The sequence below is a fragment of the Mariniflexile sp. HMF6888 genome (assembly GCF_044335535.1).
Taxonomy (GTDB): Bacteria; Bacteroidota; Bacteroidia; order Flavobacteriales; family Flavobacteriaceae; genus Mariniflexile.
The window spans coordinates 1-115,343 of record NZ_JBIQVZ010000001.1 but is presented as its reverse complement, the minus strand read 5'-3'; the positions used below and the strand labels follow the sequence as shown (position 1 = coordinate 115,343).

The 115,343-nt window shown below is 33.6% G+C and carries 103 protein-coding genes and 2 tRNA genes (1 of these 105 running past the window's edge); 53 read left to right on the top strand and 52 right to left on the bottom strand.

Annotated elements, in window-relative coordinates; all coding sequences use genetic code 11:
• The 4 genes in view from ACGLWY_RS00525 to ACGLWY_RS00510 are tightly spaced (at most 55 nt apart) and all read left to right on the top strand, a layout consistent with a single transcriptional unit that may run on beyond the window.
• Nucleotides 1-3,058, top strand: partial view of a CusA/CzcA family heavy metal efflux RND transporter gene (locus ACGLWY_RS00525; protein ID WP_396617740.1) — the 3' portion only. 1,274 nt of this gene lie to the left of the window's left edge; only the last 3,058 of its 4,332 coding nucleotides appear in the window; the start codon falls outside the window, past its left edge; it ends in the stop codon at nucleotides 3,056-3,058.
• Between the two features lie 2 nt (nucleotides 3,059-3,060).
• Nucleotides 3,061-4,269, top strand: a complete 1,209-nt coding sequence (locus tag ACGLWY_RS00520) for an efflux RND transporter periplasmic adaptor subunit (protein WP_396617739.1) — start codon at nucleotides 3,061-3,063, stop codon at nucleotides 4,267-4,269.
• Nucleotides 4,270-4,277: 8 nt separating this feature from the next.
• Entirely contained in the window at nucleotides 4,278-4,694 is a 417-nt protein-coding gene (locus ACGLWY_RS00515; RefSeq protein ID WP_396617738.1) for a Fur family transcriptional regulator, read from the top strand.
• A 55-nt stretch (nucleotides 4,695-4,749) separates the two neighbouring features.
• Nucleotides 4,750-6,699 carry a heavy metal translocating P-type ATPase gene (locus ACGLWY_RS00510; protein WP_396617737.1) on the top strand — a complete coding sequence of 650 codons (1,950 nt, stop codon included), beginning with the start codon at nucleotides 4,750-4,752 and terminating at the stop codon, nucleotides 6,697-6,699.
• A 74-nt stretch (nucleotides 6,700-6,773) separates the two neighbouring features.
• Here the strand turns inward: ACGLWY_RS00510 and ACGLWY_RS00505 are convergent, their stop codons facing one another.
• Entirely contained in the window at nucleotides 6,774-6,926 is a 153-nt protein-coding gene (locus tag ACGLWY_RS00505; RefSeq protein ID WP_396617736.1) for an SsrA-binding protein, read from the bottom strand.
• Nucleotides 6,927-7,448: 522 nt separating this feature from the next.
• On the opposite strand from ACGLWY_RS00505, the gene ACGLWY_RS00500 reads away from it, so the two are divergent.
• Entirely contained in the window at nucleotides 7,449-9,413 is a 1,965-nt protein-coding gene (locus ACGLWY_RS00500) for an endonuclease (protein ID WP_396617735.1), read from the top strand.
• 65 nt (nucleotides 9,414-9,478) lie between these two features.
• Here the strand turns inward: ACGLWY_RS00500 and ACGLWY_RS00495 are convergent, their stop codons facing one another.
• Together ACGLWY_RS00495 and ACGLWY_RS00490 are read right to left on the bottom strand one after the other, a co-directional pair.
• Nucleotides 9,479-11,434 carry a M56 family metallopeptidase gene (locus ACGLWY_RS00495; protein WP_396617734.1) on the bottom strand — a complete coding sequence of 652 codons (1,956 nt, stop codon included), beginning with the start codon at nucleotides 11,432-11,434 and terminating at the stop codon, nucleotides 9,479-9,481.
• 2 nt (nucleotides 11,435-11,436) lie between these two features.
• Complete coding sequence (locus ACGLWY_RS00490; RefSeq protein ID WP_396617733.1) at nucleotides 11,437-11,796, bottom strand: BlaI/MecI/CopY family transcriptional regulator; 360 nt, start codon at nucleotides 11,794-11,796, stop codon at nucleotides 11,437-11,439.
• Nucleotides 11,797-12,076: 280 nt separating this feature from the next.
• On the opposite strand from ACGLWY_RS00490, the gene ACGLWY_RS00485 reads away from it, so the two are divergent.
• Nucleotides 12,077-13,024, top strand: a complete 948-nt coding sequence (locus ACGLWY_RS00485) for a calcium/sodium antiporter (protein ID WP_396617732.1) — start codon at nucleotides 12,077-12,079, stop codon at nucleotides 13,022-13,024.
• A gap of 343 nt (nucleotides 13,025-13,367) precedes the next feature.
• Here the strand turns inward: ACGLWY_RS00485 and ACGLWY_RS00480 are convergent, their stop codons facing one another.
• Nucleotides 13,368-14,390 (bottom strand): glutamine synthetase beta-grasp domain-containing protein, encoded by a 1,023-nt coding sequence (locus ACGLWY_RS00480; protein WP_396617731.1) that lies wholly within the window; start codon nucleotides 14,388-14,390, stop codon nucleotides 13,368-13,370.
• A gap of 262 nt (nucleotides 14,391-14,652) precedes the next feature.
• On the opposite strand from ACGLWY_RS00480, the gene ACGLWY_RS00475 reads away from it, so the two are divergent.
• From ACGLWY_RS00475 to ACGLWY_RS00460, 4 genes are all read left to right on the top strand, one after another.
• On the top strand, nucleotides 14,653-16,839 hold the full coding sequence (locus tag ACGLWY_RS00475; RefSeq protein ID WP_396617730.1) for a glutamine synthetase III: 2,187 nt from the start codon (nucleotides 14,653-14,655) through the stop codon (nucleotides 16,837-16,839).
• Between the two features lie 79 nt (nucleotides 16,840-16,918).
• Nucleotides 16,919-18,097: an AIR synthase related protein gene (locus ACGLWY_RS00470; protein ID WP_396617729.1), complete on the top strand. Its 1,179-nt coding sequence runs from the start codon at nucleotides 16,919-16,921 to the stop codon at nucleotides 18,095-18,097.
• Nucleotides 18,098-18,168: 71 nt separating this feature from the next.
• A complete protein-coding gene (locus ACGLWY_RS00465) occupies nucleotides 18,169-19,128 on the top strand; it encodes a DUF3078 domain-containing protein (protein WP_396617728.1) in 960 nt (319 codons plus the stop codon).
• 194 nt (nucleotides 19,129-19,322) lie between these two features.
• Nucleotides 19,323-21,875, top strand: a complete 2,553-nt coding sequence (locus tag ACGLWY_RS00460; protein ID WP_396617727.1) for an adenosylcobalamin-dependent ribonucleoside-diphosphate reductase — start codon at nucleotides 19,323-19,325, stop codon at nucleotides 21,873-21,875.
• Nucleotides 21,876-22,032: 157 nt separating this feature from the next.
• On the opposite strand, the gene ACGLWY_RS00455 is transcribed toward ACGLWY_RS00460, so the two are convergent.
• Nucleotides 22,033-22,581 (bottom strand): hypothetical protein, encoded by a 549-nt coding sequence (locus ACGLWY_RS00455; protein ID WP_396617726.1) that lies wholly within the window; start codon nucleotides 22,579-22,581, stop codon nucleotides 22,033-22,035.
• A 363-nt stretch (nucleotides 22,582-22,944) separates the two neighbouring features.
• Between ACGLWY_RS00455 and prfA the strand changes: the two genes are divergently transcribed.
• The 4 genes from prfA to ACGLWY_RS00435 all read left to right on the top strand — a co-directional run bounded on the left by prfA (nucleotide 22,945) and on the right by ACGLWY_RS00435 (nucleotide 26,145).
• Entirely contained in the window at nucleotides 22,945-24,021 is a 1,077-nt protein-coding gene (gene prfA / locus ACGLWY_RS00450; protein WP_396617725.1) for a peptide chain release factor 1, read from the top strand.
• Nucleotides 24,022-24,085: 64 nt separating this feature from the next.
• A complete protein-coding gene (locus ACGLWY_RS00445; RefSeq protein ID WP_396617724.1) occupies nucleotides 24,086-24,445 on the top strand; it encodes a four helix bundle protein in 360 nt (119 codons plus the stop codon).
• Between the two features lie 47 nt (nucleotides 24,446-24,492).
• Entirely contained in the window at nucleotides 24,493-25,308 is an 816-nt protein-coding gene (gene pyrF, locus ACGLWY_RS00440; RefSeq protein ID WP_396617723.1) for an orotidine-5'-phosphate decarboxylase, read from the top strand.
• Between the two features lie 30 nt (nucleotides 25,309-25,338).
• A complete protein-coding gene (locus ACGLWY_RS00435; protein ID WP_396617722.1) occupies nucleotides 25,339-26,145 on the top strand; it encodes an ABC transporter substrate-binding protein in 807 nt (268 codons plus the stop codon).
• On the opposite strand, the gene ACGLWY_RS00430 is transcribed toward ACGLWY_RS00435, so the two are convergent.
• Entirely contained in the window at nucleotides 26,105-26,251 is a 147-nt protein-coding gene (locus tag ACGLWY_RS00430) for a hypothetical protein (protein ID WP_396617721.1), read from the bottom strand. The genes ACGLWY_RS00435 and ACGLWY_RS00430 overlap by 41 nt on opposite strands.
• A gap of 12 nt (nucleotides 26,252-26,263) precedes the next feature.
• Between ACGLWY_RS00430 and ACGLWY_RS00425 the strand changes: the two genes are divergently transcribed.
• The gene (locus ACGLWY_RS00425; protein ID WP_396617720.1) at nucleotides 26,264-26,407 is read left to right on the top strand and encodes a hypothetical protein; all 144 of its coding nucleotides are present in this window, start codon (nucleotides 26,264-26,266) and stop codon (nucleotides 26,405-26,407) included.
• 134 nt (nucleotides 26,408-26,541) lie between these two features.
• Here ACGLWY_RS00425 and ACGLWY_RS00420 read toward each other — a convergent pair whose 3' ends face one another.
• The 3 genes from ACGLWY_RS00420 to purU all read right to left on the bottom strand — a co-directional run bounded on the left by ACGLWY_RS00420 (nucleotide 26,542) and on the right by purU (nucleotide 28,457).
• Nucleotides 26,542-26,733, bottom strand: coding sequence for a Lacal_2735 family protein (locus ACGLWY_RS00420; protein ID WP_396617719.1), 192 nt, complete (start codon nucleotides 26,731-26,733; stop codon nucleotides 26,542-26,544).
• A 122-nt stretch (nucleotides 26,734-26,855) separates the two neighbouring features.
• Nucleotides 26,856-27,560 carry a DUF4197 domain-containing protein gene (locus ACGLWY_RS00415; protein ID WP_396617718.1) on the bottom strand — a complete coding sequence of 235 codons (705 nt, stop codon included), beginning with the start codon at nucleotides 27,558-27,560 and terminating at the stop codon, nucleotides 26,856-26,858.
• A gap of 42 nt (nucleotides 27,561-27,602) precedes the next feature.
• Nucleotides 27,603-28,457: a formyltetrahydrofolate deformylase gene (purU, locus tag ACGLWY_RS00410; RefSeq protein WP_396617717.1), complete on the bottom strand. Its 855-nt coding sequence runs from the start codon at nucleotides 28,455-28,457 to the stop codon at nucleotides 27,603-27,605.
• A 145-nt stretch (nucleotides 28,458-28,602) separates the two neighbouring features.
• On the opposite strand from purU, the gene ACGLWY_RS00405 reads away from it, so the two are divergent.
• Both ACGLWY_RS00405 and ACGLWY_RS00400 read left to right on the top strand, forming a co-directional pair.
• Nucleotides 28,603-32,037: a methylmalonyl-CoA mutase family protein gene (locus ACGLWY_RS00405; RefSeq protein ID WP_396617716.1), complete on the top strand. Its 3,435-nt coding sequence runs from the start codon at nucleotides 28,603-28,605 to the stop codon at nucleotides 32,035-32,037.
• Nucleotides 32,038-32,448: 411 nt separating this feature from the next.
• A complete protein-coding gene (locus ACGLWY_RS00400) occupies nucleotides 32,449-32,589 on the top strand; it encodes a hypothetical protein (protein WP_396617715.1) in 141 nt (46 codons plus the stop codon).
• Between the two features lie 85 nt (nucleotides 32,590-32,674).
• On the opposite strand, the gene ACGLWY_RS00395 is transcribed toward ACGLWY_RS00400, so the two are convergent.
• Nucleotides 32,675-33,070: a hypothetical protein gene (locus tag ACGLWY_RS00395; protein WP_396617714.1), complete on the bottom strand. Its 396-nt coding sequence runs from the start codon at nucleotides 33,068-33,070 to the stop codon at nucleotides 32,675-32,677.
• 122 nt (nucleotides 33,071-33,192) lie between these two features.
• Between ACGLWY_RS00395 and ACGLWY_RS00390 the strand changes: the two genes are divergently transcribed.
• Nucleotides 33,193-33,636 carry an Lrp/AsnC family transcriptional regulator gene (locus ACGLWY_RS00390; protein WP_396617713.1) on the top strand — a complete coding sequence of 148 codons (444 nt, stop codon included), beginning with the start codon at nucleotides 33,193-33,195 and terminating at the stop codon, nucleotides 33,634-33,636.
• Between the two features lie 12 nt (nucleotides 33,637-33,648).
• Here the strand turns inward: ACGLWY_RS00390 and ACGLWY_RS00385 are convergent, their stop codons facing one another.
• Together ACGLWY_RS00385 and ACGLWY_RS00380 are read right to left on the bottom strand one after the other, a co-directional pair.
• On the bottom strand, nucleotides 33,649-34,026 hold the full coding sequence (locus ACGLWY_RS00385) for a VOC family protein (protein WP_396617712.1): 378 nt from the start codon (nucleotides 34,024-34,026) through the stop codon (nucleotides 33,649-33,651).
• Entirely contained in the window at nucleotides 34,026-35,234 is a 1,209-nt protein-coding gene (locus ACGLWY_RS00380) for an MFS transporter (protein WP_396617711.1), read from the bottom strand. Before ACGLWY_RS00380 ends, ACGLWY_RS00385 begins: the two co-directional genes overlap by 1 nt.
• Before the next feature lie 271 nt (nucleotides 35,235-35,505).
• On the opposite strand from ACGLWY_RS00380, the gene ACGLWY_RS00375 reads away from it, so the two are divergent.
• A complete protein-coding gene (locus ACGLWY_RS00375) occupies nucleotides 35,506-36,111 on the top strand; it encodes a DUF1684 domain-containing protein (protein ID WP_396617710.1) in 606 nt (201 codons plus the stop codon).
• Between the two features lie 127 nt (nucleotides 36,112-36,238).
• On the opposite strand, the gene crcB is transcribed toward ACGLWY_RS00375, so the two are convergent.
• Complete coding sequence (gene crcB, locus ACGLWY_RS00370; RefSeq protein ID WP_396617709.1) at nucleotides 36,239-36,616, bottom strand: fluoride efflux transporter CrcB; 378 nt, start codon at nucleotides 36,614-36,616, stop codon at nucleotides 36,239-36,241.
• Nucleotides 36,617-36,693: 77 nt separating this feature from the next.
• Complete coding sequence (locus ACGLWY_RS00365; RefSeq protein ID WP_396617708.1) at nucleotides 36,694-37,734, bottom strand: SRPBCC family protein; 1,041 nt, start codon at nucleotides 37,732-37,734, stop codon at nucleotides 36,694-36,696.
• A gap of 180 nt (nucleotides 37,735-37,914) precedes the next feature.
• On the opposite strand from ACGLWY_RS00365, the gene ACGLWY_RS00360 reads away from it, so the two are divergent.
• Nucleotides 37,915-39,951, top strand: coding sequence for a dihydrofolate reductase (locus ACGLWY_RS00360; RefSeq protein WP_396617707.1), 2,037 nt, complete (start codon nucleotides 37,915-37,917; stop codon nucleotides 39,949-39,951).
• Nucleotides 39,952-40,430: 479 nt separating this feature from the next.
• Here the strand turns inward: ACGLWY_RS00360 and ACGLWY_RS00355 are convergent, their stop codons facing one another.
• Complete coding sequence (locus tag ACGLWY_RS00355) at nucleotides 40,431-40,616, bottom strand: hypothetical protein (protein ID WP_396617706.1); 186 nt, start codon at nucleotides 40,614-40,616, stop codon at nucleotides 40,431-40,433.
• Between the two features lie 82 nt (nucleotides 40,617-40,698).
• Here ACGLWY_RS00355 and ACGLWY_RS00350 point away from each other — a divergent pair, with 82 nt between their 5' ends.
• Nucleotides 40,699-41,085: a hypothetical protein gene (locus ACGLWY_RS00350; protein ID WP_396617705.1), complete on the top strand. Its 387-nt coding sequence runs from the start codon at nucleotides 40,699-40,701 to the stop codon at nucleotides 41,083-41,085.
• Between the two features lie 241 nt (nucleotides 41,086-41,326).
• Here ACGLWY_RS00350 and ACGLWY_RS00345 read toward each other — a convergent pair whose 3' ends face one another.
• Nucleotides 41,327-42,394 (bottom strand): branched-chain amino acid aminotransferase, encoded by a 1,068-nt coding sequence (locus ACGLWY_RS00345; RefSeq protein ID WP_396617704.1) that lies wholly within the window; start codon nucleotides 42,392-42,394, stop codon nucleotides 41,327-41,329.
• 182 nt (nucleotides 42,395-42,576) lie between these two features.
• Here ACGLWY_RS00345 and ACGLWY_RS00340 point away from each other — a divergent pair, with 182 nt between their 5' ends.
• From ACGLWY_RS00340 to ACGLWY_RS00330, 3 genes are all read left to right on the top strand, one after another.
• Nucleotides 42,577-43,041, top strand: coding sequence for a DUF4920 domain-containing protein (locus tag ACGLWY_RS00340; RefSeq protein WP_396617703.1), 465 nt, complete (start codon nucleotides 42,577-42,579; stop codon nucleotides 43,039-43,041).
• A gap of 2 nt (nucleotides 43,042-43,043) precedes the next feature.
• Nucleotides 43,044-43,805: a tRNA (5-methylaminomethyl-2-thiouridine)(34)-methyltransferase MnmD gene (gene mnmD / locus ACGLWY_RS00335; protein ID WP_396617702.1), complete on the top strand. Its 762-nt coding sequence runs from the start codon at nucleotides 43,044-43,046 to the stop codon at nucleotides 43,803-43,805.
• A 361-nt stretch (nucleotides 43,806-44,166) separates the two neighbouring features.
• Nucleotides 44,167-45,072 carry a TIGR01777 family oxidoreductase gene (locus ACGLWY_RS00330; RefSeq protein WP_396617701.1) on the top strand — a complete coding sequence of 302 codons (906 nt, stop codon included), beginning with the start codon at nucleotides 44,167-44,169 and terminating at the stop codon, nucleotides 45,070-45,072.
• A gap of 219 nt (nucleotides 45,073-45,291) precedes the next feature.
• On the opposite strand, the gene ACGLWY_RS00325 is transcribed toward ACGLWY_RS00330, so the two are convergent.
• Nucleotides 45,292-46,527: a hypothetical protein gene (locus ACGLWY_RS00325; protein ID WP_396617700.1), complete on the bottom strand. Its 1,236-nt coding sequence runs from the start codon at nucleotides 46,525-46,527 to the stop codon at nucleotides 45,292-45,294.
• A 159-nt stretch (nucleotides 46,528-46,686) separates the two neighbouring features.
• On the opposite strand from ACGLWY_RS00325, the gene ACGLWY_RS00320 reads away from it, so the two are divergent.
• From ACGLWY_RS00320 to ACGLWY_RS00295, 6 genes are all read left to right on the top strand, one after another.
• The gene (locus ACGLWY_RS00320; RefSeq protein ID WP_396617699.1) at nucleotides 46,687-47,253 is read left to right on the top strand and encodes a nucleotide exchange factor GrpE; all 567 of its coding nucleotides are present in this window, start codon (nucleotides 46,687-46,689) and stop codon (nucleotides 47,251-47,253) included.
• A gap of 9 nt (nucleotides 47,254-47,262) precedes the next feature.
• Complete coding sequence (gene dnaJ / locus ACGLWY_RS00315; RefSeq protein ID WP_396617698.1) at nucleotides 47,263-48,381, top strand: molecular chaperone DnaJ; 1,119 nt, start codon at nucleotides 47,263-47,265, stop codon at nucleotides 48,379-48,381.
• 403 nt (nucleotides 48,382-48,784) lie between these two features.
• Entirely contained in the window at nucleotides 48,785-49,714 is a 930-nt protein-coding gene (locus ACGLWY_RS00310; RefSeq protein ID WP_396617697.1) for an ABC transporter ATP-binding protein, read from the top strand.
• Nucleotide 49,715: 1 nt separating this feature from the next.
• Complete coding sequence (locus ACGLWY_RS00305; protein WP_396617696.1) at nucleotides 49,716-51,020, top strand: ABC transporter permease; 1,305 nt, start codon at nucleotides 49,716-49,718, stop codon at nucleotides 51,018-51,020.
• A gap of 2 nt (nucleotides 51,021-51,022) precedes the next feature.
• Nucleotides 51,023-51,961: a mechanosensitive ion channel family protein gene (locus tag ACGLWY_RS00300; protein WP_396617695.1), complete on the top strand. Its 939-nt coding sequence runs from the start codon at nucleotides 51,023-51,025 to the stop codon at nucleotides 51,959-51,961.
• 79 nt (nucleotides 51,962-52,040) lie between these two features.
• Nucleotides 52,041-53,204: a sigma-54-dependent transcriptional regulator gene (locus ACGLWY_RS00295; RefSeq protein ID WP_396617694.1), complete on the top strand. Its 1,164-nt coding sequence runs from the start codon at nucleotides 52,041-52,043 to the stop codon at nucleotides 53,202-53,204.
• 294 nt (nucleotides 53,205-53,498) lie between these two features.
• Here the strand turns inward: ACGLWY_RS00295 and ACGLWY_RS00290 are convergent, their stop codons facing one another.
• Complete coding sequence (locus ACGLWY_RS00290) at nucleotides 53,499-54,263, bottom strand: hypothetical protein (protein ID WP_396617693.1); 765 nt, start codon at nucleotides 54,261-54,263, stop codon at nucleotides 53,499-53,501.
• A gap of 123 nt (nucleotides 54,264-54,386) precedes the next feature.
• On the opposite strand from ACGLWY_RS00290, the gene ACGLWY_RS00285 reads away from it, so the two are divergent.
• The 3 genes from ACGLWY_RS00285 to ACGLWY_RS00275 all read left to right on the top strand — a co-directional run bounded on the left by ACGLWY_RS00285 (nucleotide 54,387) and on the right by ACGLWY_RS00275 (nucleotide 57,471).
• On the top strand, nucleotides 54,387-55,253 hold the full coding sequence (locus tag ACGLWY_RS00285; RefSeq protein ID WP_396617692.1) for a PPK2 family polyphosphate kinase: 867 nt from the start codon (nucleotides 54,387-54,389) through the stop codon (nucleotides 55,251-55,253).
• A 91-nt stretch (nucleotides 55,254-55,344) separates the two neighbouring features.
• A complete protein-coding gene (locus ACGLWY_RS00280; protein ID WP_396617691.1) occupies nucleotides 55,345-56,718 on the top strand; it encodes a M20/M25/M40 family metallo-hydrolase in 1,374 nt (457 codons plus the stop codon).
• A 195-nt stretch (nucleotides 56,719-56,913) separates the two neighbouring features.
• Nucleotides 56,914-57,471, top strand: coding sequence for a hypothetical protein (locus tag ACGLWY_RS00275; protein ID WP_396617690.1), 558 nt, complete (start codon nucleotides 56,914-56,916; stop codon nucleotides 57,469-57,471).
• 4 nt (nucleotides 57,472-57,475) lie between these two features.
• Here the strand turns inward: ACGLWY_RS00275 and ACGLWY_RS00270 are convergent, their stop codons facing one another.
• From ACGLWY_RS00270 to lysA, 3 genes are all read right to left on the bottom strand, one after another.
• Nucleotides 57,476-58,657, bottom strand: coding sequence for a DUF1624 domain-containing protein (locus ACGLWY_RS00270; RefSeq protein ID WP_396617689.1), 1,182 nt, complete (start codon nucleotides 58,655-58,657; stop codon nucleotides 57,476-57,478).
• Between the two features lie 12 nt (nucleotides 58,658-58,669).
• Entirely contained in the window at nucleotides 58,670-59,542 is an 873-nt protein-coding gene (locus ACGLWY_RS00265; RefSeq protein ID WP_396617688.1) for an ester cyclase, read from the bottom strand.
• 343 nt (nucleotides 59,543-59,885) lie between these two features.
• Entirely contained in the window at nucleotides 59,886-61,121 is a 1,236-nt protein-coding gene (gene lysA / locus ACGLWY_RS00260) for a diaminopimelate decarboxylase (RefSeq protein WP_396617687.1), read from the bottom strand.
• A 197-nt stretch (nucleotides 61,122-61,318) separates the two neighbouring features.
• Between lysA and sucC the strand changes: the two genes are divergently transcribed.
• The gene (gene sucC / locus ACGLWY_RS00255) at nucleotides 61,319-62,509 is read left to right on the top strand and encodes an ADP-forming succinate--CoA ligase subunit beta (RefSeq protein ID WP_396617686.1); all 1,191 of its coding nucleotides are present in this window, start codon (nucleotides 61,319-61,321) and stop codon (nucleotides 62,507-62,509) included.
• A gap of 79 nt (nucleotides 62,510-62,588) precedes the next feature.
• On the opposite strand, the gene ACGLWY_RS00250 is transcribed toward sucC, so the two are convergent.
• A complete protein-coding gene (locus tag ACGLWY_RS00250) occupies nucleotides 62,589-62,921 on the bottom strand; it encodes a DUF1456 family protein (protein ID WP_396617685.1) in 333 nt (110 codons plus the stop codon).
• Between the two features lie 371 nt (nucleotides 62,922-63,292).
• Here ACGLWY_RS00250 and ACGLWY_RS00245 point away from each other — a divergent pair, with 371 nt between their 5' ends.
• Nucleotides 63,293-63,703, top strand: coding sequence for a TerB family tellurite resistance protein (locus ACGLWY_RS00245; protein WP_396617684.1), 411 nt, complete (start codon nucleotides 63,293-63,295; stop codon nucleotides 63,701-63,703).
• Nucleotides 63,704-63,773: 70 nt separating this feature from the next.
• Here the strand turns inward: ACGLWY_RS00245 and uvrB are convergent, their stop codons facing one another.
• The 5 genes from uvrB to ACGLWY_RS00220 all read right to left on the bottom strand — a co-directional run bounded on the left by uvrB (nucleotide 63,774) and on the right by ACGLWY_RS00220 (nucleotide 75,726).
• On the bottom strand, nucleotides 63,774-65,777 hold the full coding sequence (gene uvrB, locus ACGLWY_RS00240; RefSeq protein WP_396617683.1) for an excinuclease ABC subunit UvrB: 2,004 nt from the start codon (nucleotides 65,775-65,777) through the stop codon (nucleotides 63,774-63,776).
• 243 nt (nucleotides 65,778-66,020) lie between these two features.
• Nucleotides 66,021-70,922 carry a choice-of-anchor L domain-containing protein gene (locus ACGLWY_RS00235; RefSeq protein ID WP_396617682.1) on the bottom strand — a complete coding sequence of 1,634 codons (4,902 nt, stop codon included), beginning with the start codon at nucleotides 70,920-70,922 and terminating at the stop codon, nucleotides 66,021-66,023.
• A 292-nt stretch (nucleotides 70,923-71,214) separates the two neighbouring features.
• Complete coding sequence (locus ACGLWY_RS00230; RefSeq protein ID WP_396617681.1) at nucleotides 71,215-73,971, bottom strand: T9SS type B sorting domain-containing protein; 2,757 nt, start codon at nucleotides 73,969-73,971, stop codon at nucleotides 71,215-71,217.
• A gap of 14 nt (nucleotides 73,972-73,985) precedes the next feature.
• Entirely contained in the window at nucleotides 73,986-74,810 is an 825-nt protein-coding gene (locus ACGLWY_RS00225; RefSeq protein ID WP_396617680.1) for an ABC transporter permease, read from the bottom strand.
• A gap of 19 nt (nucleotides 74,811-74,829) precedes the next feature.
• Entirely contained in the window at nucleotides 74,830-75,726 is an 897-nt protein-coding gene (locus tag ACGLWY_RS00220) for an ABC transporter ATP-binding protein (protein WP_396617679.1), read from the bottom strand.
• Between the two features lie 205 nt (nucleotides 75,727-75,931).
• Between ACGLWY_RS00220 and ACGLWY_RS00215 the strand changes: the two genes are divergently transcribed.
• Nucleotides 75,932-76,993, top strand: a complete 1,062-nt coding sequence (locus tag ACGLWY_RS00215; RefSeq protein ID WP_396617678.1) for a hypothetical protein — start codon at nucleotides 75,932-75,934, stop codon at nucleotides 76,991-76,993.
• Between the two features lie 5 nt (nucleotides 76,994-76,998).
• On the opposite strand, the gene ACGLWY_RS00210 is transcribed toward ACGLWY_RS00215, so the two are convergent.
• From ACGLWY_RS00210 to ACGLWY_RS00195, 4 genes are all read right to left on the bottom strand, one after another.
• The gene (locus ACGLWY_RS00210; protein WP_396617677.1) at nucleotides 76,999-77,514 is read right to left on the bottom strand and encodes a hypothetical protein; all 516 of its coding nucleotides are present in this window, start codon (nucleotides 77,512-77,514) and stop codon (nucleotides 76,999-77,001) included.
• 37 nt (nucleotides 77,515-77,551) lie between these two features.
• Entirely contained in the window at nucleotides 77,552-78,568 is a 1,017-nt protein-coding gene (locus tag ACGLWY_RS00205) for a COX15/CtaA family protein (protein ID WP_396617676.1), read from the bottom strand.
• A 152-nt stretch (nucleotides 78,569-78,720) separates the two neighbouring features.
• A complete protein-coding gene (locus tag ACGLWY_RS00200; protein ID WP_396617675.1) occupies nucleotides 78,721-80,139 on the bottom strand; it encodes a CCA tRNA nucleotidyltransferase in 1,419 nt (472 codons plus the stop codon).
• A gap of 71 nt (nucleotides 80,140-80,210) precedes the next feature.
• Entirely contained in the window at nucleotides 80,211-80,771 is a 561-nt protein-coding gene (locus tag ACGLWY_RS00195; protein ID WP_396617674.1) for an L-threonylcarbamoyladenylate synthase, read from the bottom strand.
• A 99-nt stretch (nucleotides 80,772-80,870) separates the two neighbouring features.
• Between ACGLWY_RS00195 and ACGLWY_RS00190 the strand changes: the two genes are divergently transcribed.
• The gene (locus ACGLWY_RS00190) at nucleotides 80,871-81,974 is read left to right on the top strand and encodes a glycosyltransferase family 4 protein (RefSeq protein WP_396617673.1); all 1,104 of its coding nucleotides are present in this window, start codon (nucleotides 80,871-80,873) and stop codon (nucleotides 81,972-81,974) included.
• Nucleotides 81,975-82,017: 43 nt separating this feature from the next.
• Nucleotides 82,018-82,779, top strand: a complete 762-nt coding sequence (locus tag ACGLWY_RS00185) for a lipopolysaccharide kinase InaA family protein (protein WP_396617672.1) — start codon at nucleotides 82,018-82,020, stop codon at nucleotides 82,777-82,779.
• Between the two features lie 13 nt (nucleotides 82,780-82,792).
• Here the strand turns inward: ACGLWY_RS00185 and ACGLWY_RS00180 are convergent, their stop codons facing one another.
• From ACGLWY_RS00180 to ACGLWY_RS00165, 4 genes are read right to left on the bottom strand one after another with little or no spacing between them, the layout of a single operon-like run.
• Complete coding sequence (locus ACGLWY_RS00180; RefSeq protein ID WP_396617671.1) at nucleotides 82,793-83,551, bottom strand: glycosyltransferase family 2 protein; 759 nt, start codon at nucleotides 83,549-83,551, stop codon at nucleotides 82,793-82,795.
• 34 nt (nucleotides 83,552-83,585) lie between these two features.
• Entirely contained in the window at nucleotides 83,586-84,692 is a 1,107-nt protein-coding gene (locus tag ACGLWY_RS00175) for a CDP-glycerol glycerophosphotransferase family protein (RefSeq protein ID WP_396617670.1), read from the bottom strand.
• Complete coding sequence (locus tag ACGLWY_RS00170; protein ID WP_396617669.1) at nucleotides 84,679-85,740, bottom strand: glycosyltransferase family 9 protein; 1,062 nt, start codon at nucleotides 85,738-85,740, stop codon at nucleotides 84,679-84,681. The genes ACGLWY_RS00175 and ACGLWY_RS00170 overlap by 14 nt, the downstream gene beginning before the upstream one ends.
• Before the next feature lie 2 nt (nucleotides 85,741-85,742).
• Nucleotides 85,743-86,558: a 2,3,4,5-tetrahydropyridine-2,6-dicarboxylate N-succinyltransferase gene (locus ACGLWY_RS00165; protein ID WP_396617668.1), complete on the bottom strand. Its 816-nt coding sequence runs from the start codon at nucleotides 86,556-86,558 to the stop codon at nucleotides 85,743-85,745.
• A 330-nt stretch (nucleotides 86,559-86,888) separates the two neighbouring features.
• Here ACGLWY_RS00165 and ACGLWY_RS00160 point away from each other — a divergent pair, with 330 nt between their 5' ends.
• The 5 genes from ACGLWY_RS00160 to ACGLWY_RS00140 all read left to right on the top strand — a co-directional run bounded on the left by ACGLWY_RS00160 (nucleotide 86,889) and on the right by ACGLWY_RS00140 (nucleotide 89,788).
• Nucleotides 86,889-87,200, top strand: coding sequence for a hypothetical protein (locus ACGLWY_RS00160; protein WP_396617667.1), 312 nt, complete (start codon nucleotides 86,889-86,891; stop codon nucleotides 87,198-87,200).
• A 155-nt stretch (nucleotides 87,201-87,355) separates the two neighbouring features.
• Complete coding sequence (gene ruvX / locus ACGLWY_RS00155) at nucleotides 87,356-87,766, top strand: Holliday junction resolvase RuvX (protein WP_396617666.1); 411 nt, start codon at nucleotides 87,356-87,358, stop codon at nucleotides 87,764-87,766.
• A gap of 90 nt (nucleotides 87,767-87,856) precedes the next feature.
• Nucleotides 87,857-88,447: a peptide deformylase gene (gene def / locus ACGLWY_RS00150; protein ID WP_396618611.1), complete on the top strand. Its 591-nt coding sequence runs from the start codon at nucleotides 87,857-87,859 to the stop codon at nucleotides 88,445-88,447.
• Between the two features lie 54 nt (nucleotides 88,448-88,501).
• Complete coding sequence (locus ACGLWY_RS00145; protein WP_396617665.1) at nucleotides 88,502-88,936, top strand: DUF5606 domain-containing protein; 435 nt, start codon at nucleotides 88,502-88,504, stop codon at nucleotides 88,934-88,936.
• Between the two features lie 270 nt (nucleotides 88,937-89,206).
• Nucleotides 89,207-89,788: a TlpA family protein disulfide reductase gene (locus ACGLWY_RS00140; protein ID WP_396617664.1), complete on the top strand. Its 582-nt coding sequence runs from the start codon at nucleotides 89,207-89,209 to the stop codon at nucleotides 89,786-89,788.
• Nucleotides 89,789-90,173: 385 nt separating this feature from the next.
• Here ACGLWY_RS00140 and ACGLWY_RS00135 read toward each other — a convergent pair whose 3' ends face one another.
• From ACGLWY_RS00135 to ACGLWY_RS00105, 7 genes are all read right to left on the bottom strand, one after another.
• The gene (locus ACGLWY_RS00135) at nucleotides 90,174-90,854 is read right to left on the bottom strand and encodes a lycopene cyclase domain-containing protein (RefSeq protein ID WP_396617663.1); all 681 of its coding nucleotides are present in this window, start codon (nucleotides 90,852-90,854) and stop codon (nucleotides 90,174-90,176) included.
• A 3-nt stretch (nucleotides 90,855-90,857) separates the two neighbouring features.
• Nucleotides 90,858-91,307 (bottom strand): beta-carotene hydroxylase, encoded by a 450-nt coding sequence (locus ACGLWY_RS00130; RefSeq protein ID WP_396617662.1) that lies wholly within the window; start codon nucleotides 91,305-91,307, stop codon nucleotides 90,858-90,860.
• A 9-nt stretch (nucleotides 91,308-91,316) separates the two neighbouring features.
• Nucleotides 91,317-92,156, bottom strand: a complete 840-nt coding sequence (locus ACGLWY_RS00125; protein ID WP_396617661.1) for a phytoene/squalene synthase family protein — start codon at nucleotides 92,154-92,156, stop codon at nucleotides 91,317-91,319.
• A 73-nt stretch (nucleotides 92,157-92,229) separates the two neighbouring features.
• Nucleotides 92,230-93,690 carry a phytoene desaturase family protein gene (locus tag ACGLWY_RS00120; RefSeq protein ID WP_396617660.1) on the bottom strand — a complete coding sequence of 487 codons (1,461 nt, stop codon included), beginning with the start codon at nucleotides 93,688-93,690 and terminating at the stop codon, nucleotides 92,230-92,232.
• A 46-nt stretch (nucleotides 93,691-93,736) separates the two neighbouring features.
• A complete protein-coding gene (locus tag ACGLWY_RS00115) occupies nucleotides 93,737-94,636 on the bottom strand; it encodes a MerR family transcriptional regulator (RefSeq protein WP_396617659.1) in 900 nt (299 codons plus the stop codon).
• Nucleotides 94,637-94,725: 89 nt separating this feature from the next.
• Nucleotides 94,726-94,810, bottom strand: a tRNA-Leu gene (locus tag ACGLWY_RS00110).
• Between the two features lie 57 nt (nucleotides 94,811-94,867).
• Nucleotides 94,868-94,940: transfer RNA gene (locus ACGLWY_RS00105), tRNA-Lys, on the bottom strand.
• Nucleotides 94,941-95,076: 136 nt separating this feature from the next.
• Between ACGLWY_RS00105 and ACGLWY_RS00100 the strand changes: the two genes are divergently transcribed.
• Entirely contained in the window at nucleotides 95,077-95,598 is a 522-nt protein-coding gene (locus ACGLWY_RS00100; protein ID WP_396617658.1) for a shikimate kinase, read from the top strand.
• On the opposite strand, the gene ACGLWY_RS00095 is transcribed toward ACGLWY_RS00100, so the two are convergent.
• The gene (locus ACGLWY_RS00095) at nucleotides 95,590-96,093 is read right to left on the bottom strand and encodes a phosphoribosyltransferase family protein (RefSeq protein WP_396617657.1); all 504 of its coding nucleotides are present in this window, start codon (nucleotides 96,091-96,093) and stop codon (nucleotides 95,590-95,592) included. The two genes, ACGLWY_RS00100 and ACGLWY_RS00095, sit on opposite strands and share 9 nt — an antisense overlap.
• A gap of 85 nt (nucleotides 96,094-96,178) precedes the next feature.
• Nucleotides 96,179-96,574, bottom strand: a complete 396-nt coding sequence (locus ACGLWY_RS00090) for an RNA-binding S4 domain-containing protein (RefSeq protein ID WP_396617656.1) — start codon at nucleotides 96,572-96,574, stop codon at nucleotides 96,179-96,181.
• A 246-nt stretch (nucleotides 96,575-96,820) separates the two neighbouring features.
• Between ACGLWY_RS00090 and ACGLWY_RS00085 the strand changes: the two genes are divergently transcribed.
• Complete coding sequence (locus ACGLWY_RS00085; RefSeq protein WP_396617655.1) at nucleotides 96,821-97,858, top strand: FKBP-type peptidyl-prolyl cis-trans isomerase; 1,038 nt, start codon at nucleotides 96,821-96,823, stop codon at nucleotides 97,856-97,858.
• Nucleotides 97,859-97,929: 71 nt separating this feature from the next.
• Here ACGLWY_RS00085 and ACGLWY_RS00080 read toward each other — a convergent pair whose 3' ends face one another.
• Nucleotides 97,930-98,544, bottom strand: coding sequence for an outer membrane beta-barrel protein (locus ACGLWY_RS00080; RefSeq protein WP_396617654.1), 615 nt, complete (start codon nucleotides 98,542-98,544; stop codon nucleotides 97,930-97,932).
• Nucleotides 98,545-98,854: 310 nt separating this feature from the next.
• Between ACGLWY_RS00080 and tgt the strand changes: the two genes are divergently transcribed.
• The 6 genes from tgt (at nucleotide 98,855) to ACGLWY_RS00050 (ending at nucleotide 106,195) form a co-directional block, all read left to right on the top strand.
• On the top strand, nucleotides 98,855-99,985 hold the full coding sequence (gene tgt / locus ACGLWY_RS00075) for a tRNA guanosine(34) transglycosylase Tgt (protein ID WP_396617653.1): 1,131 nt from the start codon (nucleotides 98,855-98,857) through the stop codon (nucleotides 99,983-99,985).
• 71 nt (nucleotides 99,986-100,056) lie between these two features.
• On the top strand, nucleotides 100,057-101,139 hold the full coding sequence (locus ACGLWY_RS00070) for an LptF/LptG family permease (protein WP_396617652.1): 1,083 nt from the start codon (nucleotides 100,057-100,059) through the stop codon (nucleotides 101,137-101,139).
• Nucleotides 101,126-102,025, top strand: a complete 900-nt coding sequence (locus ACGLWY_RS00065) for a DMT family transporter (protein WP_396617651.1) — start codon at nucleotides 101,126-101,128, stop codon at nucleotides 102,023-102,025. Before ACGLWY_RS00070 ends, ACGLWY_RS00065 begins: the two co-directional genes overlap by 14 nt.
• Nucleotides 102,026-102,147: 122 nt before the next feature.
• Entirely contained in the window at nucleotides 102,148-103,101 is a 954-nt protein-coding gene (locus ACGLWY_RS00060) for an acetyl-CoA carboxylase carboxyltransferase subunit alpha (protein WP_396617650.1), read from the top strand.
• A 169-nt stretch (nucleotides 103,102-103,270) separates the two neighbouring features.
• Complete coding sequence (gene dnaB, locus ACGLWY_RS00055) at nucleotides 103,271-104,809, top strand: replicative DNA helicase (protein WP_396617649.1); 1,539 nt, start codon at nucleotides 103,271-103,273, stop codon at nucleotides 104,807-104,809.
• 201 nt (nucleotides 104,810-105,010) lie between these two features.
• Nucleotides 105,011-106,195 carry an asparagine synthetase B gene (locus ACGLWY_RS00050; RefSeq protein ID WP_396618610.1) on the top strand — a complete coding sequence of 395 codons (1,185 nt, stop codon included), beginning with the start codon at nucleotides 105,011-105,013 and terminating at the stop codon, nucleotides 106,193-106,195.
• 204 nt (nucleotides 106,196-106,399) lie between these two features.
• Here ACGLWY_RS00050 and ACGLWY_RS00045 read toward each other — a convergent pair whose 3' ends face one another.
• On the bottom strand, nucleotides 106,400-106,843 hold the full coding sequence (locus ACGLWY_RS00045; RefSeq protein WP_396617648.1) for a hypothetical protein: 444 nt from the start codon (nucleotides 106,841-106,843) through the stop codon (nucleotides 106,400-106,402).
• Between the two features lie 134 nt (nucleotides 106,844-106,977).
• Between ACGLWY_RS00045 and ACGLWY_RS00040 the strand changes: the two genes are divergently transcribed.
• On the top strand, nucleotides 106,978-107,400 hold the full coding sequence (locus ACGLWY_RS00040) for a secondary thiamine-phosphate synthase enzyme YjbQ (protein ID WP_396617647.1): 423 nt from the start codon (nucleotides 106,978-106,980) through the stop codon (nucleotides 107,398-107,400).
• A gap of 329 nt (nucleotides 107,401-107,729) precedes the next feature.
• On the opposite strand, the gene ACGLWY_RS00035 is transcribed toward ACGLWY_RS00040, so the two are convergent.
• On the bottom strand, nucleotides 107,730-108,827 hold the full coding sequence (locus ACGLWY_RS00035; protein ID WP_396617646.1) for a hypothetical protein: 1,098 nt from the start codon (nucleotides 108,825-108,827) through the stop codon (nucleotides 107,730-107,732).
• A gap of 212 nt (nucleotides 108,828-109,039) precedes the next feature.
• On the opposite strand from ACGLWY_RS00035, the gene ACGLWY_RS00030 reads away from it, so the two are divergent.
• Nucleotides 109,040-110,230 carry an ATP-grasp domain-containing protein gene (locus tag ACGLWY_RS00030; protein ID WP_396617645.1) on the top strand — a complete coding sequence of 397 codons (1,191 nt, stop codon included), beginning with the start codon at nucleotides 109,040-109,042 and terminating at the stop codon, nucleotides 110,228-110,230.
• Here the strand turns inward: ACGLWY_RS00030 and ACGLWY_RS00025 are convergent.
• The 5 genes from ACGLWY_RS00025 to thrS form a co-directional block, all read right to left on the bottom strand.
• Nucleotides 110,217-111,533: a CoF synthetase gene (locus ACGLWY_RS00025; protein ID WP_396617644.1), complete on the bottom strand. Its 1,317-nt coding sequence runs from the start codon at nucleotides 111,531-111,533 to the stop codon at nucleotides 110,217-110,219. The genes ACGLWY_RS00030 and ACGLWY_RS00025 overlap by 14 nt on opposite strands.
• Before the next feature lie 135 nt (nucleotides 111,534-111,668).
• Nucleotides 111,669-112,013: a 50S ribosomal protein L20 gene (rplT, locus tag ACGLWY_RS00020; protein WP_396617643.1), complete on the bottom strand. Its 345-nt coding sequence runs from the start codon at nucleotides 112,011-112,013 to the stop codon at nucleotides 111,669-111,671.
• 120 nt (nucleotides 112,014-112,133) lie between these two features.
• Entirely contained in the window at nucleotides 112,134-112,331 is a 198-nt protein-coding gene (gene rpmI, locus ACGLWY_RS00015; protein WP_117172011.1) for a 50S ribosomal protein L35, read from the bottom strand.
• 87 nt (nucleotides 112,332-112,418) lie between these two features.
• Nucleotides 112,419-112,967, bottom strand: a complete 549-nt coding sequence (gene infC / locus ACGLWY_RS00010; RefSeq protein ID WP_379884360.1) for a translation initiation factor IF-3 — start codon at nucleotides 112,965-112,967, stop codon at nucleotides 112,419-112,421.
• Between the two features lie 28 nt (nucleotides 112,968-112,995).
• Nucleotides 112,996-114,930 carry a threonine--tRNA ligase gene (gene thrS, locus ACGLWY_RS00005; RefSeq protein ID WP_396617642.1) on the bottom strand — a complete coding sequence of 645 codons (1,935 nt, stop codon included), beginning with the start codon at nucleotides 114,928-114,930 and terminating at the stop codon, nucleotides 112,996-112,998.
• Between the last annotated feature and the right edge of the window lie 413 nt (nucleotides 114,931-115,343).

Sequence of the window (115,343 nt, the reverse complement as noted above, 5' to 3'; positions counted from 1 at the left end):
AAAGAAAAAACTATCCTCAAAAGAACGTGATAAAGTGTCTTCTGAAGCATCCAAAAAAATGATGAATGCAGCATTTTTTGGTCAGTTAATCATATTGATAGTGTTTCTGCCTATTTTGGCATTACAAGGTATTGAAGGTAAAATGTTTAAACCTATGGCACTGACCTTTATTTTTGCCATGATTGGCGCCATGATTCTCTGCCTTACCTATGTGCCAATGATGTCGGCCTTGATATTAAGAGCCCCCAAAAATGATAAACAATCCTATGGTGATACAGTTGTGCATTGGGTAGAAGCTAAATATCGGCCATTATTGGAAAAAGCTTTACAAAAGGGAAAATGGATTATTGGCATTGCAGTGATTTTGTTTTCTATTACGGTTTTTATGTTCACCAAAATGGGAGGCGAATTTATACCACAACTCGATGAAGGCGATATTGCATTTCACGCCATTTTAAAACCAGGGAGCTCACTTACCGAAACCATTGAAACTACGACCAAAATAGAACAAATTGTAATAGCCAAATTTCCAGAAGTGGAAAAAGTTGTAAGTCGTATTGGCGTTGCCGAAATACCAACAGACCCCATGCCTATGGATCTTGCCGATGTTTTTGTAATTCTGAAACCAAAAAGCGAATGGACAACAGTCGATTCAAAAGATGAGTTGATAGAAAAAATAAAAGAAGCGGTTGAAATAATCCCAGGTGTTAATTATGAGTTTACTCAACCTATTGAAATGCGTTTTAATGAATTGCTTGAAGGCGTTAGAGAGGACATTGCCATAAAACTTTATGGAGAGGATATTGATGTGCTTTCGCAAAAAGCTGAAGAAATATCAAAAATAATCGCAGGTACAGAAGGTATTGGTGATATGAAAGCCGAAGCCACTACAGGCTTACCACAAATGACCATTACATACAATCGGAACAAACTGGCCCAATACGGTCTACAGATTAATACCTTAAATAAAACCGTGCAATCGGCTTTTGCTGGAGGCCATGCAGGAGTTATTTTTGAAGGTGAAAAACGCTTTGATTTAATGGTCCGCTTAAATGCGCAAAACCGTGAAGATATATCCGATGTTCAAAACCTATATATTAGTTTGCCCACTGGTGCTCAAATTCCGCTTCGCGAAATTGCAGACATATCCTATAAAGCAGGGCCGATGCAGATTAGTAGGGACAATACCAACCGTAGGACCTATGTTGGGATTAATGTAAGAGGTCGTGATGTAAAATCATTGGTCACCGAAATTAAATCAAAGTTAGATGCACAATTAGAGCTACCATCAGGGTATTTTATCCGTTATGGCGGTGCTTTTGAGAATTTAGAGCGTGCCAGCAATCGTCTTCAAACTGTTGTTCCATTGGCGTTATTGCTCATTTTTATACTCATTTATTTTGCACTAAAATCGTTGCCACAAACCCTTATGATTTACATAGCAATCCCTATGGCAACTATTGGTGGTGTTTTTGCCTTATGGCTTCGGGACATGCCTTTTAGTATTTCGGCTGGTGTTGGGTTTATTGTACTGTTTGGTGTGGCGGTTTTAAATGGTTTGGTTATGATTAGCGGTCTCAACGAATTAAAAGAAGAAGGTGTGACCAACCTTAAGGACCGTATTATAGAAGGGACGAAACGAAGAATCAGACCCATTATGCTTACCGCTTTAACCGATGTGTTAGGGTTTTTGCCAATGGCAGTTTCAGCATCGGCAGGCGCAGAAGTACAACGTCCTTTAGCAACTGTAGTCATTGGTGGTTTGTTGACTTCGACGTTGTTGACACTTTTTGTGTTGCCGATACTATACCATTGGGTAGAGCGCAAATCTTTTACTCTTAAAGTGAACAAAAAGATGGTGACAGCCACAACGATATTAGTATTAATGCTAGCTTTTCCTAAGTATAGCAACGCACAGCAAAAAACCGATACGCTCCCAGAGATAAGCTTACAAGAAGCTGTGTCACTCTCAAAAAATAAGTACCCATTGTTAAAACAAAAACAGTTGGAAATTGAAAAACAAGAGCGATTAAAAGCGACTGCTTATGACTTTGGCACTACTCAAATTTTCACAAGCGGCGAAGAAATCAATAATGAAACAGGTGTTTATACCACCATTGGTATGGGACAATCAAATATAAATATATTTGGGATTGGGGCTAAAAAACACTTACAGGAACGACGCATTCAATTAGCACAAAAAGCCTATCAACTGTCGGAATTAGAACTGGAATTGGAAGTTAAGAAGGCTTGGGCAAAATGCTATCAAATGAAACAACAATACAATTTGTATAAAGAATTGGATACTATTTATGCCAACTTTGAGCAAGCAGTCACGTTGAACTATGAAGTGGAAGCCATTTCCAAGTTAGAATATTCGGCAGCTAAAAATCAAGCATTTCAAATTCAGAATAAAAAAGCGCAAGCCTATAGTGATTATATGATTGCTTTACAGCAGCTGAATCTTTGGTTGGTTTCTGACGAATTTTATACCGTCTCAAATGAGTTTGAAGATTTAGAGGTCAACAAAAAGGAATTCAATATCGAAACACATCCATTATACAGTTTTTCACAGATTAGAGTAAATGAAGCCGAAGCCAATTATAAAGCGGCAAAAACAGATAATTTGCCCAAATTGAATCTGCAAGGAGGTTTGCAAAAAGTAGGGGGTAATTCAGGATTTTACAGTTATCAAGCAGGCATATCTATTCCATTTTTATCTGGTATAACTAAAGCAGAGATAAGAACGGCAAAAATCGATAAGGAAATTGCGGCATCCCAATTACAGTTTCAAAAGCAAGAAATACAATCACAATTTATACAGGCCAAAGAAAATTACAGTAAATGGAAAACCTCTTGGGAGTTTTATAAAAATGAGGTATTACCAGTAACCAAAGACCAAAAAGCAGGAGCTTTATTGGCATACAAAGAAGGTGAAATAGATTATGCCACCTTTACCCAACTGGTGAAAGAAGCGATTCAATCTGAATTGGAAGCTCAAGAAGCCTTAATGAATTATTTAGCCAGCACATTTTACTTACACTATTTTAATCAATAATAATGAAACATATAAACTATAAATTTTTAACGATATTTTACTTATCACTAATGGTTTTAGCTTGTGGAAATAAGGAGAACCATACTCATAGCGATGGATATTCCCATAATGAAGAAGTCAAAACAACTGAAAAAGAAGAAGTTGAGCACGAAGACGACGACGTAATGCTTACAAATCAACAGTTTGAAGCACTTAAAATAAAGATAGACACGCTTGCGTTACGCCATATGAGTGGTTATGTTGAAGCTAATGGCACGTTGGAAGTTCCTCCACAAAATGAAGCTGCCATCACGACCGTTGTTGGTGCAAATGTGGTATCTATTGCCGTTATTGAAGGGGATAAGGTTGCTAAAGGTCAGATAGTGGCTTATCTTTCGCATCCCAGTATTATACAAATGCAAACCGATTATTTAAATGCCTGTAGCCATAGTAATTTTTTAAAGAAAAATTATGAACGTCAACAAAAATTGTATGATGCAGGTGTGGGTTCTGGCGCCAATTTTCAAAAGGCAGAAGCAGAATATGATGCCTCAAAAGCTATGGTAAATGGACTGGAGGCGCAACTAAAAATACTAAATATCAATACAGCGTCTGTCCAAAATGGTGTTATAGCACAACGCATTGCTTTACGTACCCCTATAGAGGGCTTTGTACAAAAAGTTGAAGTAAAAACAGGGCAGTATGTTGAACCACAAACCGAGTTGTTTGAGATTGTAAATACACACCACGTTCACGCCGATGTTATGGTGTTTGAAAAAGATGTATATAAAGTAAAGGAAGGTCAAAAAGTAACGTTTACAGTACAGTCTGTGCCAAACACTGAACTTACAGCAGAAATCTATTCGGTTAGTAAAACCTTTGAAGACAATCCGAAAGCGGTTCATGTACACGCTGAAATTGAAAACAAAACAGGCCATTTAATTCCTGGGATGTATATTCAGGGTAGAATTCAAGTAGATAATATACAAACCTTAGCATTACCGGAAAGTGCCATTGTAAAAGATGGCGATCGGTTTTATGTGTTTTCAGCAGAAAAAGAAAATGACGATTGGTCGTTCTCGCCTGTTGAAGTTATTCTGGGTGCTAAAGATGGTAATTGGGTTGCGATTCAATTTTTAGAAGACCCAAAACCTCATACGGCATTTGCCTACAACAATGCCTATTACCTCATTGCAGAAATGAAGAAAGGCGAAGCAGAACACGAACATTAACATTAACTATGGAAACCATAGAACACCTATTAGAATCAAAAAACATTCGGGTTACCGCAATGCGCTTATTAATTTATAAGTTTTTGTCAAAAAAGCAGATCGCTGTAACCTTGACCGATATTGAAAATGCTTTCGCAAAAGCAGATAGGACGACCCTGTACAGAACTATGAAAACTTTTGAAGAAAATGCTATTGTGCATCAAATAGACGATGGCACAGGGATTATTAAATATGCGCTGTGTGAACATGATTGTAATTATGAGATTGAAACCGACCTGCACCTGCATTTCCACTGTAATAACTGCAATGAAACCATCTGCTTGACCGATCATAAAATCCCTCAAATAAAAGTCCCAGATGGCTTTATTTCAGAAAATATAAACTTGGTGGTAAAAGGCATTTGTGATAAATGTAGTGGGCAATAATGCACTTCCATTGCGTCCTTATTAATGGCATCTTTGTTATTTATAAAACAGAACAATGAAAAAAAAGAGCGTCAATCTAAGAGATATACAAAATAAAAAAGACGAACATGGTCAGGGCGGCGATTATGTCGATAGAGGCAAATCCAATAGGCTAAGAGCTTATATGCCTGCAATCATAAGTTTTACAATGCTTATGACGGGTATCGCTTTAGATTATTTTGATGTCTCGTTTTTTAAAGATTGGTCTCGCATCGTATGGTACATTTTTGCCTATTTGCCAGTTGGCTTACCTGTAGTAAAAGAAGGATGGGAAAGTATTAAAAAAGGCAATGTGTTTACAGAGTTCTTTTTAATGTCAATTGCTACCATAGGTGCTTTTGTAATTGGGGAATACCCAGAAGGTGTAGCGGTAATGTTATTCTATGCCGTAGGTGAATTGTTCCAAAATGCAGCAGTAAAAAAAGCCAAAGGAAATATTAAAGACTTACTCGATGTAAGACCAAAAGCAGCCAATGTGTTTCGAAATGATGATTATATAAGTATATCGCCAGAAGATGTGAACATTGGTGAAAAAATACAAATACGTGTGGGTGAAAAGGTGCCTTTAGATGGTGTCTTACTTTCTGAAAAAGGGTCTTTTAATACTGCAGCCTTAACAGGTGAAAGCAAACCCGATACCATTGCTAAGGGCGATAAGGTATTCGCAGGAAGCATTAACCTTGATGGTGTTATCGAAATAGAAACTACCAAAGCGTTTAAAGACAGTTCCATAGCCCGTATTCTCGAAATGGTACAGAACGCCATGGCTCGTAAATCGAAAACAGAATTATTCATAAGGCAGTTTGCACGTATTTATACACCCATTGTCGTGTTTTTAGCTGTTGGAGTCACACTGTTACCGTACTTTTTTGTAGAAGATTATGTCTTTAGGGATTGGCTGTATAGAGCCTTAATTTTCTTAGTAATCTCCTGTCCTTGTGCTTTGGTGATTTCCATTCCACTTGGGTATTTTGGAGGCTTGGGAGCTGCTTCAAAAAATGGGATTTTGTTTAAAGGAGCTTCTTTTCTTGATGCCATGACTAAAATAAATACCTTGGTAATGGACAAAACAGGAACTGTTACTAAAGGCGTTTTCAGAATAAAAGAAATCAAAACGTTTGGTTGGGAAGAAAAAGAATTCATGAATTACCTATTGGCTATGGAAGCACAATCTACCCATCCCATAGCACAAGCCATTTTGGAATATAAAGAAAAAGACAATGAATTTAAGGCCCAAAACGTTACTGAAATTGCAGGTAAAGGATTGAAAGGCAAAGTAAATGGCAGGTCAGTTTTAGTTGGAAATAAGGATTTAATGGTTTCAAACAATATAGAGGTGTCCAATGAAATAGAATCCATTGTAGAATCTATTGCTTTGGTGGCCATCGATACTAAATTTGCAGGCTATGTTGTTATTGCGGATGAGTTAAAAGAAGATGCAAAAGAAACGATTATGGCGCTTCATAAAGTAGGCATTAAAAACATTATGATGCTTTCTGGAGATAAAGATTCCATTACCCAACGAGTAGCTTCCCAATTAGGTATTGAAAAAGCAAAAGGTGGATTATTACCAGAAGACAAATTTAATGAAGTAGAAATCTTAAAACAAAATCCAGCAAATAAAATAGCTTTTATTGGTGATGGCATTAATGATGCGCCTGTTTTGGCAGCAAGCGATGTTGGTATTGCCATGGGAGGTTTAGGAAGTGATGTTGCTATTGAAGCCGCAGATGTGATTATTCAAACCGACCAACCTTCAAAAGTTATAAAAGCCATAAAAATAGGTCGTTCTACGCGTAAGATCGTTTGGCAAAATATTATATTGGCATTTGGAGTTAAAGTAATTGTATTGATTTTAGGAGCATGTGGTTTAGCCACCATGTGGGAAGCGGTTTTTGCAGATGTAGGTGTGGCATTGTTAGCCATATTGAATGCAGTTAGATTACAGCGGATGAATTGGGGTTAGTTAAAATATCACATTATAAAAGGATCATTTTGGAGCCAATTGAAAAAAGTTAAGATGAGTTCTATATAATAAAATCAATCCAATGCATTTTTTGTTACAAACCATCTCCACCCAATAATTGCCATTTGCAACTTGGTTGCTTTAGTTAAATCCAATTGTTTTTTAGAATAACTGGGTAGTATCAGTTTATTAACCTTTGCTAAAAATTTGAATACTTGCTTTTTCATTTTTAAAATACTTCAGAAAACAAAAATAGTAAAACTTATTCTAGACTAAGTTTTACGTTTGTTGTCTTATATAATCGAAAGTATAATAACGATTATAAGTTTGGCAAGTGTTATCATCATTTTAGGTTTTTTAAGGTTAGTAAATAGTTTAATAACATCAATGTTCATTGAAGGTACATTTTTACTAAAATATAAACCTGAAATTTTATAAAAATCTATGAATTTGCATACAAATATGTAAGTCTAAAAATGATATATCTATTAATATTTTATGACGTGTCTTGTATGATGTTATGAAATGTAATCATATATTATATTTTTAATTTCATTTTAAAACATTTATAGGCCTTTTTTGGAGCTTTTTTTGTTAAGCAAGGGGCTGTTTGTTATAAAAACGGCATGATTTATCAATTTGATCTTTTTATGTTTAATAATTTTATGAACTGTATATAGCTTAGTTAAAGTTTTACATAGAAACTTAAAAATAGTTTAAGAGCGATATATTTGTAAAAAAAAGTTTCTATGAAAGTAAGTCTCCTCTTATTTCTTATTTTTTTTATATCACGATTGGGTTTTAGCCAAATAGTAATAAATGAATTAGATTGCGACACACCCGGAATTGATGAAGTGGAGTTTGTGGAATTATTATCCGAAACCCCAAATTTTTCATTGGATGGATTTGTGCTGGTTTTTTTTAATGGCTCAACTAACGGGCAACATACAAGTTATTTGGCTTTAGACTTGGATGGTTACGAAACTGATGTTAATGGAGTGCTATTAATTGGTAGTACAAACCTGTCGCCGTTTCCCCAATATGTTATAGCACCAAATAGTATTCAAAATGGCGTAGATGCCGTAGCTATTTATAAGGCTGATGACTTAGATTTTGAAGAACCAGTAAAGGCTTATGTAGACGATACGCTTATTGACGTTTTAATCTATGGAACAACACAATCAGATGGAAATGAATTTGTTTCTATTTTTTCGGCATTTAAACCAAGCATCCAAATAATTAGCGAAGGTGCAACCAATAATACCAACTCAATCCAAAGGAATACCGATGGCACTTATACCGTAAAATCACCGACACCAAGGCAGTTAAATGATGGCAGTGGAGTGGTTTTAAATGGTATTTTAATGACGATAGCACAAACGAGTTATAATGAAGGTGAGACGTTTGATATTGTATTAACCTCAGAACAAGCCCTAACCTCAGATATGAATGTTACCATTACCTTAAATAATGGGACTTTTAATACCTCAGATTTTACAGGGAATACCTCTATAACCATTCTAAATGGTACGCGTACATCTTCAACAAGTATGACGTTAGTTGATGATGATTTTGACGAAGGAGACGAAGAAATGCTTGTTAAATTATCGGGTCTTGTATCGCCCAATTATTCATTAAATAATAATTTACGAATTCGGGTTGTTGATAATGATTTTCAAGTGGCACCTTTTGGAACGCCTATAAATCCCACTTATGGAATGGTGGCAAGTACACAGCCGGCAGGTTATTATAATCGTTTAGAAGGACAATTTGGTAGTGCTTTACATCAAGCCCTGCAAGATATTATAGCCGAAGAAGGCCTGGTAAAAGCACAAACTTATGCAGATGTTATTGATATTTTAAAAGAAGCCGACCAAAACCCGGCACATAGCAATCAGGTTTGGTTGGTATATAAAGAAATGGGGCGTGCTAAGCTGGATTACCAAACAACTTCCAATAGTATTGGTAAATGGAACAAAGAACATACATTTCCACGTTCGCGAGGCGGATTTAAGAGTATCGATTTAGATGATATTGCCGATGGTAAGAACGTATTTTGGAATACAACAGCCGATTCTTTACGTCATGGAAACTCCGATGCGCATGCATTACGAGCAGCCGATGGGCCAGAGAATAGCAGTAGGGGAAACCAGTTTTATGGCGAGTACAACGGCCCTTCAGGTACTTTAGGTAAGTTTAAAGGCGATGTGGCTCGAAGTGTCTTTTATATGGCAGTGCGATATAACGGATTGGAAATTGTAAATGGTTATCCCGAAGGTATTACAGGGCAATTTGGGGATTTAGAAACGCTTTTGGATTGGCATAGAAACGATCCGCCAGACGATTTTGAAATGAACAGAAACAACGTGGTTTATACTTGGCAGTACAATCGAAACCCGTTTATAGATCACCCCGATTTGGTTGAATATTTATGGGGAAATAGGGTTGGGCAAGTGTGGAGCCAGGCATTAAGCGTGCATGATGGCAAAGCATCTTCTATTAAAATATTCCCAAACCCTACAGCGGGCACTTTTTTTATTAATGGTATAAAAAATGAAAGTACTGTAGAAGTGTTATCTTTAGATGGTAGAAAATTGAAAAGCTTTAAAATTTATGCCAATTCTGAAATAGATTTGGATGTATCAAGCGGTATGTATTTGCTTCATGTAAATTATGAAGGCAACACCAAAACACATAAAATAGTGGTTAATTAGTGTTGTAAACCTATAAGACCTCACAGGTTTTTGAAACCTGTGAGGTCTTATATTCTAAAAGGAAATCACTTCTTTTTAGTCGTTATTTCAATAACGCCATTTTTTGCTTTTTCTCCGAATTTTTTAATGACTTCTTTTCCTTTGAGTACATTCATAGTTTCTATATTTTCTGGGGATAGCCGTTCTGCTTCTTTTAAAGTTTTTTCCTTACCATCAATAAATACTAAGGTTCCTTCGTCTTTTACTTTGAGAATGGCACTACCGTCATAAGAAGTTAGATTTCCTTCTTTCATTGAGGTTGCTTTGTTAACTACGCTACCGTTGTTCATTTCAATTTTGTATTCTTTTTTTGTTGTAAGTATAAAGACCCCATTTTTACCTCTGTCACCGTAAGTTTTAGTGGCACTTGTATCTGTTAAAAGAGTTATTGTCCCAATGTCATTTTGGTCTAACGCTTGAAATTCTTCTTTTGTTATTTCTTTGCCATCAACTATAAATAAAGGTTCTTTGTCTGCAGATGTAACAATCTTTACTTTAGACTTACTTTCAGTATGAACACGAACCTTTTTGTCTTCATCTGAAACCCAATTTAAACCAACTCTTTTTTTAGAAGGCTGAGAATTAGAAGGGTAAAAACTTGTAGTATCTGAAACGGCATTTTTTCCAACGGTTATCTTCCAAGTTTTTAAATCGTTACCTGTATTTTTATTGTATTTAATTGTATCTCCATTTTTTATTATAACTTCTTCTTTTATAATAGTATCATCGTCGTCGTCAGAGGAAATTACAATTACCCTTTTTTTATGTCTAGAATGAACAACTTTATCTTCATCATCTTCTTCGTCATCAGAAATAATAACCACATGTTTTTCTTTCATCATGTTGCCGTTACCAATGGAGATATCATTATTGTTCAAGCTTATTTTTATCGGACTTATTGGTTTATCTCCATCAATGCTATAATTGGCATTTGAAGATTTTGAAGTTACTTCAATTTTAATGGCAGTAATTTCATTTTTATTATTACGCTTTATGCCCTTAAATTTTGCGATATAACCTTCGTATTTTAGTTCTTTTTGTAGGTTTTCTAAATCGGCTTCAGTAAATTCCTTGAAAATAATAACTTCTACCACATCATTCTCCATTGAAGTTTCAGTAGAAGGTTTTTGCTGCTCAACATAAACTTCTTCCGTATTAAAACTCATGAGAAATACAGCAAGAAGCGGCATAACCAAAGCATACTTAAATTGATTGATTTTTTTTGATTTTGATTTGTGTAACATAACGATTCGTTTTTTGATTAATGATGTGTAAAAATTATTGGTTAAAGCCATTTGATGAGATGGCATGGTTGTTTTAAGTAAAGTATATTGATAGCTTTTTTTGCAGTCGGTTTTGGTTGCAGTAACCGCATCGGCTATAAATTCTAAATTTTGTTTTAAATCTTTGTTATATAGCCAGATAAATGGATTAAACCAAAGTACAGCACAACTTATATGCGCTATTAATATATCGAATGAATGGCTTTGTTTTGCGTGTACCTTTTCGTGGGTAATTATTTGTTCAAGCTCTGTTTTATTAAATTGTATTGGGTTATAGACTATCCAATTAAAAAACGAAAATGGCGATACAACATTAGTTGTTTTTATAAATCTATAACCATCAATTTTTTCACCTTTGTTTTTAATAAACACTAAAGCCAAAGATGTAAACTGAACAATAAACCGAATAGAAAAAGACACAACCCCTAAGCCATAAATTATTGGGAAATAATCTAATAAATTAAAGGGTTTTTCTGTGTTTTCGGGAGCAATAGGTGTTTCAAAAATATAACCGGAAAAGTCTAAAGGGGGCGCCTTTACATAAATGGGTATGACTATAAAAGGCAGTAAAAAGGCAGCAACTAATCCTATTAACAAAAACCATCTATTCAGATCAAAAAAGGTTTCGCGTTGTAATAAAATTTTATAAATTATATAAAATAAAGCTATAATAGCACTGGCTTTTATTAAATATTCCATAATTATTTGTCCTTTTCTATTAAAGCAATAATCTCTTTCAAGTCTTCAACGCTAATCTTTTCTTCTTTAGCAAAAAAGGATACCATATTTTTATACGAATTATTAAAATAGTTATCAATAGCCACCGTCATAAAACGCTTTTTATAGTCCTCTTTACTTACAATGGGGTAGTATTGGTGGGTCTTTCCGTAGGCATTATAACTAACATAGCCTTTGTCTTCTAAGTTTCTAATAATTGTTGAAAGGGTATTGTAATGCGGTTTGTCATCTTTAATTTCAGCTAAAACATCTTTTACAAAAGCATTTTCAAGCTTCCATAAAATATGCATGATTTCCTCTTCTTTATTTGTTAACTTTTCCATTGAATTGTGTTTTTAGGGCGTTACCACAAGGGTCGGGTTTTTCACTATATCTTTTTTGCTTTAATGGCAAAAAAGGATGCCGCTGCAACCCCTAACGCAATACAAACGTATAACTATTTTTATAGTTATACAACTATATATTTAGTTATTTAACTAAAATTTAAGTTTTCATTTGTTGTTTAACAGAGCTCAGAAGCCTAATTTTAGCTTAGGATAAAAACTTTTAACTTTTAACTTCAAACTTTTAACTTTCATTTATCTTCGCAAAAAAAATAATAGAATGAGTATAGTTTGGGTTGTTTTAGGATTTACATTATTAGTAGTAGGTGGGGAGTTCCTTGTTAGGTCGTCGGTAGCTTTATCATTTAAGTTTAATATATCTAAAATGGTAATAGGCATGACAGTGGTATCGTTTGCAACTTCAGCCCCCGAATTATTAGTAAGTCTACAAGCAGCTTTGTCGGGTTCGCCAGCTATCGCCATAACCAATGTGGTGGGTTCTAATATTGCGAATATAGGTTTGGTGTTAGGCGTTACGGCTATGGTAGGGACTATTGCTGTAGATAAAGCTTTTTACCGACTTAATTGGCCAGTTATGATGGTGTTCTCCATCGTGCTATACTATTTTCTTAAAAACGACAATGTGCTTTCGGCTTTTGAGGGTATTGTGCTTTTTTTAGGCTTGGTTCTATTTTTGATAATTTTGATAAGAAGTACAAAAAAAGATACTGTTGTAGAAGAAGTTGACGAAACATTGGCTGTGGTTTCCAATTTTAAAATAGGTACATGGTTGACCATTGGTGCGGTGTCGTTGTATTTTGGTAGTGAGTGGTTGGTAGAAGGAGCTAAAGCCATTGCTTTGTCTATAGGGGTTAGTGAAGCGGTAATAGGGGTGTCTTTAATAGCTATAGGTACAAGTGTTCCGGAATTAGCGGCATCTGTTATTGCAGCTGCTAAACAGGAAAAGGCCATTTCTTTGGGTAATTTAATAGGTTCCAATATTTTTAATATCGCTTCAGTTTTAGGTTTAACAGCTATTATTAAGCCCATACCTGTTACAGAACCATTAATACTTACAAGTGATATTTTTTGGATGTTAGGTTTTGCTTTTGTGTTGTTCCCGTTAGTGCTTTTGCCTAAGAAGTTTGAAATTAACCGAGCTAAAGGATTCTTTTTGGTCTTTGTTTATGGTATTTTTATGTTTTTACTGTTTACTTCTGGAAAGTGATTTACTAGCTATACTTAATTCGTAATACGAATCAAGGGTTGAAAAAGAGTCATCCCAATCAGGGTTTTAAACCCTGATTGGGCTAAATTTCCTTAAAGCTAGCAAACTCCAATTTTCCTAACTTCAATAGGACTCTTCTTAATTATAAAAAAACGATGTCGTACTATTTGGGTAATCTTTGTTTAAAGAATAAACCAACAAAAAAAGTAGGGATTATTAATTTCAGAAGTACACTTGTTGAATATTAACATTCTTTAAAATCCAACCCTTGATTCGCATTAGTAATAAGAAAGGGTTTGCAATTTGCAAACCCTTTCTTATTATGAACAAAATGTATTTAAAATTAAATCTTTGCAGATTTAACAGTTTTAACAATTCTAGCTGCAATTTTGTATGGATCACCATTAGAAGCAGGACGTCTATCTTCTAACCAACCTTTCCAACCTTTATTTACAGTAATTAAAGGGATACGAATCGATGCACCTCTATCAGAAATTCCATAAGAGAAATCAGTAATAGAAGCTGTTTCGTGTTTACCTGTTAAACGTTGGTCGTTAAACTCACCGTAAACTTCAATATGTTCTTTTACAACAGGACGGAACGCTTCACATATTTTCTCGTAAACTTCTTTAGAACCACAAGTTCTTAAAGTAGAATTAGAGAAGTTAGCGTGCATACCAGAACCATTCCAATCCATATCTTTTCCAAGTGGTTTTGGGTGGTATTCGATATAGAAACCGTATTTTTCAGTTAATCTGTCTAGTAAATATCTAGCAATCCATAATTCATCACCAGCTAATTTTGCGCCTTTAGCAAACAATTGGAATTCCCATTGTCCACAAGCAACTTCTTGGTTAATTCCTTCAAAATTTAAACCAGCTTGGATACATAAATCCGCATGCTCTTCAACTAAATCCCTACCGTGTGTATTTTTTCCACCAACAGAACAGTAATACATGCCTTGTGGAGCAGGATAACCACCAACAGGGAAACCAAGTGGTAACTGTGTTGCTGTATCCATTATAAAATATTCTTGCTCAAAACCAAACCAGAAATCATCATTGTCATCATCAATAGTAGATCTACCATTAGATTCGTGAGGTGTTCCATCGGCATTCATAACTTCAGTCATTACTAAATATCCATTCACACGCTCTGGATCTGGATAAATTGCTACAGGCACTAATAAACAGTCTGAAGATCCACCTTCTGCTTGTCTTGTAGAAGATCCGTCAAAAGACCAGTTTCCTATTTCTTCAAGAGTTCCTTTAAAGTTTTCATGCTCTTCTACTTTGGTTTTACTTCTCATGTTTTGAGTTGGGTAATAACCGTCTAACCAAATGTATTCTAATTTAATTTTTGCCATAATTTTTTAAAATGAGAAATTAATAATATTTCAACAAATATATATTTTTATTAAGATACTTTATATCCAAGGGGGTATTAAAGTAAAAACCTAAGTTATTTTTATTTATACCCTATTTTTTTAAGGCTTCTATTAAAAAAAGTATATTTTTTTATATAAATAATGAAAAATTCTTAACACAAAGAAAAACATATGTTTATGCTATATTTACGATATTATTACTTTTGTAAAAAAAATCAATAACTTAAATTAATAAGAGCCAATGTCTACTTTAAGATTTCATGCTGTAAAAGAATCGCTTGCTAATAAACCTGTTTTGGTTGAAGAGAAAGAGCGTCGTTCAGATTTGTTTGGAAAAAACGTTTTTAACGAGAATACCATGCGTCAATATTTAACCAAAGATGCTTTTGTTGGTGTTATGAATGCGATTCAATTTGGTAAAAAAATTGATAGAAATATTGCAGATCAAGTATCGTCTTCCATGAAAGATTGGGCATTATCAAAAGGAGTGACGCATTACACACATTGGTTTCAACCATTAACGGGAACAACTGCCGAAAAGCACGATGCCTTTTTTGAAACCATCGGTAATGGTATGGCTATTGAAAAATTTGGAGGCAGCCAATTGGTGCAACAAGAACCTGATGCTTCCAGTTTTCCAAGTGGCGGTATTAGAAATACATTTGAAGCTAGAGGCTACACCGCTTGGGATCCTACATCGCCTGCGTTTATTTATGGTACGACACTTTGTATTCCAACTATATTTGTGGCATATACAGGTGAAGCATTAGATTATAAAACGCCGCTATTAAGAGCCTTAAATGCGGTTGATAATGCAGCAACCGATGTCTGTAAATATTTCGACAAAAATGTAAAGAAGGTAACCTCGTCTTTAGGTTGGGAGCAGGAATATTTTTTAATCGATAAAATGTTAGCGGCCAGTAGACCAGATATTATATTAACAGGAAGAACCTTGTTAGGGCATTCTTCCGCAAAAGGGCAACAGTTAGACGACCATTATTTTGGGTCTATCCCAAACAGGGCATTAAATTTTATGCGTGAACTGGAAACCGAATGCATGCTATTAGGTATTCCTGTTAAAACACGTCATAATGAAGTAGCGCCCAACCAATTTGAATTAGCACCAATTTTTGAGGAAGCTAATTTGGCGGTAGATCATAATTCGTTATTGATGGATATTATGGGTAGGGTTGCTTCACGTCATAATTTTAAAGTGTTGTTGCACGAAAAACCATTTGCCGGCATTAATGGATCGGGTAAGCATAATAATTGGTCGCTTTCAACCGATACGGGTGTCAATTTATTAGCACCAGGAAAAACCCCGATGAGCAATCTCCAATTTTTAACCTTTTTTATTAATACTATAAAAGCGGTTCACGAAAACGAAGCATTGTTGAGAGCATCTATAGCATCGGCAAGTAATGATCATAGGTTGGGTGCAAACGAAGCGCCTCCTGCAATTATTTCAGTGTTTATTGGTCAGCAATTAACCAAGGTTTTGGAAGAACTGGAAGGGGTAACAAAAGGAAAGCTTTCGCCAGAAGAAAAAACAGAACTTAAACTAAACGTTGTTGGTAAAATACCAGATGTTTTACTAGATAATACTGATAGAAACCGAACATCGCCTTTTGCATTCACTGGTAATAAATTTGAGTTTAGAGCTGTTGGGTCTTTAGCAAATTGCGGCAATCCAATGACGGTTTTAAATACTATTGTAGCCAAACAGTTAATAGATTTTAAGAAAGAAGTAGATACTTTAATTGATAAAAAAGAATTAAAGAAAGATGAAGCCGTTTTTAATGTATTGAGAGAATATATAAAATCTACAAAAGCTATTTTGTTTGAAGGAAATGGCTATGGAAAAGAATGGGAAGATGAAGCTAAAAAACGTGGTTTAAGCAACAATAAAAATACACCAGAAGCTTTAAAAGCTAAAGTTTCAAAAAAATCAATCGCATTATTTGAAGACATGAATGTGATGAGTAAAATAGAATCTGAAGCACGTTATGAAATAGAAATGGAAGCCTACATCATGCACATTCAAATTGAAGGACGTGTGTTAGGTGACATTGCCCGCAATCATATCGTGCCAACCGCAGTTAAGTATCAAAATATTCTAATTGAGAATGTTAAAGGTTTAAAAGAGATTTTTGAAGACAACTACAAAAAGGTATCACAAGAACAAATTAATTTAATTCAAGTTATTTCAAGCCATATTGAGGCTATCAATGCGAACGTTACCAAAATGACCGATGAGCGCAGAAAAGCCAATACCATAGAAAATATAGAAGATAAAGCCTTGGCGTATTGCTACCAAGTAAGGCCTTTGTTCGATGATATCCGTAAACACTGTGACAAGTTGGAATTATTGGTGGACGATGAAATTTGGCCACTAACAAAATATCGTGAACTTTTATTTACCCGATAAAATGTAATTTTCAAAATCCCGTTGTAAAAAGCGGGATTTTTTAATTCAAAAAATTAACTTTGCACCTCAATATCATACTATGGGTCAAGAAGTTTCTAAACGCTATGCGCAACGTGGTGTTTCTGCATCAAAAGAGGATGTTCACAATGCCATAAAGAACATCGATAAAGGATTATTTCCTAAAGCATTCTGTAAAATAGTTCCAGATTATTTGACAAATGATGACGATTATTGTTTGATTATGCATGCAGATGGTGCGGGAACAAAGTCTTCTCTTGCTTATATGTATTGGAAAGAAACTGGAGATATTTCTGTCTGGAAAGGCATTGCGCAAGATGCTTTAATTATGAACATTGACGATTTATTGTGTGTTGGTGCGACCGATAATATCTTGCTTTCATCAACCATCGGGAGAAATAAAAATTTAATCCCAGGTGAGGTGCTTTCAGCAATAATAAATGGTACTGAAGAATTGATTTCTGAATTAAGGAATTTCGGTGTGACCATTCATTCCACAGGTGGTGAAACAGCTGATGTGGGCGATTTAGTGCGTACCATCATAGTCGATTCTACCGTAACCGCACGTATGAAACGCAGCGATGTCATTGATAACGCCAATATTAAAGCTGGAGATGTTATTGTAGGGTTAGAGAGTTATGGGCAAGCAACTTACGAAAAAGCCTATAATGGCGGTATGGGTAGCAACGGATTGACCTCTGCGCGTCATGATGTTTTTAATACCTATTTAGCACATAAATATCCTGAAAGTTTTGATGCATCGGTTCCAGAAGATTTGGTGTACTCAGGAAATGTGAGATTAACAGATGCTGTTAAGGATTCTCCAATAGATGCTGGTAAGCTTGTTTTGTCTCCAACACGTACCTATGCGCCAATCATCAAAAAAATAGTATCAGAATTTAAAAGTGATAAACTTCACGGTATGGTGCATTGCTCAGGTGGGGCGCAAACTAAAATTCTTCATTTTGTTGATGAATTTCATATTATTAAAGACAATATGTTTCCTGTTCCACCACTGTTTAAGTTAATACAGGAACAATCAAAAACAGATTGGAAGGAAATGTATCAAGTGTTTAACTGCGGACACAGAATGGAGTTGTATGTAGCACCAGAAATTGCAGAGAACATCATTACTATATCAAAAGCATTTAATGTGGCTGCTAAAATTATTGGTCGTGTTGAAGCATCAAAAACTAAAAAGCTTACAATAAAAAGTGAGTTTGGGGAGTTTACTTATTAGATTTTTGTCTTTTTCGTTAAAACGGAATGATTATTGATAAAAACGTAATTTATCAAAACCAACTTTACATTATGAAGCACGTTTTATTAGTAGCTGTTTGTCTCTTTTTTCAGCTTGTACAATCTCAACCAGACACTTTATTTTTAAGAACAAAAGCACCAAAGTATGATGGTCCAGTATGGATTCAAAAAAATAAAGCTTCCGTAAATTTAAGCGAAGTCGCTTTTGTTAATTGGAATTCCGGAGGTACTAATTCTATTTCTGGTCTTTTAGGAGTGGAATCTTCGGCCAATTATACCGATAAGTATTTTTCATGGCGAAACGATGTTGTAATTAATTATGGTGTTAATAAACAGCAAGACAGAGAGCTGAGAAAAACCGAGGATTTGTTTGAACTAAATTCAGATATTGGGTTTAAGCCAGATAGTATTTCAGATTGGTATTATTCAGCAAAACTTAATTTTAGAACCCAATTGGCAAACGGTTATCGGTATCCAGATAAAGACATGCCAATTTCAAGGTTGATGGCTCCGGGTTATTTGTTCTTTGGGGGTGGAATGGAATATGGTAAAAATATAGAGCAATTATCATTTTACTTTTCACCACTAACATTGAAAGCAACATTTGTATTAGATGAAAATTTAGCAAATGAAGGCAAGTTTGGTGTTGCGCCTGCTGTTTTAGATAGTGAGGGCAACGTTATTGTTCCGGGAGAACGTGTTAGGAAAGAAGTAGGTGTTTTGATAAATAATAGCTACGAAATGGAAGTTACCACAAATGTTAAGGTAAAGCAGCAGGTAAGTCTTTATTCCGATTACATAAATAACTTTGGAAATGTAGATGTTGATTGGAGACTTGATTTCGATTTTAAAGTAAATCATTTTATAAAAGCAACACTTGGCTCCCATTTAAGATATGACGACGATATTAAAACTACAATACCTTCAGAGATTGAAGGAGAGACCGATGAAGCTGGGGCTAGAGTGCAATGGAAACAGTTTTTAGGTATTGGTTTTGCAGTTGATTTTTAAATTGTTTGTTTAGTATTGATTTTGAAAATTTGTTAACTTTTTAATGTTAATAAATAATTAAATCACTGATAATCAATTATTTGGTATAAGTACTTTGTAAACTTTATGACATTTATCATGTTTTAAGTTTTATTTTTTTTGTTACTTTATGGCTATTATTAGTAATGATAATTAATCTCCATAAATAAAACAAAATGAATCAAGAAGTCGCCAAAACACCACCCAAAACGTATTCGCAAGATGAAGCTTTCAATGCTTCCTTGAACTATTTCAACCAAGATGACCTTGCTGCACGTGTATGGTTAAATAAATATGCCCTAAAAGATTCTGAAGGGAATATTTATGAATTAACCCCAAATGACATGCACCAGCGTATTGCTAGAGAATTAGCAAGAGTTGAAAAAAAATATGCAAACCCACTATCTGAAGAGGCCATTTTCGATTTAATTAAAGACTTTAAATACATCGTTCCCCAAGGTAGTCCCATGGCAGGAATTGGAAATCCATACCAAATCGCATCACTTTCAAATTGTTTTGTTATTGGAAATGCGGGGGATTCCGATTCTTATGGAGCCGTCATGAAAATTGACCAGGAGCAGGTGCAACTTATGAAACGTCGTGGAGGTGTTGGTCACGATTTGTCACATATACGCCCTAAAGGTTCCCCGGTAAACAACTCAGCGTTGACATCTACGGGCATTGTTCCTTTTATGGAACGCTACTCAAATTCAACCAGGGAAGTTGCGCAGGATGGTAGGCGAGGTGCGCTTATGTTGTCGGTTTCTATTAATCATCCAGATTCAGAAGATTTTATAAACGCCAAGTTAGAACAGGGTAAAGTTACGGGTGCCAATGTATCGGTTAGAATAGACGATGCTTTTATGGAAGCGGTTAAAAATGATACTGAATACACCCAAAAATACCCAATCTTTAGTAGTCAGCCAAAAGTATCAAGAACCATTGACGCTAATTCATTATGGAAAAAAATAGTACATAATGCTTGGAAATCTGCCGAACCCGGTATTTTGTTTTGGGACACTATAATTAATGAATCTGTACCCGATTGTTATGCCGATTTAGGTTATAAAACGGTCTCTACAAACCCATGTGGCGAAATCCCGTTGTGTCCTTATGATTCATGTAGATTGTTGGCTATTAACTTATTCTCTTATGTAGAAAATCCATTTACAAAAGAGGCTAGTTTTAATTTTGAATTATTCAAAAAACACATAGCGGCAGCGCAACGTATTATGGATGATATTATCGATTTGGAATTGGATAAAATTGATAATATTCTTCGTAAAATAGATGAAGATCCAGAGTCGGATGAGGTAAAAGCAATCGAGCGTAACCTATGGATTAACATAAAAAAGAAAGCCCAAGAAGGTAGAAGAACAGGTATTGGCATCACCGCCGAAGGTGATATGTTAGCCGCTTTAGGAATTAAGTACGGAAGTGAAGCAGGTAATGCGTTTTCGTTAGAAGTTCATAAAACTATTGCCATTGAAGCGTATAGAGGTTCGGTACATTTGGCGAAAGAGCGCGGTGCGTTTTTGGTTTTCGATGCAGAACGCGAAAAAAACAATCCGTTTATTCAACGTTTAAAAGATGCCGACAGTCAATTATATTATGAAATGTTGGAATATGGCAGACGCAATATAGCCTTATTAACCATTGCTCCAACCGGGACCACAAGTTTAATGACGCAAACCACTTCTGGTATCGAACCTGTGTTTTTGCCCGTTTATAAACGAAGAAGAAAAGTAAATCCAAACGATAAGGAAGCACGTATAGATTTTGTTGATGAAGTAGGTGATTCTTGGGAAGAATATGTGGTATTCCATCATCGCTTCAAGCAATGGATGGAAGTGAACGGTATGGATACTTCTAAAAATTATTCCCAAAAAGAGATTGATAAATTGATTAAAAAATCGCCTTACCATAAAGCAACGTCCAACGATGTGGATTGGTTAAGCAAGGTAAGTATGCAGGGCGCAATCCAAAAATGGGTAGATCATTCCATAAGTGTCACCATTAATTTGCCTAACGATGCAACTGAAGATTTAGTTGGCGCCTTGTATTTAAAAGCATGGGAAGTAGGTTGTAAAGGCGTAACCGTTTATAGGGATGGTTCGCGTTCGGGTGTGCTAATTGCTAATGATGAGAAAGAAGACAAGCAGCAAGAATCCTTAACGCCTTTTCCTGTAAAACGTCCGCAAATCTTAGAAGCCGATGTCGTTCGTTTTCAAAATAGCAAAGAAAAATGGATTGCCTTTATAGGGTTGATAGAAGGCAGGCCTTATGAGATTTTTACAGGTTTAGCCGATGATGAAGATGGTATTTTAATACCACGTTGGGTAAACGAAGGGTTAATCATTAAAAATAGAAATGAAGATGGTACGTCTCGTTACGATTTTCAGTATAAAAACATAAGAGGCTATAAAACCACTATAGAAGGCTTATCGCATAAGTTTAACCCAGAGTTTTGGAACTATGCCAAGCTTATTTCAAGTACACTGCGTCACGGGATGCCTATCGATAAAATTGTCGATTTAATTAATAGTTTACAACTAGATAGCGAATCTATTAACACGTGGAAAAATGGAGTGGTACGTGCTTTAAAACGTTATGTTGAAGATGGTACTCAAGTAAAAGGACAAACCTGCGATACTTGTAAATCGGAGAATTTAATATACCAAGAAGGCTGCTTAACCTGTAAGGATTGCGGATCTTCTAAATGTGGATAATATTTTTAATAATGATTTTTAAAAAAGGAAGTTGATTTTTTGATTGGCTTCCTTTTTGTTTTTGGTTTGGATGGGGCGCTACTTGCTTGACGTTTCGCCTCGATATGTGATCGTGATTAAGAAATGGATAAAAGCTGTTAACGGATGTTATTTGCTTCTATAGCTGAGGATTAAAAGCTAAAATTATACCCCAAGCAGTAATATTAAATCCAAAAACAGCCATCAATAATCCAATTATGAATTTTGAGTTTGATGAAGTTTCTTTTATTACTATTCCAACATTATTAACTGGTAGTTTATTTTGGAACATTTTTTTAGATAGTAACATTGATTCTTTAACTTCTAAATCTGCAATATTTTTAAACTCAAATTTATATTTTCCAATATTTTCAATCTCAAAATGATAAAATTCGGTTGCTAATTTACCTTTATGCCGGAATTTAAATTTGATTTGTTTTTTAAGCACATCTAATTGATTTCCATTGGTTGTTATATGTAAATCAAAATCTCCTTTATTATTTGCATAACCGCCCCCAACAATACAAACAGCATATGTTCCCGCTTTTTTAATATTTATTTCACTTGGATTTTCAGTGAGGTTTAATTCTGCAATAGTTTTACTCCTGTATTTTTTGATTAGAGTTTTAATTCCAAAAATGAACATTACTAATCCTAGTATGCCAATTAATAAAAATATTACCTGCATAATTATCTGTTTGTTTTTAATTTATTCTTTTATTTTTTTAAAATATCTGCGAACTTTTAAAATATAGATAGTTTTTCATGCCGTCACGAGCGAGACGCTCGCGATAGCGGGGGATAATATGAAATCATTTTAATAATTTCATATCACATGTCAAACAAACTTCGTTATTTTTTCCCACAACATCAAACTTAAAAAACAAAATGGCAAATTATTTATCCTTTAGTGGCATCCTTCAAAGTATAATAAATAATTTTAGTGCCTACTAATTTAGTGGTGTCTTAAGATAGAGAAGTCAATACTCAAGTTTCAACTATTGAAAATTCATAAATTATCGTATTTTTGCCCCACAATTTAAATAGGTAGATGTTAGACAAGTTACAAATAGTAAAGCAACGTTTTGATGAGGTGAGTGATTTAATCATTCAACCCGATATCATGACCGACCAAAAGCGTTACATTGCATTAAATAAAGAATATAAAGACCTTAAAGTGCTTATTGGCAAACGCGATGAATACATTGAGGTAACCAATAATTTAGCGGAAGCTGAAGCTATTATTTCTGAAGGTGGCGATCCCGAAATGGTCGACATGGCTAAAATGCAGTATGAAGAAGCAAAAGAACGCATTCCTAAATTGGAAGACGAAATTAAATTCCTTTTAATACCTAAAGACCCCGAAGACACTAAAAATGCTGTGGTAGAATTACGTGCCGGGACAGGTGGAGATGAAGCAAGTATTTTTGCAGGCGATTTATTTAGAATGTATACCAAATACTGTGAAAGTAAAGGCTGGAAAGTAGATACGGTAGATTTTAGTGAAGGTACCAACGGTGGTTTTAAAGAAATACAATTTGAAGTAACGGGCGAAGACGTTTACGGCACTTTAAAATTTGAAGCAGGCGTACACCGCGTACAGCGTGTGCCACAAACCGAGACCCAAGGGCGTGTACATACTAGTGCAGCAACCGTTATGGTATTTCCAGAAGCCGAAGAATTTGATGTGGAGATTAACCCAAAGGAAGTTAGGATTGATTTTTTCTGTTCATCGGGTCCCGGTGGTCAGTCTGTAAATACAACTTATTCGGCAGTGCGTTTAACACATTTACCAACCGGATTGGTGGCACAGTGTCAAGATCAAAAATCGCAACATAAAAATAAAGAGAAAGCATTTAGGGTATTACGTTCGCGTTTATATGAAATGGAGCTGGCTAAGAAAAACGAAGCAGATGCTGCAAAACGAGGTTCTATGGTGTCTTCGGGCGATAGAAGTGCTAAAATTAGAACTTATAATTACCCGCAAGGGCGTGTAACCGACCATAGAATTGGATTAACACTTTACGATTTATCGAATATCGTTAATGGCGACATCCAACGGATTATTGACGAATTGCAATTAGCTGAAAACACCGAAAAGTTAAAAGCCAATAGTGATGTGATTTAGGTCTTGGGTTCTGGATTTTAGGTCTTGGGTTTTGGGTACGTAATTTGGAATAAAAATGTGATACATGAGAAATTTTAAAGAATTGGATGTATGGAAAGATTCTATTATACTTGTAAAGGATGTTTATATGATAACAGAGTGTTTGCCCAATACTGAAAAATTTGGTTTAAAGTCTCAAATAGCTAGATGTGTGATCTCTATTCCAGCCAATATTGCTGAAGGTTGTGCAAAAGATTCCCAAAAAGATTTTGTTCGGTATCTCCAAATAAGCCTAGGGTCGGCATTTGAATTAGAAACGCACATAATAATTTGTAAAAGTCTTTCTTTTATAGTTGGAAAAGATTTTGAATTATTAAATGAAAAAATCACAATTCTTCAAAAAAGAATTAACTCATTAATTAAATATTCTAAAACGCAATACTAATACCCAACACCCAGTACCCAACACCTTATACCTAAAACCCAAAACCAATGACCCAACACCAACTAACGACCCAAATCAAAAAAAAGAAATCCTTTCTATGCATAGGTCTGGATGTTGATTTGGATAAAATCCCGCCACATTTATTACAGGAAGAAGACCCTATTTTTGCTTTCAATAAAGCGATTATAGATGCAACGCATCAGTTGTGTGTTGCCTATAAACCAAACACGGCATTTTACGAAGCCTATGGTTTAAAAGGATGGAAAGCCTTGGAAAGAACCATCAATTATATAAACGCAAACCATCCAGATATTTTTACCATTGCCGATGCTAAACGTGGCGATATTGGCAATACCAGTACCATGTACGCTAAAGCTTTTTTTGAAGATCTAGCATTCGATTCGGTTACGGTTGCTCCATATATGGGAAAAGATTCCGTGGAGCCTTTTTTAGCATTTGAAAACAAGCACACTATTTTATTGGCTTTAACCTCAAACGAAGGGGCGTTCGATTTTCAAACTAAAACGATTGATGGAAAGGAATTATACAAACAAGTTTTAGAAACCTCAAAAACTTGGAAAAATGCTGAAAACTTAATGTATGTGGTTGGTGCTACTAAGGCAGAATATTTAGCAGATATAAGAAACATTATTCCAGATAGTTTTTTATTAGTTCCAGGTGTAGGAGCGCAAGGAGGCAATTTACAAGATGTTTGTAAATATGGAATGAATACTCATGTTGGCTTGCTTATAAATTCTTCAAGAGGTATTATTTATGCTTCTAATGGAACAGATTTTGCGCTAGCTGCAGCAAATAAAGCGGAAGAACTTCAAAAAGAAATGGCATTGATTTTAAATAAATAGTCATAAATACTAGTAGTTCCCGGTGATTATATGAAACTACAGGATCAACTCAATAGAACCATTCATTTAAAAGAAACTCCTAAACGTATTATTTCTTTAGTTCCTAGTCAGACAGAATTGCTTTGCGATTTAGGTTTGAAATCAACCTTAGTTGGCGTTACTAAGTTCTGTGTGCATCCACATGATATTAAAAAAGATGTAGCTGTTGTTGGGGGAACAAAACAAATTGATTTAGAAAAGATTAAATCGTTGTCTCCAGATATTATTCTTTGTAATAAAGAAGAAAACACTAAAGAGATTGTGGTAGCTTGTGAGTTAATTTGTAATGTGCATATCTCCGATGTTTATACAATAGAGGATAGTTCGGAATTAATAAAACAATATGGGGATATTTTTGACAGAAATAAAGAAGCGGAAGAAATAATAAAGAAAATTGATATAGAGGTTGAAGACTTCAAGGTTTTTGTTAGAGATAAACCGATATTAAAAACGGCTTATTTTATTTGGAAAAAGCCTTATATGGTAGTAGGAAGTAATACGTTTATAAATTATTTACTTAAGCTTAATAAGTTTGAAAATGTTTATGAAGTGAGCGAACGTTATCCAAAAGTTAATCTTGATAAGAACCATATTAGCAAAACGGTAGAGGTCGTTCTTTTGTCTAGTGAGCCTTTCCCTTTTAAAGAAAAGCATAAGAATGTCTTTCAGGAAAATTATCCTTATGCTAAAATTATTTTAGCTGATGGAGAGATGTTTTCCTGGTATGGCTCTCGGTTATTAAAAGCCTTTGGTTATTTTAAACAGTTGCGTTTAAACCTTCACAATAATCAACTTTAATAACATCTTCAACAGAGTTTGGAATGATGTTTTCAGATTCCTTTAGGCTAATTAACTTGTTTAGATTGGGTTTAATTCTGCCAACTTTACAAAAATGTGGACTCATAACTTCTTTTTTATGAATTCACTTAAAGTTTTTGAATTTAAGCGAAAATTAGGGGATTTCAGTTCTGTTGAAGGCTTTTTTGAGTTGCATAGCAGCGCTACGGAAGGAAGAAAAGGCAAAAACAGAACTGAAATCAGCAATTTTTTAGCAAATTGAAAAACTTTAAATGAGTTTTATATAAAGTACGGAAGTTTATGGGTTTTAGATGTAACTAAAAAGTTAAAGAATTAATAAAAAAATGAAACTAAACAAATTTCTTGAAACGAACAATCCCCGAGGAATTCTTTAGATTAAGATTTTACTTGATTTCTTGAAAAATATCGAAGTGTATTTAACTTGTTAAGTAGTCGCATGGCGCGAAATTCGGCAAGATCGCTAAGTTCTGAATCTGTTTGACGGAAATTGTATGCCTGCTCCATCAGCTCTTTATATCGCTCATCGAGTTTTTTTTGACGATTTTTTATGATATCATTGATACTCATATATACGACTGAATAACAGTTGATTAAATATACATTTTTTTATTCATAAATAAGAAAAAATATTTAATTTATTTTTCAACCACTAGAAAAAAGTCAATAAAAAACGCTGTTTTTTATGCCTTTTAATCTTGCAGAGCAAACACTTTCTTTAATAAAGCGGTAGTCCTAGAGGATAGATTGTTGCGAATTTCTTTCTCTTCAACAGCAATCATGGTATAAACACCTTTTAAAGCTTCATTAGTTACATAATCTGTTAAATCCGGATTTACATCCGCAGTAAATGGAATGCTGTTATATTTATTTATAAGATTGGTCCAAATTTCATCGGCACCCACTTTACTAAACGAATTTTTTATTACAGGATTGAACTTTGCGTATAAAGCGGTTTGGGTTTTACTGTTTAAATATTGGGTCGCTGCATCGTCTTTACCTATTAATATGTTTTTGGCGTCGGCAAAAGTTATGCCTTTAACGGCGTCAACAAATATAGGGGTTGCTTCTTTAACGGCATCTTCGGCAGCTCTGTTTAGTGCTTTTAAGCCTTCATCGGCTAACTTGCTTAAACCAATATCTCTAAGGCCCTTATCAACTTTTTGTAATTCTTCGGGTAATAAAATTTTAACCAAGTCATTTTTATAAAACCCATCGGTTTGGGTCAGCTTTGTAACTTGTTTTTCAATACCAAAATCCAAGGCTTGTCTTAAGCCCGCAGCAATTTCATCATTTCCAATACCTACACCTTGTGGTAATTGATTAACAACTTGTTGTAATTCTGCACAGGCAGTAATGTTTAAAACTAAAAGAACTACTAAAATTTTACGAATCATGATTTCTAAATTTGGGGTTTTAAGAATGGTAAATATAGGTAATTAAGAGAAAATAACTGTTTTATTATTGTAAACCATGACTTTTCTGTTAGTGTGTAGTTTAACTGCGTTGGCCAATACTATTTTTTCCAAATCTCGCCCTTTGGCAATTAAGTCTTCAATAGAATGTGAATGCGACACACGGGTAACGCCTTGGTCTATAATAGGCCCCGCATCTAACTCTTCGGTCACATAATGGCTCGTGGCGCCAATAATTTTCACACCACGTTTAAATGCCGAATGGTATGGTTTTGCACCCACAAAAGCAGGCAAAAATGAATGGTGAATGTTAATTATTTTATTAGGATATTTAGCAATTATTTTTTCAGGAATAATTTGCATGTACCTCGCTAAAACAATAAAATCAATTTGATGTCTATCTAATATTTCCAATTGCTTTTGCTCTGCTTCTTCCTTTGTGTCTTTGGTAACAGGAACGTGGAAAAAAGGAATTTTAAAATTATCGGCAATCGGTTTTAAATCTAAATGATTACTAATTATAAAAGGGATTTCTAAATTTAGTTCTCCTGAATTATAACGTCCCAATAAATCATATAAACAGTGGTCGTATTTAGAAATAAATAAGGCCATTTTAGGTTTTCTTGCCGACGAATAAATACGCCATTTCATTCCAAAAGTATCGGCTAATGTACTTTTAAAAGCTTCTCTAAATCCATCAGCAGTAAAAGATTCATGAATAAATTCACTTTCTAAACGCATAAAAAAAATGTTTTGCTCCCTATCAACATGCTGGTCTATATAAACAATATTACCTTGTTTTTCGGCAATAAAATTAGTTACGGAAGCAATAATATTCGGGCGGTCTTTACAGTGAATTAAAATGGTAATCTTTTGCATTTAGTTTAAAATAATTTAAGTCCAAAATTAACCTAAAAATTAGATACGTATAATGAGTGATTATAATTTTATATAATCGTTTGAAAATGATGTGTTTTTTTGAATATTTCGTAAATTTGAACCATATATGTCAATATTTTTAAAAATGATGCAGATAGCACCTTATAAACCAAAGCATAAAATTAGAATTGTAACTGCGGCATCTTTATTTGATGGACACGATGCATCCATAAATATTATGCGTCGTATTATTCAGGCGACAGGTGTGGAAGTGATTCATTTAGGGCATGACAGAAGCGTGGAGGAAGTGGTGAATACGGCCATTCAAGAGGATGTTAATGCTATTTGCTTAACTTCGTATCAAGGCGGACACGACGAGTATTTTAAATACATGTTTGATTTGTTAAAGGAAAAGGGTGCAGAGCATATAAAAATTTTTGGAGGCGGTGGCGGTGTTATCTTGCCTTCCGAAATTAAAGAATTGATGACGTATGGAATAGCTCGAATTTATTCGCCAGACGATGGTCGTGAGTTGGGCTTGCAAGGCATGATTAACGATTTGGTAAAGCAATCGGATAATCCTATTCCAGCCCTAATCCTTCCTAAAGGGAAAGGAATTGAAACATCTTTAAAAAATAAAGAAATCAATACCATTGCTAGATTAATCAGTTTAGCTGAAAATAGACATCAAGAGTTTACGGAAATTTTTAAACCAACAGATTTCTCTTCTTCGGAGAAGTTAGGAGGAGTCGTATTAGGAATAACCGGAACCGGTGGTGCAGGAAAATCTAGTTTGGTAGACGAATTGGTAAGACGATTTTTAGTTGATTTCCCTGAGAAAACGGTTGGAATTGTTTCGGTAGACCCTTCAAAACGAAAGACAGGTGGAGCGCTTTTAGGCGATAGAATCCGTATGAATGCCATAAACCATCCACGCGTTTATATGCGTAGTTTGGCGACACGTCAATCTAATTTGGCGCTGTCAAAGTATGTACACGAGGCTATTGAAGTACTGAAAGCTGCCGAATACGATTTAATTATTTTAGAAACTTCTGGAATTGGACAATCGGACACCGAAATTATAGAGCATAGCGATGTGTCGTTATATGTTATGACACCAGAATTTGGTGCTGCAACCCAGTTGGAAAAAATAGATATGCTTGATTTTGCCGATTTAGTAGCTATAAATAAATTTGATAAGCGAGGAGCTTTAGATGCGTTGCGTGATGTAAAAAAGCAGTACATGCGTAATAATAATCTTTGGGATGTGCCTCAAGAACAATTACCGGTTTTTGGTACGATTGCTTCACAATTTAACGACCCAGGAATGAATACGCTTTACAAGGCGGTTATGGATAAGTTGGTTGAGAAAACTTCAGCAGATTTGCAATCAACCTTCACCATTTCAAATGAAATGAGTGAAAAGGTTTTTGTTATTCCACCGTCAAGAACACGTTATTTATCTGAAATCGCCGAGAACAATCGGGCGTATGATGCTAAAGCAAATGAACAAGTTGAAGTCGCACAAAGGCTTTACGGTATTTATAAAACTATTGAATCGGTTTCGGGTGTCTTGCTGAGCTTGTCGAAGCATGGCATTGATGATACAAGTTTTCGACAGGTTCAGACTGATAATGATAAAAACTTTTTAGATCTGTTGTTTAAGGAATTCAACCGAGTAAAACTAAACCTAGACCCTTATAATTGGGAAGTTATCACTGGCTGGGACGAAAAAGTAAATACATATAAACACCCTGTTTACACATTTAAAGTTCGTGAAAGAGACATAAAAATAGAAACCCATTCAGAGTCACTTTCGCATTTACAAATTCCCAAAGTAGCTCTGCCTAAATATCAAGCTTGGGGCGATATTTTAAAATGGGTATTGCAAGAAAATGTGCCGGGGGAATTCCCATATACTTCAGGATTATATTCTTTTAAAAGAATGGGAGAGGATCCTGCGCGCATGTTTGCAGGCGAAGGAAGTCCAGAGCGTACCAATAAACGTTTTCATTATGTAAGTGCGGGTTTGCCTGCAAAACGGTTGTCCACTGCTTTTGATAGTGTGACGCTTTATGGAAGTGACCCCGATTTACGTCCCGATATCTATGGAAAAATAGGTAATGCCGGTGTAAGTATTTGTTGTTTGGATGATGCTAAGAAATTGTATTCTGGTTTTAATTTGTTTGATGTTATGACTTCGGTTAGTATGACTATTAATGGACCTGCTCCGATGCTTTTAGGATATTTTATGAATGCAGCCATAGATCAACAATGTGAAGTTTATATTAGTGAAAATGGATTGGAAGCAGAGGTTGAAACCAAAATAGCGAAACTTTATAAAGGTAAGGTACGCCCTAAATATAATGGTGAATTGCCCTCAGGGAATAATGGTTTGGGCTTGATGCTTTTAGGTGTTACAGGAGACCAAGTGTTACCAAAAGAGGTTTACGAAAAGATAAAAACAAAAACCATTACGCAAGTTCGCGGTACGGTACAAGCGGACATTTTAAAAGAAGACCAAGCCCAAAATACCTGTATTTTCTCCACGGAGTTTGCACTGCGCTTAATGGGCGATGTGCAGGAGTATTTTATTAAAAATAATGTTCGTAATTTCTATTCGGTGTCTATTTCTGGGTACCACATTGCCGAAGCAGGTGCCAACCCTATAACACAACTGGCTTTAACCTTATCTAATGGCTTCACTTACGTGGAATATTATTTAAGTCGTGGCATGGATATTAATAAATTCGGTCCCAACTTATCGTTCTTTTTCTCAAATGGAATCGATCCCGAATATGCTGTAATAGGTCGTGTAGCCAGAAAAATTTGGGCCAAAGCCATGAAGCTTAAGTATGGTGCTAACGAACGTGCCCAAATGCTAAAATACCATATTCAAACCTCTGGTAGAAGTTTACATGCACAGGAAATCGATTTTAACGACATCCGAACCACATTACAAGCTTTGTATGCCATATACGATAATTGTAATTCGCTACATACCAATGCGTATGACGAAGCCATTACCACGCCAACTGAAGAATCGGTGCGTCGAGCTATGGCTATTCAGCTAATAATAAATAAAGAATTAGGATTAGCAAAAAACGAAAACCCCATTCAAGGCTCGTTTATTATTGAGGAATTAACCGATTTGGTAGAAGAAGCCGTTCTTTTGGAATTCGACAGAATTACCGAACGCGGCGGTGTTTTGGGTGCTATGGAAACCATGTACCAACGCAGTAAAATACAAGAAGAAAGCTTGTATTATGAAACCTTGAAGCACAACGGCGCGTTTCCAATAATTGGTGTGAATACCTTTTTAAGTAGTAAAGGGTCGCCAACGGTTTTACCTGTGGAAGTTATTCGTGCTACCGAAGAAGAAAAGCAGTTTCAAATAAAAACATTAGAAAATCTTCACGATGCTCATGATACTGAAGCTCTTTTGAAAGACCTTCAGCAAAAAGCAATTCATAACGAAAATGTTTTTGAAGCTTTAATGGAAGTTTGTAAAGTATGCTCATTAGGGCAAATCACAAATGCTTTATTTGAAGTAGGTGGACAGTATAGAAGGAATATGTAAAAAAACGCCAAATTTTTCAATTAAAGAAAAGAAAATTCTTTGTGAAAAATACATCTTTTAGAATAATGGATTATTAAGATTTTAAAGTGAATGATGCGGAGTATTTGGTTTGAGATATAAAGGATAAAAAGACCTGTAAAATATACCATTAATAACTTGAGCCCATCAAATAGAGTCCTATATATAGATTTTATAATTTAATATCAATAGCTAATTAATTGCAATGAACAAACTTTTTTAATAGCGTTTTTTATCGCCTTTTTTTGCAAATTAAAACCACTTATGGACGTATGTAACCCCTTGAACTAATATTTGTTAAGAAATTTTTTGATTATCGATTCCCAGTGTAATTTTATCATGTTTAAGTTAATTATTAAACACAATTTACCCAAATAATTAAAATTTACACCTATGGAAACGACACTTAAATACAATTTCAAGAGACAATCAAAAAATCACTTAGATTGGTTAATAAACATTATTAAATCTGAAAGATATTTTGAAACAGAAGCGACTTTAATAAGCAATAACAATACACTGTTTTTAGATTAAAAAAACAAGACTCTCAGTTGTTTTTTTAGAATCCTTGTATTAAAATAATACAGGGATTTTTTTTGTATTGTTACAAGGGGGGTGATTACAAAGTCAACATCCAACTGCGTTGCAACTGTTTGAACTTTTTTAATTCGTTACGTAAAATAGGCAAGAAGTCTTTTCCGTTGCTGTTAGAATGTTCCAAGCGATACGAATTTTTATAAAGCATGTTTGTAAGACGTCTTAAAGACGCAATATGTTTATGCTTTCTATCTGTATAGCGTTCCATTTCGGCATTAACAATTTCTGGAGCTAATGATACCGATTGCTGAACGATGTCACCAGAAAAATAAATGTTAATATCCTCTGTACCATCACTTTTTAAAGCGGACAAATCATGATTTAAATACATAGAAATACTTTGGGATAAGGTAAATATCTCAATAGCTTTTTTATATATCGGTAATTCCGATAGGTTTGATGGGGTATTAGATAGCATATTTCTTTTCTAAGCAACTTTATCAAAATTACTCACAAGAATCAACAAACAACTTTTTATTTTAAAGTAAAAACGTATATTTGCTTTAGATATTAATTTATTGTAGTTAAATTTCTTTCGAAATGAATTTAGATAATCTTAACTGGAAGATTTTAAGGTGTTTGCAGGAAAATGCGCGACAATCTAATGCCGAAATTGGCAGGCAAGTGGGCATTAGCTCGCCAGCGGTTTCAGAGCGTATAAAAAGAATGGAAGATTCAGGTATTATATTAGGATATAAAACCGTGGTGTCTCCATTAGATATGGGGTACCAGCTAAAAGCTATTATAACCCTACATGCGTTTATTGGTAAGTTAAAACCGTTTTTAGAGAAAGTTAAAACCTTCGACGAAGTTTTAAATTGCTACAGAATTACCGGTAACGAAAATATAGTTATGGAAGTGCTTTTAAAAAACCAAAAGCACTTGGAAACTTTTATAGATCAGCTTATTATTTATGGTGAAACAAAGACGCAAATAGTATTGTCTCATGTAACACGCTATAAAGAAGTGAAGCCTGTTAAATAGGTTTTTTATATGTTATTTTACACGCCAAGGAGGATTTTTTCTGTTGTTTCCAGCATGATAGATTATAATTTTGTTGCCATCTAAATCATTTAAATGCGCTTCCCGCCAAAGCCAAGGTTTATCTTCTGGTTCGCTTATAAAAATAATTCCCTTTTGTTTTAAAAGTAAAACAGTTTCATCAATATTTTCATTTTCAAAATAAATCGATATGCAATTACCTCTTGGTAGTTCGTCTGCTTTATGAATAGATAATGTACTATCTCCATCCGGACATTCAAACCTTACATACCTTGGAAGTGCATTAACGATGAGATGCAGTCCCAAAGTTTTATAAAATGTTGCAGCCTTTTCAACATCTAAAGAAGGAATGGTTATTTGGTTTAAATTCATTATAGTAATCGTTTTAAGTTTAAATTTCGGTTTAAAACAAATAAAATGATGGCACTAATAAGTGCAATTATAGATACTATATACCAAGTATTATCAAACCCAAGGGCAGCAGTCATTTGCAAACCAGCGTTATGCCCAAAAATATGTGCAATTGAAAACGATATGGAATACAGTGCCATGTATTCCCCTTGATTTCCTTTTTTAGCTCTTTCAACCGCAAAGGCATTAGAAAACGGGAAAGCAATCATTTCGCCAATGGTCATTAAAAGCATGCCAACGACTAAAACTCCAGACCAAGTAGTGAAATTTAATATAAGCAAACTTAAACCCGTTAAAATAGCACCAAAAGACATCAATCCTAATTTTGTGTAGTTAGTATTTTCTAACCACTTGATTAAAGGCATTTCAAATATAAAAATGAGAAAGCCGTTTAGCCCTAAAACAAGTCCAATTTGAAGTTCGCTTAGTGTATGGACATCTTTATAGTAAATAGTTATGGTTGAAAAATATTGCAAGAACACCATTCCAAATAATGCCATGGCTACAAGGAAAATTATAAACGCAGAATCGCCATATGCCGAAACGGGATTATTATTTTCAATAACATCTAAAACTTTTGCTTTTTTAGGGTGCAACACTTTAATCATCAAAAAGGTAGCAATAATACATGTAATGCCATCAACCCAAAACAAACCAGCATACCCAAGTCCTGTAATAATGAGTCCCCCAATAGCAGGCCCTGCCGAAAACCCTAAGTTTATAGCTAAACGTATAAGTGTTAGTGACCGTATTTTGTTTTCAGGTTTGCTATAAGCATTTAACGCCACAAACATAGCGGGTCTAAAAGCATCAGCAACAAGCATGACTATAAAAATACCAATGCAAATAGATGTAAACGTATTTAAATATTGCAAAGCGATAAATAAAACACCAGTCGATAGTAGGCTTCTAACCATTACTTTATAATATCCAATTTTATCGGTTAATTTACCTCCAATCCAAGAACCAGCTACCGAACCCAATCCGAAAGCACTCATAACCCAACCTACGTGGCTTACAGTAAAATGCAAGTCTTCCTTTAGGTATAATGACAAAAAGGGAATCACCATAGTGCCAGCCCGATTTATAAGTGTTATGAGGGCAAGCCACCATATTTCTTCCGATAAGCCTTTAAAGGTGTTTAGATAGTTATTAAAAAGTGTTTTCATTGGTTAGTTTTTTTATTATGTTTAAAAAGTCGATGATCGACTAAGGGATTGTCTAAAAATAAAAAGTCCGACTGTGAAGTCGGACTTTTATATATTGTAATAATTTATAATTATATCACCTAAATATATAAAAAGCCCGACCTCTTTTACGAGAAGTAGTTGATAGCATCTTACAAATGGTGACGTTGTTACGCATTTTATTTTTTTATGAGTTACAAACATATAGAAAATAATTGTAAGTTGTACTTTTGAATTTAAATTATTATTTCGAATGAAGCCACTAATAACCCTATTGGCATTTATAACTTTTTTTACAAGTTGTGCCCAAGAAAAAAAAATGATTAAAGGTGAAACTGAGTTTCAACGTGAACTAAATGCCGAATATAAGGACGCCACCACGTCGCCTTTAACAGATAAAGATAGAAAGCACTTTGAAGGCTTGGATTTTTTTAAGTTCGATGCCGCTTATGTCGTTAATGCTAAATTTGAAAGATTTCCAAATGAAAAACCTTTTGAAATGAAAACTTCTACGGAAAGACGCCCTTTTTATGTAAAGTATGGTGAACTTTCATTTGAATTAAAAGGAGAACATTACAAGTTAAATATCTATCAAAATTTAGGATTAATTGTAAAGGAAGGTTACGAAGATTATTTATTTCTGCCTTTTTTAGATGAAACCAACGGATTGGAAAGTTATGGTGGCGGTCGTTATATAGATGCCCGAATACCAAACGGAGACACCATGGAAATTGATTTTAATAAAGCTTATAATCCATATTGTGCTTATAACGACAAGTATTCTTGTCCCATTGTACCACGTGAGAATTATTTAAAAACCAGAATTGAAGCAGGGGTAAAGGCCTTTGGGAAACATTGATTAAATGCAAGAACCTTTAGACAGTCTTTTAGTTTAGCTTAAAATAGTGCGTTTTTATGCTTTGTTGGCTATGGCATTTATAATTCTCCATCCAAAATGGCATGTAAATAAGTTTCAGAATTTTTTTCTAATAATCTAAAAATCTGACCAAATACATCCCTAAAAAAACCGCTAAAAAACCAATAACAAAACTGGCAATAGTATAGATAGCAAAGCTTACAAAATCACCCGATTTTAAAAATACATGGTTTTCGTAAGCAAAGGTTGAAAAGGTTGTAAACCCACCACAAAAGCCCGTTGCAAGAAGTAAGGTTTGGTTTTGTGAAAGCGTATTGCTTTTGGCTGCAAGACCTAAAATGACACCAATAAGTAAGCTTCCTAAAATATTCGCTAAAAAAGTTCCGTAAGGAATACCATTTTCAGCATTATTTAAATATTTCCCAATAATGTAACGTAATACACTACCAAAACCACCGCCTAAAAAAACAAGTAAGACACTTTTCACCAGATAAATATTATTTCTTTTTCATAGGACTGATGGTACATTTGTTTCAAGTTTTTATTTAAGTATAAATAATTCATCTATTCTTCAATATATTTATCTTTTATAGCAATGTAAATTTCGGTAATTAAGTCGGCAGGGTTTGGTGTACTTAAAGGGTCTGTTAAATAAGTTTCAATCATTGGGCCATTTTCGGACAATTCAAAACCGTTTTTTTGAATATATGCCATGGCGGTTTCCCAAGCTTCTCTTAAATGGCTGTAATTTCCTTTCAGTGTTGTTTTAACAGCTTTAAAACTATCAAATTTACCAGTAAGAATATCATCTCCTTCAGCAGTTATAACTTGTTCTGTAGTAGGAATACAACACGAAAATATAACAGCGTTGTTGTTATCGTCCCATTTTAAATAATCTATAAATGGTGCTCCAGCTAAAGGTATGCGGTTTTTTAAAGCATAGTTTTTAACTTTAGGAAGCATTTCTTGAATTTTGCTTTCTAACTCGCTTATTTTGCAAGAGGCAGTATTGTACAAATAATAGCCACCACTATGGTTTGTAATGCCATTTACGGTTATGCTGTACTTTTTCATTTCGGCAACAATAATGCTATCTAGCTTTTCTAGGCTTCGTTCGTAATGTGGGCCGATTTGTTTTTCCATCCCGCCTGTAAAAACGGTGTAGGCCTTAAAGCCAAAAGGTAAATCCTTGCCGGAAATTGTCCAAGTAACATTAGTGTTACCATTGGCATTTGGTTCAAAATCCCAAATAATTTCAGAAACAGGAAACCCTGCCATTTGCATTTGTTGTTTAATATATTTGTTAGCAACAGCGTCAATTGTTTTCATAGTTCCCATACCATCTTTGTCTTCCCAAGAATAGCTTCCTCCAACACCTTTGGTTTGCTTGGGTAGTATAATTTTCATGTCAGGGTCTGCTTCCACCCAAGATGACCAATCTTTCCAGTTTTTAAAATCAATGACATTGTTATAAATAACAGCTGCAGGTGCCTTTATGGTCCGTGTTCTGCTAACTTCAAAAGTGTTGGGTTGCACAGAAATGTATATGGAGGTACCTATAATGGCTATCAATAATAAAAATGCGATGTACTTAAAAGCCTTCATTTTACTTTTTTTGAAAAGATAAGAATCAAAGATAAACAATTTAAAATTCTCGTTAATAAATTATTACATTTGTACTTTAAAAAATAAATATTCAATAATTAAAAAGACTTAAATAAGTGTAATCAATAATAAAGACGGAATATTTATAATTTTTTTTATAAAAATAACAAATACAAACAAATGAAGTTAAAATCAATTCTAGGTTTTGTGCTCATGGGTGCACTGGTATTTTCTTGCGGAAATGAGAAATCCAAAGAAAATAAAGAAGAACTAAAAGTAAAAGACACTGCGTTTAATTATAATGTCGATCAGTTTGCCGATATTAAAGTGTTACGCTATCAAATTCCAGGTTGGGAAAATTTAACCTTGAAAGAACAAAAATTGGTGTATTATTTAACGCAGGCAGGTTTGTCTGGACGCGATATTATTTGGGACCAAAACTATAAGCACAATCTTAAAATTAGAAAGGCTCTAGAAAGCATTTATACTAATTATACAGGTGATAAAACCACTGAAAATTGGAATGCTTTTGAGGTTTATTTAAAGCGTGTTTGGTTTAGTAATGGCATTCATCACCACTATTCAAAAGATAAAATAAAGCCTGGGTTTTCATCAGACTATTTAAAACAATTACTTGCCGAAACCCATACGGTTTTAGAAGATGAAGCGTTTGAGATTATTTTTAATGATGTGGATGCTAAAAAAGTGAATCAAGCCAAAGGGGTTGATAATGTAGCACTTTCGGCAGTTAATTTTTATGGAGATGGTGTTACAAACAAAGATGTTGAAACCTTTTATGCTTCTAAAAAATCACCAGACCCAAGCAAGCCATTGTCTTTTGGCTTAAACTCGCAATTGGTAAAAGAAAATGGTGTGTTAAAAGAACGCATTTATAAATCGGGAGGTTTATATGGCTCTGCTATAGATGAAATAATTAAATGGCTAGAATTAGCCAAAGGTGTTTCAGAAAACGAGGGACAAGCTAATGCTTTAGGATTGTTAATCTCTTATTACAAAACAGGTGATTTACAAACTTGGGACGATTACAATGTAGCGTGGACAGCGGCTACTGATGGGAATATAGATTATATAAATAGTTTTATTGAAGTGTATAACGACCCATTAGGTTATAGAGGGTCGTATGAAACTATTGTGCAAATTAAGGATTTCGATATGTCAAATAAAATGGAAGTACTTTCTGAAAACGCCCAATGGTTTGAAGATAACTCGCCATTAATGGAGGTCCATAAAAAGAAAAATGTGGTAGGCGTCTCTTATAAAACCGTCAATGTGGCTGGTGAAGCAGGGGATGCATCACCAAGTACACCTATAGGTGTTAATTTACCCAATGCCAACTGGATTCGTGCCGAGGTTGGAAGTAAATCGGTGTCTTTAGGTAACATTGTAGATGCAAGCAATAATGCAGGTAATTCAGATAGATTGAAAGAATTTGTAAATGATGAAGAGGAACTAGAGTTAGAAGAAACCTATAGTAAATTAGCCAATAAATTGCATACGGCTTTACACGAAGTGGTAGGGCATGCATCGGGGCAATTAAATCCAGGTGTTGGTGAAACTAAAGAAACATTAAAGAATTATGCGTCAACCCTTGAAGAAGGTCGTGCTGATTTGGTAGCTCTCTATTATTTATATGATAGTAAAATTCAAGAATTAGGGTTGACAGACGACTGGGAGAAGACTGGTAAAGCAGCATACAACGATTATATTAGAAATGGTCTTTTAATGCAATTAATCCGTTTAAATTTAGGTGATGATGTTGAAGAAGCTCATATGAGAAACCGTCAATGGATTTCCGCTTGGGTTTTTGAAAAAGGAAAAGACGACAACGTTATTGAGAAAATTATTCGTAACGGAAAAACCTATTATAATATAAATGACTATGTGAAACTTCGTGAACTTTTTGGTGAGTTATTACGCGAAACACAACGTATAAAATCTGAAGGCGATTTTAAAGCTGCTGAAGCTTTAGTAGAAGGTTATGGTGTCAAAGTAGATCAAAAAATTCACGCAGAAGTATTAGACCGCAATAAGCAATTTAAGTCCGCACCATACACTGGTTATGTGAATCCTGTATTGGTTGCAAAAACAAACGAAGCAGGCGAAATAGTTGAAGTTGATGTAAAGCAACCGCAAACATTTGTAGAACAAATGCTTGATTATAGTAAAAAATATAATTTTTTACCAGAGGTAAACTAAGAACTCTTTTAAACTTTTTTGATTGAAGCGAAAATCAGTCATTTTGTGCTCGGTTGAAGGCTTTTATGAGTTGCATAGCAGGGCTACGGAAGGAAGAAAAGACAGGACAGAGCGTTAAGAAACAGTCCAGTGGACTGTTTTAGTGAATGGGCCAGGAGGCGCATGGATAAAAAGGACGATTTTTTAGCCAATTGTGAAAAGTTTAAAAGAGTTCTAAGACTAATTTTTTAGGATAGCTAATAAAATATAAACAGAATCTTGATCAAGGTTCTGTTTTTTTATTGACACTAAATACCAAAAGAATAAGATTTACAACTATAAGAACACTAATAATAAGAATAATATTCATGATTTTAGTTATGTTAGTTACTTTTTAGATGCACGATTTTAAAAAAGGTTGCGTCAAATTATTAAACTAATTATAAAACATGATAAAAGTGTTTTTTCCTAGTGCGGAATATGATTTTTTATAAAAAAAATCACTTAAAAATAAACTTAATAGCAGCAATCAATGCTATAAAACTTATAAAGGCAATTAATATCCAAATACTACCAGCATAAAAGCGTTTATGCAATTTTAAATCTTTTCGGTAAGTGTATCCAATAACAATGGCGAACACCATAAAAAATAAAACCCCAAAAATGATTTGACCTTTACTAAACATATGACTAATTTTATGCAAATTTAATCAATAATGATGAGATTCCTATCTTCGTAGGAATGACTTAATTAATATTTATATATTTATGAAAAATAAGATTGAAGCAGTAAAAGCATTCCATACGGCGTTTAAAATTGGGCACAGAGAAACTCCTAAAGCCGATTTAGGGTCTGATAAAAACAAATTGCGTTTTAATTTAATGAAAGAAGAAAACGAAGAGTATTTAGAAGCTGCCAATAATAACGATTTGGTTGAAGTTGCCGACGCTTTGGGCGATATGCTTTACATTTTATGCGGTACCATTATAGAACATGGTATGCAGTATAAGATTGAAGAAGTTTTTGAAGAAATACAGCGTAGTAACATGAGTAAGTTGGGTGAAGATGGACAGCCTATCTATAGAGAGGATGGCAAAGTGTTAAAGGGGCCTAATTACTTCAAACCTAACATTGCTTCTATTATAGATAAATAAAGACCGCTTTGTTAAAAGAAAATAGAGAAAAGACAATAGACAAATAGAATAAAGAAAATAGAGTAAAAAAAGCAAGATCGCCAATCGGTAATCTTTTTAAAAAGCCATTATCACTGTGTTTACTGTGAATTGTAAAAGTGTTATCTGATAATAATGAAATCAAATAGCCAACCTTTAGGATTATAAAAAAAAAGAGAAGCACTTGGCTTCTCTTTTTTTATTTATATTTTTAAGTTAAATGTTAATCAACTTTATAGCGCCATCCAAACGGGTCTTCAACTTTATTGGTTTGGATATCCGTAATGCGTTTCTTTAAATAACTGGCATAGGTTTCATCTAATTCTGGTAAATCGAAATCCTCGTTTTTATAACCAAATCCAGATATTGGAGAAATAACGGCTGCAGTACCTGCGCCAAACATTTCTTTTAAAGTGCCGTTTTTAGCCGCTTCAATAACTTCGTGCACCGATAGTTTTCTTACTTCAACAGCGATTCCTTCAGCTTTAGCAAGTTCAATAATACTCTTTCTGGTAATGCCATCTAAAATCCGATCACTTGTTGGGCCAGTAATAAGGGTATCGTTTATACGCACAAATATGTTCATAGCACCCGCTTCTTCAATATATTCATGGGTTGTATCATCGGTCCAAATAACCTGTTGGTAGCCTTTTTCAACGGCTAATTGCGTTGGGTAAAATTGTCCTGCGTAGTTACCACCGGCTTTAGCAAAACCAACACCTCCGTTAGCAGAACGAGAATAAGTTTGTTCAATTAAAACCTTTACTTTTCCAGAGAAATAAGCTCCAGAAGGTGCGGTACAAATCAAAAATTTATATTCGTTTGCAGGCGATGCATGAAACCCGTTTCCAGATGCAAAAATAAACGGACGTATGTACAAAGAACTTCCCTCTTTTGTTGGAATCCAATCTTTGTCAACCTCTAAAAGAGTTTTTAAGCCATCCATAAAATAGCTTTCTGGCAATTCTGGAATAGCTAAACGTTTAGACGAAATATTTAATCGTTTAAAATTTTCTAATGGACGAAATAACCAGACATCTCCATGAGCGTCTTTATATGCTTTCATACCTTCAAAAACCGATTGCCCATAGTGGAAAATCTTAGCAGAAGGGTCTAAAGTAATGGCTTGGTAGGGAACCACTTTTGGTGTCTGCCACTTACCATCTTTAAAATTACACTCAAGCATATGATCAGAAAAAACACTTCCAAAAGCCAAATTATCAAAATCTACCTCATTCAGTTTGGTAGTTTTGGCTTTTATAATCTCGATGTCATTGATTATAGAGTTCATAAATCTTGTTATTTTATGTTACAAATTTAAGTAAAAACGTTTTTAAAAAAGCGGTATATTTACAACAAATCATTTAAAAGTTAAATTTTATTATATAAAACACCCATGGAAATAGTATTCACGCACACTAGGATGATTGTTTAGGGTGTCCCATCTTACAATTAAAAAACAATAAATATCAGATGAAGTATTTATTATTCTCAATTTTTTGTTTGTTTTTGGTTTATTCATGTAAAAATAAAGATGCATACCAGTCGTTTGGTAAAAGAATCACCGTAGCAGAAACTATGGAGTTATCGGTCATGGCATCGCGTTATAAGTCTATGCAGGCTGGAGATAGCATACATGCTAAAATGAAAGCAAAAGTGATTGATGTTTGCCAAGTAAAAGGCTGTTGGATGACTTTAAGTTTAAAAAATGGTAATGAAGTGATGGTGAAATTTAAAGATTACGGATTTTTTGTACCAAAAGACATTGCTGGAAAAGAAGTTGTTGTAAATGGAAACGCTTTTGTTAACGAAGTTTCGGTAGAAGAACAACGCCATTATGCCGAAGATGCAGGAAAAACCGCTGACGATATAGCAAGTATAACCCAACCAAAACGAACATTTTCTTTTGAAGCCGATGGCGTTTTAATACAACAATAAGTGTGGAAAGAGAAGTAGTAATTACCGCCGATGGTTCATCAACCATTCATTTGCCAGAATGGGACGAACAGTACCATTCTAAACACGGTGCTATACAAGAGGCCTACCATGTGTTTATAAAACATGGCTTACGACACTTTTACAATGAAAAAAATATATCTAGTGAATTCACTTCGAACACAGTCGGGATTGTTTCGAAATTAAAAAGGGATGATCCCCATGAGTGCGGTCGAGAAGTCCATAATAAAATATCTATATTAGAAATAGGTTTCGGAACAGGTTTAAACGCTTTCATAACCCTTTTGGAAGCTGAAAAAATAGGTATTGAGGTTGATTATGTAGGTGTTGAAGGCTATCCGATTTTAACTGATGAAGTGATACAACTAAATTACCCCGTTCAGTTAGAAGCAGAAGATAAAGAGTCACTTTTTAAAATGATGCATGAGGTGTCTTGGGAAGAAAAGCATTTGTTTTCAAATAATTTTTCCCTAACGAAACAAAACCGCTTTTTTTCAGAAATAAAAGATAAAGGTTTATACAATCTTATTTATTTTGATGCCTTTGGTGCGCGTGTACAACCTGAATTGTGGACAGAAACCATTTTCAAAAAAATGTATGATGCCTTAAAAGAAAACGGTGTGTTAGTAACCTATGCCGCTAAAGGAAGCGTGCGTCGTGCCATGCAAGCCGTAGGTTTTAAAGTTGAAAAACTTCCCGGTCCACCCGGAAAACGTGAAATGCTCAGAGCCACAAAAAGGCTCTGAGCATTCGGCGAAAGTCAAATGCTTCGAGCAACGAAGCATTCAACGACTCCACTCAAATAGTTTTTGGAGTTAAATGCTCAGAGCCATAAAATAGTCGCAGTGAACAGTCGCAGTGAACGGTTGCAGTGAACAGTCGCAGTGAACAGTCGCAGTGAACAGTTGCAGTAAACAGTAGCAGTGTACGGTTGAACTTCCCTGATTAGAGCTGACCGATTCACTTTCTGCGCTTTGCGTCTCACGACCAAGGTCAAATTCAACCCCAGAACCCAAGACCCATTAACCACCAACCATTTTTGTTAAACCTAATACAAAACCATAGTCAATAGTCATTTCGTTTCGTAACTTTAATAAAAAATCGAAAATGCGAGTTTTAATTACAGGAGCGACAGGACTTATTGGGCAAGAGATTGTAAAACTTTGCCACGCTAACGATATTGCGGTAAATTACTTAACAACTAGTAAATCTAAAATAGATCAATCTGAGAAAACACAAGGTTTTTATTGGAACCCCAAACAACAAGAAATTAATTTGAATTGTTTTAAGGATGTTGATGCCATCATTCATTTAGCAGGAGCAACCGTATCAAAACGTTGGACATCCGCTTATAAAAAAGAAATTATTTCAAGCAGGAAAGAAACAACACAGCTGTTAGTTCATAGTTTAAAAACTATCAATCATACTGTAAAACAAGTAATTTCGGCAAGTGCCATTGGAATATATCCAGATTCATTGATTAATTATTATGATGAAACTTTTAAAGATTTTGATAATTCATTTTTAAGTCATGTGGTACAAGTTTGGGAACATGAAGTCGATGCTTTTTCAAGTTTAAATATTTTAGTGTCTAAAATTAGAATTGGTTTAGTGTTATCAAATAAAGGTGGCGCACTTATGGAAATGTCTAAGCCTATAAAATTTGGATTAGGAGCTGCTTTTGGTACAGGAGAACAATGGCAATCGTGGATACATGTTACCGATTTGGCACAGCTATTTTTATATGTGTTAAAATATCGATTAGAAGGTGTTTATAATGGCGTTGCACCAAGCCACGTAACCAACCAAGAACTCACCAAAACCATCGCTAATACGTTAGGGAAACCACTTTTTTTGCCCAACATTCCTAGGTTTTTCATGAAACTGATTCTAGGTGACATGCACACGTTGCTATTTGATAGCCAACGGGTAAGCTCAAAAAAAATAGAAGACAAAGGTTTTTATTTTGAATACCACCATTTGCAACCTGCTTTGGAGGATTTGTTGACTTGATAAAAGCTTATTCTTTTAACCCGTTGTGCATTATGATTTAAAATAAAAAAGTTGTTCATATTACTGGTAATCAGTAAATTGTTTTAATTATGAAACATTAACAATGAACAATTTTTAAATAATGTATAGCCAAGAATTGCCAGTATTGTTTTATAATCGACAGATTAACAGAAATAGTTTTTCTTAAGGGACATCTTTTGGCTTAAAAATTCAGATGCATTAAAATAAATTATATCCTATAGCAATTGATATTTTTTTGTAATTTGTTGAATAATAGCTGTTTGATATAACTTGTTGGTTTGATGATATTTTGGCTTCTAAGCTTATTTTACTATTATATTTATATCCTACTCCGATAATAAAATAATTTTTTCCTTTTAGTCCTAAGTCGGTAAGACTTGGTGTTTCGTAATCAAAATTAGATCCTAAGTCTACAGAATTAAAATTATACAAAATATTTATCTGGATTTTTGAAATATCATTTACTGGAAAATAATATTTTAATCCAAAAAGTAAATCAACCGCCTTATAATCAATAGATACATTTGTTGTTTTAGTGGTCGGCGGACCGTTTATATATGTATAATTCTCTAGATCAGATTTGAATCTTTGGTATGTAGGTTCAAATATCAATGCGGATCTTTCATTATTAAAAGGTAATACAAATTCTGTTTCTATGCTACACCCTAAGTTTGTATTACTTCCAAAATCTAATTTTTCTATTTCATCCCTGCTATTATCAGTTGTAAACGAAGAAAAATTAACACTTGGTTTTATATATAGTTTGAACTTTATTTTTTTGTGTTCATTTACAATTGTATTGACATAGTCTAAGTTTTCACACTTATTATAAGCTTCAAAAATTGATGATAAACTATTTTCATTATAATTTAATTCCGCAAAATTGTTAATAGGAAGATCATCGCAATTTAAATTTGTTTTAAGCTGTTGTTTATAGCGATTATTTTCTTTAGCATTCGTAGCAGATACAAGATATTTTTTATAAATCAACTGTTCTGCATTTAAATTGTCTTTGCTAAAGAAGAAAAGTTTAGCATTATTGTCTGTATAAGCAAATAAATTGACATTTCCTTTTACTAGATATTTTAAAAATAATGTTTTATCAATAAAATCAGGATCTTTTTTGTTACTTAGTTTATTAGTTTGAGTGCTAGAAACATCAATTTTTGTTGAAAATCTTTTATATACAATATTATGATATCCAAATTCAGCTATGTTTGTAATCAAGCCTTTTACAGGGAGAGCATCGTTGGTATTTTTATAAGTAATAGATTCTGGGTTTTTTCTCCAATCCTCATCTAATATTAAACAATTGACTTTATCACCATTGTTATTAATAATATAGCCTTCAATATAATTTTCATTTAATTTGTTTTGCGAGTAGCAATTAATTGTTAGAAGTGTAATTAAGAGTACTAGTGCCTTTTCTTTCATTCAAATATTTTTAAATATAGTCCAAGCGAATCTAAAACATTTTTTTTACAAGCTTAAGACCTAGTTAAATTATTTTTAATGACATTATGACATTTTTAGAATAATGGCAGTACTTTTGCCAAACAATTTAGGTATTTATATAAAAATTGAGATACAGCAATGAGTAAAAAGGAAAAATCAAACGATATAGAAAAAGAGCAGCTTGATGCTGTACAAAGTGAAGCGGTTGACGTTGAAGAGCAAGTTGTTGAAGAGCAAGTTGCTGAAGAACAAACGATAGAAGAGAAACTTCAGAGCGAATTAAAGCAAGAGAAAGATAAGTTTTTACGCTTATTTGCCGAGTTTGAAAATTATAAAAGACGTACCTCGAAAGAGCGTATCGAGTTATTTTTGACGGCCAGTGAAGATGTCATGAAAACTTTATTGCCAATTTTAGACGATTTTGAACGCGCATTAAGTCATATTGACGATGATAAAGAAGCAGAAGCGTTACGTAAAGGTGTGTTATTGATCTATAATAAATTGGTAAGTACTTTAGAACAAAAAGGACTTAAAGTGATTGCTGTAGAAAAAGGTGAAGCATTTAATGCCGACAACCATGAGGCTATTACGCAAATACCAGCTCCAACGGCCGATTTAAAAGGAAAAATTATAGACGTTGTAGAAAAAGGCTATAAGCTGGGCGACAAGGTAATTCGTTTCCCTAAAGTAGTAATAGGACAATAAAACAGAACCATGGCAAAAAGAGATTATTACGATATATTAGGTATTAGTAAAGGTGCTAGTGCTGCTGAAATAAAAAAAGCTTACCGAAAAAAGGCCATTGAATATCACCCCGATAAAAACCCCGACAACAAAGAAGCTGAAGCTAAATTTAAAGAAGCAGCCGAAGCTTACGAGGTTTTAAGTGACGAAAATAAAAAAGCCCGTTACGACCAATATGGTCACCAAGCCTTTGAAAATGGCGGAGGCTTTGGTGGAGGTGGCATGAATATGGATGACATATTCAGCCAGTTTGGAGATATTTTTGGCGGTGGCGGTTTTGGCGGCGGCTTTTCTGGTTTTGGCGGTGGCGGTGGCCAACGTCGTGTTAAAGGAAGCAATTTGCGTATTCGCGTAAAGCTTACTTTAGAAGAAATTGCTAATGGTGTAGAGAAAAAAATAAAAGTAAAGCGTAAAGTTCAAGCACCAGGAACTACATATAAAACTTGTTCTACCTGCCATGGTTCTGGACAAGTAACCCGTATTGCAAATACTATTCTAGGTAGAATGCAGACATCGGCACCATGTAATGTGTGTGGCGGTGCTGGTCAAATTATTGATAAAAAACCTGCCGATGCCGATGCGCAAGGGTTGAAAGTTTCGGAAGAAACCGTGTCTATCAAAATACCTGCGGGTGTGGTAGATGGGATGCAGCTTAAAGTATCTGGAAAAGGTAACGAAGCACCAGGAAATGGTATTTCGGGAGATATAATAGTGGTTATAGAAGAAGAAGAACACGAAAAACTACAACGTGAAGGTGATAATTTACATTACGATTTGTATGTAAGTTATCCAGATGCTGTTTTAGGAACTTCAAAAGAGATCGATACCGTAACAGGAAAAGTGCGTATAAAAGTTGAAGCCGGTGTTCAATCTGGTAAAATTTTACGCTTACGCGGAAAAGGAATCCCTAGCATTAATGGTTATGGCAAAGGTGATTTATTAGTGCATGTTAATGTTTGGACACCAAAAACCTTAAGCAAACAGCAACGTGAGTTTTTTGAAGCTATGCAGAATGATGAACATTTTGTGCCTAAACCAGATAGTACCGATAAATCTTTTTTTGAAAAAGTAAAAGATATGTTTTCATAATAGGAACTCGTTTAAACTTTTTTATTGATGCAAAGGGACCATTTTTCAGTCAATTGTGAAAAGTTTAAATGAGTTCTATAAGTGATAAAAAAATAATTCAAGCAATCGATTATCTTTTTTAAAGTTCTGGTATAGTTTTCATGATTTTTAGAAAAAAAAACATATATTTGGTTATCACTAATTTGTTTTAGTGATAATTTTTCTTTTTCATAGCAATTTTTTTCCCATCCTTAATCTTTTTTAAGGGTGGGTTTTGTTTTTGTAAGTACTTGTCATCTGGCGCGGAGTCGAAGGGTTTTAGTTATATCTATTTCAAAAAAATCACAAATTATAGCTAAAGCATTAAGCTCAATGCTTTAACATTTAATATCTTTACAAACTACAAGTCAATTTAAAATCACGAATGAGTAACTTATTAGAAGTTAACCAGGTTTCTAAAAACTTTGGAGACTTTAAAGCCCTTAACAATGTATCTATTTTAGTACCTAAAGGCAGTATTTTTGGGTTGTTAGGACCCAACGGTGCAGGAAAAACAACTTTAATACGCATTATTAATCAAATTACCATGCCAGATTCTGGTGCGGTACATCTAGATGGTGAATTGCTTAACGTAACTCATATAAAAGATATTGGATACTTGCCAGAAGAACGAGGTTTGTATAAAACCATGAAAGTGGGAGAGCAAGCCCTTTATTTGGCGCAATTAAAAGGATTGAGTAAAGCTGAAGCAAAAGAGCGCTTAAAATATTGGTTCGAGCGTTTGGAAATTGGTGATTGGTGGAACAAGAAAATCCAGGAGCTATCAAAAGGGATGGCACAAAAAATACAGTTTGTTGTAACAGTATTGCATCAGCCAAAACTATTGATTTTTGATGAGCCTTTTTCGGGTTTCGATCCTATTAACGCGAATTTGATTAAGGACGAAATTTTACGTTTGCGTGAAGACGGTGCGACAGTTATTTTTTCTACACATCGTATGGAATCGGTTGAGGAATTGTGCGACGATATTGCGCTCATTCACAAATCAAATAAAATACTCGACGGAAAATTGATTGATATTAAGCGTCAATATAAAATAAACACGTTTGAAGTAGGTGTAAACACAACTGATAATGACACTTTAAAAACCGAATTATCACAAAGATTTGATGTCTCTTTAGCCAATTTTAAAACCTTGGAAGATGATTTGAAACTTAATATCAAACTTAATACAGGTGATACCCCAAATGATTTATTGAGTTTTTTAACATCAAAAGGCGACGTATCCCATTTTGTGGAATTGATACCAAGTGTAAACGATATTTTTATTCAAACCGTAAAGAATAGTAAATAAAATGAACCATTTGCCACTTATAATTAAGCGTGAATACTTAACGAAAGTTAAAAACAAATCGTTTATAGTAATGACAGTTTTGAGTCCGCTTATAATCATAGCACTTATATCGGTAGTTACTTATTTATCACAGTTAAATAACGATAAAGTTCGTGTTATTACTGTTTTGGACGAATCGGGGTATGTTAAAAACATCTTTGAGGATACCGAACGAACAACCTATCATGTTTTAGAAAACATGTCGCTTACAGATGCTAAAAAATTGGCTGCAGAAACGGGATCGGTCGGTTTGTTGCATATAGATAAGCCAAGCTCATTTGACGATGTTTCAAATCATATTAAGTTTTACTCAGAAGAATCACCACCACTTTCTTTAATTTCAGATTTAGAAAGCAAATTAGAACATAAACTTACCGATATAAAGCTTCAAGAAAATGGTGTAGATGTGGCCATGATCAATGCTTCCAAAGTATATGTTAACATTGGCCAAGAAAGTTTTGCTGGTGAAAAAACATCTAAAATAGACAGTGTGATGAAACTCGCTTTTGGTGGCGCAGCGGGATATTTATTGTTTATGTTCATCATTATTTATGGCAATATGATTATGCGTAGTGTGATAGAAGAGAAAACCAGTAGAATCATTGAGGTTATTATTTCATCAGTAAAACCAATACAACTCATGTTAGGGAAGATTATAGGTACTTCGTTAGCAGGGATTACACAATTTGTTATATGGCTTGTTCTTGGCGGGGTATTGTTAAGTATTGTATCCTTTCTGTTTGGCGTAAACATACAAACACCACAGCAAGACATGATGCAGCAAGCGATGGCAAATCCAGAATTAAATATGCAGGTTCAAGATGTCATAAATGCGTTTTATAACCTCCCTTTAACTAATTTAATAATAGCGTTTATACTCTTCTTTATAAGTGGCTATTTATTATATAGCTCGTTATATGCCGCTATTGGTGCTGCGGTTGATAATGAAACCGATACCCAACAGTTTATGTTGCCCATAATTATGCCGTTAATTTTAGCGGTTTATATTGGCATTTTTACGGTTGTAGAAGATCCTCATGGAACAGTTTCGGTTGTGTTTTCGTTTATACCATTCACATCACCGGTCGTTATGCTTATGCGTATTCCGTTTGGAGTGCCTTTATGGCAGCAGTTGGTGTCGCTTTTGATATTAATTGCTACCTTTATGTTTACAGTTTGGTTTGCTGCAAAAATTTACCGAGTTGGTATTTTAATGTACGGTAAAAAGCCAACTTATAAAGAGTTGATAAAATGGATTAAATATTAAGAATGACTCAGGAATTAAAAAAGATAGAAGCCGTAGTTACCGAAAGTTCGTTTTGGAATGAAATAAAAACATTCCTTAATAAGCATTTTGATTTTAGCGAAAGTATCAGTATTTCAGTAAAAGATATTTTAATAATTATAACTGTTATTTTTATTACAACTTTTATTTTAAGAATTGTTTTAAGAATAATAACACGAAAATTGCCAGAGGACGACAAAGGCAAATTTAATGTGGTTTTTGGATATTTTAGATGGCTGATTTATTTGCTTATTTTACTTATGACCTTGCATGCTGTAGGTGTAGATGTTACGGCCATTTTTGCAGCATCTGCAGCACTAATGATAGGTATTGGTTTAGCATTACAAACGTTGTTTCAAGATATTATTTCTGGAGTATTCATTTTAGTAGACCAAACAGTGCATGTAGGTGATATTATTGAAATAGAAGGGAAAATAGGACGGGTTGAAGAGATAAAATTAAGAACGACAAGAGCCGTAACGATAGATAATAAAGTATTGATAATCCCTAACCATTTGTATCTAGAAAATAGTCTTTATAATTGGACACAGAATGGCTCCGATACTAGAGAGCATGTAGAAGTTGGGGTTGCTTATGGCAGCGATGTGCAATTGGTAAAGAAGTTGTTAATTGAAGCAGCAACTACAAACAAAGACGTTTTATATAAAGATGATATTGCTGTACGGTTTACTAATTTTGGTGATAGTTCTCTAGATTTTAAAGTTATTTTCACCATAAGTGATAGCTTTAATGCTAATGCCATAAGGAGTGACGTGAGGTTTGAAATAGACAGACTATTTAGAGAAAATAATGTTAGTATTCCATTTCCTCAACGTGATATTCATATCATTCAAAAACCCGATCAAAGCGTTAGTCTGAGATTAGACCAATCGGAATTTAATACCAATTTAAGTAAAGATTAAAATAGTTACAAAAATTAAAAATATACATGCGTAGATGTCTCTTATCTAAATTCTAATATCTAAAATCTAAAAAAGAAAAATGCCAAAAATATTAATTATAGAAGACGAAGCTGCCATAAGACGTGTGCTTGTTAAAATTCTTTCAGAAGAAAACGAATCGTACCAAGTTGAAGAAGCCGAAGATGGATTAGCAGGTTTAGAGAAAATTAAAAATGACGATTTCGATTTGATTCTTTGTGATATCAAAATGCCAAAAGTGGATGGTGTTGAGGTTTTAGAAGCTACAAAAAAAATAAAACCAGAAATACCTATTGTGATGATTTCCGGTCATGGCGATTTAGATACTGCTGTTAATACCATGCGCTTAGGCGCGTTTGATTATATATCAAAACCACCTGATTTAAACAGGTTACTTAACACCGTTAGAAATGCGTTGGATAGAAAAGAACTGGTTGTTGAAAATAAATTGCTTAAAAAGAAAGTTAGTAAAAATTTTGAAATGATTGGAGAAAGTGCCGCGATTTCCCATATAAAAGACATCATTGAAAAAGTAGCCCAAACCGATGCCCGTGTGCTTATTACGGGGCCTAATGGAACAGGGAAAGAGTTGGTAGCGCATTGGTTGCACCAAAAAAGTGAACGTGCCAATGGACCAATGATTGAGGTGAACTGTGCCGCCATACCAAGCGAACTTATTGAAAGCGAATTGTTTGGTCATGTAAAAGGCGCTTTTACAAGTGCTGTAAAGGATAGAGCGGGAAAATTTGAAGCAGCAAACGGTGGTACTATTTTTTTAGATGAAATAGGAGATATGAGCTTGTCTGCCCAAGCCAAAGTATTACGAGCGTTACAAGAAAGCCGTATACAACGCGTAGGTAGTGATAAGGATATAAAAGTGAATGTTCGAGTGGTTGCAGCTACTAATAAAGATTTAAAAAAGGAAATTTCCGAAGGCAGATTTCGTGAAGATTTATACCACCGACTAGCTGTCATTTTAATACAAGTACCGCCATTAAATGATAGGCGTGATGATATTCCATTGTTGGTGAATTATTTCGCAGAAAAAATTGCAGGAGAACAAGGTACGAGCAAAAAAGTGTTTTCAGATAAAGCTGTAAAGTTACTTCAAGATTACGATTGGACAGGTAATATCCGTGAACTTCGTAATGTCGTAGAGCGTTTAACTATTTTAGGCGGTGCCGAAGTAAGTGAAACCGATGTGAAATTATTTGCATCGAAATAATAAAGCTAAAAAGAAAGCTACGGTAAAAAAGATGCTAAAAAGTTTAGTTTTATATTAAACTTGTCGAAATATTTTAACTTATTGATAATCAATATCGGTTTCAACAAGCTGACAAATTAAATTCAAAGGACTTTTTAGGTTCTTGAAATTTTTACCGCAAATTCGCAGATTACCTAAAATGTTAAAAATTTGCGAATCTGCGGTAAAATTTCACGGATTAATTTAACAAACTAACCTTACAGATTAGTCTGCAAACAAAACTATGGACTTCAAGTCCATAGGAGAGTGGTTTATTTAGTTTATTTTGATAAGATTTAGTTTTTCTAAATAAGTCATATTTATATCTTTTGTAATATTTAAATAGTATGCTTTTATAGCTTCTATATTTTCAGAAAGTAAATCGGTATCATTTTTATCGTAAGAGGGTAATTCGGAAGTGCTACCATAAGTTTTCAAAACTTTATTACAGGTTGAAATATTTAGGTTGAGTGCTGCCTTATGTTCTTTTATGAGCATTTCTTTTTGCAATTGAAGTTCTTTGTTTTTTTGAGCATCCAGTTTTTTTAGTATTTCTTCCTCTTTTAATTTAAGTGCCAATCTTTGTTGCTCTAGCTTCTCTTTTTCTTGTTGCAAAGCATCCAAATCGTTGCCAACTTTTTCGGTAGTAGATGCAATGGATTCTACATGCTTAGGAATCGTGCATTTGTTCAATTCAGTAATCGAATTTTGAGTAATTTCTTTAGCTTTTTTTACAAAGTAACGACCATCTTCATAAGTAGTTGCCTTTTCAACTTTTTCAATAAGCTCCATGGCATTGAAAGCTAATTCGAATGCTGTATCACACCCGCATTTTTTTAAGTTAATTTTGGCATCTCCAAAAGATTTTAAAGACTTGTCTGCATAATATTTTAAATGTTGGATATTATTGGATTCGTAGGCATCTTTAACGTTTGAATAAGCATAAATGAGGTTGGAATCAGCATCGGTACACGCAGAACTTTGTCCTTGAAACTCAGAATAAATAATAAAAAGTAGGAAAAATAAGTAAATTTTTTTCATGGTAATTAGGTGAATTAATAAGTAGGTTCGACGAAAATAATAAATTTTACCGAATAGATGTATTTATTAAAGCATTTATTCTTTTAGTATATTTATAAAAATATTTAAAACGCCATCGATTTTATGAAAAATTTTTCACCCGAAGATTTCAAGGTAACTTCAAAAATATCCTTAAAAAATAGCCCAACAAAACTAGTAATTGATAAAGCAGATGACCAATTAGAAGACCTTAGAAAAGAGTTAGGGAAACTTCAGGATACGATGTATGCCCATAGTAAATATGCCGTATTGGTTTGTTTACAAGGTATGGATACTTCAGGTAAAGATAGTTTAATACGAGAGGTGTTTAAAGAGTTTAATGTAAGAGGTGTGGTGGTACATAGTTTTAAAGTACCTACAGAATTAGAGCTAAATCATGATTATTTATGGAGGCATTATATAGCGCTTCCTGCACGAGGAAAGTTTGGTGTTTTTAATAGAACGCACTACGAAAATGTGCTGGTAACTAGAGTACACCCTGAATATATTTTAGGTGAAAACATTCCCACTGTTAATACGGTACAAGATATTGATGATGCTTTTTGGGATGCCCGTTTTGAACAAATAAATAATTTTGAAAAGCACATAGCCAACAATGGTACAATTATTTTTAAGTTCTTTTTAAACCTTTCAAAAGACGAACAAAAGTACAGGTTACTTCGTCGCTTAGATAAACAAGAGAAAAACTGGAAATTTTCTCCAGATGATTTAAAAGAACGCAAACTGTGGAACAACTACCAAGCCTGTTATGAAGATGCCATTAACAGAACATCAAAACCGCATGCGCCTTGGTACACCATTCCTGCAGATGATAAAGATTCCGCACGCTATATGGTGGCTAAAATTATATATGACACCTTAAAAAAATATACCGATATACAAGAGCCTGAATTGGATGATAAAATAAAAGTAAATATGGCTTTATATAGAAAAGAATTAGAAAAAGAATAAATTCTACAAAGTGCATTAAATATTTTTTATGATTTTATTTAGACAAAACACTTTCAATAAATACTATTTTTAGCCTTAAATTAAATAACGTATGATAAGAACTTTTACAATGCTATGCTGTTTTTTTATTTTAATAGGAACTGCCCAAACTGATGAGGCCATTATAAAAAACATATATCAAACGTCTTTAACCAATGGTAAAAGTTACGATTGGTTAAACCATTTGTCAAATCAAATTGGGAGTCGTTTATCGGGCTCTTTAGGTGCCGAAAGAGCTGTGGCATACACAAAAGAGGAGCTTGAAAAATTAGGATTAAATAAAGTTTGGTTACAACCCGTTATGGTACCAAGATGGGTTCGTGGCGCCAAGGAATATGCCTATATAGAAACAGCACCGGGAAAAACAAACACGGTAAATATTTGTGCTTTAGGCGGTTCGGTCGCTACACCAGCACTTGGTATAAAAGCAAATGTTGTTGAAGTTAAAAATTTTGAAGAATTAGAAGCACTTGGGAAAACCAACATAGAAGGCAAAGTAGTATTTTATAATCGACCGATGCAGGCTAATTTAATTAGTGCCTTCGATGCGTACGGAGGTTGTGTAAACCAGCGTTACCAAGGAGCGGTAGAAGCAGCAAAATATGGCGCTATTGGCGTTATTGTAAGATCGATGAATTTACGTTTAGATAATTTACCCCATACAGGAAGCATGACTTACGACGATTTGCCTATTGAAAAAAGAATACCGGCAGCCGCAATAAGTACAAGCGATGCTGAAATATTAAGCACTATGCTGCAACTTGATAAAAACATCAAAATATATTTTAAACAAAATTGTAAGCAATTGACAGATGTGCAATCTTATAATGTCATTGGAGAAATAACAGGAAGCCAATTTCCAAACGAATATATAACAGTTGGAGGCCATTTAGATTCCTGGGATTTAGGCGATGGTTCGCACGATGATGGGGCGGGAGTCGTACAGTCTATGGACGTATTGCGTTTGCTAAAAGAAAGTGGCATTACACCAAAACGCAGTATTCGTGTCGTATTATTTATGAATGAAGAAAATGGACTTCGTGGTGCTAATAAATATGCCGAAGAAGCCAAACAAAAAGGTGAAAACCATGTATTTGCTTTAGAAAGTGATGCAGGAGGATTTACACCCCGGGGGTTTAGTTTCGATTGTAGCGATGCCAATTTCAATCAAGTATTGAGTTGGCAATACCTATTTAAACCCTATTTGATACATTATTTTGAAAAGGGTGGCAGTGACGCCGATGTGGGGCCTCTTAAAACCGAAAAAAATGTGTTGGCAGGACTACGACCCGATTCGCAACGTTATTTCGATCACCATCATGCTAGTAACGATACATTTGACGCCGTTAATAAACGTGAGTTGGAATTAGGTGCCGCCACTATGGCATCGTTAGTGTATTTGTTTGATAAATATGGCTTGAAATAATTAGCAATTAACAATTAGCAATTAACAATTAGCAATTAGCAATTAGCAATTCAAAAATGAACCCAAAACCCAGAAGTTAGAAAGTTAGACTGTTAGACAGCCCTTTTGCGATTAACGATTGATGATTGACCTTAAACCCAGAACCTTAAACCCGGAACTTTGAACCCGGAACTTTGAACCCAGAACCCATTAACAATGAAACAATTTATATTCATATTTATTTTAGCAAGTTCAGTGGTTATGATGGCTCAAACAGATGGGAAATTACCATATTATGAAATTCCCGAATGCAATGAAGCACCATACACAGCAAATTCAGTAGCTGCTAGAATGATAGACGGCTTAGGCTTTAGGTATTATTGGGCTACTGAAAGTTTAAGAGATGAAGATTTAAACTTTAAACCAAGTGAGACGGGACGAGCAACTATAGAAACCATCGCCCATATTTACGGGTTGTCTAAATTTATTAGAAATAGTGTTTTAAATGACAATAAAGACACTAATAAGTCAGAACTCGTTTTTGAAGATATGCGTAAACAAACATTGTTAAATTTAAAAGTGGTGTCTGAGGTTTTGTATAATACAGATGTGCCTTTTCAATTAGAAAATACCGAAGTACCATTTTGGAATATTATTAGCGGACCCATTTCAGATGCGTTGTGGCATTGTGGGCAGGTGGTACTATTGCGTCGTTCTTCAGGAAATCCGTTTAATTCTAAAGTCAACTTGTTTAGCGGTAGAGTTGATGAATGACTTTTTATAAATAACTTAACCACCACTTATCTTTATTAGTAGCTTTATAAACCATGTACTTTTTACTAGGAAAATAAAGAAGTATAATGACCCCAGCCCATACCATATAAACGACCATTAAGGAATATCCATAATTTATAAGGTTGGCATTTTGAAATGCTTCAGCGGTAAGAATCATGTCTTGCCAATTTCCATCAAAAATTAAAATTCCTATAATTGCTAATACGTGAATGACAAAAACATGTAGGAAGTAATAAAACAATGGCACGCGTCCAAATACTAAAAAGAAGTCTGTAAATTTATTTTTTACCGTTTCAATACCGTATAAAAATAATAGTGCGGGTCCTAAAGTTATGAGTAAATATGAAAGTGATGGTGGGTATTTGCTAACATTAAAGAATGATAAAATGGTTTTAGTGGAGGTATCCTGTATAGTCCACGGCACCAAATCGCCATATACATTACTGCCTCTAATAATAAAGAACAGAGTTATTGCAGTTAATCCCATGATTAGTAGCCATTTTTTTCTAATTGATGCACTGAAGTTTTTTACATAAAAAAGACCAAAACTATAGCCTAAAATTATGACTCCAACCCAAGGCAATATAGGATAGTATATCCCTATAAGTCTATTAGAATCGGTGGTGATTTGGCTTCCTTGGTGTAAAATGTACCATAGAACAGCCCCTATCCTTTCACCTTTAAGTAAAATAGTGTCTAATAAATTGTGGCCAAGTATTATGGTAAAACCAATAGCTATTAAAACTTGTTTTGGAAGAAAAATTAAGAAGGATAGAATGACCATGCTCAATCCAATAGCCCAAATAACTTGAAGTACCACAAAGCCATAGTTAATATCGAACCACCAGATAAAATTATTAACGGCTATTTCTAAAAATACAAGCCAAATACCACGGGTTAATAAAAATTTAAAGAGTTCTGGTTTCGTTTTTTTACTCCCATATAAAAATGCCGATGTACCTGCTAAAAACACAAAAACCGGCGCACAATAATGCGTAATAAACCTAGTAAAAAACAAGAAAGGTGTGGTGGTTTCTAAGTTTGTAGGATCGGAAAAAAACGAACCATAATGAAAATAATCCCTAACATGGTCTAATGCCATAATAACCATTACGATACCTCTTAAAATGTCTATAGATTCTATACGGTTGGTTTTTAATGGCATCGTGAATATTTGCTATTTTACAGCGTCATTAAGTTGTTTGGTGTCCACATATTGCTGAAATGCTGTTATTTTTCCATCTTTTAAAGTCCATAAATGAGCTGCTTGGGTGTTATACGGTTTTCCTGTTTTTTTTACCTTGCCATCATATCTTAAAGTTGCCAGCACCTGGTTATTGGACATGTCATGTAGTATAATATCTGTCAGTTTAAAATAGTTGTGATCTTCACCTATACGTGTAAAAATACCATTTAAAATGGCATCAGTTCCTATATAAGGGTTACCATCGGCATAGGCATTGCCTTCGGCTTCGTTCCAAACAATTTTTGCATCCATAAAACTTAAAACAGTTGGAATATCACCTGTGCCAAATGCTTTATAGAGATTATCAATAATGCCCATGTTTTCTGGATCTGATACGATGCCTAATTGTTGCATGAATACAGTGTTATCCATAAAATCTTGTTCTTGGGCAATTTTACCATCTTTCATTTTAACTAAAGTAACCCCGTCAATATTTACCACATTTCCGGTGGCTGGTATTCCAAAAAAATCGCCTGTATGTGTCCCTTTAAAGTTCCAATGTTTAACAATATTGTCATCTTGTCCAAATACATTGACCACGGTAAATTTAATATTAGAAAATCCAGTGACAAAATTTTGGTAATAGGCTTTAACCCCTTCTATACCAACAATATTTTCAGGACTCATGATGAGTGTAATGTTATCGGTAAAATTAGTATTGTTAATTTGGTCTAGGTCGCCATTGTTAATAACAGCATCCCAAGTACTGGTATACATTTTAATGTTTTTTTCAAGTTTGGAATTGTTACATGATAACAAGCCCAGTGCGATGATTAAAAGTAATAAAGAAACTGGATTTTTCATAACGGTTGGTTTTACGGGTTATTTTAAATTGTTGTATGCGAGTGTTTTGTTTGAAATTTTTAATAATGTGGAATGAGATTTGGGTAGAAAAATAAAATACATAGTACTATCTATAAGTGGTACTTTGATTTGTTTAAAGAACTGGAAAGACGGATTTTTCATAAAGCCTTTTTTTATGGTTTAATTCTGTAAAAAGACTTAGGGGAGTTTCTTATAATATTAAGTAAATTATTGGATATTAGCAAATTAATTTGAATGATATTTATGTTACATGTTTGGGACAAAAAAAAATGCTTAACACTTGTTAAACATTTTTTACAAAAAAAGGTATAGTTGGTAAAGTTTATTTAACCAATTGTTTTTCCTTTTTACTAGCAAAGTCTATTTCTACTTGATTGTTTAAAATATCTTCAAACGTTTCTCTTTTTCTTATTAGATGTGCTCTGTTGTTGTACCATAAAACTTCGGCAGGTCTAAATCTAGAGTTGTAGTTACTTGCCATAGAGAAGCAGTAAGCACCGGCATTTTTAAAGCATAGCACATCACCTTCATTAATCTCTGCAATGCGGCGGTTGTTGCCAAAAGTATCTGTTTCACAAATGTAACCTACAACGGTATAAAAACGCTCACGACCTTTTGGGTTTGAAATGTTTACAATATCATGGTGCGACCCATAGAACATAGGTCGTATTAAATGGTTAAAACCAGAATCAACTTGTGCAAAAACGGTTGAGGTTGTTTGTTTAATGGCGTTTACTTTAGTTAAAAAGCTTCCGGATTCGCTCACTAAAAATTTACCAGGTTCAAAAGCCAATGTTAAATCTTTGCCATATTCTTTACAGAAAGCATTGAATTTACTAGATAATTTTTCGCCTAATTCTTCAATATTGGTTTCGATATCACCCTGTTTGTATGGTACTTTAAACCCAGAACCAAAATCAATAAAATCTAAATTTTTGAATTGTTTTGCGGTTTCAAATAATATTTCACTAGCATATAAAAACACTTCAATATCTAAAATATCACTACCAGTATGCATATGAATACCATTAATGGTCATTTTAGTATTTTCAACAATACGCAATATGTGAGGTATTTGATGAATCGAGATACCAAATTTAGAATCGATATGTCCCACAGAAATATTAGCATTTCCTCCAGCCATAACGTGCGGATTTATACGAATGCAAACAGGTGTTTTTGGATGCTTCGTACCAAATTGTTCTAATATGGAAAGGTTGTCAATATTAATTTTAACACCAAGTTTTGCAGCCTCTTCAATTTCAGTTAGTGATACACCATTGGGCGTAAAAATTATTTGTTCTGGTAAAAAACCAGCAACTAAACCTAATTGAACTTCTTGTATAGAAACGGTGTCTATTCCAGAGCCTAGTGAGTTAAAAAGTTTGAGTATAGATATATTAGATAATGCTTTAACGGCATAATTTATTTTAAGATGTTTAACATTTTTAAAAGCATTAGTTAGTCTTTTGTATTGACTTTCGATCTTTTCGGCATCATAAACATAAACCGGACTCCCAAAATCTTGTGCAATTTTCAGCAATTGATTTTCTAACATAATTTAAAATTTTCGTCAAAGATATTTCTTTACGATAAATAAAAAAGAAATAAATAAAAAATTAAACAAATTAAACAAAATGTTAATTATATAACAACTTTAAAAAAATAATTTAAAATGGGTGTTTTGCCAATTAAATATTAGGGTAAGTTATCATGATTATTTACATTTGCGCTTCTTAAACTATTTAGCAAATTATGAATTTACACGAATATCAAGGTAAAGAAATATTAAACAGCTTTGGAGTACGTATTCAACGTGGTATTGTTGCTCAAAACGCACAAGAGGCAGTAGTAGCTGCAAAACAATTAACAGCAGAAACAGGTACAAGTTGGTATGTTATAAAAGCCCAAGTTCATGCAGGTGGACGTGGAAAAGGTGGAGGTGTTAAGCTTGCTAAAAACCTGAAGGAAGTAGAAGAAATTGCAGGAAACATAATTGGGATGAACCTAATTACACCTCAAACGTCTGCTGCTGGAAAAAAAGTACACCAAGTTTTAGTTGCAGAGGATGTTTATTATCCTGGCGAAAGTGAGACAAGTGAATTTTACATGTCGGTACTTTTAAATAGAGGTACTGGGCGTAACATGATTATGTATTCTACCGAAGGTGGTATGGATATTGAAACTGTGGCAGAAGAGACACCACATTTAATTTTTACGGAAGAAATAGACCCTACTGTTGGCATATTGCCATTTCAAGCAAGACGTATTGCTTTTAATTTGGGATTATCTGGTAACGCTTTTAAAGAAATGACAAAGTTTGTTACCAATCTTTATACAGCTTATGTGAAATCTGATTCTTCTTTATTTGAAATTAATCCGGTTTTAAAAACAAGTGATAATAAAATATTAGCTGTTGATGCTAAAGTTACAATTGATGATAATTCACTTTTCAGACATAAAAATTATGTTGATTTACGTGATGTACGTGAAGAAAGCGCCATTGAAGTAGAAGCTGGAGAACTAGGTTTAAATTATGTTGATTTGGATGGTAATGTTGGATGTATGGTTAACGGCGCAGGTTTAGCAATGGCAACTATGGATTTAATTAAGCATTCTGGTGGTGAGCCAGCAAACTTTTTAGATGTTGGTGGGACTGCAGATGCAGCACGTGTAGAAGCTGCTTTCAAAATCATTTTAAAAGATCCAGCTGTAAAAGCTATTTTAATTAATATTTTTGGTGGTATTGTACGTTGCGACCGTGTGGCACAAGGCGTTATCGATGCTTATAAAAATATGGGAACTATTAATGTGCCAATTATTGTACGTTTACAGGGAACCAATGCGGATATAGCTAAAGAATTAATAGATAATTCTGGTTTGGCAGTTTTAAGTGCTACCGAATTTCAAGAAGCTGCAGATAAAGTACAACAAGTATTAGCTTAATTACCCTGAAAGGTTTTAAATTACCCTGCAAAGTTTTAAAAACCTTGTAGGCATATATATAAAACAAAAAGAGCAACCGTCAATCGTTGCTCTTTTTTTGTGGCTTATCTTTATTGAAATTCTTTTTGGGAATAAATTTTTTAAGCGTTTCTTTTTTTTGATTTTCAGTTTTTGGAACCTTTGAAGCTTTTTCAGGCATCGGCCCTCGTAAATGAATAACCAAACCATTTAAAAAGTTTCGTAAAATCTGGTCACCACATTCCATATACTTTGGGTGGTCTTCACTTCTAAAAAAAGCACCAAGTTCACTTTTTGAAATTCTAAAGTCCACAAGCTCCAAAATCTTTACAATATCATCGTCCCGAAGCTTCAAGGCAACGCGTAATTTTTTTAATACATCATTATTTGTCATATCCATAATTTTTATACTCAAATATAGGTTACCGTTTATCGATAATGTATTTAAGGAGATACTTTTCTAGCGTTTTTGTAATTTCTGTAAAGATACCCTAAATATTTATTTTGTTTCATTTAATTTAAAATTATTTAATCACTCTTATTTAATTGATAATCAGTTATTTATACTGTTTGTTTTTGATTTAAGAACAAGGATTTATTATTGAAAAAGCATCAGGTTTTCAGCTTGAATATTTTTTTTACTGATGAAGTAAATAAAATTTACGACCAAATACTCTAGTGTTTTCGATAAGTTACATAATATCTACGATTATTAAATTACTGTTGTGCGTATCTTTATAATGTAATTAATTAATCCCTTGAGACATGATTAATAGAGTGGAAAAACTGAGTCTTCTATCAGAAATGATAGCTTTTGCTAAGTATGATAAAGACATAAAACATATAGAGTATAACTTTTTACTTGGTGTTGCTAAACAACTTGAAATTTCGCGAGAAGATTTCGATTATTTGATTGAGCACCCCATTAATTATATTCATTTAAAATCACATAGCGAGCGTATCGTCCAATTTCACCGATTGGTGTTATTAATGAACATTGATGGTTATAGTAGTGATAACAATTCTAAAAATGTAATTAAGTTATATAACTTTGGTTTACGTATGGGCTTAAGTCACGAGTCTATTACTAAGGTATTGTATTTAATGGAAAGTTTTCCTAATAAAATTGTACCACCAGACGTGTTAATAGATATTTTTAAAACACAATATAATTAAGTGTTCTCTGCTGAATTTTAATTTGTGTGTTTTATTTTTAACCTACTTATTGGTTAGAAAAGCTAAGAGTTTAAACTTTTAGCTTTTCCATTTTTGTTTGATATTCTTTAATCTGATCACGCAGTTTTGCAGCCGCAATAAAATCTAGGGCTTTTGCAGCTTCTTCCATAAGTTTGCGTTTATCACGAATTTTCTTTTCTAATTCGGGTTTTGTTAAATAGATGCTTTCAGGTTCGGCTGCTTTTAAGGCTTCCAATTCATAACTGTACGTGCTGATTGAATTTTTTGTTAAGGCATTATCTAAACTCTTATTTAATGCTTTTGGGCTGAGATTGTGTTTTGTATTGTAAGCTATTTGTTTTTCACGTCTGTAATTGGTTTCATCAATTGTCTTTTGCATGCTGTTGGTAATTTTATCGGCATACATGATGGCTTTACCATTGAGGTTTCTAGCGGCTCTACCAACGGTTTGGGTAAGTGAACGTGCCGAACGTAAAAAACCTTCTTTATCGGCATCTAAAATAGCAACTAAAGACACTTCGGGTAAATCCAATCCTTCACGTAATAAGTTGACGCCTACCAAGACATCAAACAACCCTTTTCGTAAATCCTGCATGATTTCTACACGCTCCAATGTATCTACATCACTATGAATGTAGCGACAACGAATTTGAATTCTATCAAGATATTTAGTCAATTCTTCCGCCATACGTTTGGTAAGTGTGGTAACCAACGTGCGTTCGTCCTTTTCAACTCGTTGCTGGATTTCTTCAATTAAATCATCAATCTGGTTCAAGCTTGGGCGTATTTCAATAATAGGATCCAGTAATCCTGTTGGTCGAATCACTTGCTCCACATAAATACCATCCGATTTCTTTAATTCGTAATCGGCTGGCGTTGCACTTACATAAATAACCTGATTTTGAATAGCTTCAAACTCTTCAAACTTTAAAGGTCTGTTGTCCATAGCAGCAGGCAGTCTAAAACCGTATTCTACTAAGTTTTCTTTTCTACTTCGATCACCACCATACATGGCATGTACTTGTGAAATGGTCACATGGCTTTCATCGACTACCATTAAATAATCGTCTGGAAAATAATCGAGCAAACAGAAGGGGCGTGTACCGGGCAAACGGCCATCTAAATAGCGTGAATAATTTTCAATGCCTGAACAGTAACCCAATTCACGAATCATTTCTAAATCGAATTCGGTGCGTTCTTTAAGGCGTTTAGCTTCTAAATGTTTGCCAATTTCTACAAAATAATCATGTTGTTTTACCAAATCGTCCTGAATTTCCTTTATGGCGCCCTGTAAAACATCGGGCGAGGTAACGAACATGTTTGCCGGATAAATAGTTAGCAAATCATATTTTTCAATGACTTGATTCGTTTGAATGTTGAAGGATTCCATGTCTTCAATTTCATCACCAAAAAAGTGGATTCTAAAGGCATCATCGGCATAACTTGGGAAAATATCTACGGTATCACCTTTTATTCTAAAGTTTCCATGATTGAATTCCCCTTCGGTACGCGAATACAAACTTTGTACTAATTGATGCAGTAATTTAGTTCTGGAAATAACTTGGTCCCTTTCTAAAGTGATGACGTTTTTTTGGAATTCGATAGGGTTTCCAATACCATAAATACATGACACCGAAGCGACCACTAGAACATCCCGACGGCCAGAAAGTAGTGAAGAAGTAGCACTTAAACGCATTTTTTCTATTTCTTCGTTTATAGATAAATCTTTTTCAATAAAAACACCTGAAACAGGAATGTAAGCTTCTGGTTGGTAATAATCGTAATACGATACGAAATACTCCACGGCGTTATTTGGAAAAAACTGTTTGAACTCAGAGTACAATTGAGCTGCCAACGTTTTGTTGTGTGCTAAAACCAAGGAAGGTTTCTGTACTTCTTGAATAACATTAGCTACCGTAAAGGTTTTTCCTGACCCTGTAACCCCAAGTAAGGTTTGGTGTTTTTCGTTGGAACGAATGCCTGAAACTAATTGTTTTATAGCTTCTGGTTGATCACCTGTAGGCTTAAATCCCGATTCAATTTTAAATTTCATTTGTAATTTTTATTGGCATTTATTTTTTACTACATGACAAAAATGAAGCGTGTCACATTGAGCGCAGTCGAAAGTCTCAGACTGACACGGTTCAATGTATTTTGATTTTGGTCATATACTAAACATTTATTTATCAGATGTCATTCGCATAGTGGTAGATATAAATAATATCAAATTTTTTCTATGCTGATTTCATTCTGAAGCTTAAATAACTTCTCTGTAAAATTAATGAAAATAAATGTGTTAGCGCTTTAATGCAAAGTGTCCTTTTACTTCGAAAGCATTTCCATCCTGAATAACTTTAGCAACAAACCAATAATCATCTGAAGGCATATTTTCACTATTATACGTACCATCCCATCCACTTGATGTTTGTGGCAAGGTTTTTAGTAATTTACCATATCTGTTATAAATATAAACAATGGTTCCAGGTAGTTGCTCGATGCCTATAATATGCCAAGTATCGAAAGCGCCATCGTTATTTGGTGTGAAAAATTTAGGAATGTCTATGACTACAACTTCGGTAGTGACGTCTTCGCAACCGTTTAAATCCCTTATGGTTACTAAATGAACGCCAAACGTAACGTTTTCAAATACATTGGATGTTTGGGGTTCGCCGTCATCTAAAATAAAAACATAATCGCCAACACCACTAACATCCACGGTAATACTATTTGGGTCTGCAAAATCTACCGTCGTGGTAAAGTTTATTGTGGCATCTTCCGATTCTATAACTGAAAAGAATTTGGGATATGAACAATCCTCTGAAACAACATGCGGAGTCGTAGCAACTACCCAATAATTGCCTATTTGGGAAGCGTCATTTAATACAATTTGAGGTGTTGTTTCCCCGGTTGACCATTCATAAGTGTCACTAGGGTTTCCTGTATAAGCATCAATAATCAATGGTAAGTTGTTGATGCACATAGGGACAATGTCATTTATAGGTATTACAGGAAGTGGGTTTACTATGGTTGTAAATTGTGTAATATCGTAGCAGCCGGTGTTGTTTTCTATTCTTGCGTAAATAACTTCCCCATTAAAAGCTGCATGTAAATTTCCTAATGAGTTAGCGCCTGCTTCGGCATTTGCTAAATCATCGTAATAGGTAATAGTATGTGCACTTGCATTTTGTGTTCCTAATATGTCATTTGCAGTTACCAATAAATCAAATTCGTAAAAGCCATCAAAACCATCATCACAAGAAATCAAACTAGGCGTTGTGTTGGCAACGGGGTTAGGGTTTATTTGCAAAATGAAGGATTGTACAATAAAACAGCCGGTTGTATTATTTGAAACCCTTGCATAAATGGTATGGCTGCTTGCGGTGTAACTATAAGGGTTCGGTAATGGGTTTATGTTAGTATCAGCATCGTTTGGAGTGTTATGATAGGAGATTGTAATACCATTTGAATCGTTTACAATCATGTTATTAACTAACGATAAATCATAAGTATCAGTATCATTATCACATATTTCAATAGTACCAATAGTATTGGTTGGAGGTGGTGTGTTTACTATAAGTTCTAAAGGAATAACACTGTAACAGCCTGTTAAGGTATTGGCAATTTTTATATATACGGTTTTTGAATTTGAATTATAACTTGAAGGATTTGGAATTTCATTTGAATTGTCTAAGCCATCATTAGGATTGATGTCGCTGAAATTTTCAAAATAGTTTATAATAAGGTTGCTTTGTACGCGGTCGTTTATTTCAAAATCGGCAGTTTCTAAATCAAAGGTTGTCATACCATCATAATCGGCGTCGCATTCAATTAAAGGCGCCGATACATTGGTGACATCGGGAGCAGCAATAATATTGATACCTAATTCTTCAACAACAAAACATAACGAATCGCTACTTTCAATTCTAACAAAAAGTGTTTGTGGGTTTGTAGCATTGGTGTATTGTGCTGGTAAAGGATTGGTGTTACTTTCAGCTTGCTGAAGTGTCAAATGGAACGAAATATTTAAATTATCGGTAGATCCTTGGGCAATCTCATTTCTTTTTTCATCTAAATTGAAAACATTTTTGCCATCGTTACTGGCATCGTCACAAACGCCATAATCCTCAAAATTGGCATTGTAAACGGGGTCGGGAGACACTAGTATGGTAAATGATGCCGTACCAAAACAGCTGGCATCGGTTATATTTTCGACTCTTACATAAATGGTTTGCGGACTTGTTTTATTTTCATAAGGGGTGTTTTTGTCAATCGGATTAGTTAATGCAGCGTCTTCAAAATAAAACACTTCTTTACCTGTTTGTCCGTTTAGTATTTCGGTGTCTTTTTCAGATAATAAGAAAAAGGCAAAACGATCGCCATCATCTTCGCAAACTTGATAGTCGTCTATATCAGGGAAAACGGGTTGTGTATTGACTATAACTTCAAAAGATTCAATAGCGTAACAGCCTACTGACGAAAGGGCGTCTTCAATTCGGATATGAATGGTTTGTGTATTGGAATTGTATGCCGTTAATTGAGCATTTGGAATGGGGTTTGAATTGGTATTAGCATCATCTAAAGATGTATGGATGCTAATGTTTAAATCTGTTCTATTGGCTACTGCTTCGTCAATCTTATCTTCTAAATTGATTATAGAAAACCCATCTTGATCATCATCACAAATAATAATATCCGTTGGTTGGTTGGATGCCGGAGCTACTAATACTTCAATGTCAAAGGAGTTTACAGTATGACATCCCGTATCTATATTTTCAATACGTGCATATAGTGTTTCTACAGGTTGTGTATTGGTGTAAAATGGTGGAAGCATATTGATATTGTCTTCGGCATCTTGTGATGTTGGGAAATAAGTAACGGTAAAATTGGTATTGCCATTTGTAACAATATCATCTAAAGAATGCAAATCGATATCTACAATGCCATCATCGTCGGTATCGCAATAGGGCAACGGACTTGCAGGGCTAAACAACAATATAGGGTTGACTAAAAGTGTAATCTCAGTCACATCAGAGCAGCCTGTATCGGTGTTTTCTATTCTAATATATAATACTTTTGGACTTATTGCACTGAATAAGTCGTCTTTAGGGATAGGGTTTGTATTAGAGTCTCTATCTGCTTCAGTATGAAAAAAAGTAACCTCGATAGGAAAGGGTAAATCATTTGCAATGTAGGATTCAACAGTATATAGATTAAAATCCATAGTATCTGTATTAATATCATTGTTGTCACACAATGCATAATCACCAGTATCTGTTGCTGTTAATAGTAAATTGGGATGAATTTCTAATGGCACGATAGACGCACATCCGGTATTGTCATCTTCAACCCTAACGTATATGGTCTGTTCTTCAAAGTTTGTGTTTTGGTAATTGTTAGGGTCTGTAATTGGGTTGGTGCCCATTTGGGCATCGTCTTCACTCTCATGAAAAGTTGTTGTAACATTGGGTAAACCACCTTCAATATCGCTAATAATTTGTGTTAAATCGAAATTGGCAAAACCATCATGGTCTGCATCACAAGCATCAAGATATCTGGTGTCTCTAGTTACAGTGGGGCTTATTGTGATATTTACATCCAGAGTCGTGGTATTGGCACATCCCGTCTGTGTATTTATAACGCGTACATAAACGGTGCTTGTGGGTGTGGCAGTATTTACATAAGGTGATGCTATAGGGTTAGCACCCGTATCGGCGTCGGCAGGCGTGTAGTGATAGGTTACGGCTAAATTACTTTGGCCATTTGTTATTTCATCATCCTTTTCGTTTAAATATATTGTAGTGTAACCATCAGGATTATCGTCGCTATCGCAAACTTCCAGTGGTGTGGGGTTTGTAATAATGGGCGCTTGATTAACAACCAAATCAAATGTTGTATATGAAAAGCAATTACTGTCTAAATCGTCTATCCTTACATAAATAGTTTGAGGATTTGAAATGTTTGGAATAGGGTTATTAATTGGGTTGAGATTGCTTCTGGCTTCTGAGTCGGAATAATGGTAACTAAATGTATAATTGGAAAAAGGAATATTGGCAGTAAGTTCGGTGCCTTTTGTTGATAGGTCGAATACCTCAATGTTATCGCCACTGGCATCATCACATTGTTGATAATTACTTATGGAAGCTATAGGTTCTTCGGTGTTAAGCACAACAACGATTTCATCTTCTTCAATACAATCATTGCCGTTTAATGATACCGTTACTTCTACTCTATAAGTGCCATTTTGAATGACATCTAAAGTTGGATTTACCGCTCCAACAATTAAGTTGTTATCTCTATACCATGCATACGACGCATTTGGGTTTTGTATATCAGCATTTAAGGTCGCTAAACTAGCACAGGTTGTAATATCGTCGCCTAAATCCAATATGTTAAAACTATCACCTTCTATAAAAACGGCAGAATCGGATTGAAAATCATTTTGATCGGCAATAATTAATTTAATATGGTATTGTACATAAGGGGTAATTGTTGCTGAGGCTGTTAGCACCGTAGTTCTACCATTGTAATTGGTATCGCCTATATTATATCCATCAAAATACTGTGCGTTTTGGGCTGAACAAATAGGACCATTACTTCCGTAAATTTCATCGTGAATGGTGTTCGTGTTTACAGGTGTTGTAGAGCCGGGTACTAAAGCAATGTTTTGATAGGGGTCTGTGCTACCTGTTTCTTTAATAAGAAATACAAAACCATCGGAAAATTGGCAAGGATTAATACCGAAATATTCTTCGGAAGCTAATAAATAATTAAATTGAAGCTGATTGGAAATAGAAACAATATCAAATTCTATGGAGGTTGCATTTAAGGTACTTGATATACCTAATGCAGTTTCTAAATCGGTGTCTGTTCCCCAACTAGATGACCCTTCGCTTAGTGTGGTGGTTGTTTCACTGTTACCACCAGAGGAGGCATTTCCGGTAGAAAGCATGATACCGTTTTGAAACGGAAAGTTAGAACTACCTCTTTCAAAATATGCATAACTTGAAAGACCACTTGAGCTTCCGTTTACCGATGATGTTATGTTCGTAATATCAACACAACTATTTTTAATCAAATTATCTTCTATAAGTTGTTGTAAACCAACCGTTCCATCAACTGTTATTTGTTGGGAAAGCAAGACATTACAGCTACAAATTAGTAGAAGTAAGGTAAGGTAGTTATATAGGTTTCTTTTCACTTTGCTTTATTTGGGTAATAAACTTGCTAGTGTTGAATTTATATATTGAACTCATCTTGACTTTTTTCAATTGGCTGCAAAATGATCTTTTTGTCCCATATTTCACCTATTTTTTTACTCCGTAGCGTTGCTATGAAGTGCTAAAAAGCCAAAATCTGGAACAAAAAATCTCTATTTTTCGCTTCAATCAAAAAAGTCAAGATGAGTTCATGGCGAAAAGTAGATAAATTTTAGATGAAACGCAAAAAAAACAGGACGAAATACACTTTTTAATTGTTTTTAGGTGAAAAGTTTATCGTTTTAAGGTAAAATGATTCTTAAATACCCTACCATCTTGAAGCTTAATGGAAAACCAATAGTCATCTACAGGTAATTCGTTTCCATTGAATAAGCCATCCCAACCCTTACCTAAAGGGTTTATTTCTTTAATTAATTTTCCAAATCTATCAAAAATAAGGATTTTAGTATGGGGTTGAAACATACTAGAAACCCCATATACTTGCCACGTGTCGTTAAAACCATCACCATTTGGAGTGAATACTTTAGGAAAACCTATTACCGACACATTGTCCTCACTAAAACCGCAATTGTTTTTCACATCTTTTACGTAAACAGTATAAAAGCCAGGACGTATATTTTCAAATAAATTACTGTCTTGGTACGGTGCTATTAGTTCTTTATTTTCGTTGAATAGGGCATATTGGTAAGTGCCTTCACCCGAAACAAAAACAGTAATGGTATTGTTTCGGGTGACATCTTTAACATCAATGTCTTCAATAGTTGCAATGTTTGAAGGTTTAACAGTAATTTTTCGGTCTTTACTGCAACCATTGGCATTTGTTACGGTTACTGTGTAGATTCCAGGGGTATTAATGTCAATTTCCGGAGTGTTTTCTCCAGTCGACCACTTGTATGCATAGTTGCTGGGAATATCGTTAATAATACCGGCATTTAAGGTAATAAGTTGTGGCGCATAGTTTAAGCAATACCATTTTTCTTCATCGGCTTCAATGGTTGGTAGCTTGTTTACAATCAAATTTACTTCGCTAATGCCATAACAGTTATTGTTATTTTCTACACGGGCAAAAATAGTTTGTAGATAAGGGTGTTTATTATTTTTAAAAAAGCTACCTAAGTTATTTTGCTCTAACAAAGCATCATCATAGGTTTCAAAATAAGTAATTGGAAAGGTAAAATTGTTTACTGTTTGTATTTCGTTTGTAATGGCATCCAAGTTAAAGGTGTTAATGCCATCTTCTGAACCTAATTCATCACATAATGGTTTGGGCGTGAAGGTATTTATCTGTGTTATGCTAACAGTTAAAGTTAGCTCGGAGAAATCGAAACAGCCCGTTTTGGTATTAATAACTTTTACATAAACAGGAAGTGGATTGTTTGCATCAAATCCATAAGTATTTGGGTTTGGTATTTCATCCATTCTAGCGACATCATAATAAAAGCTAGCAGAAAGTTCTGTGTCATTACCAGTTAAATAGGTCGAAGCTTCATTTAAATTGATTCTTGTAATACCACCAACAATACCATCTTCATCACATTGTGTTAATGTGTAATTGTATGCTACCGGATTTGGATGGAATGTTATGTCTACTAGGCCTTCGAGTGTTTTATCACATTCACCAGTGTTAGGATCTATAAAAACTTCATACAAACCAGTTTCTGTAACCTTTAATTCGAAGGGCTTTAATTCGAAGGTGTTATCAGGTAAAGTTACGCCGTTTTTTTTCCATATATAAGTGGCTCCAGATATTTCCGGCGATTTTAAGGTGTAACTATCGCCCTCACATAAAAACAGTTCAGTAGATTTTGAATCGTTCCCAATAATATCGATTTTCTCGGAAAAAAAGGATGTTATAAATGGAGGTAAGCCTTGTCGGGCATTATGGCTTAATTTAAGACTGCTATGTACATAATTACAAGCTGCACCAATATTGTTTGGTTCGTTAATAACGGATAAATACGGTAAGCCTACAATATAAGAGGTATTCATAGCTCGGTAAATTTTTCCATTAGGGCCTAATTGTAGGCCACCTCTATAGGTTTTCCTGTGGTCAATAACAAACTCGCTATCACTAATATTTGTGGCTGTGAGGTCATATTGAAGCAATGCGCCATATTGTGCATTAGGGTTATGGCCCTCATCTTCATTTGTTTCATAATATGTTGAAATGTATAATAATTCATTGCTTTGGGAAAATTCTACACCATAAGGGATCTGTGGTTTTTGTCCGTTAAGAGAAAAGTTGATGTGTATTGGTTTCTCATTACTTACTACCCCTGTTTCTTTATTAAAATCATAAATAAACAGTCCAGATGTAGCATTTGCGCTTACTAGTTTTGTACCATCGGGAGATAGTTTTAAATAGCCTCTCGGATCTACAATATTTGCTGCTTTAGAGGTAATAGGAATGGGGACTAATCCAATAGAGCTATTAACTTCATAAGCAAAAAAGGTATCATGAAAATCAGACGGTTTTGTGCTGTTTGGTGCAAGCGTAATAACCCAAATAGATTGGCTAACACAGTCTTTTACAACGGCAGTTACTTTTTCTGAACTAACTGGGAGTAGGTTGCTGTTTTTTGTAGTGACATTTCCTAAACCTCCATTTAACGTCATGTCAACTATCGAATAATTAAAACCAAAATCAGGATCGTTTTGACCAGCAGATGCATCAACAGTGAAAATGTAATATATATTAGGATTGTTTGGTTTTGGAACTACAATAGCAGACTGGGTACTTGAAGGATCTCCAAATAGACCGAACCCATTGGCCATAGCATCATGGTTTTTGTTCCAAACAGTTACGCCATCGGTATAAAATAATAAATTACCATTGGCGTCAGAAATAGTTGTACAACCTTCAGTAGTACTTAATTTTCCATCTGTTAATTCTGTAACGGTACCATTATTGTTAAAACGAATACCTGCATTATCTCCAAAATACCAATTAGCTGCTTCTTTTTGCGAAAAACAAATAATGGTACTGAATAAAGCGAATGTTAATAATGTTTTTTTATTTATTGATAGCATAGCTATCAAAGATATTATAAATCCCGATTTTTTAATAATCTGTACGACAAAAAGATAAATAAGGCTGTCCAACCCAGTACAATAGCAATTTCGTACCCATGCACCGCATAGTCGTAGGTTAAATTTGCTTTGTCTGGGAATTTGGTCATAACAACACGTTGGAAAGGTTGGTCGATGAGTTTGTACATGGATTTTAATGGAAAGAAATTTTGGATTTTTTCGGCGGTATCTGTATTTAATTTCCATGCCATGAGTCCGAATAGCAACCATTCTAAAATAAAGAGGATAAATAAAAATGCCAGAGCAAAAGCAGAACGTTTTACTAGCATACCAAAGAATAAACACAAACTAAAAAAGCCCATAAGTTTTACAAAGTAGGCCACTAAAAAATTAGTTTCCTTTATAATTATAGAAAATTCGTTATAACTAGAATAATACAAGCCGATACAAATTGAAATTAAAAAAATCAATACTGTTGAAACCAATGAAAAGAATATAATGGTGTAAAATTTAGAGAGTATAAATTCCCTCTTGCTTAACCCATCAATGAGGTTTTGTTTTAAGGTTTTATTGCTGTATTCATTACCAATCATACTTACGACTACAATGGCAAAAAAGAATTTGAATTGCGAAGCAAAAAAAGTTGTTAAATGCCAAATTATAGGAAAGTTGAAAATACCTAATTCTCCTAATTCTAATGTGAAAAATCCGAAAACATTAATTTTTAAAGAAGAAAGGAGTATAACGAAAAACGGTAAAATGAATGAAATGAATATAAGTGTTTTGCTTGTTCTATTAAGCAATAGTTTTTGTAATTCTAAATTTAGAAGTCGTAACATGTGGTTGGTTTTGCTGGTGTTAGTGCTTATCGGTTAATTGTAAGAATTGTTCTTCTAAGCTTTCTTTGCGCTGTACTAGATGGGTAAGAATAACGCCTTTTTCAATCAAGAACTTGTTGAGATCGTCCGATTTCATAGGTTCGTTTAAAAAAGCAGTCACTAAAGAATCTGTTACCTTAATTTTTCCGAAAGCAGGGTTATTTTCTACTAGTTTGATTAACTCATCTTGCTTGTTACTTTTAAGTTCGAAAAAGCCATGACTGGAAATCATTTCATCAACTCTACCGGAATATAATTTTTCGCCTTTGCGAAGCACCACTACATGCGAGCATACTTTTTCTACTTCATCCAGTAAATGTGATGCTAATAAAATAGTGGTCCCTTTTGAAGCTATTTGCTTAATTATTTCTCGTATTTGGTGGATGCCCTGGGGATCTAAACCATTGGTAGGTTCATCTAAAATTAAAATTTCGGGATCGTTAAGTAGGGCAGAGGCTATGGCTAAACGTTGTTTCATGCCTAACGAATAGGTGCTGAATTTGCTGTCTTTTCGTTCTAAAAGACCAACAATTTCCAGTTTTTCGTTGACTTTATCATAATCCACACCTTTAATTTTACAAACTAATTTTAGGTTTTGGGTAGCCGTCATGTATGGGTAAAAGTTGGGGCGCTCTATAATGGCGCCTACTTTTTTTAAAGCATTGTGGGTAGTTGTGTTGCCATCAAACCATTTAAAGTCACCACTGGTTTTATTTACCACGTTTAAAACAATGCCTAAAGTAGTCGATTTTCCGCTGCCATTAGGTCCCAAAATACCGTACACATTGCCTTTGTTTATAGTAAATGAAAGCGCTTTTACAGCTGTTAAATACCCGAATTTTTTTGTGAGATTGTTAATGGTTAATATTGGTTCCAAGATTCATTTTTTTTATTCAGAAGAAAATTCTGTTTGGTTAGCTTTAAAAGTATGACGATAGTTTGTTTATTTTGTTACATGTTTAAAAAAATCATTTATTATTTTACAGTAAATTCAAAGATTATGTTATTATAGTCCGCTCTCCGATAGCCATCAGGAGTGATAACAACCTAAAAAACGTTATTTTTGGTTAACTTTATATGTTATGGAAGATTTAATAATATCAAAAAAGAAGCCCTCTTACCCTATAATGCCTAAGTTGCACGGGTATCTTTCTGAATACAATAGAAACATAAAATTGCCCATTTTTTATGATGATTTGCTGCGTTTTCAAGGATCGATTGTGGTTTATGATAAAGAAGATAACGATACCCTTTGGATTCGGGTTTATTACAATGAATTTGAAAGACAGGAAATTGAATTGTCGTTAAAAAAGGTATATACCATTTTACATTCTGATGGTAATGAAAACACCTTGCCGTTTTTAAGCGTAGATGCGATTGATTATTGTACGTTTGGAAACTCGAAGCCTTTTAGAATTAAAATTCGAAATATTCTAAACGATAACTATACCTATTTTTATATTAAAACCGCCGATGCTTCTAGAGTTTATGGTTTAGAGTTGGAGCATATGCTATCGCCCTATAATTTAAATTTTTTGGTTTATAAAGATACATTGATAGAAGAGCATATTGCTGGAATTCCTGGGGATGAGTTTATTAAGAATTTTTTGCCTAAATGCGAAAAATATGAAAAATCGCAAATAGCTAAAGAGTTTGTTAAGTTTAACGAACGCTGTATGATTAGGCTTTTGGGCGATATGCGCTCGTATAATTATGTGATTGTGCCAACCCACGATTTTGATCATGTTGTTTATAAAATTAGAGCGATAGATTTTGACCAGCAGTCTTACGAAGGAAAATTTAATATTTACAGACCACAGTTTTTTAAAGAAAATTTAAAAATGGTGGAATTGGTATCTGAAACCTTCCAAAAATTATCGATAGACCAGTATAAGATAGAAGAACGTTCCATACTTGTAAAACGGTTAAAAAGTTTTCACGGACGTATTGATAAACTGTTGGATTGTATGGCTGAAGATATCATTTCCAAAGAAGAAAATATAGATTTATTAAAAAAGAAGATTTATGATTATACCTTGGATAAAGCTTTTTTAAAGTGTAAATCCATGGGTCAAATATTGAAAAAGTCTTTGGAATATTTAACCCATAATTATGAAAATGTAAATCCTGAAAAGCTTAAATGAAAAGGTTAATTCCAGTTCTCGTCAAAGTCTAAACCTTCGTAGTCTTCTATGTCCAAATCATCTTCAAATTCGTCGAAATCATCAAAGTCGTCATCGGTATCAAATATTTTTTCTGGTGCTTCATCGGGTATTTGTCCATGTACAAACATTAAGTTTGGATAATCTACGGTTTTTGCTTCTTCAACAATTTCTGCTAATTCAACAAAGAAGGTCCACATACTTAAAAAGTCGTACACATAAATAAGTCGGGGTTGAAGCTCGTGAACGACATCGTTAATAGTGGTTTCGTTCATTAAGCGTGCCGAAGCATCTTCACTTAAATCAAATAATGAAATCTCTTCACCTTGATTCCATTGGCTATCACTTAAATAAAAGGATGCCATTTCGTTACCATCAAACCCAAATGATTGAGTAATAATATTGTGTAAATCTTCAAGTGTATCGGTTTCTCGAATTTCTAAATCGCGAAACACATCATCATCAACGTCGTTATCAAGTATAACTCTAAATCTGTAAATCATGGGAATAAAATATTTTGCAAATGTATGCTTTTTTATATTATTTGCTAAACCTGTGTAGTGTAAAAGTCATGATGCTTAATAAAAAAAACGCACCTATTTGATGTGCTACACCTAACCAAACAGGAACTTGTAATATGATAGTAAATACACCTAACAAAAATTGGACACCAACCATGAGTAATAGTACATGTATGCTTTTCGTTTGTATTTTAGTAAGCGTTAATTTTTTGGATTTTAGCCAAATTACAACAATAAATAAAACCACAATATAGGCAAGTATTCTATGTGCAAACTGCACACCACTTTTGCCTTCAATAAAGTTTTTGTACAGTGGGGTTTGTTCTATATAAACCGTTTCGTGCATAAATTTGCCTTCGCTCATCATGGGCCAATGGTTGTGTATAAAGCCAGCATCTAGCCCTGCAACAAAGGCACCATAGATTATTTGAAGTAACAAAAGGGCAAGTCCCCAACGAATTAGGTTTCTAAATTTTATATTGATCTCTTTCTTGTTTGGAAACATCAAATCTAAAGCCACCCAAAATGTGTAGGCAAAGGTTACAAACGCCGTTGTTAAATGGGCTGCTAATCTATAATGACTAACATCTGGTATGTCTACCAAGCCACTTTTAACCATGTACCAACCCATAAAACCTTGAAAAGCACCAAGACTTAGCAGTATAATGGCCTTTTTAATGGTTGGTTTTGTAAGTTGTTTTGTAATTAGAAAATATAAAAATGGCAACAGAAACACAATCCCAATCATTCTGCCTATAAAACGGTGTAGCCATTCCCAAAAATAAATATCCTTAAAGTCTTGCAGATTAAAATGATTATTGAGTTTTTGGTATTCGGGATATTGCTTGTACAAATCGAAAGCTTCATGCCATTCAGCCTCATTCATTGGGGGGAGTGTACCAGAAATTAGTTTGTAATTTGAAATCGATAAACCAGAATGGGTGAGTCTGGTTATACCACCAACAATTACCATAATAAAAATAAGTAAGCATCCTATTAATAACCAATAGATGACTTTTTTGCTGTCTTTTTTCATTTTTTTAGAGTTTCTGGGTTTCTGAGTTTCAGAGTTTCAGAGTTTTTTAGTTAGTTACTTCTCGCTTTGTCACTTTGAAACTTTGCATCTTTGCCACTTTAAGACTCTGTCTTTTTTCATGTTAGCCACGAATACACGAATTTTGTTAATTGTTAATTGTTAATTGAAAGCCCCAATCGTTCACCTTCTTTCAGCATTAATTTATAAGCAGCTTCATAGTCGTTTGGAATATCGCCTTCAAGAATAGCCTCTTTAATGGTTTCTTTGATGATGCCAATTTCTTTTGAAGGTTTTAAATTGAAGGTTTCCATGATTTCTTCTCCCGAAATAGGTGGTTGGAAATTTCTAACATGGTCTCGCTCTTCAACTTCAATGATTTTTTCGCGAACAATTTTAAAGTTATTGTGATATTTATTGAATTTTTTAGGGTTTTTTGTGGTAATATCGGCTTCGCAAAGTGTCATTAAATCGTCTACAAAATCGCCAGCATCAAAGACTAATCTACGAACAGCAGAGTCTGTAACTTCATCATTTGCCAGTACAATAGGGCGTGAGCTCATCAAAACCATTTTTTGAACAAATTTCATTTTCTCATTTAAAGGCATTTTTAACCTTTTAAATAAGCAGTATACCATTTTAGAACCTTCAAATTCGTGTCCATGAAACGTCCAACCTACTTTTTTACTGAATTTTTTGGTTGGTGCTTTCCCAATGTCATGTAATAAGGCAGCCCAACGCAACCAAAGGTCATCGGTGTTTTTAGCAATATTGTCAACCACTTCTAGGGTATGGTAAAAATTGTCTTTATGGCGTTGGCCTTCAACTTCATCAATACCTTTTAAAGCGACAAGTTCAGGTAAAATAAATGGTAATAACCCTGTTTGTTCTAAAAGCAAAAAGCCAATGGATGGGGTTTCGCTTTCAAGAATTTTATTCAGTTCTACAACAATACGTTCATTGGTTATAATTTTAATTCTCTCAGAATTTCTAGTAATCGCATCTAAAGAACTTGGTTCTATGGTAAAATTTAATTGTGTTGCAAACCGAATAGCACGCATCATACGTAGCGGGTCGTCGCTATAGGTGATATCTGGATTTAAAGGGGTTCGAATGATTTTGTTTTCTAAATCTTGAATACCATTAAAAGGGTCGAGTAAATTACCAAAATGGTTTTCACTTAAATCTAAAGCCAAGGCATTTATGGTAAAATCACGACGGTTTTGGTCGTCTTGAAGTGTGCCGTTTTCAACCGCAGGGTTTCTGCTATCTTCGGTGTATGATTCTTTACGGGCGCCAACAAACTCAATTTCAATGTCATGATATAGAAGCATGGCGGTTCCATAGGTTTTAAAGATCTGTACTTTTGGTTTGTTGGGTAGGTTTTTAGCAACTTGTTTTGCTAATTCAATACCATCTCCAATAGCAACGACATCAATGTCTTTTGCGGAGCCACGTTTTAAAATAAAATCACGCACAAAACCACCAATGACATAACTGTCTAGATGTAATTCTTTGGCAGATTTGGAAATTATTTCAAAAATAGGATGATGTAAGGCTTCTTTGTAATTCATGTTGTTTTACCGCAAATTCGCAAATTATTTTTCCATTTAATGAAAAAATAATTTGCGAATTTGCGGTTATTTTATTTTCGTATTACTTTCACAACCCCATTATTACTTAATTTAATAATTGACGATGGTTTTGCGCATATTTTTTCGTGGTGCAAATTTACAACATAGTCTACACCTTTTAAAACCTCTTGAGTTATTTCTTTAAACGAATTTGGAGTAGGGTAGCCACTAATATTTGCCGATGTTGAAACAATAGCACCATTTAACCTTCTTGAAAGTTGAAAGCAAAATTCATCATCAGGAATTCTTATAGCAATGGTGCCGTCTTCTGTTATTAAATTAGAAGCTAAATTTTGCGCGTCATCATAAATAATAGTGGTTGGTTTGTCGGTAACATCAATAATATTTAAAGCAACTTCTGGCACTTTCTTTACATATTTTTTAAGCATTCTGTCATCAGCAACCAAACATATTAAAGCTTTACTGTCTTCACGTTGTTTTAGGGCGTATACTTTTTTTACAGCCTCGGGATTTGTAGCATCGCAACCAATGCCCCAAACGGTATCGGTTGGGTAGAGGATAATGCCACCATTTTTTAGAACTTCTAAGGCTTTATTTATTTCGGATTGCATGAAAAAGATAATGAATTAAATAGTCCGCTAAAATAGCAATACTTTTTTATGTTATGAAAACATCATAGAAAACTATATATTTGAATTTTTAATATTTTTATGAGGGTTTTACATGTATCTGGAGCAAGTGTTTGGGGAGGAAATGAACAACAGTTATTTGATTTGATGGATGGCTTGCAAAAATTGCAGATAGAGAATATACTCTTTTGTTTTAAAGATTCGCCAGTAGAGCTTAAAGCAAAGCAAAATAATATTAATTATTATAGTATTTATAAAGTAAAAAGCCATTCATTAAAATATGCTAAAAATTTAAGGGCGTGCATAAAAACGTATAAACCAGATGTAATACATCTACACACTAGTAATACGTTAACGGCTTTTGTTATAGCGGATGTTCTTTTTAAACTAAAAACTCCCACTGTTTTTTCTAAAAAAGCAATAAGCGCAGCGTCAAGTGGATTAAGCACTTTTAAATATAACTATAAAAACATAAATCAGATTATTTGTGTTTCTAAAGCAGTGGAGGATGCTTTTAAAAACGTTCTTAAATCAAAAAATCATCAAAAATTATGTGTGGTGTTTGATGGTATTAATATAATGGATAGAGAAAATAAGACCCCCATTTTATTAAAAGAGAAATATTCTATACCAACATCCCGTATTTTAATAGGAAATATAGCCAATCATACTAATGCTAAGGATTTGGTTACATTAGTTAAAACGGCAAATGAATTAATAAATAATTTAGAAGTTAAAAATGTGCATTTTCTTCAAATAGGAAAAGAAGGTAAACAGACGTCAAGTTTTATGCCTTTGATAAAAGAATATAATTTAGAATCCTATTTTACTGTTACAGGTTTTCTAGAAGATGCTATGGATTTACTACCTCAATTTGATGTTTTTTTAATGACCTCTGAACGCGAAGGAGGTCCCACTTCTATATTAGATGCTATGTATAGAAAAATTCCAGTGGTTACAACTAAAGTAGGACTAACAACTGAGGCTATAACTCATCAGAAAAATGGCATATTGTGTGATATTAAAGACTATAAAAGTTTAGCTTTTAATTTGAAAGAATTAATATTAGATAAAGACAAACAAACCCAATTTGCAGAATTATCATATGAAATTTTGATTAATAAATTTACCGCAAAGCAATTAGCTGAAAATACATTGTTGGTTTACAATAATGTCATTAAATAATTAATATCAATTTGTAGATAAGCGATACAAATGAATAATTACAATGAAAAAAAATAAAGAAGTACATCAGCTTTTTAAAGATGACGAAGCATTACTTAAAACGATTATAAAAAATTTTGATTCAAATGGAGAAGTTTTTGGGAATCAAGACCGTAATTCATTAAAACTATTTCAATTTAAGGATATGACAGTAAATGTCAAATCTTTTAAAATCCCCAATATTATTAATCAAGTAGCTTATAAATTTTTTAGAAAAAGTAAAGCACGACGCTCTTATGAATATGCCAATAAACTCATGGAATTAGGAGTTGGTACCCCACAACCAATAGCTTATTATGAGTTTACTACGCCTTTTTTATTTAAAAAGAGTTATTATATAAGTGAACATTTAGATTGTGATTTAACGTATAGGGAATTAACGACAGATTTAGACTATCCTAACCACGAAAATATATTACGTTGTTTTACCAGATTTACTTTTGAGTTACACGAGAAAGGGATTCATTTTTTAGACCATTCACCCGGTAACACTTTAATTAAAAAAAATGGAAACTCATACGCCTTTTATTTGGTAGATTTAAACCGCATGAATTTTGGTAAATTAGATTTTGAAACCAGAATAAAAAATTTTTCAAGGCTTACGATTCATAAATCGATGATAGAGGTAATGAGCGATGAATATGCAAAATGTTCAGGTGAAGATTACAGCAAAATATTCAATTTAATGTGGAGTGAAACAGAGGCTTTTCAGGAGAAATTCCACAGAAAAAAACGATTGAAAAAGAAATTAAAAATCAAGAAATAATCTTAGAGGCTGTCTAAAAATTTAGTTTCCAAAGCCTATAAAGCTTCACATACTTTAAAAATGTCACATTGTAGGTTTGTACGCAAATAACGAATCCGTTTAGACCATCTAAAAACCCCAATCTTAAAAAATATGATTTAAAAAAGGCCCATGCAGGTCTATAAATTATTTTCCAGATAGACGATTTTTTTCCTAGTTCATAATAAGATCTTGCGGCAATGGTCGAGAAGCGCTCTATTTTTAGATTGTGATCGGAATAATCGCGGTAAATCCAATGCAATAAATCCCCTTTTAGTTTGCCTGCTTTAAGCCCTTTTTTTAATTTATAGGAATCATGTGGGTTTATGCCTTTCCATTCACCACTTTCTTTTTTAAATAATCGCAATTTTTTATCAGGATACCAATCGGAATGTTTTATCCACTGTCCACAATAATTGTTTAATCGGTTGCAATAATAGCCATCAAACAGCCAATTGGATTTAATATTTAAAATATTGGTTTTTAATGTTTCAGAAAGAGCTTCATCACCATCAAGTGACAAAATATAATTATTATTGGCTAAAGAAACAGCATAATTTTTTTGTTCTATATAGCCTTCAAATGGATGTTGAATAAAAGTAACATTAAAAGATTTGCAGATTTCTGGTGTCCTATCGGTCGAGAATGAATCGACTACAATAATCTCATCTGCTATATGGGCTAGTGAGCTTAAACATTTTTCTAAATGTTCTTCTTCATTGTATGTTATTATAACAGCAGAAAGTTTAATCATTATAAGTTGTTTTTTTATTCACAGTTTGTGTCTTTTATTGACTTTTAATGGTGTAATGATTATTAAAACTTTTTAGTGTAAAATACCCCAAACGTTTTCTGATTTTATATTTACGGAGTAAGTTAAGCGGTTTATTTTTTAGGTAACTCTTATCTTTATGTAAAAATGAAATACAAGCCTCAACTACACGTTTGCTTGATTTACCATCAAAGTAAGGATGTAGGTTGTTGATATATGCTTCTATTTTTCCCAACAACTCTTTTGAAGGGTTTAAGGCTGTTTTAAAAGCAGGTTCAATAGCGTTTGCATCATCAATATCTATTAAAAAATCCTCATGTACTTTATGTTTGAAAGTAACAATAGGTTTTTTTAGAAGAACAAATTCTTGAATTGCCGAGGTCGTATCGGCAAAAAGAATATCGGCTTTAAAAAACAATGGAATCAAATCGACCGTATCAAAAAAAGTAAAATTCTCATTCGTTAACGATTGCCATTTTTTGATAATATCGATTGGCAATTTGGGATGTAGCACCATAATAAATTTATAGGTCTTTAAATTTGATAACCTTTTGATTTCATTAAAAACAGCATCGTTATATGCCAAACTCAAACGCTCAGTAAACGTTGAAGCAATCATTATGGTTGGAAGTTGGGGGGAGGTAGTTTGTGATACGTTGTCCATATCTTTTTTCAATAGAAACATAGGGTCTACCTTGCTCCACCCTGTTTCAACAACCTCAAAATGTTTTAATTTTTTTGAAAGTCGGGTAAATTGACCAGTAGTGCTTGGACCTTGTGTACAATACAAATCGAAGAACCCCCGAATTCTAAAATGATAGAACCCACCATTTTTTAAGGGTCTTTTTTTTGCAAAAAAACCATGGAATATCTGCACTTTTAAACCCGTTATAAAATCGGGAACATCGTCTGTAGCTGCTAAAACAATGTCTGGTTTATAGGTCACAACATCTTGAATAGTATCAAGTAAATTGGTTTTGTGTTTTAAAGCTTTTTTGCCATTGTCCAAATCACTAAACCATTTTACAGTATCCCCACGATTAACAATTTCTTGCTCCAAAGGATTCCCAATGGGCACTGCATAACTGTACGAGATGTAAATTAAAAATTTATAAGACATCATTTATGTATTTTAAAAAAGCAGTTAATTTAGGTTTTATATACTCGGGGTTGAATTTTAAATAATACGATTCAGGATGTTTTTTTGCAACTTTTAAGCTGTTTTTAGAAGACACTATATAATCATTTAGATGTACGGAAACATGAGTTTTTCCATCTTCAAACATATTCCAATTTTCTTTTTTCAGCCATGGAGAAAAAATAGTAAATGTAGGTATGTCTAAAGCCTTTGCCATGTTTATAGCTCCTCCTTCATTACCTATTAATGCGGTGCAATGTTTTGTGATTGCTAAAAACATTCTCAAATTTTCACCAAAAACATCAAAGTAAATATGATTTTGAGTAGTCTCTTTACAGAGGTTATAAACTGTTTTTGCTTCGTTAACCTGTGTAGGGATATAATTAAATAGAATCTGGCCTTGTGTTTGCAAAACAATAGCATCAATCAATTGTGCCATATAGGGCAAAGGATAGGTTTTATTACTGCCACTTCCCAAAACGCTAATCATAAATAGCGGTTTAGAAACATCTATTTGATGTTGTTGCAAAAATGTTTTAGAGGTTTCAATTTCTTGTTGTGTTAAATATATTTTGGGTTTAATTATTTTGTTCTCAATTCCTAAAGGTTGTAGTAACCTTAACCTATTTTCAATGGCTAAACTTGCATTAGTTTTAGGGATTTTAGCATATTTAATGGCGTAATTGTAGATAAAATAGGTGTAAGGTTTATACTTTGATATTTTAATTTTTGCTCCAGAAAAAAAAGTGATGATATTACTAGGTGTTTTAGAATACACATCGATAATGACATCATACTTTTCTTTACGAATATTTTTTACAAATTTAATAAAAGCGCTTAGGCTGGATTCAATTTTTGGAGTATAATATAAAAACTTGGAGATATTGGGATTTTGTTCAACAACAGAAAATGTATGCGAATTGATAACATAATGCAAACTAGCATCAGGATATTTGGCTTTCAATGCTTCAAACAGAATACTGCTTGTTAGCACATCGCCTATCATTTTCTGTTGTATGATTAGTATTTTCATTTTTAAACTGCCACATCATTTTCACGAAGCGCATTGTTTAGAGATGTTTTCTTATCGGTACTTTCTTTACGCTTTCCAATAATTAAAGCACAAGGCACCTGATATTCGCCCGCAGCAAATTTTTTGGTATAGCTTCCAGGAATTACTACCGAACGTGCTGGCACGCGGCCTTTCATTTCAATAGGGGTTTCACCTGTAACGTCAATTATTTTTGTACTCATGGTTAATACCACGTTAGCACCTAAAACAGCTTCAGTTTCAACACGCACGCCTTCAACAACGATGCATCTAGATCCAACAAACACATTATCTTCAATAATTACCGGAGCTGCTTGTAATGGTTCTAAAACACCACCAATGCCAACACCGCCTGATAAGTGTACATTTTTGCCAATTTGAGCACAACTTCCAACAGTAGCCCATGTATCAACCATAGTGCCTTCATCTACATAAGCACCAATATTTACGTAACTTGGCATTAAAATAGTACCAGCAGAAATGTAAGCACCATGTCTTGCAACAGCATGAGGCACTACACGAATACCTTTTTCGGCATAGCCTTTCTTTAATGGAATTTTATCGTGAAATTCTAATGGGCCACATTCAATGGTCTCCATTTTCTGAATAGGAAAATATAAAACAACGGCTTTTTTAACCCATTCATTCACTTGCCATCCGCCTTCAATAGGTTCGGCAACTCTTAATTCACCTTTATCTAATAAATCGATTACCTGTCTAATGGCAGATATTGTTTTGTCTTCTTTTAAAAGGTCTCTATGGTCCCAAGCTTGTTCTATGGTTTGTCTTAATTCGGTCATTTGTATTTTAATTTTTGGCAAATATAGTAGGTATCTACCAAAAAACAGGAACGAAATACTTTTTAATATGGATTTTGAAAGTCATTAAATGATGTCGTTAATCGACAGTTTTTAAAAAATCGCTAGCTTATTTTTCCTTTCAAAGAAAAAAATAATCCGATGAAATACATTTTAGGTGTATTTGGTCTTTCAAAACAAGCGTTTCATCTGTTTGTCGATAAAAAATAGTCACTCCACTACTAATCGAAAATACAGGCGCATATAACTAATTTATTGTGTACAGGCAATCATGTGCCTATATATTTGTCTCATCAAACAACAACAAACAACATGAAAACAAACGTTTACATATTATTAATTTTCTTATTAGCTTTTTCTTTTGGAAATGCACAAAGCATTACTGAGGTTGTAAAAGTTGAAACTAATAATACTGTTTCTGTCTCTGAAAATGATAAACAAGTTATTGTTGAAAACACAGTTAACATTGTAAACGAAAACGAAGTGATTTTAATTGATGCTTCTGAAGTAAAAGAATCGATCGCTCGTAGTAGCAGTGATATTAGACTTTACTTCAACCGTTTAAGAAACATAGATAATTTAAACTTGTTATTTCCTAAAATATATAAAGCAGCAAAGGCTTAACATCAAACAAAAGTTCATATTCAAAATATTACATAAGGTTAAATTATAAAAAGGCTTTCTTTAAAAGAGAGCCTTTTTGCTTTTATACCAATTTATTACGGTAAATTCAAATAGTAAATGGTATTATTACTTTATTTTTGCCTTAAAGAAATGATATGGCTCGCATTTTAGCAATCGATTATGGTATGAAACGCACCGGTTTAGCAGTAACCGATGCATTACAAATTATAGCTTCTGGACTTACCACAGTTAACACCAACGAGTTGTTTTCTTTTTTAAAGGATTATACAAGCAAAGAACCAGTTGAATTATTTATAGTTGGAGAACCTAAACAAATGGATAATACGGCATCAGAAAGCGAAACGTTAATTGTACCATTTTTGAAGAAATTAGAACAGCAATTTCCCAATATACCGATACAACGAGTTGATGAACGCTTTACATCTAAAATGGCGTTTCAAACGATGATAGATAGTGGCTTAAAAAAAAATCAACGAAAAAACAAAGCCTTGGTTGATGAAATTAGTGCCACACTTATTCTGCAAAGCTATTTGTATTCTAAGTAATTTGAATTTTCAAAAGAATTTATTACTTATTAATACAATCAATAAATTATAAGTATTGTATTTTTGCAAACAATAACAGAAATTACAACCATGATTTTACCCATTGTAGCCTATGGCGACCCTGTTTTGAAAAAGGTAGGAGTTGATATAAATAAAGAATATCCAAATTTGGATACTCTATTAGAAAATATGTTCGAAACCATGTACAATGCTAATGGCGTTGGTTTAGCGGCACCTCAGATAGGATTGTCCATTCGATTGTTTATTGTGGATACCACGCCATTTTCAGATGATGAAGAATTAACCCAAGAAGAACAAAAAGCACTAGACGGATTTAAACGCGTCTTTATTAATGCCAAAATTATAAAAGAAGAAGGTGATGAGTGGGCATTCAACGAAGGCTGTTTAAGCATTCCAGATGTTCGAGAAGATGTTTTTAGAAAACCAAAAATAACTATTGAATATCTTGATGAAAATTTTAAACCGCATACCAAAGTTTTTGATGGATTAATTGCAAGGGTAATTCAACACGAGTATGACCACATCGAAGGCGTGCTGTTTACAGATAAACTATCAAGTTTAAAAAAGCGTTTAATAAAAGGAAGACTTGTCAATATATCCAAAGGCAAGATAGATGTAGAATATCGCATGCGTTTTCCAGACCAAAAAAAGAAACGATAATATTTGCAAGACATCAATAAACAGTTGATATTTGCCTTTTTCAAAAAATAATTTATGAGTTTAGAAAAAGTTTTAGCTATAGCAGGGAAGCCCGGATTATACAAATTAATAGCACAAACTCGTGGTGGTTTTGTAGCAGAGTCTTTAATTGATAAAAAACGTTTGTCGGTTAATGTACAGCAAAATGTAAGCGTTTTAAGTGAAATAGCGATCTATACTTTAAGTGAAGAAGTGCCTTTGAAGGACGTGTTTAAAAACATTAAGAAAAAGGAAAATGGGGGGCAAACTTCGGTTAAAGCTAAAGACAGTAAAGATATATTAGAAGAGTACTTTTTTGAAGTTTTACCAGATTACGATGAAGACCGTGTATATGTTAGCGATATTAAAAAGGTAATCCAATGGTATAACTTATTACAGGAACACAATATGTTGGATTTAGAAGAAGATTCTAAAGCTAAAAAAGATACAGTTAAAGATGAAGAAGAATAAGAGACTGTTTAAATTTTGTTTTTGGAATGTTTTATAGAGTATTTTTTTGTCAGACAGGGACGAGCGTATAAAAAAGGTCTGGGGAGACCTTTTTAGCGAAGGAGGCAGGCTGCCGCGAGGGAGAGATATAGCCATAGCTATGGACCGAAGAATAGCTGAAGTATGGCGGAAAAAGGCACATAAAAGAGCTAAAGGATAAAACTTAAACAGTCTCTAAAAAACTTTCTTTGTTTTTTGTTAGATATCAGGCATAGTTTCGACATAGGAATTATGCCTTTTTTAATTGATATGATGAACTTGCCCAAACCAAAAATTAAGAACATTGTTTTTTTACTTGTTATAGCGATTTTAATTATACCCCAAACAAGAAAACCCATTCAGGTTTTGTTACATAAAGCCATCTCATTTATTAAACCAGTAAGTGTAAATGGAGAAAAACTAACTAAAATATCGGATTATAATTGGAAATTAATAGATAAAGACAAAGCAATTTTTAATTTTGAAAATACTAAAGGAAAGGTTGTTTTAATTAATTTTTGGGCAACTTGGTGTCCGCCATGTATTGCTGAAATGCCAAGTATGCAAACACTTTATAATGATTATAATGATAAGATAGTGTTCCTTTTTGTTACGAACGACTGGTTTAGCGAGGTTGATCCGTTTTTAGAAAAAAACAATTATACATTTAAAGTGTATAGACCAGCAGAAGCATATCCTGATTTTTTTAATATTTCAACCATTCCGAGAACATTTTTAATAGACAAGGAAGGGAATGTTGTAATTGATGAAAGTGGTGCTGCTAACTGGAACAGTAGTAAAATAAGAACCACGATTGATGGTTTATTAAAATAGAAGTGGTTTAAACTTTTTCGATTGAAGCAGGACGGAGCGTGAAAAAATAACCCAGTGGGTTATTTTAGCGAACGAGCCAGCCAGCGCAATGGCAATTTTGTCCAATCGAAGCCTTTTTAGAATTGTATAGCATTGCTACGGAAAGAAAAAAAGACATGACAGAACGTTAAGGAGGCTGTCTAAAAAGTCCTTTAAGTTTAATTTGTCAGGAGCTTGTCGAAATCGATATTGATTACCAGTAAGTTAAAATATTTCGACAAGTTCCAATATGACATAGAACTAGACTTTTTAGACAGCCTCTAGTCAATGGACTGGGAGGCGCCTAGAGAAAAAAGGGCGATTTTTTAGCCAATTGGAAAAAGTTTAAACCACTTCATAATCGCCACTATTTATTTTCAATAGATTTTACCACAAAAAGATTTAAAAGGATAAGTGTAAAAGCATATATTGTGTCTTCAATAGGAATGGTAAATAATCGGATATTCAAATTTTCGGAATTATTATACCAAACCACCTCATTTTCAATAAAACTTCCTGTTAAAATTCCATTCACAATAAAAAAGGGAATAAGCATTACTAAAAAAGTTATTAAGTAAGATTGTAGAAGCTCTGGTTTTTTGATAATTACAATAAGCGTTAAAATTGTAGCTAAAGAAAAGTTAGCAAATGTGTACCATTTGTTATAATTATAGAGTGAAATGATTAGAAAACCAAAAATCAATACATAGCTTATTAATTTAGTAATACCGTTTGATAGTTTTAAATTAGTGAAGTAATGTAATAATGCATAGTGTGTAAAAACACAGGCATAAGGAATACATATAAAAAACAGCCATTCTTCGATAGGCAAGTTAACTAATTTTATGCCTAAAAAATAATTTGGATTAAATCCCCAAATGCCATGCTGGGTGAAAAACATATCCCAAGGAATAAAAATGAGCATACTTATTAAAATACCGATTCCTAAAGCTTTCCAATGATTGTAGAATTTTAATTTAGGGTGAAAGCTATAAATAAAGGGAACAGATAAAGAACCTAAATTTAAAAAAAGATACAAATAAGTCATTCACTACTTTTTAAAGTATTTAAAAGGGACAAATAACATCCCAAAACATTCACCTTTTTCTTTGTTAATATGCTTGTGGTGTATTTTGTGCGCGCGTCTTACACCTTTGGCATACCAATTATTGACATTTCTAAATAGTTTAAAACGTTGGTGTATAAAAATATCGTGTACCAAAAAATAAGATAAACCATACGCAAAAATACCAGCACCAATAGGTAAACCAGCCCAGAAAATATGATACTTCCACAATAAAAAGCAACCAATACTCACAACAGCATAAAAAACAAAAAAGACATCGTTACGCTCAAACCAACTATCGTGGTCTTTTTTATGGTGATCTTTATGCAAACTCCATAAAAAACCATGCATCACATATTTATGGGTAAACCACGCCATAAATTCCATAAAGCAATAAGTTGCTAAAAAAATAAGAGTCCAAAGTACTGTTTGCATACTATAAATTTACATTAAGTTTAATTGATACTTGACATAGCTTCTCATTAAGAGCTCTACTTTTTTTGGATTTGAAACGCGTATTCTAGCATTTCTTATTTGTAGAGCGGGGGTTTTTTTTAGTTTTTTTAATAATTGCTTGTAGTATCTATAAGCCATAAAAACGCCAAATTTAGCTTCTATGGGTAGCTTTTTAATACCACTCAATCCTTTTTCAAAATCACTTACAATGTCATTAATAATGTATTGTTTTGAAGTTTCATCTAAATTATTTAAATCCACATTTGGAAAATAACTTCTGTTTAATCCATCAAAATCGGCTTTTAAATCCCTTAAAAAATTTACTTTTTGAAATGCAGACCCCAATGCCATGGCAGTATCTTTTAGGTCGTTGTATTTATCGTTGTCGCCTTTTACAAAGACTCTTAAGCACATAAGCCCAACGACATCGGCAGAACCGTAAATATAATTTTTGTATTCTTCGTTTGTTAAGTATGTGGTTTTGTGTAAATCTAAACGCATACTATGCATAAAGGCATCGACTAGTTTTTTGTCAATGTTATATTTATGAAATGTATATTGAAATGAATTTAAAATAGGATTTAAACTAATTTTATCTTTTAAAGCAAGTTCTAAATCTTCAGAAAATCTATTGAATAAAACTTCTTTGTTGTAATCGTGGAATGAATCAACAATTTCATCGGCAAGTCTTACAAAGCCATAAATGTTATAAATATCATTTCTTATAGATTTATATAACAGGTTGGTAGCTAAGGAAAACGATGTGCTATACGTTTTTGTTATGTTTTTACTACAATTATACGAAACGGTGTCAAAAAGTGATTTCATATGTAATAATTATTGTTTTTTAAAGGTCGTATGGTATCGTTTTATACGTATTTGTAGTTAAACGATTTTATGGTTAATGGTGTTTTATAACTAAATCTGCTACTAGTTTTCCTGAAATCAAGGATGGTGGAACACCTGGACCGGGAACGGTTAATTGCCCCGTAAAAAATAAATTCTTCACTTTTTTACTTTTTAATTTGGGTCTTAAAAACGCTGTTTGAGTAAGTGTGTTGGCCATTCCATAGGCATTTCCTTTGTATGAATTGTAATCTTTTGTAAAATCGTTAATACAAAAGCTTTCCTTAAATATCACTTGATTTTTTAAACTTTGAGACGTTAAATTTTCAAAGCGGGCTATAATTTTGTCGAAATAGATTTCACGTAACTCTGGAGTGTCTTCCAAACCTGGTGCAAGCGGAATTAAAAAGATACCTGCCTCTTTTCCTTTTGGAGCTACACTATCATCTGTTTTGCTTGGGAAACTGGCATAAAACAATGGGTTTTCTGGCCATTTTGGGTTATCGTAAATAGCCTCTGCATGTATATCAAAATCAACATCAAAAAATAAGGTATGATGATTTACATTGGTAAGTTTCTTATCAAAACCTACATAAAAAAGTAGAGAAGATGGCGCAAAGGTTTTTTTGCTCCAATAGGCTTCGGTGTATTGTCTGTATGGTTTATCCAGTAAGGTTTCTGTGTGGTGATAATCGGCACCGCTCACTATAATATCGCTTTTGTATGTTGTTCCGTTGGAAATAATTCCAATTGCTTTGCCATTATCTACGATGATTTTATCGACAGAACTTTCAGTTTTTATAGTAACACCAAGTTCCTTTGCCAACGTTTCAATGGCTAAAATAACTTGATACATGCCTTTTTTAGGGTGAAATGTGCCGAGACCAAAATCGGCATAATTCATAAAGCTATAAAATGAAGGGGTGTTGCTTGGTTTTGCACCTAAAAATAGTACTGGAAACTCAAGAATTTTAACTAACCTTTCATTTTTAAACTCTTTTCTAACATCTTTTTTTATAGTGCTGAAAAACTGATTTAACTTAGTAATGGTTTTAGGCGTAACCAATTCTAAAGGAGAAACGCCAGGGTTGTACACTAAATCTTTAATAGCTATGTCGTAATTGCTTTTTGCTTTTTGAATAAAGGTGTCCAGTTTTTTAGAGCTACCAGTTTCTTCTTTTTCAAAAGCAATTTTTATCTTTTCTAAAGTATCTTCAATGGTAATAAAATCATCCTTACCAAAATAGACGCTATAAGCAGGATTTAATTTTACTAATGAATAATAATCTGAAGGTTTTTTGTTGAAGTCTGAAAAAAAGCGCTCAAAAACATCGGGCATCCAATACCATGTTGGGCCTATATCAAAAACAAACCCCTCTTTTTTTAGTTGTCTTGCCCGACCACCAACAGTGTGGTTTTTTTCAAAAATGGTAACATCATAGCCAGCTTTAGCTAAGTAACATGATGCAGCTAAAGATGAAAACCCCGAACCTATTATAAAAACTGATTTTCTCATTTTTTGTTTAACAAATATAATAAAAAGTTAAACAAAAAATAATTGTTTATAAATCTTTAACTAAATTTTCAATAGTTTTATAGATTGTTATGTTTTTTGGAAGCTCGTTATTGCTATAATTATTTAGTTTATGACCTAGTAATAGCAACTTTGTGCTATTGTTGTTTAGGAGTAAATTGCTAAAATCTTTTAGATAAGCAGTAATATTTTCTTCTTCAGGATACACCGTAAAGTAAGATATAAAGCAGATGTCGTTGAAAAAATTAAATAACTCTTTTAAACTTTCCATAGGAACACTTTCTCCTAAAAAAATGGTATGGTAACCTTTACTTCTTAATTGATAATTAATAAATAATAAGCCAATGTCGTGTACTTCGTGTTGTGGTAAAAAAAGCACAAAGGTTTTGGTGTTTGGTTGAGGGTTTAAACTTTGTAGGTTTTCAATATTTAAAAGAATTTTTTGTTTTATAAGTACCGAGATAAAATGTTCTTGGGCAGGTGTAATGGTGTTAGTTTGCCATAATAAGCCTATCTCATTTAATAAGGGAAGAAATGTGTTATAGAATATATCTGAAAATGAATTGGTTGCAAGCTGGTTGTTGTATGTATTATAAAAAAGCACTTGATCAAAATTAATCATGGCAATTTTAAAGGCATTAAAGGCATAATCTTCTGCTTTTCCTTTTAAAGACAATTCTTTAACTTTGGCAGCTATTTCTTCTTCTTTTAGCTCAGCAATCCTTGAAATTTTTAAACCATTATTGTTTAAATATGAAACGTTAAGCAACTTTTTTAAACTTTCAAGGCTATAATTTCTAATATTGGTGTCAGACCTGTTTGGGGCAAGTAAGTTGTAGCGTTTTTCCCAAATCCGTATGGTATGGGCTTTAATGCCTGTAAGGTTTTCAAGATCTTTAATGCTGAAGTTAATCTTGATATTGTTCATTGATAACTATTTAAAGTTAAACAAAAATATATGTATCATTTGATTAAATCAACATAAAGAGAAGTTTTTAATATTTTAATGAAGAAAAGTGCGCACGAGAAGACTCGAACTTCCACATTCTAAGCGAATACCAGCCCCTCAAGCTGGCGCGTCTACCAATTCCGCCACGTGCGCAAAATAAACTTTAGTAAAAATAGAAAAAGTTAAGCAATTATGCTTAACTTTTTCTTGTGACCGGGCTGGGATTCGAACCCAGGACCCTTTCATTAAAAGTGAAATGCTCTACCAACTGAGCTACCAGGTCTTGTATTTTTGTTTCTCTGTAACGAGGGTGCAAATATAAAACCTATTTTTAATAAAACAAGACTTTTTTAAAAGAAATTTTTGTTTTTTTGCAGTACTAAAACGTATGTTTTTAATAATCAATTTATAGCGTAAAAATGATTGTAATTTTAATTGGATATATGGCTTCTGGAAAGTCTACTTTAGGTAGGATTTTGGCAAAAAAACTAGATTATGGGTTTTTGGATTTAGACGATTACATTGAAGAAAAAGAAAATTCAACCATCAGTGATATATTTAAATCAAAAGGAGAAATTCATTTCAGAAAACTAGAAACGCATTATTTAAAAGAATTATTGAGTTCTAAAAGCAAATTAGTTTTGTCTTTAGGCGGCGGTACGCCATGTTATAGTAACAATATGGATATAATTTTAAAAGCGAATAATGTAAAAAGTATTTATTTAAAAGCGTCTATCCCTACTTTAATTGCCCGATTGAAGAATGAAAAGAGCAAACGACCGTTAATAGCCCATATAGAAACAGACGATTTATTGGCTGAATTTATTGGGAAACATCTTTTTGAGCGGTCTCAATTTTACAGTTTAGCTCATGTTACTATAACTACAGATAACAAACCAGAAAACAATATCATAGAAGAAGTTGTGTTACAGCTATTCTAAAATAACTTCAAATTTTTTACCATCTAATACGACGTTTACATGTTCGTGTAAAGAAGTTGAGAGTGAAATGCCTTTAAAATCGGCTTTAACAGGATATTTTTTATGGTTTCTATTAACTAAAACAGCTGTTTTAAATTGTTTTAAGGGCACATTTAAAAAATGCTTCACACCATAAATTAAAGTAGTGCCTGAATTTAAAACATCATCAACCAATACCAACGATTTGTTTTCGTAATCTTCTGGCTGAATAGATGTTTTTATTGGTAGATGTGGATTTTTTTTGTCAATACTCACTTTACAAAGAATAGGGTTGATGTCCGATATTTTTTGAAGTATGGTTTTTAACTTTTTAGCAAAAATGTAGCCGTTACTATCTATACCAGCTAAAATAACCTCTTTTTCGTTTACATTGTTTTCATAAATTTGAAACGCAATACGTCTTATTTTATGATTAATTTCATCGTGGTTTAATATCACATTGTTTGTAACGTTCATATCAGTTGTCTTGTTTTTAAAGTATAAAATTACTCATTTTTACCTGTTTCTATTAATTTTTTTCAAGGGAAGTTGTCATCTACATTTACTCTTCAGAGTCATCAGCCTTCAAAGGTGTTACATCGGTAAAATCGTCAATGTCTCTTCTGTCTTTTTTAGTAGGTCTACCAACACCTTTTTTTCTGTAATAATCTTTTGAGTATTTTAAAAGTTCTTGAGCTTCAAATTGTTCCTTAGGCGTGGTATCGGTTCTATAAATGTCAACTAATTTAGCGCCAACTCTACTTTCAGGAATGTCGTTTACAGTAAGGCGGTAGTTTATTTGGTCTTTTCTTAATTCAATAACATCTTGAGGATAAACTTCTCTACTGGGTTTAACAATTTCTTGGTTTACACGAATATGTCCTTTTTTGCAAGCAGTAGTTGCAATAGTTCTTGTTTTGTAATATCTAACACACCATAAATACTTATCTATACGCATATAATTATTGTGAAATGAGCATGGATGAAAAATTCTTCACCATATGAATTATTAATTATGTGAATTGCATCTGACTATGTAAAAAAATAAAATATACAGATGAAAACTACGTTAATGTTGTTATGCAAAATTATATTTAAATTGTATCTTGCGGCTCAAAAATAAGGAATAATGGAAGATTCTTTTAAGATTTAATTAAATCAAGAAAAGAATTCACATATAGCCTTTGAAAAAAACAAAAAAAGCATGAATTTAAGAAAAGTAAGCCTATATCTATTATGTTTAACCATTGGAGTGTTATCATGTAAAAAAGATGACGAGCCAGATCCGATTGTTATTGAGATAAGAGATAGGACAGAACAACAGCTAGCGGATATGGATTCTCTTGTTAAATATTTAAGTAATCATTATTATAATTCTAGCGAAATTGCGGCAGCTTTACCAAATGCTGGCATTAATGATATAAAAATCACTAAATTAGTGAGTGGAGCATCTGTTCCCGATGGGCATACGTTATTGTTAGATGCCGTTGGAGCCCCTAAAGAGGTCGTTTATGCGGAAACCGATTACGAATATTATGTTTTAAAACTAAACCAAGGAGGGGGAGATTCACCTACATTTGCTGATAATGTTCAAATACTTTATGAAGGATTTACACTAAATAACATTGTTTTTGATTATAAATTTTACCCAAATAGTAATCTGTTTGATTTAACTAGTGTAATATCTGGATGGCAAAATGTTATACCTGATTTTAATACCTCAGAAAGTTTTACCGAGAATAGTGATGGAACTGTAAGCTATAACAATTCGGGGTTAGGGGTTATGTTCTTACCTTCTGGCTTAGCCTATTTTTCTAATGCTTCTGGTGGTATTCCAGCCTATTCACCATTAATTTTTAAGTTTGAATTATTACAAATGGCTGAAAACGATCATGATGGCGATGGTATCCCTTCATATTTGGAAGATGTAGATGGTAATGATGTTTTAACAGATAATACAGATGATGATACATATAGAGATAATTCAGGATTTATTCGTCCTCTATATAATTATATTGACAATGATGATGATGGTGACGGTATTTTAACTAAAAATGAAATCACAATAAGCACCATCAACAAACCTACAAAAGAAGAAGTTAAAGGGGTTACTTTAGAATATAATCAAGTGCTTTTAAATAAAATTAAAAAAGAACAAAATGGAAGTTACACCGGTACTATAATAACTTTTAAAGATACCGATGGTGTTGGGCCATTTGATTACTTAGATAAAAACTATTAATTTGAAGTAATTTAAAAAAAAAAATAAAACCTCGCTATTAGCGAGGTTTTATTTTTTTATGCAATTCATTTTTATGGTATCAAAGATAAACTTAAAATCAATTGGTCGGGTCTAGTATCTAATCGACTAGTTCCAATGCCATTGTTACCAATAAAAGTAGCTTCATTTTCGCTAAAACCACGTTCATACCTTAAATCGATGCCAACTTTATTAAAGTTAAGTCCAATACCAAAATTCAGCCCAACTGTTAAATCATTTTCAACATCATTTATAGAGATACCATCAAATTCGGAGTCTAATATATATTGTAGAGAGGGACCTCCAAAAACACTAATAGGCCCTATTACTTTTAAGCCAACTAATAAAGGGGCATCTAATTTTTGCATTTTAAAACTATCGTTGTTATAATCACTTTTTGTACTCGTATAAACCAGTTCTGGTTTAAAATAAATTTGGTTTCCAATTTTTCCAAACACACCAATATGGTAACCAATGTTTCTATCGGGGTTTTGTGCGTTATCACTAATAGATTCAAAGTAATCACCATTGGCATTATAATTTAATCCACCTTTTAGTCCAAAACCGGTAGCGGATTGTGCGTAGGTATATGATAACGTTGATACTAAAAATAATACTAGTAAAACTGTTTTTTTGCTAGCATTCAATTTACTTTTTAAATGTCTCATGATTTTCGTTTTTAATTTGACTTGGTTTTTTTTTTGTTTCTTTCAAAGATATATAATACTGAATCTTATTGTTTTATATGATTCTTTTAGTTTTTTATATAATTCAAATGAATTTAGATATACAATACTAATAGATTCAAATTTTATAGTAATTGAAATCAGATATTCACATACAATCAAAAACGCTGCCAAAAGCAAATTATTTTCTTTTCATAACAATCAATATCATTTTTCAGTTAATTATCTTTGCCAACTTAAGTGCTGTTTTATATTATTTATAGCCAAATTATAAAAGCGATAAAATCAATAGATGAAATTTGAATTAAAAGCGAAAGATACCCAAAGTAAAGCCAGAGCAGGCACAATAACCACCGACCACGGTGTCATTGAAACCCCTATTTTTATGCCTGTAGGAACGGTAGGAACTGTGAAAGGGGTGCATCAACGCGAGTTAAAAGAGGACATTAATCCAGATATTATTCTAGGGAACACCTATCACTTATATTTACGTCCGCAAACAGACATTATAGAAAAAGCGGGCGGTCTTCATAAATTTATGAATTGGGATCGGAACATTTTAACTGATTCGGGTGGATATCAAGTGTATTCACTTTCTGCAAACAGAAAAATTAAGGAAGAAGGGGTTAAATTTAAATCGCATATAGATGGGAGTTACCATACGTTTACACCCGAAAACGTTATGGAAATTCAACGCTCTATTGGTGCCGATATTATTATGGCGTTCGATGAATGCACCCCATACCCATGCGATTACAACTATGCAAAACGCTCGATGCACATGACGCACCGCTGGTTAGATAGATGCATCAATCATTTAGAAAAAACGCCTTTAAGATACGATTACGGTCAAGCCTTTTTTCCTATAGTACAAGGTAGTACATATAAAGATTTACGACAACAGTCAGCCGAGTATATCGCTAATGCAGGGGCTGTTGGAAATGCCATTGGAGGACTTTCGGTTGGCGAACCCGCCGAAGAAATGTATGCCATGACAGAAGTGGTAACCGAAATTTTGCCCGAAGACAAACCGCGTTATTTAATGGGAGTTGGTACACCCATCAATATTTTAGAAAATATAGCGTTAGGTATTGATATGTTTGATTGTGTGATGCCAACCCGAAATGCCAGAAACGGTATGTTGTTTACAACGCATGGAACTATAAATATCAAAAATAAAAAATGGGAATCCGATTTTTCGCCAGTAGATGACATGGGAATAACCTTTGTAGATACCGAATATACTAAAGCTTATTTAAGACATTTGTTTACGGTTAACGAATTGTTAGGAAAACAAATAGCGACTATTCACAATTTAGGGTTTTATTTGTGGTTGGTTCGTGAGGCAAGAAAGCATATATTAGCGGGAGATTTTAAAACTTGGAAAGACCAAATGGTAAAACAGATGGATAATAGATTGTAGAATTGTAAGTTAAAAGTTATGAGTTTAAAGTTTTTCAACCAACACCCAACACCTAAAACCCAATACCCAATTTGAAAATACTAGACTGGTACATATTAAAACGCTATTTGTTTACATTTTTTATGATGCTGCTATTGTTTATTCCCATCGGAATAACAGTGCATCTTGCTGAAAAAATAGGTAAAATCCTTGAAAGCGAAGTACCTATAGGTGAAGTGCTTGTCTATTTTTATAATTTTACAATATATTTTGCACACTTACTCTTTCCGCTATTTTTATTTTTATCTGTTATTTGGTTTACATCGAAATTAGCCAATAATACCGAGATTATAGCCTTTTTAAGTTCGGGTGTTTCATTTTCCCGATTTTTACGTCCCTACATGATTGGTGCAACCATGGTTGGGATATTAGCTATTTTACTAGGTTTGTTTTTAGCGCCAAAAGCCAGCGAGGGCTTTAATGATTTTTCCTATAAATATCTAAAAAAAGGCAAAACAGCTTTTGAAGAAACGGGTCAAAACGTTTTCAGGCAAATTAATGATAACGACATTATTTATGTAAGTAGTTTTGATGTGGCAAATAAAAATGGAAGTAATTTTACCTTAGAGCATTTTGAAAAGAATGAACTAAAGTATAAAATTACAGCTAAAAATATTAAATACATTGAAGAAGATACCACCTATAGATTAACCGATTATGTTAAGCGTAGTATAGGTGCAAATGAAGATGAATTAGAAATTAGTGCAACCAAAGACACACTTTTTACTTTCGATGTAGACGATTTAATTCCCGAAATTTATGCAGCAGAAACTAAAATGTATGGTGATTTAAAACAATTTATAGCCAAAGAAGAAGCCAGAGGATCTTCAAATGTAGGGCGTTTTAAATTAGTATTATACCGAAAATGGAGTTTGCCAGTTTCTGTGTTTATTTTAACCATTATTGCGGTAGCTGTATCTTCTATAAAACGACGTGGTGGTATGGGAGTTAATTTGGCAGTAGGGATATGTATTGCCATGGTTTTTGTGTTTTTCGATAAAATTTTTGGTGTTATGGCAGAACAATCCGATTTCTCACCACTAGTAGCTGCCTGGTTTCCAAATGTCGTTTTTGGCATTCTAGCCATTTTCCTGTTGCGCAATGCCAAACGTTAAGCTAAAAAATCATTTACATCTTCACTTCTTAGTTTTTATAGCTGGTTTCACAGCTATTTTAGGTGAATTAATTACCATTACAGCCATTCCTTTGGTTTGGTTTAGAATGGTAATGGCGTTTCTTTTAATGTTCACTTATATAAAAATAACAAAGATTAATGTAAAAATAAGTCTAAAGTCAATTGTTAGATTGTCTATTGCAGGCATTATTATAGCCTTGCATTGGATTACCTTTTTTGGAGCTATCGATGCATCAAATGTATCCATAACACTTGCCATGTTTTCTTGCGGTGCTTTTTTTGCATCGTTAATAGAACCTATAATTTATAAGCGACGTATTATTTGGTATGAAATTCTATTTGGAGTGATAGTAATAATAGGTGTTTTTATAATAACTAAAAGTGAAATAAAGTATATTAATGGTATTATTTTAGGAATTTCATCTGCGTTTTTGTCATCGCTTTTTGCAGTGTTAAATGGTAGTTTTTTAAAACAGCATACGGCTACAGTTATTTCATTTTACGAATTTTTAAGTGGTGTTTTATTTGTCTCTATTTATATTTTTATTTTTGGTGGGGGTTTTTCTGCTGAGTTTTTTAGTTTAAGTCATTCAGATTATGGGTACTTATTTATTTTAGCTTCTGTATGTACGGCTTATGCATTTATTGCTGCAGTGCATGTTATGAAGGTTATTAGCCCATATACCGTGGTTCTTAGCTACAATATGGAACCTATTTACGGTATTTTTATGGCGGTTATTTTGTTTCCCGAAAAAGAATATATGAGTCCGTCATTTTATTACGGAGCTATAGTAATTATTGTTACGGTACTGCTAAATGCCATTCTGAAGAACATAAGATTGTTAAAAAACAAGTATTCTCTTTAAGAATCCTTATTTTTGTAAAGAAGTTTAAGAGAACCAACATTTTTATATTTTTCTTAATTTAAAATGAAAAAATATGTAGGTTTGTACACTAACTTAAGATTAATAGCCAAAATAAAATTCTTATGGAATATTTAGAATTTGAACTACCTATAAAAGAACTTGAAGACCAATTGCAAAAATGTAGAGTTATTGGTGAAGAGAGTGAAGTAGATGTTACTGAAACATGTTCAAATATAGAAAAAAAATTAGCAGCCACCCAAAAAGACATTTATAAAAACCTAACACCTTGGCAACGCGTGCAAATGTCTCGTCATCCAGATAGACCTTACGTTTTAGACTATATTCGTGCTATTTGCGGTGAATCTTTCTTAGAATTACATGGAGACAGAGGCTTTAAAGATGATAAAGCCATGATTGGTGGACTAGGTAAAATTGGAGACCAAAGTTTTATGTTCATTGGCCAACAAAAAGGTTATAACACCAAAACACGCCAATACAGAAATTTTGGTATGGCAAACCCAGAAGGGTATAGAAAAGCATTACGTTTAATGAAATCTGCCGAAAAATTTGGTATACCTGTAGTGACTCTTATAGATACGCCAGGTGCATTTCCAGGCTTGGAAGCCGAAGAACGCGGACAAGGAGAAGCCATTGCCAGAAATATTTTAGAAATGACCCGTTTGAAAGTGCCAATTATTACCATTATAGTTGGTGAAGGTGCTTCTGGTGGTGCTTTAGGTATAGGTGTAGGCGATGTGGTTTTGATGCTTGAAAACACATGGTATTCTGTAATTTCCCCAGAATCTTGTTCGTCTATTTTATGGCGTAGTTGGGAGTTTAAAGAACAAGCAGCCGATGCCTTAAAATTAACGGCTACCGATATGAAGAAGCAAAAACTAGTTGATGAAATTATAAAAGAACCGCTAGGTGGTGCGCATAGAGATAGAGATAAAACATTTTCCACGGTTAGTAATGCCATTGTAAAATCGTTTGAAGAACTTAAAAACTTATCACCAAAAGATTTAGTTGCCAAACGTATGGATAAATATTCTCACATGGGAGTCTTTAAAGGCTAACACGTTTAATAACATAATACAAGAAAAATCTGAAGTATAAGGCTTCAGTTTTTTTTTGTGTTATTGACAATATTTATAAGTTGTTAACAGTTAAATTGTTAAAGACTGGTTAACAATCATAAGTCATTTTCTAATAGAAAACACGTTCTTTTTAGTTACTTTCGTAGTTATGAAACAACCCGACCAAATTAGAGGATTTAAAGTTGATAAAAGTACACTGATTAGCCTTGAGAAAGGAAAAATACCACCACAAGCACTTGATTTAGAGGAAGTTGTGCTTGGTGCGATGATGATTGATAAAAAAGGAGTCGATGAAGTTATCGATATTTTAAGTCCAGATGCTTTTTATAAAGAAGCGCATCAGCACATCTTTAACGCTATATTTCAGTTGTTTGAAAATAGTGAACCAATCGACTTATTAACCGTTTCAACACAATTAAAGAAAAACGCTAAGTTAGAGCTAGCCGGGGGCGATTTTTACCTTATTTCCTTAACCCAAAAAGTATCCTCTTCGGCACATATAGAGTTTCATGCACGCATTATTTTACAAAAATTCATTCAACGTAGTTTAATTAAAATTTCAAGTGAAATTATTGAAGATTCTTATGATGAAACCAAAGATGTTTTCGATTTATTAGACGCTGCTGAATCAAAATTATATGAAGTTACCCAAGGTAATATTAAAAAATCGAGCGAAACTGCACAAGAATTAGTAATTCAGGCTAAAAAGAAAATTGAAGAAATCTCTAATAAAGAAGGGCTAAGTGGTATTCCAACAGGCTTTACCAAATTAGATAAATTAACATCAGGTTGGCAACCGTCCGATTTAATTATTATTGCTGCACGTCCTGGTATGGGTAAAACAGCTTTAACCTTGTCTATGGCAAGAAATATTGCCGTAGACCAGAATATTCCCGTAGCATTTTTCTCTTTAGAGATGGCTTCGGTACAATTAATAACCCGTTTAATTTCTAGTGAAACGGGACTGTCATCAGAAAAATTAAGAACAGGAAAACTAGAAAAACACGAGTGGGAACAACTTAATGTAAAAGTTAAAGGTCTTGAAAAAGCCCCTTTGTTTATTGACGATACGCCATCGCTTTCTATTTTCGATCTAAGAGCAAAAGCACGGCGATTGTCTTCTCAACACGGTATTAAACTTATCATGATTGATTATTTGCAATTAATGACAGGTGGAAGTAACCATGGCGGAAACCGTGAACAAGAAATCTCGATGATTTCCAGAAACCTTAAAGCATTAGCAAAAGAATTGAATGTGCCCGTTATTGCACTGTCGCAATTATCGCGTGCGGTTGAAACCCGTGGTGGTAGTAAACGCCCGTTGCTTTCAGATTTACGTGAATCGGGTGCTATTGAGCAAGATGCCGATATTGTAAGTTTTATTTACAGACCGGAATATTATAAAATTGATGAATGGGATGATGAAGAACGTTCACCAACCGAAGGTCAAGGTGAGTTTATTGTAGCAAAGCACCGTAATGGTGGTTTGGAAAATATCCGTTTAAAGTTTATTGGACATTTAGGTAAGTTTGATAATTTAGACGATTTTGATTCACCTTTCGAGTTTCATTCTAAAATGAATGCAGCAGCAAATGATGATACGTTTAAATCCGATAATTTTAAAGCAAGCCCAGATCAAGCTTTTGGAAGTTCATTTAATGATGATGATAACGATGTGCCGTTTTAAATCCAATCTTCTGTTAAACTAATTTCAAGAAGAATAAAATTTAAGTATCTTTCAACATAAATTATGGATGTTTAGTCATTTCTAAGAAGGAGCGACTGAGAAATCACATTAAGTTTAGCCTCAATTTTGAAAAAGATATTTGTTACATTATTTTTATTGTTCATAGGTTTTCAAACCTATGCATCCTACATTCTAATCCCCATGGATGCCGAAAGTCAAAAAAATCACTTAAAAGCATACGGATTAACCTATTGGGTATTAAATAAAGAGCAGAAAGTAAAATGGTTGCTTAATTTCCGTGGCGGTTCTTTTTTATTGCCCGACACGCAAGAAATTCAACGTGAATGTCAAATTAGAGGCATTTCGTTTGAAGTCCTTTCAGATTCAAAAACCGAAAGTATTTTAGAAGACATAAGTAGCCCTAGCCAAAACATGGAAGCCGTTATTTTAGAAAAAGCTCCTAAAATTGCCGTTTATACCCCAAAGGGAAAATTGCCTTGGGACGATGCCGTAACTATGGTGTTGCAATATGCAGAAATACCTTATGAAACCGTTTATGATGAAGAAGTGCTAAACGATGGTCTTTTGGCTTTCGATTGGTTGCATTTACATCATGAAGATTTTACGGGGCAATACGGAAAATTTTATGGCGCTTACAAAGCGGCATCGTGGTATATTGAAGAAAAAAAGGAAGCAGAAGCCTTAGCTACAAAATTGGGTTACAATAAAGTATCGGAAGAAAAATTGGATGTGGCTTTAAAGATTAGAGATTATGTAATTGGAGGCGGTTTTATGTTTGCGATGTGTAGTGCTGCCGATAGTTTTGATATTGCTTTATCTGCCGAAGGTGTCGATATTTGTGAACCCATGTTTGATGGTGATGGTAGTGGTTCGGGGTATCAAAATAAAATTGATTATAATAAAACCTTCGCTTTTACAAATTATACTTTAGAACGCAACCCAAATGTTTATGAGTTTTCTTCTATTGATATGACTCAAAAGCGTATGGTTTCTAAAACATCCGATTATTTTTCTTTAATGGAATTTTCAGCTAAATGGGATCCTATTCCAACCATGTTATGCCAAAATCACACCGCTTTGGTAAAAGGTTTTATGGGGCAAACAACCGCTTTTACCAGAGATGAGATAAAATCGAATGTGTTGGTAATGGGAGAAACCAAGTCTAACGGAGAGGCTAAGTATATTCACGGTATAAAAGGAAAAGGTTTTTTTACCTTTTATGGCGGTCACGATCCTGAAGATTATCAGCATAGGGTAGGAGATTCTAAAACAGAACTTGATTTACATCCAACTTCACCTGGTTATAGACTCATTTTAAACAACGTATTGTTTCCAGCAGCCAGAAAAAAGAAACAGAAAACTTAAACGTTCTTAATCCAAATAATTCCCCGAAGGCTCAGCCTCGGGGTATCCAATTTACCTCTCTTTTGGAGAGGTCAGAACAGTCTTTTCGGATAGTTTTAGGTGAGGTAAAATACAAGATTTTGGTTTTTGACCCTGAGGTCAAAATGAAACAGAAGGAATACCTCAATGGATCTGCCTCGAGGATAGTCTATTTCAAGAAATTTTTTACTCCGCATTTTTAACAATATTTACACGGGTAAATGTATATATAAAACCATCTGCACCAGTTCCGCTTGTAGTCATATTTTGGTCTATTGTTAATTGGGTTTGGGTAACAACCACTTTGCCAAACTCATTGGAGTTTATTACAAGAAATTCGTCACTACCAACGGTTGTAACCGAAAAGTTGTAAACTCCAGAATCAAAACCATCTTCAATGGTATCATCGGTATTGGTATTTTTAATTGTTAGTTTATTAGTAGTGTTATTAAAATGCCAAACAATATCATTGAGATCAAAATCATTATCAACACCAGCCACGCCACCACTTACATTAGTTAAATGCCAATAAGTGGTTATTATTTGGTCTGGGATATCATCATTATTACCAATAGAGCAGTTCGTTAAAGTAATAAAGCTCAAAAAAGCAATTAAAATATAAGGTCTCATAGTATTTAAATTTAGGTTCTTTATTTTTTTATAGATGCTATTAAATTTAAAAGGTTGCGTTATTAAAACGAAAAATGCAGCGTGTAATTATATTTTAAAGCCTAAATTTAAGCATTGTTTTAAATAAAAGTTATATGAAATCCTTTCAAAAACAAATAAAATTAAAGTCTTACTCAAGAGGTTTTCATTTAATTACCGATACTGTTTTGGATGCAGTTCCAGAAATTAGTCAAATTAATATAGGGCAACTACAGGTGTTTATTAAACATACATCGGCAAGTTTAACCATAAATGAAAATGCCGATTTTACGGTTAGAACAGATTTTGAAAGTCACTTTAACAAGATGGTTCCTGAAAATGCACCTTTTTATAAACATACTTATGAAGGTTCTGATGACATGCCTGCGCATATTAAAGCCTCTTTATTAGGTGCTTCGGTACAAATACCAATTACCAATGGTAAGTTGAATTTAGGAATTTGGCAAGGAATTTATCTTTGTGAGCATAGAAATCATGGAGGATCAAGAACAATTGTTATTACTGCTTTTGGGATATAGAAGTGGTTTAAACTTTTTCCATTGGCTAAAAAATCGCCCTTTTTTGCCCACTCTACATCTTTTTTTCTATCCGTAGCTTTTCCAACGCGACAAGCTGGCTCCTTCTCTAAAAAGGTTTACTAAACCTTTTCTTTACGCTCGGCCCTAACTCGAAAAAGACTTCGATTTAATAAAATTGCTATTGCGCTGGCTGGCCCGTTCGCTAAATTAACCCACTGGGTTATTTTTCTACGCTCCGTCCTGCTTCAATCGAAAAAGTTTAAACCACTTCATAAAAAAATCCGATTCAATTAAGAACCGGATTTTTTTGTTTAACATGTCATGTTTTTTTATGAACCAGCGTCATATTTAAAATAAGTGGCCCAATTTTTTCCAGGGAATGGACAACCATCACCCCAAGCAGTCTCTTCACATTCTCCACATGGTGCAGGGATGGTAATAAAAATAGATTGCTTGTTGTCAGTAGGTATAAGAACAATTACAATATCGTCACCACAACCAGGCACAAAGTCATTGTGAGCTAGAGCCATTTCAACAAGCATATTTATTCTGTCATTGTTGTAAGGGCCAGTGAATTGGCATAGCGTACATACACTATCATCAACTAACTTCCAAACAGCTATTTGAATATCACCAAAAGTATAATTACCTAATTCAGGAGTTGCTTCAGTTCCTATAAATCCTTGATTCATAAGCCAATTAAGGGCTCCGAAATTTTCAGGTTTTTCAAATTTACCAGCAGGAAGAGTTTCGTAAGAAGAATAAACATCAGCAGTAAAACATTCATTATTGTTTAAAGTAGCATCTTGATCTAGACACCAAGCATCAAATAAACCAGATAAAGAATTTCCATCAGCAATTTGTATATCGAAATAGCTTTCAGGTACACCTTTAGCTGTCACGCAAACATCCACTTGTTCTGGTAAAGACTGTTCAAATGCTTCACTTGTAACATCAGACACACAATTTACAACTGCATGGGCTGCAATATAGGTTCCTTTTGAAGTAGGAACGTAATAAGTAGCACTTGTAACACAATCAAGCTCGTCATCACCATACTCAAAATGACCATTTGTAGGGTTGCCATTATTATTTGGGAATAAATCTGGCGATTCAACAACAGATAAATGTGTAGATGTTAAACAATAGCCATCAACAGTAATATCGTAGGTTATTTTGTAGTCCGAACCTACAACTTCTACTTTTACTTTTCCAACTAACATGGTTTGTCCAGCTAATAAGTCAACTTCAGTTGCTGTTGTGCTGCAGGACCAGTCAAGTATTACTGAACTTGTTTTAGAAGCACTACTACTTGTAGCACTTAAATTTTGGTCAGAATCTAAGGGTTCGGTTTGGCAGCTATACATACCAAAAAGCATTAACACGCCTACAAAAAAGGCAAAACTTGCATAAAATTTAATTTTCATAATGTTTAATTTTAAGTTAAAGTGTTGATTTATTTGCTATTAATCGAATCACCCTAGTAGGAAGGTTTAAAATTTGATACAAAATTATATAGAAGCGTCTAACATTAATTAAAATATTTGTTATGTTGCAATTAAATTCGATTAAAGTATAATTCAGTATTATTTATTCTCATTATTTAGAAGTTTTATTAAATTATATTGAATTTTTTGAGATGAAGGTTAAGAATATATTATATTTATCTATAAAAATAAAAAAATATTTAATGGCTATTTCAGTTTTAATTCCAGATGGCGATAGCCATTTATTAATTTATGTGGTAAATAGTTTGTCTCAAGTTAAGGATGTTGAAATTTATATTATGTCTAATCAAAGGCATATTCCAATGAGATATTCGAGACATATATTTCATTTTTCTTACTATCCTAAAACAAATGAAGAACTAGAGTGGATTAAAAACATTAATGAAGAGTCAAAAAAGCATAAGATTGACGTAATAATGGCAATTTATGAAAAGGGAATTGAAGCATTAATAAAATATAAAGATAAAATATTATTTAAAGATAAATTATGTTTACTACCTGCCTATAATGATTTTAAAATAGCGAAGAATAAATGGAAATTAGCAGAGCATTTATTGACTAATAACTTGCCGTTTCCAAAAAGTTATTTATATAATTCAAATAATTTAACTACAGATGACACCATAAAATTTCCAATAATAGTTAAACCGACAGAAGGGATAGGGGGCGGAACGGATGTGAATATTTTTAAGGACTTAGCGGGTTTACAAGAATATTTTGCAATTAACAAATTAAATGATCACGAATTTATTATTCAAGAATATATAGAGGGTTATGATATAGGTTGCAGTGTTTTATGTAAGTCTGGTTCTATTTTGGCATTTACAATTCAAAAAGCAACCATGAATGCCGATAATCCGTTCGCTCCTTTATTGGGAGTTAAATTTGTATATGAAGAACAGTTGTATGAGATTATTGTAAAGTTAATCAAATCACTTAATTGGTCTGGTGTAGCCCATGTAGATTGTAGGTTTGACATAAAAAGTAATACATTTAAGATTATTGAAGTTAATACCCGGTTCTGGGGATCTTTAGATGCATCATTAATTGCTGGCGTTAATTTCCCTTATTTATATTGTTTAACAGGTTTAAATAAGCAGTTTGAGTTGCCAAAGTATAAAAAGGTAAATTATTTAAACTTAAAAGGATTAGTTAAAAGTATAAGAAATAATGTTCTTTTCATGTTTCATTTCAAATTTATATTGAACAATACGTCTTTTAAATATGCTTTAAATGACCCAGTTCCGATGGTTTATAAATTTGTTATGAGAACTAAAAATATTATATTAGGAAAAATAAAGCATCATTTTAATCGGGTTTAGTATAATTATTCACTACTTTTTTTCTTTTTCCGGAAGCCAAAGGAGGAATCTCATCTACATATACTATTTTTACAATGGCATCTTTTCCGAAATCTTTTTTAATATCTTCAGTTAATTCTGTTTCAAAAGGAAACGTATTATGAATATTTAATTTAATGGTGTATTCTTTTTTGCTTTCTTGAATAAATTGATATTGTTTTAAATAGGTATAGTATTTGTAGAATTTAGTATAAATAACAAACGAAGAAATCAAACTCCCACTCGTATCATAAATTAAATCCATTTTTCTTCCTTCAATGTGTTTAAATTTTGTAATACCTTTTTCGGTTTCAATTAATTTAGCTACATCCCCTGTATCATATCTTATAATAGGCATACAATAATTAAATAGATCTGTAACAACAATTCTTCCTAATTGCCCTTTTTTTACTTGTACATCTTTTTCAATGTCTAAGACTTCTACAAAATAACTGGCATGGTTAATAATAAAATAATTTGGTGATTCTATTGTTTGTTGAGCAATAATGCCTATTTCTTCATTTGAATATCTTGACAGTACAGGAACCTTAAAAAACTGTTTTAATTTAGTTCTTGTGTAATCATTTAGATATTCAGAATTAGCTATAATTGATGTTAGCTTAAGATTGTTCCCTAGCGTTATGTTTTTTTTGTCCAGATATTGACAGATTGTTTCAAAAGAAGATGCAAATCCAAGAAGCGTTTTGTTTTGTTTATATTTCTTTAATTGATACAAAAAATGAGAAATTCTATCTTCGTCTAGTCTAGTTATATCAAATTGAATTACGTTTTGCAACCAAGATTTAAAAGGCTTTTTTCTATTATGTTCTCTCCAAACCTCAAGTTCAAATAAACGATTACCTATTATATAATTGGAAAGTTTAGAAAAGAATATAACATCCGCTGTATTTCTCAAGCGTTTATTTTTGTCTTGATATAAAAAAAAAGGCATTCCTGTAGAACCACTTGTAGATACTTTATGGTATGCATTATTTTTTAACCCTTTTGATTTAAAACTTTCAAAATGTTCTTGAATGACATTTTTTTTAATAACAGGAAAATCTTCTATTGACTTGAAATTAGAGTATGGTTTGTAATACGCGGTGGTTTTAGTAGCATGTTTTAAAACATTATCTAAATGTGAATTTCTTTGAATTAGAGATTCTTTTGAGGTTGGATTGTCTAAAATAGCTTCAATGTTTCGATAATGTTTTCTTATTTTACCTCCCTTAATAAAATCCAATCCCCAAAAACTTATATTTCTTATGCGGTTAGACAAATACATATACAGGTGTTATTAGGCTTATAAATTTAACATTTATTTTTTTGATTTAAACCAAAAATAAAAAATCCGATTCAAACGAACCGGATTTTTAATATATTAAGCGAATATAATATGTTTAACAATGGCGAAAACGCCTTATTTTACTTTCTCTATTACGGCTTTAAAAGCCTCTGGGTTATTCATAGCTAAATCTGCTAAAACCTTACGGTTTAATTCAATATCATTAGCTTTTAATTTTCCCATAAATTGAGAATAAGATAATCCATACTCCCTGGCACCTGCGTTTATACGCGCAATCCATAAAGCACGGAATGTTCTCTTTTTGTTTCTACGGTCTCTATACGAGTATTGCATCGCTTTATCAACCGCATTTTTTGCTACTGTCCAAACGTTTTTACGACGTCCAAAGTAACCTTTTGCTTGTTTTAGAACCTTTTTTCTTCGGGCTCTTTTTGCTACAGAATTTACTGATCTTGGCATAATTTTAATTGTTTTTTTGTAGTAGGCGATTCTTTAATTCTGAATTTTGAATTCTGAATTCTGAATTCTTTATGGCCTAACTCCAGGGTTTATAATTTATTTTAACCGGTTAAAAAGTGGTTACTTTAAACGTAACATCAATTTAACATTATTCTCATCCGCCTTATCTACTAATGTATCATGCGTCAAAGCGAGCTTACGTTTTTTAGACTTCTTTGTTAAGATGTGACTTTTAAAAGCGTGCTTTCTTTTAATCTTACCAGTACCAGTTAGCTTAAAGCGTTTTTTGGCACTCGATTTTGTTTTCATTTTAGGCATTTTCTTTTCCTAGGTTTTAATTATTTCGCTTAATTACGTTGTGCTGAATTTATTTCAGCATCTTATTTATATAAGATATACTTTTCTTTATTTTTTTGGAGCAATAAACATGGTCATACGTTTACCTTCCAATTGCGGCATTTGCTCTACTTTACCAAATTCTTCAAGATCTTGGGCCAATCTTAATAATAAAATCTGTCCTTGCTCTTTAAACACGATAGAACGTCCTTTAAAGAAAACAAATGCTTTAAGTTTAGCACCTTCTTTTAAGAATTTTTCGGCATGCTTCTTTTTAAAGTCGTAATCATGGTCGTCGGTTTGAGGTCCAAATCGAATTTCCTTAATTACAACCTTAGTAGCCTTGGCTTTAATAACTTTATCACGTTTCTTTTGTTCGTAAAGAAACTTTTTATAATCCATAACTTTACAAACAGGAGGATCTGCATTTGGAGAAATCTCTACTAGATCAAATCCTTGCTCGTCTGCTATTTTTAAAGCATCTCTGGTAGAATACACACCTATTTCGACGTTTTCGCCTACAAGACGAACGTTGGGTGCACTAATCTTAGAGTTAATTCTATGTTTATCCTCTTGTGAAACCCTTTTTGCGGGTTGCGATTTTCTTCTAATTGCTATGGCTTTATGTTTTTTAAGTTAAACTTATTTAAAACGGTTTTAACGTTTTGCTTATTTCTGTTTTAATAATTTTTGAGAAGTCTTCAATGGAAATCATTCCTAAATCTTCTCCTCCGTGCATACGCACAGTTATTTTGTTTTCTTTCGCCTCTTGTTCACCTATGATAATCATAAAAGGGTATTTTTGCATTTCTGCTTCCCTAATTTTCTTACCAATGGTTTCATTCCTATGGTCTACAAGGGCGCGAATTTCGTCATTTTCTAGCAAATTTAAAACTTTTTCAGCGTATTTTTCATATTTCTCACTAATTGACAGTATAATAGCCTGTGTTGGCATCAGCCAAAGTGGGAAATTACCAGCGGTATGTTCTAGTAAAATAGCAATAAAACGTTCCATACTTCCAAAAGGTGCTCGATGTATCATTACAGGTCTGTGTAATTCATTATCACTGCCTTTATACGTTAAATTGAAACGCTCAGGTAAGTTGTAATCGACTTGAATCGTACCTAACTGCCATTGACGACCAAGCGCATCTTTTACCATAAAATCCAGTTTAGGACCATAAAAAGCAGCTTCACCAGTTTTTACGGTATAATTCAAACCTTTATCTATGGTAGCACTCATAATAGCATTTTCAGCTTTCTCCCAGTTTTCTAAACTACCTATATATTTATCAGGAGTCTCAGGGTCTCTTAACGATACTTGGGCGGTAAAATTTTCAAATCCTAACGATCCAAATACATAAAGTACCAAATCAATCACATTTTTAAACTCAGCATCTAGTTGGTCTGGTGTACAAAATAAATGCGCATCATCTTGAGTAAACCCTCTTACACGTGTTAAACCATGTAATTCACCACTTTGTTCATATCTATATACAGTACCAAATTCAGCATAACGCTTAGGCAAATCTTTATAACTCCATTGGCTGTTGTTGTAAATTTCGCAGTGATGCGGACAGTTCATAGGCTTTAACAAAAATTCCTCACCTTCCTTTGGTGTGTGAATAGGCTGAAAACTATCGGCACCATATTTTGCATAATGACCAGAAGTAACATAAAGTTCTTTCTGTCCGATATGAGGTGTAACGACCATTTCGTAGCCAGCTTTTTTTTGTGCCGCTTTTAAGAAGTTTTCTAAACGTTCACGTAATGCAGCACCTTTTGGCAGCCACAAAGGAAGTCCTTGTCCCACTTTTTGGGAAAATGTAAACAATTCCAATTCTTTACCAAGCTTTCTATGGTCACGTTTTTTAGCTTCTTCAAGTAATTCCAAATATTCTGTAAGCTCTTTTTGCTTCGGAAACGAAATACCATAAACACGCGTAAGTTGCGGATTATTTTCATTACCTCTCCAATAAGCACCTGCAACACTTAAAATTTTAACAGCCTTTATTATACTTGTATTTGGTATATGGCCACCACGACACAAATCTGTAAAAGTAGAATGATCGCAAAAAGTAATGGTGCCATCTTCTAAGTTTTCAATCAACTCGGTTTTAAAGGTATTACCTTTATATAAATCTAAGGCTTCAGCTTTTGTAGCAGAGCGCATTTTAAAATCATGCTTTCCACGAGCAATTTCCAACATCTTGTCTTCAATCGCTTTAAAGTCTTTTTCAGAAACTATATGCTCACCAAAATCAACATCGTAATAAAAACCATTTTCAATCGCAGGACCAATGGTAAGTTTCGCACCTTTATATAGTTCTTCAATAGCCTGTGCCAACACGTGAGCAGACGAATGCCAAAAGGCTGTTTTTCCTTCGCTGTCGTTCCAAGTATATAAAACCAACGAGCCATCGGTGGTTAAAGGCGTTACAGTTTCCACGGTTGTGCCATTAAAATTTGCCGAAATCACGTTTCTAGCAAATCCTTCACTAATGCTTTTTGCAACATCCATAGGTGTAACGTTCGCTTCAAACGTTTTCACACTGCCATCGGGTAATGTAATATGTATCATTAAAATAAATTAAATTCAGTGTGCAAAGATAGTAGTATAAACAAATACATACAATATATATATAGGTATAATTTTTAATAGATAAATAATTAGGGCGTTCCCTTGCAAAAGGAGCAAGGTCGGGCTGTCCGTTACAAGTCCTCGCTCGTACCTCGCTGCGGGCTTTCCACTGCCATCCCTAACGCGCGCTACATGGTCACGGGGCAGGGTCCATCTCCCCGGTCAAGGCCCACTTTGGCAAATGCCCCTTATATATATGTGTAAAAACTATCGGTTATCCAAGGGCACAATATGTTCTTGGATCCGGGAAGGGGATTCCGCTGGGCTTTTTTCCATACATTTTTGCCCCAAAACGGGAGCCCGATGCCCATGTCCCACGGCCAAAGCCCCCGTCCCGAAAAAAAAAACTGCGG

Bases quoted from the DNA above. Each gene is read 5' to 3' on its own strand.
- thrS (WP_396617642.1), bottom strand. From the start codon at position 114,930: ATGATACATATTACATTACCCGATGGCAGTGTGAAAACGTTTGAAGCG.
- ACGLWY_RS00465 (WP_396617728.1), top strand. From the start codon at position 18,169: ATGAAGCACGTTTTATTAGTAGCTGTTTGTCTCTTTTTTCAGCTTGTA.
- ACGLWY_RS00025 (WP_396617644.1), bottom strand. From the start codon at position 111,533: ATGTATTTGTCTAACCGCATAAGAAATATAAGTTTTTGGGGATTGGAT.
- ACGLWY_RS00210 (WP_396617677.1), bottom strand. From the start codon at position 77,514: ATGATTTACAGATTTAGAGTTATACTTGATAACGACGTTGATGATGAT.
- sucC (WP_396617686.1), top strand. From the start codon at position 61,319: ATGAATTTACACGAATATCAAGGTAAAGAAATATTAAACAGCTTTGGA.
- def (WP_396618611.1), top strand. From the start codon at position 87,857: ATGATTTTACCCATTGTAGCCTATGGCGACCCTGTTTTGAAAAAGGTA.
- ACGLWY_RS00060 (WP_396617650.1), top strand. From the start codon at position 102,148: ATGGAATATTTAGAATTTGAACTACCTATAAAAGAACTTGAAGACCAA.
- ACGLWY_RS00340 (WP_396617703.1), top strand. From the start codon at position 42,577: ATGAAGTATTTATTATTCTCAATTTTTTGTTTGTTTTTGGTTTATTCA.
- dnaJ (WP_396617698.1), top strand. From the start codon at position 47,263: ATGGCAAAAAGAGATTATTACGATATATTAGGTATTAGTAAAGGTGCT.
- ACGLWY_RS00065 (WP_396617651.1), top strand. From the start codon at position 101,126: ATGCCAAACGTTAAGCTAAAAAATCATTTACATCTTCACTTCTTAGTT.
- ACGLWY_RS00305 (WP_396617696.1), top strand. From the start codon at position 49,716: ATGAACCATTTGCCACTTATAATTAAGCGTGAATACTTAACGAAAGTT.
- pyrF (WP_396617723.1), top strand. From the start codon at position 24,493: ATGACCCAACACCAACTAACGACCCAAATCAAAAAAAAGAAATCCTTT.
- ACGLWY_RS00485 (WP_396617732.1), top strand. From the start codon at position 12,077: ATGAGTATAGTTTGGGTTGTTTTAGGATTTACATTATTAGTAGTAGGT.
- ACGLWY_RS00190 (WP_396617673.1), top strand. From the start codon at position 80,871: ATGAGGGTTTTACATGTATCTGGAGCAAGTGTTTGGGGAGGAAATGAA.
- ACGLWY_RS00400 (WP_396617715.1), top strand. From the start codon at position 32,449: ATGGAAACGACACTTAAATACAATTTCAAGAGACAATCAAAAAATCAC.
- ACGLWY_RS00165 (WP_396617668.1), bottom strand. From the start codon at position 86,558: ATGACCGAATTAAGACAAACCATAGAACAAGCTTGGGACCATAGAGAC.
- ACGLWY_RS00225 (WP_396617680.1), bottom strand. From the start codon at position 74,810: ATGTTACGACTTCTAAATTTAGAATTACAAAAACTATTGCTTAATAGA.
- ACGLWY_RS00470 (WP_396617729.1), top strand. From the start codon at position 16,919: ATGGGTCAAGAAGTTTCTAAACGCTATGCGCAACGTGGTGTTTCTGCA.
- rpmI (WP_117172011.1), bottom strand. From the start codon at position 112,331: ATGCCTAAAATGAAAACAAAATCGAGTGCCAAAAAACGCTTTAAGCTA.
- ACGLWY_RS00385 (WP_396617712.1), bottom strand. From the start codon at position 34,026: ATGAATTTAAACCAAATAACCATTCCTTCTTTAGATGTTGAAAAGGCT.
- ACGLWY_RS00515 (WP_396617738.1), top strand. From the start codon at position 4,278: ATGGAAACCATAGAACACCTATTAGAATCAAAAAACATTCGGGTTACC.
- ACGLWY_RS00345 (WP_396617704.1), bottom strand. From the start codon at position 42,394: ATGAACTCTATAATCAATGACATCGAGATTATAAAAGCCAAAACTACC.
- ACGLWY_RS00490 (WP_396617733.1), bottom strand. From the start codon at position 11,796: ATGGAAAAGTTAACAAATAAAGAAGAGGAAATCATGCATATTTTATGG.
- purU (WP_396617717.1), bottom strand. From the start codon at position 28,457: ATGCAAAAGATTACCATTTTAATTCACTGTAAAGACCGCCCGAATATT.
- ACGLWY_RS00115 (WP_396617659.1), bottom strand. From the start codon at position 94,636: ATGAACAATATCAAGATTAACTTCAGCATTAAAGATCTTGAAAACCTT.
- ACGLWY_RS00375 (WP_396617710.1), top strand. From the start codon at position 35,506: ATGAAGCCACTAATAACCCTATTGGCATTTATAACTTTTTTTACAAGT.
- ACGLWY_RS00445 (WP_396617724.1), top strand. From the start codon at position 24,086: ATGAGAAATTTTAAAGAATTGGATGTATGGAAAGATTCTATTATACTT.
- ACGLWY_RS00480 (WP_396617731.1), bottom strand. From the start codon at position 14,390: ATGGCAAAAATTAAATTAGAATACATTTGGTTAGACGGTTATTACCCA.
- ACGLWY_RS00520 (WP_396617739.1), top strand. From the start codon at position 3,061: ATGAAACATATAAACTATAAATTTTTAACGATATTTTACTTATCACTA.
- ACGLWY_RS00365 (WP_396617708.1), bottom strand. From the start codon at position 37,734: ATGAAGGCTTTTAAGTACATCGCATTTTTATTATTGATAGCCATTATA.
- ACGLWY_RS00455 (WP_396617726.1), bottom strand. From the start codon at position 22,581: ATGCAGGTAATATTTTTATTAATTGGCATACTAGGATTAGTAATGTTC.
- ACGLWY_RS00195 (WP_396617674.1), bottom strand. From the start codon at position 80,771: ATGCAATCCGAAATAAATAAAGCCTTAGAAGTTCTAAAAAATGGTGGC.
- ACGLWY_RS00290 (WP_396617693.1), bottom strand. From the start codon at position 54,263: ATGAAAAAAATTTACTTATTTTTCCTACTTTTTATTATTTATTCTGAG.
- ACGLWY_RS00350 (WP_396617705.1), top strand. From the start codon at position 40,699: ATGAAAAATAAGATTGAAGCAGTAAAAGCATTCCATACGGCGTTTAAA.
- ACGLWY_RS00325 (WP_396617700.1), bottom strand. From the start codon at position 46,527: ATGAAAGAAAAGGCACTAGTACTCTTAATTACACTTCTAACAATTAAT.
- ACGLWY_RS00270 (WP_396617689.1), bottom strand. From the start codon at position 58,657: ATGCCATTAAAAACCAACCGTATAGAATCTATAGACATTTTAAGAGGT.
- ACGLWY_RS00160 (WP_396617667.1), top strand. From the start codon at position 86,889: ATGAAAACAAACGTTTACATATTATTAATTTTCTTATTAGCTTTTTCT.
- ACGLWY_RS00460 (WP_396617727.1), top strand. From the start codon at position 19,323: ATGAATCAAGAAGTCGCCAAAACACCACCCAAAACGTATTCGCAAGAT.
- ACGLWY_RS00380 (WP_396617711.1), bottom strand. From the start codon at position 35,234: ATGAAAACACTTTTTAATAACTATCTAAACACCTTTAAAGGCTTATCG.
- ACGLWY_RS00510 (WP_396617737.1), top strand. From the start codon at position 4,750: ATGAAAAAAAAGAGCGTCAATCTAAGAGATATACAAAATAAAAAAGAC.
- ACGLWY_RS00100 (WP_396617658.1), top strand. From the start codon at position 95,077: ATGATTGTAATTTTAATTGGATATATGGCTTCTGGAAAGTCTACTTTA.
- ACGLWY_RS00175 (WP_396617670.1), bottom strand. From the start codon at position 84,692: ATGATGTCTTATAAATTTTTAATTTACATCTCGTACAGTTATGCAGTG.
- ACGLWY_RS00135 (WP_396617663.1), bottom strand. From the start codon at position 90,854: ATGACTTATTTGTATCTTTTTTTAAATTTAGGTTCTTTATCTGTTCCC.
- ACGLWY_RS00415 (WP_396617718.1), bottom strand. From the start codon at position 27,560: ATGATTCGTAAAATTTTAGTAGTTCTTTTAGTTTTAAACATTACTGCC.
- ACGLWY_RS00095 (WP_396617657.1), bottom strand. From the start codon at position 96,093: ATGAACGTTACAAACAATGTGATATTAAACCACGATGAAATTAATCAT.
- ACGLWY_RS00430 (WP_396617721.1), bottom strand. From the start codon at position 26,251: ATGAGTCCACATTTTTGTAAAGTTGGCAGAATTAAACCCAATCTAAAC.
- tgt (WP_396617653.1), top strand. From the start codon at position 98,855: ATGAAATTTGAATTAAAAGCGAAAGATACCCAAAGTAAAGCCAGAGCA.
- ACGLWY_RS00505 (WP_396617736.1), bottom strand. From the start codon at position 6,926: ATGAAAAAGCAAGTATTCAAATTTTTAGCAAAGGTTAATAAACTGATA.
- ACGLWY_RS00180 (WP_396617671.1), bottom strand. From the start codon at position 83,551: ATGATTAAACTTTCTGCTGTTATAATAACATACAATGAAGAAGAACAT.
- ACGLWY_RS00395 (WP_396617714.1), bottom strand. From the start codon at position 33,070: ATGCTATCTAATACCCCATCAAACCTATCGGAATTACCGATATATAAA.
- ACGLWY_RS00285 (WP_396617692.1), top strand. From the start codon at position 54,387: ATGAAAAATTTTTCACCCGAAGATTTCAAGGTAACTTCAAAAATATCC.
- ACGLWY_RS00185 (WP_396617672.1), top strand. From the start codon at position 82,018: ATGAAAAAAAATAAAGAAGTACATCAGCTTTTTAAAGATGACGAAGCA.
- ACGLWY_RS00120 (WP_396617660.1), bottom strand. From the start codon at position 93,690: ATGAGAAAATCAGTTTTTATAATAGGTTCGGGGTTTTCATCTTTAGCT.
- ruvX (WP_396617666.1), top strand. From the start codon at position 87,356: ATGGCTCGCATTTTAGCAATCGATTATGGTATGAAACGCACCGGTTTA.
- ACGLWY_RS00035 (WP_396617646.1), bottom strand. From the start codon at position 108,827: ATGAAAATTAAATTTTATGCAAGTTTTGCCTTTTTTGTAGGCGTGTTA.
- ACGLWY_RS00250 (WP_396617685.1), bottom strand. From the start codon at position 62,921: ATGACAAATAATGATGTATTAAAAAAATTACGCGTTGCCTTGAAGCTT.
- ACGLWY_RS00125 (WP_396617661.1), bottom strand. From the start codon at position 92,156: ATGAAATCACTTTTTGACACCGTTTCGTATAATTGTAGTAAAAACATA.
- ACGLWY_RS00040 (WP_396617647.1), top strand. From the start codon at position 106,978: ATGAAATCCTTTCAAAAACAAATAAAATTAAAGTCTTACTCAAGAGGT.
- prfA (WP_396617725.1), top strand. From the start codon at position 22,945: ATGTTAGACAAGTTACAAATAGTAAAGCAACGTTTTGATGAGGTGAGT.
- ACGLWY_RS00425 (WP_396617720.1), top strand. From the start codon at position 26,264: ATGAATTCACTTAAAGTTTTTGAATTTAAGCGAAAATTAGGGGATTTC.
- uvrB (WP_396617683.1), bottom strand. From the start codon at position 65,777: ATGAAATTTAAAATTGAATCGGGATTTAAGCCTACAGGTGATCAACCA.
- ACGLWY_RS00295 (WP_396617694.1), top strand. From the start codon at position 52,041: ATGCCAAAAATATTAATTATAGAAGACGAAGCTGCCATAAGACGTGTG.
- ACGLWY_RS00140 (WP_396617664.1), top strand. From the start codon at position 89,207: ATGCCTTTTTTAATTGATATGATGAACTTGCCCAAACCAAAAATTAAG.
- ACGLWY_RS00145 (WP_396617665.1), top strand. From the start codon at position 88,502: ATGAGTTTAGAAAAAGTTTTAGCTATAGCAGGGAAGCCCGGATTATAC.
- ACGLWY_RS00390 (WP_396617713.1), top strand. From the start codon at position 33,193: ATGAATTTAGATAATCTTAACTGGAAGATTTTAAGGTGTTTGCAGGAA.
- ACGLWY_RS00280 (WP_396617691.1), top strand. From the start codon at position 55,345: ATGATAAGAACTTTTACAATGCTATGCTGTTTTTTTATTTTAATAGGA.
- ACGLWY_RS00320 (WP_396617699.1), top strand. From the start codon at position 46,687: ATGAGTAAAAAGGAAAAATCAAACGATATAGAAAAAGAGCAGCTTGAT.
- ACGLWY_RS00360 (WP_396617707.1), top strand. From the start codon at position 37,915: ATGAAGTTAAAATCAATTCTAGGTTTTGTGCTCATGGGTGCACTGGTA.
- ACGLWY_RS00030 (WP_396617645.1), top strand. From the start codon at position 109,040: ATGAAGGTTAAGAATATATTATATTTATCTATAAAAATAAAAAAATAT.
- ACGLWY_RS00245 (WP_396617684.1), top strand. From the start codon at position 63,293: ATGATTAATAGAGTGGAAAAACTGAGTCTTCTATCAGAAATGATAGCT.
- ACGLWY_RS00405 (WP_396617716.1), top strand. From the start codon at position 28,603: ATGATGCAGATAGCACCTTATAAACCAAAGCATAAAATTAGAATTGTA.
- ACGLWY_RS00420 (WP_396617719.1), bottom strand. From the start codon at position 26,733: ATGAGTATCAATGATATCATAAAAAATCGTCAAAAAAAACTCGATGAG.
- ACGLWY_RS00475 (WP_396617730.1), top strand. From the start codon at position 14,653: ATGTCTACTTTAAGATTTCATGCTGTAAAAGAATCGCTTGCTAATAAA.
- ACGLWY_RS00045 (WP_396617648.1), bottom strand. From the start codon at position 106,843: ATGAGACCTTATATTTTAATTGCTTTTTTGAGCTTTATTACTTTAACG.
- ACGLWY_RS00435 (WP_396617722.1), top strand. From the start codon at position 25,339: ATGAAACTACAGGATCAACTCAATAGAACCATTCATTTAAAAGAAACT.
- ACGLWY_RS00265 (WP_396617688.1), bottom strand. From the start codon at position 59,542: ATGAAAAATCCAGTTTCTTTATTACTTTTAATCATCGCACTGGGCTTG.
- ACGLWY_RS00090 (WP_396617656.1), bottom strand. From the start codon at position 96,574: ATGCGTATAGATAAGTATTTATGGTGTGTTAGATATTACAAAACAAGA.
- ACGLWY_RS00275 (WP_396617690.1), top strand. From the start codon at position 56,914: ATGAAACAATTTATATTCATATTTATTTTAGCAAGTTCAGTGGTTATG.
- ACGLWY_RS00300 (WP_396617695.1), top strand. From the start codon at position 51,023: ATGACTCAGGAATTAAAAAAGATAGAAGCCGTAGTTACCGAAAGTTCG.
- ACGLWY_RS00205 (WP_396617676.1), bottom strand. From the start codon at position 78,568: ATGAAAAAAGACAGCAAAAAAGTCATCTATTGGTTATTAATAGGATGC.
- ACGLWY_RS00495 (WP_396617734.1), bottom strand. From the start codon at position 11,434: ATGGAATATTTAATAAAAGCCAGTGCTATTATAGCTTTATTTTATATA.
- ACGLWY_RS00085 (WP_396617655.1), top strand. From the start codon at position 96,821: ATGAATTTAAGAAAAGTAAGCCTATATCTATTATGTTTAACCATTGGA.
- ACGLWY_RS00355 (WP_396617706.1), bottom strand. From the start codon at position 40,616: ATGTTTAGTAAAGGTCAAATCATTTTTGGGGTTTTATTTTTTATGGTG.
- ACGLWY_RS00170 (WP_396617669.1), bottom strand. From the start codon at position 85,740: ATGAAAATACTAATCATACAACAGAAAATGATAGGCGATGTGCTAACA.
- ACGLWY_RS00500 (WP_396617735.1), top strand. From the start codon at position 7,449: ATGAAAGTAAGTCTCCTCTTATTTCTTATTTTTTTTATATCACGATTG.
- dnaB (WP_396617649.1), top strand. From the start codon at position 103,271: ATGAAACAACCCGACCAAATTAGAGGATTTAAAGTTGATAAAAGTACA.
- lysA (WP_396617687.1), bottom strand. From the start codon at position 61,121: ATGTTAGAAAATCAATTGCTGAAAATTGCACAAGATTTTGGGAGTCCG.
- ACGLWY_RS00050 (WP_396618610.1), top strand. From the start codon at position 105,011: ATGGATGCCGAAAGTCAAAAAAATCACTTAAAAGCATACGGATTAACC.
- rplT (WP_396617643.1), bottom strand. From the start codon at position 112,013: ATGCCAAGATCAGTAAATTCTGTAGCAAAAAGAGCCCGAAGAAAAAAG.
- ACGLWY_RS00310 (WP_396617697.1), top strand. From the start codon at position 48,785: ATGAGTAACTTATTAGAAGTTAACCAGGTTTCTAAAAACTTTGGAGAC.
- ACGLWY_RS00200 (WP_396617675.1), bottom strand. From the start codon at position 80,139: ATGAATTACAAAGAAGCCTTACATCATCCTATTTTTGAAATAATTTCC.
- ACGLWY_RS00080 (WP_396617654.1), bottom strand. From the start codon at position 98,544: ATGAGACATTTAAAAAGTAAATTGAATGCTAGCAAAAAAACAGTTTTA.
- ACGLWY_RS00130 (WP_396617662.1), bottom strand. From the start codon at position 91,307: ATGCAAACAGTACTTTGGACTCTTATTTTTTTAGCAACTTATTGCTTT.
- ACGLWY_RS00230 (WP_396617681.1), bottom strand. From the start codon at position 73,971: ATGCTATCAATAAATAAAAAAACATTATTAACATTCGCTTTATTCAGT.
- ACGLWY_RS00215 (WP_396617678.1), top strand. From the start codon at position 75,932: ATGGAAGATTTAATAATATCAAAAAAGAAGCCCTCTTACCCTATAATG.
- ACGLWY_RS00330 (WP_396617701.1), top strand. From the start codon at position 44,167: ATGCGAGTTTTAATTACAGGAGCGACAGGACTTATTGGGCAAGAGATT.